Raw genomic sequence first — 109,460 nt, forward strand, 5'->3', positions numbered from 1 at the left:
GAACTGGTCGCGCAGCGTGTCCATGACCGGCGCGACGTTTCCACCGCCTTGTACCGCCGCCCGGAACGGCCCTTCGATCGTCGCCCACAGCGCGTCCGAGCGAGGCAGCACCTGGCCTTCCAGCTGTGCCCGCAGGTCGTCGCGCAGGGCGAATTCTCGCCAGTAGCCGCGCCGCGCCTTGTCCTCCTGCTTGAGTTCGGCGATCCGTGCGAGGTTCCTGGTGACGAGTTCCGGATGAACCACCGCCTCGTTGGCCAGCAGGTAGGATTCCACCAGGAACATCGGCGGTGGCAGGATGTCGGCTATCAGATCCTTGCCGCCGACGATCTCGCCGTAGAGCGGGCCGTTGACCTGCAGGGTCTTCAGGGCGTGGTTCTGGATGCCGACGGTGATGCCGATCCCGATTCCCACGAAAGCTGCAATTGCGATGACGACCTGCCAGATTCGGAGAGACATGAGGGGCCTTTTTTGCGGAGGAGATGCGCGCCGCTATGAACGCTAGTTGACGTAGCGGGAACATTGCAGAACGTTGCTAACGAAAGCTTGTCGCCTGCACCGTGTGCAGCAAGCACAGACCACAGCCATCGGCTGAATTCCGGGCCTTCTTGCGGTGTTCCGCTGCGCCACATTGAGATTCCGGACCGCGTGGGATACCTCCGGTGAAACGGATCAGCATCCATGACGGCGACGGAAAAGAAGAACGGCTCGCGCGGGGTCCAGTCGATCGACACGGGCGGCGTGGTGCTCAATGCCCTCGCCCGGGCGACGGGGCCGCTGAAGCTCCGTGACCTCGCCGAACAGACCGGCATGGCGGCCGCGCAGCTGCATCCCTATCTCGTCTCCTTCCGGAAGATGGGCATGGTCGAGCAGACCGAAGCCGGCCACTACCAGCTCGGCTCCTTCGCGCTGCATCTCGGCCTGACGCGGCTTCGCAACCAGAACGCCTACCGCGAGACGGTGCGTCGCGTCGCAGGCCTTGCGGACGACCTGCAACTGATGATCGCGGTGACTGTGTGGGGGCTGCATGGGCCGACGATCGTGTACGTGCAGGAGTCCTCTGCGCGCATCCATGCCAACGTCCAGGTCGGCAACATCTTCCTGATGACGGCCACCGCAACGGGCAAGGTGTTCGCCGCCTGGCTGCCGCGCGCCGTGACGCAGCCGATGATCCGGCAGGAGCGGTCCGACCGGACGCTGCTCGAGCGCGGCCCGTTCGAATTCGACGAAGACCGCTACTGGGCCGAGGTACGCGAGGTTGCGGCGAAGGGCCACGCCGTGACACGCGACCTGCCGATCCCCGGGGTCAGCGCGGTCGCGGCTCCGGTCTTCGATCACACCGGACAGATGCAGCTGGCGCTGACGGCGATCGGTCCGACCGGAATGATCGATCTCGCCGACGACGGGCTGGCCGTCCGCGGGCTTCTGCGCTTCACGCGGAAGCTGTCCAACGAACTGGGCTACCGCGAGGACGTCAGCGCCGACGCATGATGTCGAGGGAAACGAGCAGGCCGGCCGAGGCAAGCGTCACGCCCAGCCATTGCGAGACGCTCGGTGCTTCTCCCGCAAGGGGGATCGCGAGCATCACCGCGGCGGGCGGCAGCAGTGCGGGAAACAGCGAGGCCGTTCCTGCCCCGAGGCGGCGGACGCAGCCGGCAAAGGAAACGATCGCCACTGCGCCGCCGAGCACGCCCTGGTACAATGCCTGAAGGGCCCAGGCCGCCGGCGGGTGATCCGGTACGCCGAAGATGACGAGATAGAACGGCAGCAGGCAGAGCGCAGCGCTCAGCGAAACCGCGGCAGTCGTCTCCATCGCGGGAAGCTGCCAGCGGCCAACCAGCCAGGTGAAGCAGCCCCAAAGCGAACCCGACGCCACGAAGCAGAGGTCGCCGATCCATGCGGGTGTGCCGGATGCCGGCGTCGCCGGCTGGTCCGTCGCGATTGCAACGAGACCGGCAGCCAGCAGAGCGATGCCGACGCGTCGGTGCCCGGGCACCGGCCGCCCACCCACCAGGGCCGACAGGGCGTTCGCCGTCAGCATGGTCACGCCGGGAGAGATGACCACCGCATGCGCGAGCGGGGCGATGCCGTAGCCCGTGTTGATGAGGAACGCGAAAGGCGGTCCGATGAGAACCGTCAGGACCGCGATCCGCCGCGGCGGCAACGCCGCACGGCAGCCGCTGCGCAGCAGAAGCAGGGGCGCAAGCAGAATGGCGGCGACACCGAACCGCAGCATGGCGAGATCGGCGCTGGAAAAGCCGTCGGCGCGACCGATGGCCGTGCCGACATTGTAGAAGGCCCAGCAGAAGGTCGCGGCGAAGCCGAGCGCGATGCCTTGCGCGCGCCCGGTATCTGCCGATGGCCCGGTCAATCGTTGGCGCCGGACAGGTGCCGCGCGGCGATGTAGCCGAAAGTGACAGCGGGGCCGAGCGTGATCCCGCCGCCCGGATAGTTCCCGCCCATGATGCTCGCCGCGTCGTTGCCGACGGAATAGAGGCCGCCGATCGCGCGTCCCGCTTCGTCGAGAACCTGGGCGTTCTCGTTGCAGCGCAGGCCCGCAAAGGTGCCGAGGTCGCCGACCACCAGCTTGACGGCGTAGTACGGCCCTTTGCCGATCGGTGCGACACAAGGGTTGGGCTTGTGCTCCGGATCGCCCAGCGAACGGTTGTAGGAGGTCGAGCCCTTGCCGAACTCGGGGTCCTCGCCGCGCACGGCGTGGACATTGAAGGCGTCGACCGTTCGCCGCAGCGTGACCGGATCGGCGCCTATACGGCCGGCCAGTTCCTCCAGCGTCGCGCCTTCCAGGAGATAGCCCGACCTGACGTGCTGGCGGAAGGGCACCGGGGCAGGCTTGACGTAGCCGAGGCCGTATTTGCGCAGCACGTGGTGGTCGGCGATGAAGAAGGCGCAGATCTCGCCGTCCTCCTCGCGGCAGCGCGCGACCATGGCCTGGCAGAAATCGTGATAGGAGTCCGCCTCATTGACGAAGCGCCGGCCCGAGCGGGTGACCGCGATGACGCCGGGCTTCGAGCGGTCGACGAAATGGGGAAACGTGCCCATCGTCCCATCCGGCTTCACCGGCCGCGAGATCGGCACCCAGGCCGCGGCATGGGGCAGGCTCGTGTCGACGGTCGCGCCGGCGGCCTCGCCGAGCCGCAACCCGTCGCCGGTGTTGCCGGGAGGGGCCGGGGAAGCGTGCTCATATCCGGTCGGTGCATGCGGGAACATCGCCTTCCGGCGCACCGGATCCTGCGGGAAGCCGCCGGCCGCGAGCACCACGCCCTTGCGGGCGAGGATCTCGACCGGTCCTTCGGCCGTGTCGACGATGGCGCCCGTCACCCTGCCCCGCTCGTCCTTCAGCAGTTCCCGTACCGGCGAGCGCGTCCAGATCGGCACGCCCTTGTCGAAACAGGACTTCGCCAGCCGCGCCACGAGAGCGTTGCCGTTCATCAGCCGCATCGGACGGCCGTGGAAAGCCATGTCGCGCAGGAATTTAACGAACAGCTTTCCGACGTAGAAGGCCGACACGGGGGAGCGCATGACGTTGAAGAAGTGGAGCAGCTCCTTGCCCGATCCGATCATCATGCCGAGGAAGGTGATCTCGGCCAGCGGCGGGCGGAGCCGCTTGATCTCCGGGCCGAGTTCGCGTCCGTCGAACGGACGCGCGACGATCGAGCGCCCGGCATCCATGCCGCCGGGTGCCGTGGGATGATAGTCGGCGAAGGTCGGCCCGAGATCGAACTGCAGCGCCGTGTTCTGCTCGTAGAATTCCACCGCCTTCGGCCCCGCCTCGAGGAAGGCCTCCACCCGTCGCTCGTCGAAATGCTCGCCGGTTTCGTGGCGCATGTAGGTGCGCGCCTTGTCGATGGAATCGTCGATGCCCGCGCGTCTGGCGGGACCGTTGCAGGGGATCCACATCCAGCCGCCGGAGCGGGCCGTTGTGCCGCCGAACACCGGCTCCTTCTCGACCACGAGCACGTCCAGCCGCCGGTGCGCTGCCGAAACGGCCGTGGCCAGGCCGCCGGCGCCCGATCCGACCACCAGCACGTCGCATTCGTGTTTCTTCATCTGCATGTTCGACAGGTCCATCATTGGGTTGGCGCGGTCAGGCGGCGAGGTATCCGCCATCGACGGGCAGCAGCACTCCGGTGACGTAGGTTGAGAGATCGGACGCGAGGAAGAGCACGGGGCCGACCAGTTCCTCCGGCTCGCCGACGCGCCGGAGCGGTGTGTGCGCCATGAAGCGGCCGATGGCCTCGGGCGTCTCGCGGGTCACTTTCGTCATCGGCGTGGCGATGACACCGGGCGCGATCGCATTGACGCGGATGCCGTCCGGGGCGAGGTCGTGGGCGAGCGCACGGGTCAGCTGCAGCACCGCGCCCTTGCTTGCGGCGTAGGCGCCGAGTCCGGGTCCGGCCGAGACCGACATGATCGATCCGAGATTGACGATCCGGCCGCGGGTTTCGCGCAACTGCGGCAGGAAGGCGCGCACCATGTTGCGTACGCCGTCGACGTTCACCCGGAAGATGTCCTCCCAGTCCTCGTCGAACCGAGCGTCGTCGACGGGGGTGCGCCGGATGATTCCAGCGTTGTTGACCAGGATGGCCGCCGGCCCGAAGGCCTCCCGGGAGGCTGAGGCGAAGCGGTCGACCGATGCGCGGTCCGCGACGTCGACCTCGAAGGCACCTGCCTCGCCGCCTTCCTGGCGAATGGCCGCCGCCGTCGCTTCGACAGCCGGGCCGTTGACGTCGCAGATGGATAGGCGGGCACCAGCCCTTGCCAGGCCGCGCGCAATCGCCTGGCCGTTGCCTTGCGCTGCTCCGGTCACCACCGCGACCACTCCCCTGATGCCCTGCATACGTCCTCCTCGGCATTCGTTATGTGCAAATGCGTTTGACTATAGCGAATTTTCTTATTGAGCCAAGCCGCGGAATTTGCAAGATTGCGTTTGCTCCGGGAGGATGTCGGCGGGCAGGCTCCGCTCGTTCCCGGCAGGCGAAGCGCCGCCTCGAGGCGGCAAAAGGGAGGAAGAGATGAGACGTTACGTCGTTGCCGCCGCGTTGGCGGCGTCCGTTGCATTCACCGGGTCGGCCATGGCCCAGAGCTTCGATCTTCAGAGCGTGTTCGGTCTCAATGTACCGTCGATCGGACCGAGCCCCGTCAACTGGGCCGAGAAGGTGCGCCTGATGACGGCCGGCGAGGTCGACATCAAGGTGCACGGCGCTGGCGACTTCGTGCCGCCGTTCGAGGTTTTCGGCGCGGTTTCCACCGGCGCGATCCCCATGGGCTTCGACTGGATCGGCTACTGGGCCGGAACCATTCCCGTCGCCAACCTCATCGGCTCCATGCCTTTCGGGCCTTCCCCCGAAATCGCGCTCGGCTGGATGTTCAATGGCGGCGGCCTCGAGATCATCCAGAAGGCCTATGATCCGCACGGCGTGAAGATCATCCCCTGCCACCTCGTCGTGCCGGAAGCCGGCGGCTGGTTCAACAAGGAGATCAACAGCGCCGAGGACCTGAAGGGTCTCAACATGCGCATCGCCGGCCTTGGCGGCAAGGCGCTGGCAAAGCTCGGCGCCAACACCCAGCTCGTACCCGCGGGCGAGATCTACGTGTCGCTGGAAACCGGCCGTATCGACGCGGCGGAATTCTCCGCACCGCAGCTCGACAAGGGATTCGGCTTCCAGAAGATCGTCAAGAACTACTACTTCCCCGGCTGGCACCAGCCCTCGAGCTGGGACTCCATCATCATCAACATGGAGGTCTGGAAGGGCTTCACCGAGGACCAGCAGAAGATCATGGTGGAGGCCTGCAAGGCCAACATCACCGAGAACATGGCCGACCAGCTGAACGCGCAGGTCGCCGCCATCGAGGAGATCGAGGCCGCAGGCGCGACGGTCAAGCGCTTCCCCGACGAGGTGCTGTCCGCCATGCGGACCGCCGCATCGGAGGTGATGCAGGAGGAAGCCGCGAAGGATCCGATCTTCAAGGAGGCCTACGAGTCGCTGACCGCCTATATCGAGCGCACCGCACGCTGGGCTGAACTGCAGGCTCTTCCGCGCTAAGGAAGGAGCGGGCCCGGCCGGGTGCCGGGCCCGCGCTGCGCGGACGATGCAGAGCCGCGAGCGTCCGGGATGAGGCGGAACAGGGAGGTCGGATTGAAGCGCGTCACAGATGCCGTGTTTCGTGTACTCGTGACGCCGGGCGAACTCGTCGGCTGGCTGATCCTGCCCCTGATCGTCTCGGTCCTGCTGACGGTGCTGGCGGCGCAGATGGGCTGGAACGCGTTCCTGCGATGGGAGGCGTCGATTCCCGTTCTCGGCAACGCGATCACGGTCAACTCGCTGGCCGACCTGCAATGGTACATCTTCGCGATCATCGCGATCTTCGGCGGGGTCTACGCCTTCCGCGACGATCAGCATGTCAGCGTCGACGTCTTTTCGTCCGCGCTCCCCCGTCGCGTGCGGCTGGGTCTTTCTCTCTTCGGTGACCTTGTCTTCCTCCTGCCCTTCTGTGCCATCATCGTCTGGTACGGATGGAGCTTCACCCTTACAGCCTTCAATTCGGGCGAGGGTTCGAGCTATGGCGGCCTGATGGATCGCTGGCTCATCAAGGCGATCATCCCGCTGGGCTTCGCGCTCCTGGGCATCGCGGCCTTCGTTCGTGCGATCGCGACGATCCATTCCCTCCTGCAGCCCTCCTCCGGGGCGCGACCTGGCGACGACCGATGATGGAATATCTCTGGCCGATGGCGATGCTGGTCGCCCTGATGCTCGGCGTCTTCTCCGGCTATCCGGTGGGCTTCGTTCTGTCGGGCATCGGCATCGTCTTTGCGGTCGTCGCAGGCGTCCCGATGATCTTCCTGTCCACCGGCGTCTCGCGCATCTATTCCGGCATCCTGACCAACTGGCTGCTGATCGCCATCCCGCTCTTCGTCTTCATGGGGCTGATGCTGGAACGGTCGGGCGTAGCCGAGCGGCTCCTGCGTTCGCTGGCGGCGCTGTTTGGACGTCTGCCCGGCGGCTACGCCTTCGCCGTCGCCATCATCGGTGTCGTGATGGCTGCCTCGACCGGGATCATCGGCGCTTCAGTCGTGCTGATGGGCATGATGGCGCTGCCCGCAATGACCCAGGCCCGCTACGACCCGCGCATCTCGACCGGCCTCATCGCTGCCTCGGGTACGCTCGGCATCCTCATTCCCCCGTCGATCATGCTGATCGTGCTCGGCGACCAGCTGCGCATCTCGGTCGGAGATCTCTTCATCGGCGCCATTGGACCGGGCCTGCTCCTCGCGGGACTGTATTTTCTCTATCTGATCGCCGTCGCGATGTTCCAGCCACATCGCATGCCGCCGGCCGACCACCTGCAGGCGCAAAGCCCCTCGGCCGCCATCGTCGGCCTCGCGCGCGACCTCCTGGCGCCAGTCCTGCTGATCGCCTCGGTGCTCGGGACCATCATCACCGGAATCGCGACGCCGACCGAAGCCGCTGCCATTGGCGCGGCCGGCGCGATGCTGCTCGCGCTCCTGTCGGGAAGGCTCAACCTGGCTACGCTTCGGGCTTCGCTGCGGGACACGACCAAGACCACGGCGATGATCGTCTTCGTGATGATCGGCGCGACGATCTTCTCCGTCATCTTCCGCCGGCTGGGCGGCGACCAGATGGTCATCCACGCCTTCGACGCCCTGGGCACGGCTCCCTACATGGTGCTCTTCGCCATCATGGCCCTGGTCTTTCTGCTCGGCTTCTTTCTCGACTGGGTCGAGATCGCGCTGGTCGTCGTGCCACTTGTGGCACCGGTGGTCGCAAGCCTCGACTTCGGGATGTCGCAGAACGAGACGCTGACGTGGTTCGCCATCGCGCTTGCGGTGAACATGCAGACGTCGTTCCTGACGCCGCCCTTCGGCTATGCCCTGTTCTATCTTCGCGGCGTGGCCACTGGCATATCGATCGGAACGATCTACCGCGGCATCATCCCCTTCGTGCTGCTGCAACTCCTCGCGCTGTTGCTGCTGATCGCGTTCCCGCAGATCAGCCTCTGGCTGATCGGGTAGAACGGGCTTCCGCCGGGGCCCTTGCCGTCAACCCGTATCGATCAGGGTCACTGGCCCATGCGGGACCAACGATGGGAATGGGGCGAGGCCGGGACTGCCGCTTCCGACCCACCTGCACAACGCCTGTCCTTCCCGCAGGCGGGATGCTCTGCGTCTTGACCCAGATCAACGCGCGCTCCGCATCGGCGATATATATATTCATATGAGAATGTGAGCCCAGGCCAGTGCGGAACGTTTCGCGCATCCGCCCTGCCTGGTCGGGGGGAAATGCATGTTCGAGATCCATCAGCTGAAGCCCACGCGCCGTGCCTTCCTCGGCCTGGCGGCCGCCGGACTGGCCGCCTCATCCATTGCGTCGAGAGCGAGCGCCGAGAAGGTCCAGACCAAGGCGCGCATCGTCGTGGTCGGCGCGGGTGCGGCTGGAACCGCCATGGCCAACCGCCTCGTCCAGCGACTTGATGGAGCCGAGATCACCATCGTCGACGGTCGCGCGGATCACCTCTACCAGCCCGGCCTGTCGCTCGTGGCGGCGGGACTGAAGCCGTCATCCTATACCGTCTCCAGGACGACAGACTGGCTGCCGCGCGAGGTCAAGCTGGTCGCGGAAGCCGCCGCCGCGATCGATCCGGTGGCAAAGACCGTTACCACGGCCGGTGGCACCACACTTGCCTATGACTTCCTGGTCGTCGCGCCGGGCCTTATGCTCGACCACGACGCCATCGAGGGCTTTTCGCTCAATCTCGTCGGCAAGAACGGCATCGGCGCGCTCTATGCCGGCCCGGCCTATGCTGCACTCACCTGGCAGGCCGCGTCGAAATTCACCGCCGAGGGAGGTGTTGGTCTCTTCACCAGACCGGAAACCGAGATGAAATGTGCCGGCGCTCCGCTCAAGCACACTTTCCTCATCGAGGACATGGCCAGCCGCAGCGTCGGCAAGGGCAAGTTCGAGATGCACTATGCGGCGCCGCAGGGCGCACTGTTCGGCGTGCCGATCGTCAGCGAGAAGGTGCGCATGCTGTTCGGGCAGCGCGGCATCGCCACCCATATGGGCCATACGCTCAAGGCCATCGATGCCGACCGCAAGCGTGCGACCTTTTCCCGTGCGGAAAAGGACGGCACGACCTCCATGATCGAGATGGACTACGACTACATCCACGTGATCCCGCCGCAGCGCGCGCCGGACGTCATCCGTCAGTCAGGCCTGTCTTGGGCCGACAAGTGGACCGACCAGGGCTGGGTCGAGGTCGACCAGAAAACGCTGCGCCATCTTCGCTATCCCGAGATCTTCGCGATCGGCGACGTGGCGGGTGTCCCCAAGGGCAAGACGGCGGCCTCGGTCAAATGGCAGGTGCCGGTGGTCGAGGACTATCTGGTCGCAGCGATCGAGGGCAGGGACGGGACGCTGTCCTATGACGGCTACACGTCTTGCCCGCTGATCACCCGGGTCGGCCGCGCGATGCTCGTCGAGTTCGACTACAACAACAACCTGGTTCCATCCTTCCCCGGCATCATCGCCCCTCTGGAAGAACTCTGGATCAGCTGGCTGATGAAGGAGGTGGCGCTCAAGGCCACCTACAATGCGATGCTGCGTGGAAAGGCCTGAGGAGGACCAGCGATGAAGGAACTGACGTTCGAGACACTGCTCGCCGTGTTCGAAGAGATCTTCGGCCGGGGCCTGTTCTGGACGATGATGGCGGTCGCCGCGCTGGTGACCATCGTCTATCTCTATGTCCTCATCCGCGATCGATCGATGTCGATGCGCAAGTTTCTCCTTGCGCAGTTGTCGATGCCCTTCGGCGCCCTGGCGGCCGTCCTTTTCGTCCAGTACATCACGAATTCGCACCTGCGCGACGTGGGCGGTCCGATCGACGTGATCGTCCTGCTCGGGGTGGCTGCCATCGGTGCGACGGGCCTCGCCATCCTCGTCTACACGGCGCAATCGCTGGTGCGTCGAGCGCCGCACGCCTGAGCTACAAAACGTTGCGCGCCATATCAGCGGCCTGGCCGAACGCCGCGTGCGGGGCCGTTTGGTGCATCCGGACGGATGTTGCCTATGAGCGATCGCGACCTGCTGCGTCGGTCGCTACCAGCTGAGCTGCAGACCCGCATTGCCGCCGACGGAATCGCCGCTGAAGGCAACGCCGCCATAGCCGCTCATGCGGCCTCTGCCATCGGCGAAGAGACCGTCGCCGAAGGACACAGCACCCGACAGGCCGAAGGCGTGACTCTCCTCCGCCGTGCCCCAGTTGATCCTGAGACCGAAAGTCTCCCCGGCGACAAGGTTCGGGCTCTGGAGTGCGTTGGAAATGGCGATCTGGGAGAATGTATCAATCCCCATCCGCTCTTCGAGCGCAGAAATTCGACGGGCCAGATCCGTTTCGCCGTACTCCGTTCCGTTGATCGTCTCGCGACGGGTCTGCCCGGTATTCGCATGAACGCAGGTTTCCGTGCCGGGTATGTAGAAGTATCCTGTTCCATACACATCGCACACCCGTACATACTCGACAGGGCCAGCCTGTGCCGACGTCGCCAAGACGAACCCCGCCAGAGCCAGTACTGAATCTCTTGCCTGCATGGACCCCGCTCCCCGGAACAGAAAGTTAACCTAACGTTAACCATCTTGTACATGCGCCGCGAGGCTGTCAACGCGAGAACGGCGCAACATGCCGTGCATTCCAGGGCGGACTCTCGTGCAGATCGGTCGACTGACGAAGCGGTACGCCGAGACCGGGACGATCAGGCCGGCGAGGGGGCCGATACGGCCGCAAGCAGGGCAGGCGACAGGTCCGGCCGGACGCTCGAATGGCTCTCTACGGTCAATGCTGCAACGAGCGCTCCTGTTCGGGCGGCGGCGTCGAGGGATGCCCCCGACAGCAGTGCAAACAACGTGCCGGCAATCATCGCGTCGCCCGCGCCGGTGATATCCACCGGCCGCGCGGGGAAGGCGTCCTGAAAGCGCGTGCCCGCTTCCGTGATGATCGCCGACCCGCGTGCCCCCATAGTCACCACCACGTTGGCCGCTCCGCGCCCGCGCAACGCCGTGGCGGCTTCTATGGCGCTCAGCCGTTCTGCAGGACCGAGGCCAAGCAATGCGTTCGCCTCGTCCTCGTTGGTGAACAGCAGGTCGACAGCCGAGAGATCGCCGGGCAGGCGAAGCGCCTTTGGAGACGAAACGGTGTCGACCGCCAGCCGGAACCGCGCTTCGCACTTGCGCGCCATCAACGCCGCGATGGTGGCGGCCGGCAGGTTGCAATCCATGAACACCCAGTCGCAGGCGGCAAGCGCCGGCCAGGCGCGCCCGAGCACATCAGCACTGAAGGCTTCGAAAACGTCCATGTCGGCAATGCCGAGCGCCAGATCGTTGTCGGGGCCGAGTACGGCGACGTATTCGGCCGTCGGGTGGTTGTCGGTCATCTCGACGCTGTCCACGTCGACGCCCAGTTCCTGCAGATGACGCAGCAGCGCGCGCCCTCCCTCGTCGTCGCCGACGACGGAAACGAAGCACATGTCGACGCCGAGCCGCGCCAGGTTCTCCGCCACGTTGCGCGCGACGCCGCCGAAGCTGCGCGAACCGTGCGCCGGATTAGACGTGGCTGCAATGAGCGGGTTCCGGGCGTGATACTTCCGGTCCAGCACCGCACCGCCCAGGCAGGCGATGCGGCCCTCCGGCGCCATGCCGCCGGGCGCGGCGGCCTCGTTTGCCACCCCCGCCGATTGTCCCGCTGTCATGATTCCCGTGCCTCCGATGACGGACGCAATCCTGTCGCGCGCTTTCGGCGACGTTGTAAAGGGTGCAGTCGCGCCGGTCCCCTGCCGCCCGACGCGGCCGTCGCGCGGCCGGATCGTCGTCGGTGCCGTGGTGCCGTTCGATCCGCTTATCCTGATGAACGATACCGACGAGGCCGGCGTTGGCCTTCCGTTCCCTTCACGGGCTCCGACAGGCTCACCTGGGGGGAAGGCAACGACGCCAAGCTGGTCGCCGCCCCGATCGAGCGGTTGGCACGCCAGCAGGCCTGACCTCCGACCTCTGCCTCAGCCCTCGATGCGCGCCTTGCCGGACGTGCCGTCGTCGCGCGTCCAGCCGATGCGCCCGGGACCGGTCGGCGTGATGGTGAAACAGGAGGTCTGGCCCTTGTACCAGGTCGGCCACTTCTGGCAGAGGCGCTTGCCGTCCACCCACCAGCGGCCGGTCTCGGTCGGAGCGAAAAAGCGACCGAGCCCGAGCTTGGTGCCGTCGCCTGTCACCGCCCCGTTCGGCTTGTAGAACAGCGGGAACTCGCCGCCGAAGGGCGTCGAAAGAAAGATGCGCTTGCCGCTGACGAGGTCGTTAAGTCTGTCTCCGGCGAGCGGCTCGGAGGCCGCGGCGGCGGCGGTCACCATGCAAGTCGCGGCGAGAGCGGCCGCCAGTCGCTGAGCAGTCATGTCATGCCTCCGGTGGTGTATTCGCCGGCTTTACGCGGCGGACGACCGGACGGATCACCGCGTCTGTTCCGGCGTGGGCCGTGCCGGGCGACCGCCGCCGGTCGTGCTGGGCGGGATACACGCTGATCATCTCTGCTACGCCATCCCGACGCTGGCTCTGCGCAAAGCAGAGCCGCTTCCGCATCCGCCGCGAACTGATGGAATGGCACCCGCCGCGGGATGGGATCGCCGGCACCGCGACCGGCGCCCTCGAAACGACGAAGGGCGGGAGGATTTCGCCTCCCGCCCTTCGTGTCCCTGCCGCCGGCCGGCGGGGCCGTGTCAGACGACGGTCGGCGTAATCGACAGTGAGCCCTTGGTCGCGTGCGAATAGGGGCAGACCTGGTGCGCGCCGGCGACGAGTTCCTCGGCGACCGAGCGCTCGATGCCCGGCAGCGCGACGGCGATCTGCACGTCGAGCCCGAAGCCCGGATCCTCGCGCGGGCCGATGCCGACGGACACCGAGACAGTTGCGTCGTCCGGTACCTTCACCTTCTTCTGACCGGCATAGAACTTCAGCGCGCCGAGGAAGCAGGCCGAGTAGCCCGCCGCGAAAAGCTGCTCGGGATTGTATCCCTCGCCGCCCGGGCCGCCCATTTCCTTCGGGACCACGAGCTTGAAGTCGACGGCGCCGTCGGCTGTTCTGGCACGCCCATCGCGGCCTCCCGTAGCGGTTGCGCTGGTGCTGTAGACGATCCTGGTGGGCATGACGGGTCCTTTGTATCGACATCGATTAAATCGTGCGCGATAAATAGGAGTTGGAAGCAGGGATGTCAACGCACAGGCGATGATTGCGGAGGACGTCCCGACGTCGGACGGCGCCATGCAGGCCGATCCGGATCAGCAGGCGGCTCAGGCTACCTGCGCTCCGCCCACCCAGATGCGCGAGAGGTTCGGACGCGACGCCGTGTACAGGATGGTCTGGAGGAGGTTGTCACCGGCCTCGCCGCCCCACAGCCGGATGCCGCCATCGGCGGCCTCGCAGTCGACCGAGATGGCGTCGAAGTGGCAGCCGGGCTCGAAGCGGCCGACCGGCAGGTCGAGCGCCGCGCCGCCGCCGGCGGTGGCGAGATGGAAGGCGTCGCGGAAGTCGATCCGCGCACCGGCGTGGCGGCTGCGGCTTGACGGCGGCAGGTCGGGATCGACGCCGCTCTCGAGCATGCGCGAAACCATCACCGCGCTGCGCATGGCGTCGAGGATTGTGGCGATCGGCCCGCCGGAGATGTCGGTGCCGAGGCCGACGCGGACGCCTTTCTCCAGCGCCGCCTTCAGCGGGAACACCGCTCCGGCGAAATAGGCGTTGGAGACCGGGCAATGCGCCACCGCCGTGCCTCGTGCGGCGAGCAGGTCCATGTTGTCGGGGGTGAGGAAATTGGCATGCGCCACGACACCGCCCTCGGTGAGCAGGCCGAACCGGTCGAGGCTCGCGGCATCGGTCATGCCATGACGGGCGAGCACGTGGCCATGCGCCCAGTCGCTCTCGGAGACATGCGTCTGGACGCGGCAGCCGCAGTCGCGCGCGAGGTCGCCGAGGCTTCGCAGGGCGGCATCGGTGCAGGCGGGGATGAAGCGCGGGGTGACGACCGGCAGGACGCGCCCGTCGCCGTTGCCGGGCATGGTGCGGATGTGTTCGATCACCGCGCGCGTGCCCTCGACCGCGGCCTCGGGCGAGGCGTCGCGATAATAGGCCGGGCAGCCGGCGGGATCGTCCATCGCCACCTTGCCGACCAGCGCGCGCTGGCCGCGCTCGAGGCAGATCTCGGCGAGCAGGTTGCTTGCCTCGACATGCGCGGTGGCGAAGTAGAGCGCCGTCGTCGTGCCGTTCGCCAGCAGGTCGTCGACCAGTCGGCGGTAGACGCGGGCCGCGAAGGCGGTGTCGGCGTATTTCGCCTCGAGCGGGAAGGTGTAGCGGTGCAGCCAGACCTCCAGCGGCACGTCGAGCCCGCGGCCGAGCTGGGCATATTGCGGCGCGTGGACGTGGAGATCGACGAAGCCCGGCAGGAGGACGGTGCCGACGGGCAGCGTCGCCAGCCTGCCCGCGCGGGACGCCTCCCGCTTGGCCTCGTCGTAGCCGGGTTCGCCGGGGCGGGTGACGGAGGCGATCGTGCCGTCGCCGCCGATGGCGATCAGCGCATCGTCGAGCGCCTCGACCGCGCCGCGCACCGGCGCGTGGAAGCCGCAGGCCAGCAGCGTCCGTCCGCGAAGGTCGAGCCGGTCGGTCATGTGCCGGCCTGGAGGCTGCGGTCGCGCAGCGCCAGCGCCTTCTCGCGGAACTTCGCGCGAATCTCCGCCTCGTCCACGCCGGCCAGCACGCGCTCCTCCATGACGATGCGGCCGTCGGTGATGGTCGTCGCAACGTCGTCGGCGCGCGCCGAATAGACCAGCGCCGCCGCCTCGTCATAGACCGGCAGGCAGTGCAGCCGGTCAAGGTCGACGATGATCACGTCGGCCTTCCGGCCCGGCGCCAGCACGCCGGTCTCGGGCCGGTTCATGGCGATGGCCGAGCCGGCCGTCGCCATCTCCAGCAGTTCGCCGGTCTTCAGGAACTCGACGTCGCCGGTCCTGTCCTTGTGGACCATGCCGGCGAACTTCATCTCCTGGAACATGTCGAGCGCGTTGTGGCTGGCGGGCCCGTCGGTTGCGAGCCCCACCTGCACGCCGGCCGCCCGCAGGTCGCGCAGGCGCATCGTGCCGGAGTTGAGCTTGGCGTTGCAGCACGGGCAGTGGCCGATGCGAGTGCCGGTTTCCGCCATGATCGCGATGTCGTCGTCGGTGAGCTGCGTGCAGTGCGCGGCCGTCACGTCGGGGCCGAGGAAGCCCAGCGAATGCACCCACTTCACGGGCGTCGTGCCGTAGGTGTCGGCGACATAGGCGACCTCCTGCGGCCCTTCGGCGAGATGGGTGTGGATGGCCAGTTTCTCGGCGTCCGCCACCGCGCGCACGAGACGGAACATGTCGGCGCCGCAGGAATAGGGCGCGTGCGGCGACAGCGCGAGATGGATGCGGTCGCCGCCCGAACGGTGGTGTTTCGCCACGAGGTCACCGAAATTCTCCAGCGTCTTCCAGGACCAGTCGGTGATCGAGGCATAGATGCCGCGGTCGGCGAAGCCGTAGCCGAGCGTGGCGCGCAGCGGGATGCGCTGCAGCGCCTCGATCTGCGGCTCCACCGCATAGGCGTCGAAATGTTCGTTGAAACTGGTGATGCCCGCCTTGGCCATCTCCGCCAGCCCGGCGAGGCTCGCCCAGTAGAGCGTGTCGGGATCGAAATTGCGCTTCAGCCGCCACATGGTCGACAGCCATTCGAACAGCTGCACGTCCTCCAGGAGCCCGCGCAGCAGCATGTTGGAGGCGATGTGGGTGTGGCAGTTGACGAAGCCGGGCATCACCACGCGCCCGCGGGCGTCGATTGTTTTCGCGGCCCCCGAGACGTCGATGGCGCCTGCGGGACCGACCGCCTCGATGGCGTTGCCGCGGATGGTGAGCGTGCCGCGCGCGATCGTCGCCGCCCCGCCCATCGGCAGGATGGTGGCATTGACGATGGCGATGTCGGGTCCGGCGGCGGGCGCCGTCATGCCGCCTGCGCCGTCGTTCCGTAGACGATGCCCTTCTCCTTGAGCCAGCGCCGGTAGGCGACGGAAGAGGCGTCCGCGCGCGTCGGGATCTCCGAGCGCGGCTCGAGCGGCAGCAGCAGCGGCCGCTGGTTCTCCAGGATGATGCGGTCCTGCAGGAAGATCACCTGCTGGAAGGCGACGAGCTCGGTCACCGTCGAGACGTCGTCGATCAGGAACATCACCGGATGGGCGCGGCAGAATTCAGGGTCGACCGGCTGCACGAACAGGCAGATCACGTCCCAGCGGTTGGCCGCGTTCGGGCAGGTCTTGTAAAGCAGCACCGCGAAGGGATCGGCGACCCGGTACTGGTACTGCGTCATGATGCCTTCCTTGGCCGACAGGGCGGCCTGCGGCTGGAAGAACTGGCAGTTGGTGGCCCAGACCTCGTCGATGTCGCGGCGGATCTCGGTCGTGTAGTGCAGCACCTCGGTGTGCGGTTCGGCGCCGAGGATGTCGGTGTGCACGAAGGGGAAATGCGCCATGTCGAGGAAGTTCTCGACCACGCGCGGCGCCGACGACTTCACCGAGATCGCGCCGCAGACGACGAGGCGGCGATCCGCCTCGTCGGCCTCCGGGATCGGCAGCACGTCTCGCACCGGTTCTCCGAGCGTCGTCCAGAGATAGCCGTAGCGCAGCCGCACCGGCAGCGCTGCGCCGGTGTCGGTGCGGCGCACGGCGAAGTCCTCGCCCGTGCGCGCCACGGCGAGGTCGTGGCCGAGCAGGCGGTTGGCGCTCTGCCCCGGCGGAATGTCGGCGAACGCGTCGATGCAGTACCACTGGTCGAGGGCGGCCTTCTCTGCGGGCTTCAGGTTCATGGTGTCGCTCCGGTGCTCAGGCGTCGTAGACACGATCCATCGTGGCGGCGTGTTCGGCAAGGGCCGCCTCGACGTCGAAACCGACGAACTCGCCCTTCGCGATGACCTGCCGCCCGTTGATGAAGGAATGGTCGACCTTGAACGGCCCGCAAAGGACGAGTGCGGCCAGCGGGTCGCGCTGGGTGCCCGACAGGCCGAGCTGGCTGCGCTTCACCGCGATGAAGTCGGCGCTCATGCCCGGGGCGAGATATCCGATGTCGTCGCGGCCGAGCAGGGCCGCGCCGCCGCGCGTGGCCATCGTCAGCGCCTCGCGCGCCGACAGCGCCGACGGCGTGCCGCCGAAGCCGCCGCGCCCGCCCGGCGCTTCCGAGAGATACTGGTGCGGCGCCACACGCTGCAGCATCAGCGCCAGCCGCGCCTCCATGAACAGGTTCGACGTGTCGTTGGAGGCCGAGCCGTCGACGCCGAGGCCGACCTTGACGCCCTTGTCGAGCATCTCGCGCACCTTGGCGATGCCCTGGCCGCAGCGCATGTTGGCGGACGGGCAATGTGCCACGCCGGTGCCGGTGGCGGCGAAGCGGTCGATCTCGGCGCTGGTCATGAAGATCGAATGCGCGAACCAGACGTCGTCGCCGAGCCAGCCGACGGATTCGGCGAACTCGACCGGCCGCATGCCGTAGATGTCGTGGCAATAGGTCTCCTCGAACAGATCTTCGGCCAGATGCGAGTGCAGCCGCACGCCGGGATGGCTGCGCGCGAGGGCCGCGGCGTTGCGCATCAGGTCGGGCGTCACCGAGAAGGGCGAACAGGGCGCGAGCACGATGCGGCTCATCGAATGGCGCGCGGCGTCGTGGTAGCGGCCGATCAGCCGCTCGGCGTCCTTCAGGATCGCGTCCTCGTCCTCCACGCAGCTGTCCGGCGGCAGGCCGCCCTGGCTCTCGCCGCGCGACATGGCGCCGCGCGCCGCATGGAAGCGCAGCCCGATCTCCCGCGCCGCCTCGATGGTGGAATCGAGCGTGCAGTCGTTGGGCAGGATGTAGAGGTGGTCGGAACTGGTGGTGCATCCCGAATGGATGAGCTCGGCCATTGCGACTCTGGCCGAGATGCGGATGGCGTCGTCGTCGAGCCGGGCCCAGATCGGGTAGAGCGTCTTCAGCCAGACGAGCAGCTCGTCGTCCTGCACCATGACCCGGGTGAGGTTCTGGTACATGTGGTGGTGCGTATTGACCATGCCCGGCATGATCACATGGCCCGACAGGTCGAGCACGCGGTCGGCTTCGAGCCCGGCCAGCTCGGCGGTGGTGCCGACGGCCGCGATGACGTTGCCGTCGACCAGCATCGCCCCGTCGGCGATCTCGCGGCGCGCGTCGTCGAAGGTGGCGAGCAGGTCGACGTTCTTCACCAGGAGACGGGCCATCTGGACCTCCTAGCGCACGTCGCGAAAATAGGGCTCGCCGAGGGCTGCGGGCGCGGCCATCAGGCGGCGCATCCTCTGCCAGGCGAGCACCGGAACGATGATCATGGCAATGGTACCGAGATAGGGCAGCATCGACAGGACCGGCGAGGGGATCGGCCAGTTGCGCGCCTGACCGACGAAGCCGAGCGAGGTGATGAGGCCGAAGAGCAAAGCCGCTGCCACCGCGTTGATCGGCCGGTAGCCGGCAAAGATCACCAGCGACACCGCGATCCAGCCGCGACCCGCCACGACGCCCTCCGACCAGGAGGGCACGAAGGCGAGCGTGAGATAGGCGCCGGCACCGGCCGCAAGCGCCGCACCCGCCGAGACGTACCAGAAGCGCATCGCCTGGACCGGGATTCCGGCGGCGTCGGCCGCGGCCGGGTTCTCGCCGACGGCGCGCATGTCGAGCCCGTGCTTGGTGCGGAACATCAGCCAGTGCAGCGCCACCGGCAGGATGATGTAGATCAGGTAGACGAGGATGTTCTGGGTGAACAGCGCGCGACCGAGAAGCGGAATGTCGCTGAGATAGGGGATCGCGATCGGCGGGAAGGTGGCAGGCGCCGGTGTGCCGGAATAGGCGCGCCCGATGGTGGCCGCCATGCCGGTGCCCATCAGGGTGAGCGCGAGGCCGCACAGGACCTGGTTGGCGCGCAGATAGACGGTGGTGGCGGCGAAGACCATGCCGAAGAAGAAGCCGACGACCATCGCCAGCGCGAAGCCGAGCATCGGGTTGGGCGTGGCGACGACGGTGGCGATGCCGGTGACGGCGCCGAGCGCCATCAGCCCCTCGACGCCGAGATTGACCACGCCGACGCGCTCGGCGAGCACCTCGCCCAGCGCCGCCAGCGCCAGCACGCCGCCGGCCAGAATCGAGGTCTGGATGATGCCCGCGATGATGTCCATCCAGATCAGCCCCTCACGATGCGGTAGCGGGCGAGCTCGTCGCCGATGGCGGTGTAGAACAGGATCAGGCCGGTGATGGCGAGCACGGTCGAGACCGTGATGCCCTGTGTCTGCAGCACGATGCCGGAATTGAGGATCACCGCCATCAGCGCCGCCGCCGGCAGCACGCCGATCGGCGAGGAGCGCGCCAGCACCGCGACCATGATCCCGAGATAGCCGAAATTGTTGGAGATGCCGCCCTGCAGCCGGTGCACCGTGCCGGCCACCTCGAACATGCCGGCAAGCCCGGCGATGGCGCCGGACAGCAGCATGACAACGATCAGGTGGCGGCGGAACGGCATGCCGGCATAGCGCGCGGCCTGTGGATTGGAGCCGGCGATGCGCACCTCGTAGCCCCAGCGGGTGAAGGCGAAGAGCGCGGCGACCAGGAGCACCACCACCCCCGCCACCGGCAGGCCCCAGTGCACGATGCCCCAGAATTCGGGCACCTCGTGCGGCAGCCTGGCCGTGGTGGCGAGCGCGCGGCCGCTCGGATCGAGCCAGGGGCCGGTCGCGACCCAATAGACCATCAGGGTCGCCACGAAGTTGAGGAGCAGCGTCGTGATCAGCTCGTTGACGTCGGCATAGGCGCGCGCCAGCGTCGGCACCAGGATCCAGATCGCCCCGCCGATGGCGCCGGCAACGAACATCAGCGGCAGGATGACCGCCGTCGGTCCCGGAACGAAGAGGGCCACGCCGGTCGCGGCGAAGGCGCCGGCATAGAACTGGCCTTCCGCGCCGATGTTCTGGGCGCCGATCTTCTGGCCGACCGCCACCGCGAGGCCGGTGAAGATCAGCGGGATGACCAGCAGCCCGACATCCTCCAGCCCGTAGCTCGAGCCGAAGGTGGTGCGCAGAACCTGCCAGCCGAGAGCCAGCGGGTTGAAGCCGAGCGCGGCGAGCACGATGCCGGCCGTCACCAGGGCGAGCACGATGGCCATGCCGCGCGCGGCGAAGGCTACCGAGGGCGGTGCCGAGGGAATGCGCTGGATGCGGTAGGCCATGCCTCAGTGTCCCTTGCGGGGGTCGGCGGCGAGCCGCTTGCCGCCCATCATCAGGCCGATCGTGTCGATGTCGGCTTCGGCGGTGTCGACCACGCCCATGATCTCGCCGTGGAACATGACGGCGATGCGGTCGGACAGGTTGAGCAGTTCCTCGAGTTCCTCGGAGATGAAGAGCACGGCCACGCCCTTGTCGCGCAGCTCGACGAGATAGCGCATCATCATGTTGATGGCGCCGACGTCGAGGCCTCGGCTCGGATAGGCCGCGACAAGCACCCGCGAGGCGATGCGCATCTCGCGCCGCGCGACGAGGCGCTGCTGGTTGCCGCCGGAGAGGTTGCGCACCGGCATGCCGAAATCCGGCACGGCGACCGAGGCGGCCTCGGCGATCTGCCGGGCGAGCGCTGTCGCGGCGCGGCCGTTGTAGCCTAAGCCGTTCGACAGCGGCGGCCGGTCGTATTCGCGGATGACGGAATTGTCGGTGATCGACAGCGCCGGCGCGAGGCCGCTGTGCAGCCGGTCCTCGGGGATGTGGCCGACGCCGAAATCGGCGAAGTCGGCAGCCCCCGCATGGCTGAAATCCGCGCCATCGACCAGAATGCGGCCGGAGGTGGCGCGGCGCATGCCGGTGATGACCTGGGTCAGTTCCTTCTGTCCGTTGCCGGCGACGCCGGCGATGCCGAGGATCTCGCCGGCCCGCAGCGTGAGCGACAGCCCGTTGAGGACGACACGGCCCTGGCCATCCTCGGCACGGACGTCATCGAGCGCCATGACCGTCGCGCCGATCGGCGCTGCCTGGGGGCTGCGTGCGCGCATGTCCGACAGCACGATCTCGCGCCCGACCATCAGCCGGGCGAGCGAGGTCTCGGTGCAGTCGGCGGTCTGCTCGGTCGCGACCTTACGCCCGCCGCGCAGCACGGTGACGCGGTCGGAAATCTCCAGCACCTCGTCCAGCTTGTGGCTGATGAAGATGACGGCGTTGCCGCGCGCGACGAAGTCCTTCAGCGCGCGGAACAGCTCGTGCGCCTCGGCCGGCGTCAGGACGGCGGTCGGCTCGTCGAGGATCAGCACCCGCGCCTTGCGGGTTAGCACGCGCAGGATCTCGACCCGCTGCTGCTCGCCCGTCGAGAGTTCGCTGACGCGGGCGGCGGGATCGACGGCGAGGTTGAGCGCGCGTGACAGGTCCGCCGTTCGTTTTTCCAGCACGGCGGCGCTGACGGCCTTGGGTGTCTCGCTCCAGCCGAGATGGATGTTCTCTGCCACGGTGAAGGCCTTCACCAGTTTGAAGTGCTGGTGCACCATGCCAACGCCGGCGGCGATCGCCTCGACCGGCGAGGCGAAGCTCTTCGGATAACCGTCGATGACGATCTCGCCCGCATCCGGCTGGTAGATGCCGGTCAGGATGTTCATCAGCGTCGACTTGCCGGCGCCGTTTTCGCCCAGAAGGGCGTGAATCTCTCCCGGCATCACGTCGAGGTCCACGTCCTCGTTCGCGGTGACGCCGGGAAAGTACTTGGCGATGCCCCTGAGCTGCACGATCGGCGCCGTTCCGGGCAAGGGCACGAAACGGCTGGTCGCTGGCGCGGACGGCTCGGGGGCGATCATGGTCTTTGCGCGATCAGAGGCCGGTGACGCCTTCGATCGACCAGTCCCAGTTGTAGAGCTCGACCTCGGTCATGCGATGGCCGGCCGCGACCTTGACGTTGCCCTTGGCATCCTTGATCTCGCCCTCGAACGGGCTCCAGCCGCCCATGATCTTGTCGCGGATGGCGTCGGCCTGCGCGGCCGCCTCGGCCGGCACGGTCTCGCCCCAGGCGTCGCGGTCGACGCCCTTGCCGATCGGCAGGATGTCCTCGGTGGGCGTCCACTCGCCGGCGATGCGACGGCGCACCTGCTCGACGTACCAGGCGCTGAAGTCGACCACGATCGAGGAGATGTAGGCCTGCGGGCCGTAGCGGCGGATGTCGGTGTTCCACATCACGGCCTTGGCGCCGCGCTGCTCGGCGACCTGCAGGTAGGCGGCTTCGTCCATGATGCCGAAGAGCACGTCGGCGCCGTTGTCGATCAGCGCCGTGCCGGCCTGGGCCGCCGCCTGCGGGTCGAACCAGGAGTTGATGACGATCGCCTGCAGCGTCGCGTCCGGCTTCACCGTGCGAGCGCCCATCAGGAAGGCATTGGTGCCGGAATAGACCGACGGCACCGGGAAGGAGGCGACGTAGCCAAGCTTGCCCGACTTCGACATCAGGCCAGCCGCGACGCCGGCGATGTAGGACGGGTACCAGTGGGCGACGTAGTAGGTGCCGAGATTGTCGAGCGGGTTGCGACCGTCGCACTCGTAGAAGGCCACGTCCGGCGTGCGCTTGGCGACGTCGTAGATGAAGTCGCCGTAGTTCGAGTTGGCGATGATCATGTTCGCGCCTTCGGCGGCGAACTGTCGGAAGATGCGGCTGGCGTCGGCCGAATAAGGCACGTTCTCGACGAACAGCGTCTTGGCCTTCGGGAAGGCGGCGGCGACGGCCTGGCGCCCGAGATCGTGCGCATAGGTCCAGCCTTCGTCGGCGGTCGGGCCGACATAGCCCCAGGCGATAACGGCATCCTCCTCGGCCACGGCCGGCAGCGGTGCTGCGGCGCGGGCGGGCGAAATCAGCCCGCTCTTCGGGAGCAGCAGCGATGCGCCGGCGGCGGCGCCGATGTTGAGGAAGCCTCGGCGTGTCAGGTCACGTATCTTGATCATGGTGGGTCCTTTGCGGTTGCGGCGGTTCAGGCTTGAGAGGTGTGGTCGGCGACGAGCCGGTCGATCTCGGCCGACCAGTCGGCCTTCCAGCGTCGTTTCGTGTCCGGGTCGAGCCAGGAGGCTTCGAGGCCGGCGAGCGCGATCCGGCCGAGCGTTTCCGGCGAAAGGGCGAAGTTGCGGGCGATCAGCGCGTATTCGCGGTCGAGCGTGGTGCCGAACATCGGCGGATCGTCGGAATGGATGGTGACGTTGAGCCCGGCCTCGATCATGCGGCGGATCGCGTGGTCGGGGGATCCGAGGTCGCGCCACACGGTGGTAGCCAGCGTCGTGCTCGGGCAGCAGGTGAAGGGGATGCGGCTCTCGCGGCAGCGCGCGACGAGGTCGGCGTCGTCCACGACATGGTAGCCATGGTCGATGCGCGAGACGCCGAGGAGGTCGATGCTGTCGCGGACGAAGGTCGCCGGCCCGCCCTCGCCGGCATGGGCCGTCACGTTGAGGCCTGCCGCTCTGGCGCGCTCCCACAGCCCGGCGAAGGGAGCGGGCGGGAATGGCGCCTCGTTGTAATCGAGGCCGATGCCGATGACCTGTGCCGGGCGTTCGGACAGCACCATGTCGAGGAAGCGCTCGCCGCGCTCGGGACCGAGTTCACGGCTGTGCGCCGGGATGAGCGTCGCCACGAGGCCGTAGCTTTCCTTCGCGCGGCGGAAGCCGTCGAGGATCCCTTCGAGCATGGTCGAATAAGCGACACCATGCGCCAGGTGCGCATGCGGGCTGAAGAACAGTTCCACGTATCGCGCGCCGGCCAGCGCGCAGCGCTCCAGCGCCTCGAAGGTGACGCGCGAGAAGTCGGCCGCGTCCCGGATAGAGGCGCATACGAGGTCGTAGATGGCGAGGAAGTCGGGCAGGTTGCCGTAGCTGTAGAGATCGCTCGTCCGCTTGCCGGCTGGCAGCGCCACGCCGTTCTTCTCGGCGAGATCGGCAAATGTTGCAGCGGAGACGGCGCCCTCGAGATGCAGATGCAGCTCGACCTTCGGCAATGCCCTGACGAAACCCTCGACCGACATCGTTCTATCCATGACACACGGCATCAACGGGCCGTTCGAGGTCCCCGGAAGGCAGGATGTCTGCGTCTGACTTGTTCGACATTTTGCCTCCGCGCGTACCGTTCCGGGTGCCATAGCGCAACAATATGCAGGCCGGCAGGGCTTGCACAAGCCCCAAAATGATGGCTAATTAGACAGAGAAGTCAAACGCCCAACAAATAGGCAGGAAGGCTGAAAAGCAGGCTCGCGGTGATGAGGAATATGGCGCTGACATGGTTTTGACCCGAACCGTCCGGCTCTCCTTCGAGGGCCGCTTCGTCGTGTCGAGCTTCGTCGACTTCGCCGCGCGCCGCGCCGCGCGGCTGGATATCGATGCCCGTGTGCTGCGCGCCGACGATCATGTCGTCACCGTCGACGTCACCGGCCAGCACGACCTGATCGACGCTTTCGAGATGGCCTGCAGCCTCGGGCCTCTCGACTGCCTGGTTCTGGACTGCAGGAGCACGGCGCAGGCCGTGTCGGAGATGGAGACGAGCGACCGATGAGTTTGGCACCAGGATGGCACCCCGTCGCCCTTTCGGGCTCCATCGATCCCGGTACTTCGGCCGGGACCCACCTCGCAGGGCGGGAGTACGTGGTCTGGCGCGACAATTCAGGCCTCGCGCATGTGTGGGAGGACCGCTGCCCGCACCGCGGCATGAAGCTCTCCTTCGGCTTCGTGCGCGGCGACCACATCGCCTGCCTCTATCATGGCTGGCAGTACGATACGGCCGGCCGCTGCCGCTACATCCCCGCCCATCCCGATCTCGAGGTGCCGGCGACGATCACCGTCCCGGTCTTCGCCACGGTCGAGGCCTGCGGCATGATCTGGACGACCACGGACGCCGACCCCGACCGCGCCGCGCCGCCGCCGGGTGACGGCGAGACGGTGCCGGTCGCGAGCCTGCACGCGGCTTGCGGGACCGAGGGGCTGCTCGACGCCGTCCGCGCAATGCCGGCCGCGCCCTTCGTGGCAGGCACAGCCGGCTGGGAACTCTCGCAGGTCGGTGGGACCCTGTGGCGGCTGACCGTCGGCGGAGACACGCTGTTGCTCGGGGTGCAACGGCTGGGCGACCAGCGCTCGGCGCTGCATGTTGCGATCGAGGGCAGTGCTGCGATCTATGCGGGCGCCGGGCAGGCGCACTGGCATGCGTGGATCCGCGCGTTGCGGCATCGGCTGGGCGCTGGGCCGGCGGTCGGCGCGCGTCCCGCGGCGGCAATGGCGGAGGCGGTGTGATGGCGCTGGTGCTCTACAATTACGACCTCGACGAGAACTGCTACAAGGTTCGCCTGGCGCTCTCGATGCTGACGATCGAACACGAGATCGTTGCCGTGAACGCCTTCCCCGGCAAGGAGCAGGAGACGCCGCCCTTCCTGGCCATGAACCCGATGGGCACGCTGCCGATCCTGAAGGACGGCGACCTGACGCTGTTCGGCGCCGAGGCGATCCTGGCGTATCTTTCGCGGTCGCAGGACGGGTCGGGTCGCTGGCTTCCGGCCGATGGCGCGGGCTTCGCTCTGTCGATGCAATGGCTCCTCTTCGCGGCAGGCGATCTGTCGGTCGCCACGCGGGCGCGGGCCAACGCGCTGTTCGGAACGCCGGGCGACGAGGCGGCGTTGCGGGCTGGTGCGCGCCGCGCGATCGGCGCCATGGAGGATGCGATGACCGTAAACGGCTTTGCCGGTCAGGACTGGTTCGCAGGCCCCGCGCCGACCATTGCCGACGTCGCGCTCTTCCCGGCCTTCGTGCTCAGCCGCGATTTCGGCGTCGACCACGACGAGTATCCCGCACTGCGCAAATGGGCGCGGCGCTTCCGGGCGCTTCCCGGCTTCCTCACCATGCCGGGCATCCCGGACTATCACTGACGGCCATCGCCGCCGGCCGCACCGCCAGACACGAGGATCACCATGGCTCCGCTCACCCGCTTCTCTGTCGCGCCGCTGCACATGATGACGCGGCACCTCGCCGCCGTCGCCTCCGGCCGCGCCGATCCGGACCTCGTCATCGCCGGGGCGCGCGTGCTGTCGACCTATTCCGAGCGCATCCTGCCCGACCGCGAGGTGTGGATCGCCGGCGGCCGCATCGCCGCCGTCAAGCCGGCGGGCAGCCACAAGGGCGGCGCGAAGCGCTACGACGCCAGGGGCGGCATCGTCGCGCCGGGTCTCGTCGACCCGCACATCCACATCGAATCCTCGATGGTGACGGCCTGCGCCTATGCCGAGGCCGCGCTGCTCAACGGCACGACCACGATCTTCTGCGACAGCCACGAGATCGGCAACGTGATGGACGTGGCGGGCGTCGAGGCGATGCTGGAGGATGCGCGCCAGGCGCCGCTGTCGATCTTCCTCACCGTGCCGTCCACCGTGCCCGCCACCTCTGCCGCACTGGAGACGGCTGGCGGCAACCTGACCGCAGACAAGATCGGCGCCCTGTTCGACAGATGGCCGGAGGCGCTGGCGCTGGGCGAGAAGATGGACTTCGTGCAGGTGGCGATGGGCGACGAGCGCAGCCATGCGATCCTCGCCGCGGCGCTGCAGCGCGGCCGCCCCGTCTCCGGCCACGTCTATGGTCGCGAATTCGTCTCCGCCTATGCCGCGTCCGGCGTCACCGACACGCACGAGGCGATCGACCGCGAGATCGCCGACGACATGCTGGAGGCCGGCATCTGGCTCTTCCTGCGCGGCGGGCCGCCGACCACGCCCTGGCACTCGCTGCCGCAGGCGATCCGCACGGTGACCGAGCTCGGCGCCTCGCACAAGCGCATCGCGGTCTGCACCGACGACCGCGACGCCGACGACCTGCTGCTGTTCGGGCAGGACTGGGTGGTGCGCGAGGCGATCAAGGCCGGCATGAGCCCCGAGCAGGCCTGGAGCATGGGCTCCCTGCACGGCGCGACCCGCTTCGGCGTCGAAGGCGAGGTGGGCGGCATGGGCGGCGGCCGGCGCGCCGACCTCGTGCTGCTCGACGATGGCATGAAGCCGGTGAGCACCTGGTATGGCGGCGAGCTGGTGGTGGAGAACCGCGCGATCACGCCGGTGCTCGATGCCGCGCTCTCCTCGCGCTATCGCTATCCGGAGGCCGCCTACCACACCGTCAAGCTGCCGAAAGAGATCAAGCTCGTGCCCGAACTGCCGACAGGCCCGGTCACGGTCAACGCCATCCGCACCGAGCTTCCAGGTATCACGCTCGGCCACGAGAAGATCGCGCTCGAGCCGGCGAACGACTGGCAGGCGCATTTCGAGCGGCACGGCCTGTGCTTCGTCACGGTGGTGGAGCGGCACGGCAAGTCGGACGGCAACGTAGCGCACGGGCTGCTCTCGAATTTCGGCCTGACGCGCGGCGCCGTCGCCTCCTCGGTCGGCCACGACAGCCACAACATCATCCTGGCCGGGGTGAGCGAGGCCGACATGCAGGTGGCACTGCGCGCACTGGAGGCGACGCAGGGGGGCGTCTGCGTGGTGGTCGACGGCGAAGTGACCGCGATGGTCGAACTGCCGATCGCCGGCCTGCTGTCCGAAAAGCGTGTCACCGAGGTGGCCGAGGAGGTCAAGCTGATGAAGACGCAGTGGGACGCGGCCGGCTGCACCATCCCCTACATGGGCTTCAACCTGATCCCGCTTTCGGTCATCCCCGAGATCCGCATCACCGACAAGGGCCTGGTGCTGGTGCCGCAGATGGAGATCGTGCCCCTGGTGGAACCGGCCTGATGGACCTCTTCCGCTCCGGGCTGGTCTCGCCGCGCCTGCATTACTTCCAGCTGGTGGCGCGGCTCGGCTCGGTGCGCCAGACGGCGCAGGTGCTCAACGTCGCGCCGTCCTCGATCAGCCGGGTGATCAAGGGTCTGGAGGACGAGATCGGCACGCCGCTCTTCGAGCGCGTGCGCCAGCGCCTGAAGCTGACGAGCGCCGGCGAACTGCTGCTCTACCACGCGCGGCTGAGCACGTCGGAACTGTCGCGCGCATGGTCGGAGATCAACGATCTGCGCGGGCTGAACCGCGGCGCGCTTTCGGTCGCCGTGGTGGAGAGCGCCGCGCGCGGGCTGATGCCCGATGCGCTGGAGGCCTTCTGGGCGAAGCACCCGCTGATCACCGTCGACGTCCGGGTGGCGAGTTCGCAGCAGGCCTGCGACGCGGTGGCCGACGGCGAATGCGACGCCGCCATCGCTTTCGACATCCGGGTGCCGCGCACGGTCCGCCGGCTGGCCGCGGCATCGCTGCCGGTCGGGGTCGTGGCTCATCCGTCGAGCCGTTTTGCGGGTCGGAAAGAACTGAAGCTGTTCGACCTCTCCGGCGAACAGGTGATCCTGTCTGATGCGAGCCTGGCGCTCGGGCTCTCGGTCAACGAGGCGATCAGCCGGGCGATCATCGATCTCACCCGCCGCACCCGCACCAACTCGATCGCCCTGATGGGCGATCTCGCCCGCCGCAACCTCGGCACCGCCCTGCAGACGCGGCTGGGCGTCGAGCGGGAACTCGCCGAAGGCAGCCTGATCTTCGTGCCGCTGCGCGATCCAAAGGTGCCGCCGCGCCGGCTGATGCTGCTCACCCGCGGCGAGCGCGAGATGTCGGAGGCAGCCTCCGCCTTCGCCGCCGTGCTCGCGCGTGCGGTCGAGCGGCTGGGGGAGTGAGATGTTGCGTTTGACGCACGGATACGCCGCAGAATCATCGTCTATGCACAACACCTCCACTTTGCCAATCTCGGAATCCACGGAGAGTACGAGATGAAGCAGAGCGCCGTCGACGCGGTGATCAGGGGGCTGAAGAGGGCGGGCGTGTCGATCGTCTGCTACCTGCCGGATTCGCTGTTCAAGGAACTCTATCCGGCGCTCGATGCCGATCCGGACATCCGCACGATCCGCGTCACCAACGAGGGCGAGGGCGCTGCGATCTGCGGCGGGGTCTTCCTGTCGGGCAAGCGCGCGGCGCTGGTCATGGAAAACTCCGGCCTGCGCGCGTCCGTCGAGCCGCTCGCCCGCATGGGTCTCGGCGCCGGCATCCCGGTCGTCATGCTGATGAGCTATCGCGGCGAGCTCGGCGAGAACAACTGGTGGGCCATTCCCCACGGCATCACCATGGAGCCGGTGCTCGACGCGCTGCGCATTCCCTACCGGGTGGTGCGCGAGGAGGAGGCCATCGAGCGCGCGATCGTCGATGCCTATGCCTGGTCCTACGCCTCCTACTACCATTCCGCGATCGCGCTCGGCGGGGAGTTGGTGCGATGAAACGCTATGACTGCATGACGGCGCTCGGCGCGCGCCTGAAGGACGAACTGGTGATCCTGTCGCTCGGCGGTTCGGTCGACGAGTGGTACAACGCCGCCCCGCACATGCGCGCGGCGAGCCTGTTCCAGCAGCAGCTCGGCTGCGTCACGCCGCAGGCCTTCGGGCTGGCGGCGGGCCTGCCGCACAGGCGCATCGTCTCGCTCGACACCGATGGCGGCCTGCTGTTCAATCTCGGCATCCTCGCCACGCTCGGCAACGAGCAGCCGAGGAACCTGTTCATCGTGGTCTGGGACAACGAGCGCTACCAGTCGATCGGCGGCCCGCCGACCCACACCGCCTTCGGCCGTGTCGACCTCGCCGCCATCGCCCGCGGGGCCGGCGTCGAGCAAGCCTATACGGTGCGCACCGTCGAGGAGTTCGACGCCCATTGCGAGGCCGGGCTGAAGGCCGACGTGCCCTACATCGTGGTCGCCAAGGTCGACGGCATCCTGCAGCCCGGCATCAAGCGCAAGCATTCCGACGGCCGCGAGGACAAGTACATCTTCGTGCGTCATGTCGAAGCGACGGAGGGCATCGTCATCATGGGCCCGAGCGAGCACAATTGACGGGCGGGCGATGACATGACCGCCCTTCCCGCCCTCCCGCAAAGGCCGCTCGCCCGGGGCTACGACGTGATCGTCGTCGGCTCCGGCTCCGGCGGCGCGGCGGTGACGCGGCGGCTGGTGGATGCGGGCGTCGAGGTGCTGCTGATCGAGGCGGGGCCGGCGGGCATCGGCATTCCCGAGATCGAGGACCCGGCGCAGTGGGTGCCGCTGATGCGCAGCCGCTGGGACTGGGGCTACGACTATGCGCCGGCGCCGCATGTCGACGGCCGCGTCATCGGCATCCCGCGCGGAAAAGTGCTGGGCGGGTCGACGGCGATCAACGCGATGATGTGGTATCGCGGCCATCCGATGGACTACGACGCCTGGGCGGAGGCCGGAGCGGCGGGCTGGAGCTTCGCCGACTGCCTGCCCTGGTTCCGGCGCTGCGAGGACTGGGAGGACGGCGAGACCGCGTTTCGGGGCGCGGGCGGCCCGCTGCGCATCGAGCGTGCCGCCGAGATGCACCCGGTGGCGCAGGCGCTGATCGACGGCGCGACCGCCATCGGCATCCCGGTGATCGACGATCCGAACGGCCCCGACAACGAAGGCGCCACGCGCTCCAACTTCAACATCGCCGGCGGCCGGCGCTGGAGTTCGGCGACTGGCTATTTGTGGCCGATCCTCGACCGGCCGAACCTCAGCGTGATCACCGACTCGCTCGCCGTCTCCCTGATCGTGGAAGACGGCCGCATCGCCGGGGTGCGGCACCTGGTCGCCGGCCGGACGGTGGAGACCCGAGCGCATCAGCGCGTGGTGCTGGCGGCTGGCGCGATCGACACACCGCGGCTGCTGATGCTGTCCGGTATAGGCGATCCGGCCGAACTCGCCCGCCTCGGCCTTCCCGTCGTCCATGCGTTGCCGGGCGTGGGGCAGAACCTGCAGGACCACCCGCTGGCGCAGGCCTGCGTCGTCCGGTCGAAACTGCCGCTCGGGCCGGTCACCGGCAATGGCGGCGGCTCGATGGTGAACTGGAAGTCGCGCTCCGGCCTGCCGCAGGCCGACGTGCACGCCTTTCCCGTGCAGGGCAACAGCGCCGAGCCGCCGCTGCGCGACCGCTACGACCTGTCGGGCGACGTCTTCTCCTTCGGCTTCGGGCTGATGCGATCGAAGAGCGTCGGTCATCTGCGCCTGCTGGACGGCTGCCCCGGCGGGGCGCTGGAGATCCAGCCGAACTATCTGGCCGAGGCCGAGGATCGCGAGGCGATGCTCGCCGCCTTCGAGCAGGTGATGGACATGGCCGCCGCACCGGTCAACGCGCATCTCTTCGACGGTTTCGCCGCACCCGACCGGCGGCTCTCCCGCGCCGAGGCCGGGATATTCCTCAAGGACGCCTGCTCGACCTTCTTCCACACCTGCGGCACCTGCCGGATGGGCGAGGACGATCTCGCCGTGGTCGACAGCAGGCTTTCGCTGCGCGGCCTCGACGGCCTGATCGTGGCGGACGCCTCGGTCATCCCGGTCATTCCCACCTGCAACACCCATGCGCCGACCACGATGATCGGCGAGCGTGCGGCAAATTTCGTGCTGGGGCTGGCATGAGGCTTGCTTTTTCCCATACTGGCCGGCGCAGCGCCGGCAAAACCGAGGACCGACGCTCATGACGCAGGCACTCATCCTGGCAGCCGATGCGCTGCTCACCATGGATGCGCAGAACGGCGTCGTCGTCGGCGGCGCGGTGCTGGTCGAGGATGGGCGCATCGCGGCCGTCGGCACGCGCGACGCGCTCGTCGCGGCCCATCCGCATGTCGCGGTCAAGGCGCTGCCGAACACGGTGCTGATGCCCGGCCTCGTCAACGCGCATGCTCATTCCGGCTTACTGCGCGGCACGGCCGAGCACCTGCCGGTGTGGGACTGGCTGACGCTGCACATCAATCCCATGCACCGCATGCTGCAGCCGCACGAGGCCGAGGCCGCGTCCTGGCTCTGCTATGCCGAATCCGTGCTCGGCGGCACGACCACCGTGGTCGACATGTGGCGCTACATGGACGGCAGCGCCAAGGCCGCCGAGGCGATCGGCAACCGGCTGGTCGCGGTGCCCTATGTCGGCGAGCACCCGGACTACGACTATTTCGACACGCTCGACATGAACGAGGCGCTGATCGAGGGCTGGCACCGCAAGGCGGGCGGGCGCGTCAACGTCTGGGTCGGGCTGGAGCACCTCTTCTATGCCGACGACGCCGCGCAGCGGCGCGCGGTGGAGATGGCGAAGCGCCACGGCACCGGATTCCACACCCATTGCAGCGAGGCCGAGATCGAACTGGCCGAGTTCCAGAAGCGCTACGGCAAGCGGCCGATGTTCGTGCTCGACGATCTCGGCTTCTTCGACACGCCGCGCGCGATGATCGCCCATGCCGTCTGGCTCGACCAGGCGGAGGTGGAGCTGATCGCGAAGCGGCCGGTCTCGGTGGCGCACAATCCCGTCTCAAACATGAAGCTCGCCAGCGGCATCGCCCCCATCGCCGAGATGCTGGCGGCGGGCGTGCCGGTCGGCATCGGCACCGACGGCGAGAAGGAGAACAACAATTTCGACATGTTCGAGGAAATGAAGGTGGCCTCGCTGCTCGGCAAGCTGAAGCATCTCGACGCCGCGGCGATGGACAGCTGGCAGGTGCTGCGCATGGCCACGATCCTCGGCGCGAAGGCCGTCGGTCTGGACCATGAGATCGGCTCGATCGAGGTCGGCAAGCGCGCCGACATCATCGCCGTGCGCACCGACACGCCGCGCATGACGCCTTTCTTCCCCGACGGGCCCTACTTCAACCTGCAGCACAACCTCGTCCACGCCGTGCGCGGCGGCGACGTGTCGATGACCATGGTCGACGGCCATATCCTCGTCGAGGACGGCGCGCTGAAGACTGCCTCGATGGCCGACATCCTGGCTGAAATCCACGCGGTCGCCCCTGGCCTCTTCGCCCGCCGCGCCGCCTGGCTCGCCGAGCACGCCGACGGCACCAGGCAGTGGACCAAGGAGAGCTGAACGGGAGACCGATCATGAAGACCACCGACAGGGCAGCCCTCGACGATTGGTACGCCGTGGAGACGGCGGTAGACCTGACCGCGACGGAAGTGCGCACGCGCCTGCTCGGCCAGCACATCGAGCTGTACCGCGATGCCGACGGCGAGCCGGTGATCCGCGAGATCCTCGTCGATGGCGGCCGCGGCCCGGCGCTGCCGGTGCAGGAGCGCTACGGTTGTGTCTTCACCACGCTCGGGCGGCCGAACCGCGGCATCGTCGAGATCGCCGAGGCGGACGAGCCGGACCGCCGCTACGTGCCCTGCGGCTGGGTGACGATGCGCGCGTCCGGCCTGCGCGTGGTCGAGAACTTTCTCGACATGGCGCATTTCCCCTTCGTCCACACCGACATCCTGGGCGCCGAGCCGCACACCGAGGTGCCGCACTATCTGAGCGAGATCCGCCGCGACGTCGACGAGGTCTGGGCGACGAACTGCACCTTCTTCCAGCCGCGCATCGTCGCCACCGCGGACAAGGGCGACTTCGTGCACCTGACCTACCGGGTGCCGAGCCCCTTCGTGGTCATGCTCTACCGCGTCTGCCCGACGGCGCCCGACCGGCTCGACGCCATCGCGCTGTTCATCCAGCCGCTGGAGGAGGACCTCTGCCGCGCCCAGCCGGTGATGTATCTCGTCGATTCCGTCTCCACCCACACCGCACTGCTGCGCTTCGAGCAGGTGATCTTCCTGCAGGACCGGATCATCGTGGAGAACCAGCGCCCGCTGCTCCTGCCGCTCGAGCCGCGGGCGGAGATCCCGACCCGGGCCGACTCCTCCTCCATCGCGTATCGGCGCTGGCTGAAGGAGAAGGGCCTCCGCTTCGGCACCACGGCGGGCGCGGCGTGACGGTCACCGTCCGCCCCTCGCCCGGCCTGCGCCGCCCGCGCACAGCGCAGGAGGCGCTTGTGATGGCGGCAAAACCGGGCGCGCGCTTCGTGTCCGGCGGCACCGCGCTGCAACTCGACTGGGCGCGCGGCGAGGAGCGGCCGGCGCGGCTCGTCGACCTGGGCGGCATCGCCGCGCTGCGCGGCGTATCATTGGATGGCGGGCGCCTGCGCATCGGTGCGCTCACCTCGCTCGCCGCCCTTTTGCGGGACCCCCAGGTGGGCGCCGGCCTGCCCCTGCTGCACGCGGCGCTGCAAACGACCGCCGGCCCGGCGGTGCGCACGCTCGCCACCATCGGCGGCAACGTCGCCGGCGGGACGGGCTGCCTGATCCCGGCGCTGCTGGCGCTCGACGCCACCGCGGTCGTCGCGACGGAGGAGGGGCAAACCGTGCTGCCGCTCGCCTCGTGGCTGCGACGAGACCGCGCGTCGCCGCAGCTGCTGGAAGCCTTGCTGGTGCCGGTGCAGAGCGCCGAGGCGCGCTGGACCTGGCGCAAGGTCGGCCTGCGCGCCGCCTTCACGCCCGGCGTCATCTCGGCCGCTGGCCTGCTCGACATCCGCGACGAACGGGTGGCCAGCGCCCGGCTCGCCGTCGGCAGCGGCGTCGTCGCGCCGGCGCGGCTCTCCGGCGCCGAGGCGATGCTGGCCGGTGCGCCGCTGGGCTCGATCGACTGGACCGCGCTGCATGCGCTGCTGGTGATCGAAATCGCGGCATCCGACGACTCTTTCCGGAGCGGCCGCTACCGCAGGATCGTCGCCGCCAACGCGCTGGTGCACGGGCTCGGCGGGCGCCCGCCGGGCAGGTTTGCCGCGCACAACCGTCAGCATTCACTTACCGACGTTGCGGCTCCGGACGAAGTCCTGCTCATGCGCGACAGCGCCGGCGAACGTTGGCACGTCAGGCCGGACGGACCGGGCAAAATCGCCGGCCGGCTCGAATACCTGACCGACCGGCGCGAAGCGGGCATGCTGGTCGGCCGCATCAAGCGCGCCGGCATGCCGCATGCCCGCATCGTCTCGATCGACACCGCCGCCGCCGAGGCCCTGCCGGGCGTCGCCGCCGTGGTGACGCATCGCGACATTGCCGGGCAGAACGCCTTCGGCATCGTCGTGCAGGACCAGCCGGCCTTCTGCTTCGACAAGGTGCGTCATCGCGGCGACGCGGTTGCCGCGGTCGCCGCGGTCGACGCCGAGACCGCGGCGCGGGCGCTCGACCTGATCGAGGTGGTCTACGAGCCACTGCCGCTGGTCGAAGACCCCGAGGCCGCGCTGGCCGAGGACGCGCCGCGCGTCCATGACGGCGGCAACCTGCGAACCGAGCTCGGCCTGACGCACGGCGACGTCGAGGCGGGGTTTGGCGCGGCGGCCCACATTGTGGAGGACGTCTACGTGACGCCCCGCCAGATGCACGGCTTCATGGAGACCGAGGGTGGTCATGCGCGGGTCGAGCCCGACGGTACGCTTTTCGTCGCGGCCGGCGGCCAGCATGGCGGCCGCGACCGCATGCAGCTCGCCCGCATCCTCGGCCGGCCGGAGGAGACGATCCGCGTCGTTACCTCGCCGACCGGCGGCGCCTTCGGCGGCAAGGACGAGCTGACGGTGCAGCCGGCGCTTGCGCTGCTCGCGCTGAAAAGCGGCAAGCCGGTGCGCCTCCAGCTCGACCGCGCCGAGAGCGTGCTCGCCGGCCAGAAGCGCAACCCGATGACGATCCGCATGCGCACCGGCTGCGATGCCGAAGGGCGGCTGGTAGCGCAGGAGGTCGAGGTGCTGGCCGACGCGGGCGCCTATGCCTCGCTCGGTCCCGGCGTGCTCGAGACCGCGCTCGAACATGCCTGCGGGCCCTATCTTGTAGAAAACGTCCGCACCCGCGGCCGGCTTGCCTATACCAACAACGGCGTCTGCGGCGCCTTCCGCGGCTTCGGCGCCAACCAGATGACCTATGCCGTCGAATGCCAGCTGGACCGGCTGGCGGTGGCGGCCGGCCTCCATCCTTTCGCGATCCGCGCGCTGAACCTGCGCCGGCCCGGCATGAAGGGCTATCTCGGCCAGACCGTCTCGGGCTCCGAACGGCTCGACGAGATGCTGGCCGCGGCGATGGCCGATCCGCTCTGGACGAAGCCGCGCGGGCTGTCGCAGGACGGGTCGGAGATCCTCGGTACCGGCTGGGCGCTCGCCTACCAGGGCAACGGCCTCGGCACCCTGCCGCCCGATCCGGCCGGCGGCGCGCTGCGGCTCGCGCCCGACGGGGCGATCGAGGCGCTCTACGGGCTCGACGAGATGGGCCAGGGCCTGCTTGCCTCCATCCAGGGCGCAGTGGCGCAGGCACTGGGCTGCGCACGCGCCGACGTGCGGCCGGTGACGGGCGATACGGGCGCGGCGCCCGACTCCGGCTCCACCACGGCGAGCCGCGGCACCTATGTCGTCTGGCGCGTCGCCGAAACGACCGCGAAGCCGCTGGCGCAAGCGCTCTGCACTGCCGCGGGCCGGCTGCTCGGGCGCGAGGCGGCGTCGCTCGTCGTTGTGCCCGGCGGCATCGCCGAGCGCGGATCGAACAGCGGCGATCTCGCGATCTCCTTCGCCGATCTCGCCCGCGCCCTGCCGGCCGACGAGCTGCCATTCGCCGCCACCAGCTTCGAGTTCCCGAAGTCGGACGTCTTCACCGGCAATGCCCGGCTGATATTCGCATTCGGCGCCACGCTGGCACGCGTGGCGGTGAGCCGCATTACCGGGCAGTTGCGCGTGCTCGACCTGAACCAGCATACCGCGGCGGGCCCGATGCTCGACCTCGCCGCCTATCTCGGCCAGCTCGAAGGCGGCGGCGTGCAGGCGCTCGGCTTCACGCTGACCGAGGATGCGCTGATGCGCGAGGGCGGCCACCTGGCGGCCAATCTCGACGGCTACATGCTGCCCTCGATCGGCGATGCGCCGCTGGCAATGGCGAGTTTTGCGCTCGAGGATCTCGATCCCGGAGATCCTTTCGGTCCCCGCGGCACAGGCGAGCTCGGCCTGGCCGCGGTGTCGCCCGCCATCGCCAACGCCGTAGCCGACGCGACCGGCCACTGGCCGGCGATGGCGCCCCTCGACCCCGAATGGATGCTCGACAGGCTGGGAGGCGCGGCATGAGCGGTCTCGACGGCATCGCCGTCTCCTTCCGGCTGAACGGCGAGGAGCGCAGCCTGATGGCCGCCGCGGACCGACGGCTGATCGACGTCCTGCGCGACGACATGGTCCTGACCGGCGCCAAGGAGGGCTGCGGCGTCGGCCGCTGCGGCGCCTGCACTGTGCTGCTCGACGGCGAGCCGGCCAATGCCTGCCTGCTGATGCTCTGGCAGTTCGAAGGCCGCGACGTCGTCACGCCCGAGGGGCTCGACGCGGAAACAGACGCTGCGATCCTGCGGGAAGCTCTCGCGGCGGAAAACGCTTTCCAGTGCGGTTACTGCGCGCCGGGTTTCGTGATGGCTCTTCTTTCGCTGCTGCGCCGCAATCCCGATGCGAACGAGGCCGACATCCGCGCCGGGCTCGAAGGCAACATCTGCCGCTGCACCGGTTATCATTCGATCCTGCGCGGCGCGCGCGCCGCCGCCGAGGCGCTTCGCCCCGCACGGGCCGGAGACCATCCATGAGCATCCATGTCAAGCCAGCGCAGCCTGGTGAGGCCGCGCGAGCCTTCCTCGGCCGCCCCGACAAGCAGATCCTGATCGGCGGTACCTGGCGCGGCGCGTCGGACGGCGCGCGCTTCGAGACTTTCGATCCGGCAAACGGCGCGCTCTTGGCACGGCTGGCGCAAGGAACCGAGGCGGACGCGGACGATGCCGTCGCCGCCGCCCGCGCTGCCTTCGAGAGCGATGCTTGGCGCGGCATGACCCCATCCTCGCGCGGCAAGCTGCTCTGGCGCATCGCCGACCTCATCGACCGTCATGCCGACGAACTTGCGGAACTCGAAACGCTCGACCAGGGCAAGCCTTTGAAGACGGCGCGATTCGGCGAAGTACCGGCATCGGCCGAGCAGTTCCGGTATTTCGCCGGCTACGCGACGAAGATCCTGGGTTCGACGATCCCCACGTCGATCGCGCATCAACCGGCCGGCCGGAAGATATTCGCCTACACCAGCCGCGAGGCGATCGGCGTCGTCGCCGCCATCACGCCCTGGAACTCGCCGCTGCTGATGGCCGCCATGAAGCTCGCCCCCGCGCTGGCCGCAGGCTGCACCGTCGTGCTCAAGCCCGCCGAGGAAACCTCGCTGACGGCGCTGCGGCTGGGCGAACTCCTGGTCGAGGCCGGCCTCCCGGCGGGCGTCGTCAACATCGTCACCGGCCTAGGCGAGACCGTCGGTGCGGCGCTGACGGCCCATCCCGGGGTCGACAAGGTCGCCTTCACCGGCTCGACCGAGGTCGGCAAGCTCATCGTGGGGGCGGCGCGCGGCAACCTGAAGAAGCTGACGCTGGAACTGGGCGGCAAGTCACCGGCCATCGTTCTGCGGGACGCAGAGATGGAACTCGCCATTCCCGGCATAGCGCGTGGCATCTTCGCCAATGCCGGCCAGGTCTGCGTCGCCGGCTCGCGCGTCTATGCGCATCGGTCGGTGTTCGAGAGGCTGGTCGAGGGTCTGGGGAACGAAGCAGCGTCGCTGCGTCTCGGCCACGGCCTGCATGCCGACACCGACCTCGGGCCTCTCGTCAGCGCCGGCCAGGCCTCGCGCGTCGCCGCCTATGTCGAGGAGGGTTCGGCGGAGGGCGCGGAGATCGTCGCAGGCGGCGTCCGTGACGGCGCCTTCTTCACACCGACGGTGGTCACTGGCGCGACGCCTGCGATGCGGATGATGCGCGAAGAAATCTTCGGGCCGGTCGTCGCCGTCACGCCCTTCGAGAGCGTGGAGGAAGCGCTGGCGCTGGCCAACGACACGCCCTACGGGTTGGCGGCCAGCGTCTGGACGTGCGACCTTTCCGCCGCACACCGCACCGCTGCCAGCATCCGCGCAGGTACGGTCTGGATCAACTGCCACTCCTACTTCTCACCCGAACTGCCGAAGGGCGGCCACAAACAATCCGGCTGGGGATACGAGAACGGCGCGCAGGGTCTCGACAACTATCTCGAGACGAAGACCGTCTGCGCTTTGATGTGACATCTTCACCCGCGTCGGCGACCGCCTTCGATTTTCGGACCGAAGTCCAGCGTCTGCGGCGGGGAAATGGCGTCTTTCGTTGAGCCTATACGGACCCGCTTCCTTCGTGTCCTTCAGCGGGGGGACCGTTGCTCTGCCATTGGCCGGCGGATCGACCATTTCATTCAATGAAATCCGAGCCGGAATGGTCGGTGAGGCCGTCCCGTGAAAAAGACGGGCACACACCCGCCTTTACATGACGCTGCGTCAACGTTCCTGAAAGGCTTCTGTACTATACCGGACGTCACCAGCAGGGCAGGGGCCTAGTGTGGCGATGGGTAGAGCGGACATGATGACCTTGCAACCGGCCGTCCTCGAAGACGTCCTCGACTCACTGGAAGCGGAACTGGCGAGCTTCAGCAACCCGGACATCCCGATCGGGGCATCGCAGGCCAGCCGACCCGTCCACGGCGAATTGCCAGTCTGCGCCAATGACGACCTGCCGGACGAGTCCTCCACCCATTTCGTCATCGCCGCCTATCGGGCCTGCTGAAACGGAGCCTCGGCCGCGGCGGACCGCGTCCGGCTCGCGGCAGCCTCGTGAAGCGCCCATGGCGCAGCGGGCGCTTCATCCAGTCACGGACCGGACGGCAGCGTCAGTTCGAGAACAGCCGGTTGGTCGAACTCGCCTCGATCAGGCGCCGTGTCACGCCGCCGAAGGCCCATTCGCGCAGCCGGCTGTGACCGTATCCACCGGATACGACGAGGTCGGCGCCCATCTCGAAAGCGGTCGTCGAGAGCGTGTCGCCGAATTCCTCGTCGGCGGGCATGAGACATTCCGAGCGCGCTTTCACGCCATGCGCCGCGAGGAATGCTACGACATCGGCGAGGCTCTCGCGCGCGTGCGCCCGGTCGTCTTCCTCGACGGTCACGACATTCACCTCGTGTGCCGTCTTCAGGAAGGGCAGTGAGTCGACCACCGCACGCCTCGCCTCCCGCGTATCCTTCCAGGCCACGAGCAGACGGTCGCCCTTCAAAGCCGCCTGATTCCTCGTCGTGACGAGAACCGGCCGGCCGGCGGACAGGATAAGCGCACCCAGATCGACGGCGCGGTAGCCGTCGCGTCCCTGATGTTCGTCGCGGGGGCCGGCGACGATCAGGTCGGCCAGTCGCGCCAGTTCCGTCAGGCTACGGGTCGGATCGCCGACCATTCCGCGGAAGGAGGAGTCGATACCGGCCATCTCCGCGAAGACGCGCGCGATCTCGTCGAGGCGCGCCTGGATTTCCTCGGTCTCGCGCCGGATCAGTTCACCGGCCACGATTGCCCCGTCCATGGGAGCGACGGCCGGATGCGGCTGCGCGGCGCAATAGCCGATCAGCGCCGCATCGAAGCGGCGCGCGATTTCCTTGGCGAAGCGGATGCGCGGCTCGGTCGCGCCGTCGATGTCAATCTGGACGAGAATGCTGCGGTAGCTCATGGGAATCTCCTTCCGGTTTGGCGCGAGAGGAGCACCGGGGGGACGTCTTCACATTGACACCGGTCAAACGTCCCGCGCCGGGCAGGATCGGGGCAAATGGCGTTCGCGGGATCGGTGGTGTATACATTCCGCGTCTGAACGAGGGGACACGATGGACCAGTCGGCCAACACGCACGCCACAAGGGCGCTCATCGAGCTGCGCAAGAAGATCATTTCGGGCGACCTGCCGGGGGGCATGCGTCTGTTCGAAGTGCCGCTGGCAGAGGACCTGAAGATCTCGCGCACGCCGGTCCGCGAAGCCATGTCGAGGCTGGCTGAGGAAGGCCTGCTCGACCGCGTTCGCGGCGGCGGCTTCATCGTCCGCTCCTTCGCCATGTCGGACGTGATCGACGCCATCGAACTGCGCGGCGTGATGGAAGGCACCGCGGCGCGGCTCGCGGCCGAACGCGGCGTCGAGCCGGAGGCGCTCGCCAGCATCACCGAGTGCGTGCGGCTGCTGGATGCCTGCTTCGGCGCCGGGCCGGGCCAAGTCGACTTCGACGCCTACGAGATGCTCAACGCCCGCTTCCACCGCGAACTTGCCGCGCTCTGCGGCAGCGAGACCGTGCGCCGCGAGGTCGAGCGCGCCTCGCGCCTGCCCTTTGCCTCGCCGTCCGCCTTCCTGCCCAACCGCGCCGACATCGACGCCTTCCGCCGTTCGCTGACCGGTGCGCAGGAGCAGCATCGCGCCATCGTGTCGGCGATCGCCGGACGCGAGGGCTGCCGCGCCGAGGCGCTGGCGCGGGAGCACGCCCGCACGGCCCGCCACAATCTCGAATACATCCTGGTGAAGGACCGCAGCCTGATCAAGCGCGTCCCGGGCCTGGCGCTGGTGGTCGCAGGCTGAGGCCAGAAGGCCTCATGCCGCGTCGCGCACCTGGTAATCCTTGATCGCTGCGAAGCGGATCTGCTTCCAGCGGTCGGCCTCGTAATTGAGCCCGAACTCGTGCGGGGCGAGGAACACCGGATCGTTGTCGAGATCGCGCGCGATGTCGCCGCGATGGCTCTCGACGAAGCGCTCGAGCTCCGCCTTCGTGTCGGCCGAGATCCAGCGGCACACGGAGAAGCGCGCCATCTCGAACTCGACGGGCAGCCCGTATTCGGCGTTGAGCCGCTCCTTCAGCACGTCGATCTGCAGCGCGCCGACGACGCCGACGATGGCCGGTGATCCGTCTTCGGGCGAAAACAGCTGCACGACGCCCTCCTCGGCCATCTGCTGCAGCGCGTCCTTCAGCTTCTTGGCCTTCATGGGATCGCCGAGCCGGACACGGCGCAGGATCTCGGGCGCGAAATTCGGCACGCCTCGGAACAGGAACTCCTCGCCTTCCGTCAGCGTATCGCCGATCCTGAGCGTGCCGTGGTTGGGGATGCCCACCACGTCGCCCGCATAGGCCTCGTCCGCGGTGATGCGCGAGCGGGCGAAGAAGAACTGCGGCGCCGAGAGGCTCATGGGCTTGCCTGTGCGCACGAGCTTCGCCTTCATGCCGCGCTTCAGTTCGCCGGAGCAGACCCGGACGAAGGCGATACGGTCGCGGTGGTTGGGATCCATGTTGGCCTGGATCTTGAAGACGAAGGCACTCATCGCAGGTTCGGTGGCCTCCACCGTGCGCGTGTCCGCTTCCTGCGCCCGCGGCGGCGGCGCCCAGTCGCCCAGCGCCTCGATCAGGTCGCGCACGCCGAAATTGCGCAGGGCGGAGCCGAAGAAGACCGGGGTCAGGTGGCCCTCGCGGAAGGCGGCGAGGTCGAAGGGCCGGCAGGCTTCGCGGGCGAGCTCCAGCTCCTCGATGAAGGTCTCGCGCTCGTTCTCCGGAAGCAGGCCGGCGACCCGGTTGGAGTCGGGGCCGTTTACCTTTGTGCGCTCCGCTTCTGCGTCGCCATGGCGGATGGCGTTCTGGGCCAGGTGGTAGGTGCCGGAGAAGGTCTTGCCCTGGCCGATCGGCCAGGTGACGGGCGCTGTGTCGAGCGCCAGCTTTTCCTCGATCTCGTCAAGGATCTCGAAGGTGTTGCGCGCTTCGCGGTCCATCTTGTTGACGAAGGTCACGATCGGAATGTCGCGCAGGCGGCAGACCTCGAACAGCTTCAACGTCCGCGGCTCGATACCCTTGGCAGCGTCGATCACCATGACGGCGCTGTCGACCGCCGAGAGCGTGCGATAGGTGTCGTCGGCGAAATCCTCGTGGCCGGGCGTGTCGAGCAGGTTGAAGACGTTGTCGCCATACTCGAACGTCATCACCGAGGTGACGACCGAGATGCCGCGCTCGCGCTCGATCTTCATCCAGTCGGAGCGGGTCTGGATCTTGTCCTTCTTGGCCTTCACCTCGCCGGCGAGCTGGATCGCGCCGCCGAACAGGAGCAGCTTTTCGGTCAGCGTGGTCTTGCCGGCGTCCGGGTGCGCGATGATCGCGAAGGTGCGGCGGCGCGCGACCGCCTGTTCGATGCTGTCTGCCATGGATGACGATGTCCGTTGATGCGCGGGCTTATAGCGGCGCAGCACCGGGGTGTCGAACGGGAATTTCCGGCTTCGGTTGGCCGGGGCCAGCCAGACCGCCGTCCCGAAGGGCGGCGACAGGCGCGACGATCCCGCTTCAGTTCAGGCTACCCTCGACATGGTCGAGAATGGCGGACCATCCTTCCTCGTGACCCCGGCGCGATCCTTCGCTGTGGAACTTCACCTGGTGAAGCGTAATCTCCGTCATGCCCGGGGTCGGCTCGGCAAGGTCGAGCGTCACGACGCTGCCTTCGGGCGAATGCGGGGACTCCCAAGTAAAGGCGATGCGGGAATGCGGGTCGATTTCGAGATAGGTGCCGGTGTGCGGTACCTCCCGGTCGACTGTCGCCATCACGATCAGGAACTTGCCGCCCTTTACGGCATCCGTTTCGACCCTGGGGGCGGCGAGCCCGTCCCTGGCCGTGCGCATGAACATCGCGAGCTTGGCCGGCGTCAGCCACGCCTCGAAGATCTTTTCACGTGGCGCGGCGATCGTCCGTTTCACCGTCAGTTCCAGTTCGTTCATCGGTCGTCCTCCGACAGGATCATTTGTTCCAGCGCCGAAAGACGCAGGTCCCAGATCGATTTGAGCTCCGCAAACCAGGCTTCGGTCCGCGTCAGCGGTTCCAGTTCGGCGGCAATGAAATGCTCGCGGCCCAAGGTTCGTCGCGTCACCAGTCCCGCCTCCTCCAGCACCTTGATGTGCTTGGAGACGGCATTCAGCGACATCTCGAAATGGCTCGCGAGCGATGTCACCCGCAGGGCACCTTCCTGCACGAGAAGCGTCAGGATCCTGCGCCGCGTGGTGTCTCCGGCGGCCTTGAGAATCCGTGAAAGGCGCTCGTCGTCGTCCATTCATTCACCCATAAGGTTGAATATACTGTATATCGTCAATAGTCAACTATTCGGATGAATAATATCACGGCGCGCTTTGGGCAACGACGGCCCTTCGATGGAAGGGCGAAACACCCGATGCCGTTTGCACCTTTACGTCTCCGCCCGATCGGGACACAGTCCGCAGCGCAGCGCAGCGCAGCGCCGCGCCCTTGCCAGCGGCACCGTTGACCCACCGGAGAATCCGCACATGCTCGTCCGCCTCGTCCTGACCGCCGCCTTTTTCTGCGCTCCCGCGCTCGCCTCGGCCGCGGAGGAGCGCGTGACCTTCTCGGTCGAGGGCATGACCGTCGTCGGCACGCTGAATATGCCCGATGGCGTCGAGAACCCGCCGGCGGTCCTGCTCCTGCACGGCTTCACCGGCAGCCGCGACGAGCTGGAAATCCCCGCGGCGAAGGAAGGCATCTATGCCCGCGCCGCGCGCGTGTGGGCAGCCGACGGCATCGCCAGCCTGCGGATCGACTACCGCTTCAATGGCGACAGCGACGGCGAATTCGCCGACTCGACGATTCAGGCGCATGTGGCCGATGGCCTGGCTGCGCTCGACTGGCTGGCGCGGAGCGGCCGCGTCGACGCCAGCCGTCTTGGCCTGGTTGGCTGGAGCATGGGCGGTGCGGTCGGGGCCGCGGTTGCGGCGCGCGCCACGCACAGCCTCGACGCCGTCGCGCTGTGGGCGCCCGGCACCAACATGGCTTCGGCAATCGCGCTGATGTTCGGGGCGGACAAGTTCAAGGAGGGGCTGGCCTCGGGCGGGAAGCCCGTGACGGTAACGTTGCCCTGGGGCGCGGAGATCGCCCTGAAGTCTGGCTTCTTCGAAAGCCTCTACGCCATCGATCCGGTAGCCGAAATCACCCGCTACGCGGGTCCGCTCTTCGTCGCCGTCGGCACGAAGGACGACGTGGTCTATCCGCAGCCGGTCTCGGGCCAGATCCTGCTCGACTATCACACCGGTGACGAAGAACTCTTCGTGCGCGACATGGACCATGTCTTCAATGCCTTCACGGGCGTCGAGCAGGTGGACGAACTGATCACCGCCACCGGCGGCTTCATCAAGAAGAACATGGACTGAGGATTCCGGGAAAGAAAGGACCAACGGCGGAGCCTGCTTTCTCCGCTCCTTCCGGATCTTGCGTTTGATCCCGACTCTTCCGTCGAAAAACTACCAGGTGCGATCGATGGCATCCAGAACAACACTCACCGCAAAGAACCTAGAAGCGTTCGGCGCAGCCCGCCTGGCCGCGCTCCTCATGGACGTCGCGAACGGAGACGCGGCCCTGAAGCGGCGCCTTCGCTTCGAGCTTGCCGCCGACAACCCCGCGGAACTGGCAAAGCAGATCCGCAAGCGTCTCGCCACGCTCTCTTCCACGCGTTCCTTCGTCGACGGGAACAAGATGCGCGCTCTCGTCGCCGATCTCGACACGCAACGCGCTGCGATCGTCGAGAAGCTGGGAACGGCCGACCCCGCCGAGGCGATGGATCTCCTGTGGACGTTCATGGCTCTGGCCGACCCGATCTACGAGCGCTGCGACGACAGCAACGGCTCCGTCTCCTCGATCTTCCACCAGGCCTGCGTGGACCTCGGTCGCCTCGCGACGGAGGCGAAGCCGGATCCTGTCGCCTTCGCCGACCGCATCTACGAGGCTCTGATCGTCAATCACTACGGACAGTTCGACGCCCTGATCAACGTTTGCGCCGCGGCTCTCGGCGCACCGGGCCTGAATCATCTGAAGCAACGCATGCACGCCCTGTCGAACCAGCCGGTGGTGAAGCCGCCTGCCAAGGAACGCGTCAAGATCGGCTGGTCGATGTCGGGACCGATCTATGCCGATGAGATCGAAGAGAGCGGCCGAAAAAGCACCGTGCGCCTGGCGCTCCTGACGATTGCCGAAATCCAAAACGACGTCGACGCCTACAACGGACTGCACGACGAGAAGGAGCGGCGTGACCCGCGGATCGCTGCCGAGATCGCCCGGCGTTATCTGGCAGCGGGTCGAGCCGGGGAGGCCCTGGCCGCGCTCGACGCCGCCGATCGCCCGAAGCGGCAGGACCGGGACTGGCCGGACTTCGGGTGGGAAGATGCCCGCATCGACGTTCTCGATGCCCTCGGGCGAAGCGGGGAGGCTCAGGCGGCGCGATGGTCCTGCTTCGAACGTTCGCTCTCGGTGCCACATCTGCGCGCCTATCTGAAGCGACTGCCCGATTTCGAGGATTTCGAAGCCGAGCAGCGCGCCTTCGACCACGCCGACCGCTATCCACACATCCGGATGACGCTCTGGTTCTTCTGCGCCTGGCCGGCCCTCGACCGTGCGGCGAAACTCGTGACGGCACGGGTCGCAGAGCTCGACGGCAATGATTACGACATCCTGACGCCGGCCGCCGAAGCGCTCGCCGCGAAGCAGCCGCTTGCAGCGACGCTCGCCTTGCGGGCCATGATCGACTTCACGCTCACCAATGGACGTTCCTCCCGCTACGGCCATGCAGCGCGCCACCTGAAGGAATGCGAGAGCCTCATTTCAACGGTCGGCGACTACCAGCCCTTCGAGTCGCACGAGGCCTATGTGAAGCGCCTGAAGGGGGTGCATGGGCGAAAGCACGGCTTCTGGAGCGCGCTACGCTGAATCGCCGGCGGCTTAACGGTCGTCGCCCCGAGCCTGGTCGCGGTTGATCTGAGCCAGGGCCGTGTCCGGGGTGATCCGTGCGGCGGCTGCGCGCAGCTTGTTCGCCGTTCCGCTCACCACCTGCGCCGAACCTTTCATCAGCGCGTCATAGGCTTCCTTCGCCACGTCGGCTGGATCGTCCTTGGCGCCCTGGGCGATGTTGGTGTCTTCCATGTCGGCGCTCTCAAAGAAGTCGGTCTCGGTTGCGCCCGGCATCAGGATGGTCACCGTCACCGGGTCGTCCTCCAGCTCGTTGCGGATCGCAAGGCCGAACGAGCGCAGGAAAGCCTTCGTGGCGGCATAGATGGCCATGAAAGGTCCGGGCGACAGCGACACCAGCGACGATGTGATGAGGATGCGCCCTTCGCCGCGGGCCAGCATGTCGCGCAGCACGAGCTTGACGAGGTGCACCTGGCCGGAAACGTTGAGCTGGATGGCAGCCAGTTCATCATCGAGGTCGGTCTCGGAAAACTTGCCTGCAACGCCGCCGCCGGCGTTCGCCGCCAACACGGCGACAGGACGTCCGCCGAGCGCGTGGTACAGCCGGTCGACGCCCTCCCGGGTCGCGAGATCGGCGACCGCTGCCTCGAAGCGGCCTGCCGGAACCTCTCCTTCCAGACGAATGCGGGCCTCCTCAAGCTTGTCGCGCCCGTCCGCGGCCATCACCACGTCGTGCCCGTTCAGGCCGAACTGGCGAGCCAGTTCATAGCCGATGCCACTCGAGGCGCCGGTGACGAGGGCCAGGGGTCTTCCGGTATTCGCTGATGGCATGACGGGTCTCCTTCGGGTCGTCTCGCAAACGACCGGGCAGACGTCATGTTCCCCCTTTGGCGCAGCCACAAAAACGTGAAGTCTCCTGCCTGATCGGCGAGGCGGGGCGCTCGTGACGGCGAAGCGGCTCAGTCGAAGGTGCAGGGCCAGGATGACGGCGTGGCCAGGCCGTCCGGCAGCCTTGTCCGGGCGTCTCCGCAGGCGAGGTCGACCTGCTCCTGGGCAAGACCCGTGGCGGTCGAGAGGTCGACCCCCTCGATCCGCGTCAGGAACATGAACGCTCCGGCGAAGTCGGCCGGAGCGTCGACGATGGCGCCAGTGAACTGGGCGCGCGAGAGATTGGCGTAGGCGAACCGTGCACCGCCGATCGAAGCGCCTTCGAAATCCGCACGTCCGAGTTCGGCCTTCTCGAAATCGGCATTGGTGAGCTCGGCGCCCTTGAAGTCGGCCCGCTGCAGTTCCGCGCTGGAGAAAGTGGTGCCGGGCGCGACGATGCCGGCAAAGCTCGTGCGGTAGGCTTCGACGCGGGAAAAGTCGCTGCCCGTCGCGTCCGCGCCGGCGAGGGAGGAGCGGACCAGCGTCGCCTTCTGCAGTTTCGCGCTGGTCAGCGTCGTCGACCGCAGATCGGTCATCGACAGGTCCGTTCCCGTCAGATTGGCGCCCGAAAGGTCGGCACCGCGAATCACGATGTTGCTCTTGTTGCAGTCGGTCCAGTCGGCACCGGGTGCCGGCTGGCTGCGGCAGTCGGCCGCCGGCGCAGGCGTGGTGGTGAAGGCGAGAGCGGGCAGGACCGCCAGGACGACCAGGGGCAGGATGACGGGAATGTTCGCTAGACCGCAGGCACCGGGCCGGCGGGCACTGGGAAGGGTGTCCGGTGTCGACATGGTCATGGCTCCGGTTCCGGCAGGCGCCGGAGGTTCCGGGCGCGTCGGCTCGTTCTTACACCGAACGGCGTCGCTGCGGAAGCAGGGCGCCCGCCGGTTGGACCAGCAGCGCGAGCGGGGTCTGCTCGGCGGTGAAGGGGACGACGGTGAGGCTGTCGCGCGTCGCGGTCACGAAGCTGCCCGAAGGGATCGCTTGCCATTCGGCGCAGGCCCGGTCGAAGGGCTCCGACACCAGGCAGCGTCCGCCGGCATGGAACGGCGCCGTGTAGAGCGTCGGCGCATGGGCGTCGGTAGCGAAGCGGACAGCATGCAGCCGGCAGCCGTCCGAGAAGGCGGCGGTCAGGCGGATGACGGGCTCGATGCCGGTCCGCGCAGCCGCCTCGCGTACGGAGGCGACGGCGCGCCGCGTGGCTCCCAGCGGATCGACGTCGAGGCCGGCCTCCACCATCAGCAGGAAGAACAGCTCGGAATCCGTGGAGCCTTCCAGCGCGGCATAGGCCTCGTCAGACAGGCTTGATTCGAGGTGCCGGCGCAGCCGCTCGAACCCGCCGATGTGACCATTGTGCATGAAGGACCAGCGACCGTGCACGAAGGGATGGCAGTTTGCGCGGCTGGTGGCGCCGTCGGTCGCGGCGCGGACATGGGCGAGGAACAGGCCGGATCGGATCTGACGGCAAAGGCTCTTGAGATTGGGGTCCGAACAGGCCGGCAGGATGTCGCGGTAGAGGCCGGGCTCCGGCCGCTCACCGTACCAGGCGAGCCCGAAGCCGTCGCCATTGATCGCCGTCTTGGCCTCCTGCGCGCTGTGGCTCTGGGCGATCAGCGAATGGCACGGAGCGGTGACGATCTCCTCGAGATAGAGCTCCTCGCCCAGATAGGCGGCCCAGCGGCCCATCGTCGGTCTACTTTCGTCTGTCGATCCGCTGGTGAAGCTCGCGGACGATTCGGCTCGCCGTAGTTTCGAAGAGGAAGGGTAAGAAAGCGTGAACGAGCGCCGCCCCGCCGGCCAGGAGCAGGCGCGAGGCGAACCAGGCGGCGAAGGCCATATGGCCGAGATAGCTCTCCCCGACGGTTGCCGGGTGCGCGGTGAAGATGTGGGCAAAGCGGGTCGACATGGGTCCTCCGTGCAGCGACGCTCATCTTCTATCCCACGGTGCCGGCGCGTTCGTCCCAATCTGCCATTGCATTTCCCAATTGATTGGGAAAAAATCCCATCATGGCGCAAGACATAGATACGATCGACCGACGAATCCTCGCCGAGCTGCAGGTCGACGCCTCGCTGTCGGTCGAGCAGCTCGCCGAGCGCGTCCACCTGTCTCGCAACGCCTGCTGGCGGCGGGTGAAGCTCCTGGAGGAGCGCGGCGTGATCCGCGCCCGCGTCGCGCTGGTCGACCCCGAGAAGCTCGGCTTCGGCCTCTCGGTGTTCATCCTGGTGCGCACCTCGCGCCACGAGCCGGACTGGCTGAAGCAGTTCCGCGACGCTGTCGTCTCGCTGCCGGAGATCACCGGAGTCTACCGCATGTCGGGCGACCTCGACTATGTGCTGCGCGCCCGCGTCGCCGACATGAAGGCCTATGACCGGCTCTACCAGCGCCTGATCGCGAAAGTGCCGCTCAGCGACGTCTCGGCCTCCTTTGTCATGGAGGAGATCCGCGACACTACCGAGCTGCCCGTGCTGCTGCGCTGACCGCGCCCGTTCAGTCCATGTGGGCTGCGGCAGGCGCGCCAGCGGCTCCGGCGGCGGGCGGCTTGCGCAGGAAGACCACGAGCGGGATGGCGCAGAGCGTGACGATCATCATCAGCTTGAAGTCGTCGATATAGGCGATCATCAGCGCCTGCGCGTTGACCAGCCGGTCGACCTGGGCGAGGGCCGCGGGATTGCCGGCGGCGGCCGCGGGGTAGAGGGCGCCGAGCACCGGGTTGAACGGGTTGATGGCGGCCGACAGCTCGACATGGTTGATCTGGACGTTGCGCGTCAGCATCACGGTCACGATCGAGATGCCGATCGAGGAGCCGATGTTGCGCACGAGGCTGAACAGGCTCGCCGCGTCGGTGCGCTGGTGCGGCGCGAGCGTCGCGAAGGCGACGGTGGAGAGCGGCACGAAGACCAGCCCGAGCCCCAGCCCCTGGATCACGCCCGACAGGATCACGAGATGGTCGTCCATCTGGGGCGAGAACTGCGTCATGTCGTGCAGCGACCAGGCCGTCAGCGCCAGTCCGGTCACCACCAGCAGTCGCGCATCGACCACCCGCACCAGCCGCCCGACGAGGACCATCGAGATCATGGTGCCGACGCCGCGCGGCGCCATCACCAGCCCGGTCAGGATGGTGGAGTGGTTGAAGAGGTTCGACAGCATCGGCGGCAGCAGCGCCAGGCTGGCGAGCAGGATGATGCCGACCACGAAGATGAAGACCAGCCCGGCCACGAAGTTGCGGTCGGTGAAGATTGCCGGGTCGATGAAGGTCTCGCGGCCGGTCATCAGGTGGATGGCGAAGACCCAGAAGCCGGTGATGGCCAAACCGAGTTCGATCCAGATTTCGGGCGAGGAGAACCAGTCCACCTCGCCGCCGCGGTCGAGCATCAGCTGCAGCGCGCCGACGCCGAGCGCCAGCATGGCGAAGCCGAAGAAGTCGAAGCGGCGCAGCCGCTGCGCGATGCGCGGCAGGTAGGCGGCGCAGCCGAGGAAGGCGACGATGCCGACCGGCAGGTTGATGAAGAACACCCAGCGCCAGTCCAGCGTCTCGGTCAGCCAGCCGCCCAGCGTCGGGCCGATGATCGGGCCGACCATGATGCCGGCGCCCCACATCGCCATCGCCGAGCCGTGCCGCTCCTTCGGGTTGATGTCGAGCAGGAAAGTCTGCGACAGCGGCACGATAGCCGCGCCGAACAGGCCCTGCAGCAGGCGGAAGAACACCATGGATTCGAGGTTCCACGACAGTCCGCAGGCCATCGAGGTGACGGTGAAGCCGACGATCGAGGTGAGGAAGAGTTCGCGCCGGCCGATCCGGTCCGCCAGCCAGCCGGTCACCGGCGTCATGATCGCGGCGGCGACGATGTAGGAGGTGAGCACCCAGGTGATCGTGTCCTGGCTGGCGCCGAGGTCGCCGGTCATGGTGGGCAGCGCCACGTTGGCAATGGTGGTGTCGAGCACCTGCATGATCGTCGCCAGCATGATCGACAGCGTGATCAGGCCGCGATGCGGGACCTCGGTGAAATGCGTGCTCATGGCCATGTCTTTCCCGGCCGCGCCGCGCCTCCTGCCGCCGTGGGGCGGCGGCGGGATCGCGGGCCGGCCGTGCCCGTTACTCGGCGGCGTGTACGGTTCCGAACAGGGAGGCGAAGGCGGGCAGGCCGCGCTCGGCGCCGGTGTCCACCTCCACCGTCGCGCTCATGCCGGTGCGCAGCCGGTCGGCCATCGCGTCGTCCTCGAGCTTCAGCCGCACGGGGATGCGCTGCGTCACCTTCACCCAGTTACCGGTGGCGTTCTGCGCCGGCAGCAGCGAGAACTCCGCGCCGGTACCGGCGCCGATCGACTCGACGGTCGCGTTGAGCGGCGCGTCGGGGAAGGCGTCGATCCGCACTTCGGCCGTCTGCCCGACCCGCATGTGGGTGAGCTGCGTTTCCTTGAAGTTCGCCTCGATCCAGGAATCGCCGGTCTCGACGAGTGTGAAAAGAGAGGTGCCGGCCGAGACCATCTGCCCCGGCTTGAAGGAGGAAGCCTGCGAGACGATGCCGTCCGATGGCGCCCGCACGGTGGTCAGCGCGAGCTGCCAGGCTGCCTTGTCGCGCATGGCCAACGCGGCAAGGACAGTCGGATGGCGATCGGTATCGATGGTCGGCTCGCCGCCGAGCGCGGCGCGGGCGCTGGCGATGCCCTGCCGTGCGGATGTCTGCTGCTCCCGGGCGGTGTCGAGATCGTGGCGGGCCGTATCGAGCGCCGACGTCGTGCCGATGCCCTTGTCGGTGAGCGAGGCCTGGCGGTCGAGTTCGCTCTGCAGGTAGGCGACGGTATCCCGCGCGATCGCTTCCTGGGTCACCGCCTGGCTGTAGGCGGCGCGCAACTGCTCGACCTGCAGGCGCGCGCCTTCCAGCGCGGCGTTCGCCTGGTCGAGCGCGATGCGATAGGGCTCTGCGTCGACGACGAACAGCGTGTCGCCCGCGGCGACGGGCATGTTCTCGGCCACCTTCACCTCGGTCACCCGTCCGGCGATCTCCGCCGCCACGGTGACTCGCGGCTGGCGCAGGTTGGCGTTTTCCGTCTCCTGGTAGCGCCCGCCGGTGGCCCAGACATAGCCGCCGCCCGCGACCAGGACCAGTGGCACCGAAACCATCAGCAGCGTGCGCAGCCCGCGCCGGCGTCTCGGTGGAGCGGGCTGCGCCGCGGCGGCTTGATGGGCGGCGTCCTTCATCGTCATGTCGATCGTCTCGGCGGGTGAAGTTGCTTCGGTTCGGGCGTTCATGGCCTGGCACTTTCGGAACGTTCGGAATCGTCGGTAGTCTGCGGGGCGGCGTCGGGCAGGCAGCCCTGTTCGCCGTCGGTCATGTTGGCGCGGACCTGCTCCAGCGACGCGATCAGCTGCTGCCGCGCGTCGGGCGCCAGGCCTGCCATGGCCTCGTCGTAGATCTCCTCGACCATGTTCTTGACCTCGCCGAAGGCGTCGCGTGCCTTGCCTGTCGCATAGATCACCCGCACGCGGCGGTCGGTGGCGTGGGGACGGCGCTCGATCCAGCTGCCATCCTCCATTCGGTCGAGCAGGCGCGAGACGCTGATCGGCTCGATGTCGAGAATCTCTGCCAGCCGCGCCTGCGGAACACCCTCGTCGCGGATGAGGCGAAAGAGCAGCCGCCATTGGGCCGACGACAATCCCGTGCCCGCCGCGCGTGCATCGAAGCGTTTGCGCAGCAGCTGCGCAATGTCGTGGATCAGGAAGCCCAGGCTGTGATGTCCGTCTTTGGTCATGAGCGTGCTATATTATAAGCATGCTTATGTTATCAAGGAGCAGCCTGCCGCGGACGCATGCGCCGCGCGGCGGGCAGCCATGCACCAAGAGCATGTCTGCCCGCCTGCGCCACCGCGCCGCCGGCTGGTCCGGACAGGTCGCAGTATCGCGAGCGCCCGTGCCCGCGATCCGCCCCTCGACGTGGCCGGCGTGCTCTTGACGGCTCCCTCGCCGCCAGCCAAATGGGCGCATGTCCCTGACCCTTCCCATCGTCCGCCTGCCGCACGCGCAGGGCCTCGACCTGCCGGCCTACGAGACGGCGGGCGCCGCCGGGCTCGACCTGCGCGCCGCCATCCCCGAGGACCGAAAGCTGATCCTTCTGCCGGGGCGGCGCATGCTCGTGCCGACGGGGCTCGTCCTCGAACTGCCCGCGGGCTATGAGGGCCAGGTCCGTCCACGCTCCGGCCTCGCGCTCAAGCACGGCATCACCTGCCTGAATACGCCCGGCACGATCGACAGCGACTATCGCGGCGAAGTCCAGGTGCTGCTGGTCAATCTAGGCGACGAGGACTTCGCCATCACCCGCGGCATGCGCATCGCCCAGCTGGTCATTGCCCGGGTGGCGCGCGTTTCGGTCGAGGAGCGTACCCTGGCGGGCGAGACGACCCGCGGGAGCGGCGGCTTCGGCTCCACCGGAACCGCCTGATCATGCGGCCAGGCCTCGTCATCTTCGATTGCGACGGGGTTCTGGTCGATACGGAGACGCTCTCCAACCACCGCCTCGCCGAATGGCTCTCTGCCGCCGGCTACGACACGACTTACGAACGCTGCAGGCTGCAGTTCGTCGGCCGGTCCATGAGTGCCGTGAAAGCCGAGGTCGAAGCCACCGGCGTCCTGCTTGGCGACGACTTCGTCGAACGCTGGAATGCCGGTCTCGCGGAACTCTTCGCCGGCCGCGTGCAGGCAATCCCGCATGTGCGCGGACAGGTCGAGGCGGTCCGGGGCGCCGGTATTCCCTACTGCGTCGCCTCCTCTGCCCGGGTCACCAAGATGCACCTGACGCTCGGCGCGACGGGGCTTCTGCCGCTCTTCGAGGACGTGCTGTTCAGCGCCTCCATGGTTGCCCGCGGCAAGCCTTTTCCCGACCTCTTCCTCCACGCAGCCTCGACCATGGGCCATGCGCCGGCCGACTGCGTCGTCATCGAGGACAGCGTGCCCGGAACGATTGCAGGCATCGCGGCAGGCATGCGCGTGCTCTCCTATTGCGGCGATCCGCACGGGGATCGCGCCGGCCTCGCGATGGCCGGTGGGGAGCTCTTCGACGACATGCGGGAGTTATCAGAATTGATCGGTCTGGCCCAACCCCGTCCCTTTGCTGGAATTCATCATCGCGCATAATCTGCACGCGTCGGGCTTCCGACGGAGGCGGATCATGCGAGACGACAAGGGCGCGATCTTTCGCGCGTTGCATATGCGGCCGGGGGCCTTCCTCATTCCCAACCCCTGGGACGTCGGCACAGCGAAGTTCCTTGCCGCGATGGGCTTCGAGGCGCTTGCCACCACCAGCGCCGGCTATGCCTTCTCCCGCGGAAAGCCCGACGGCGGCGTGCCGTTCGACGAAATGATGGCGCATTGCAGGGAGATGGTCGCGGCGGTCCACCTCCCCGTCTCGGCGGACCTCGAGAAGGGCAAGGGCGACGCGCCCGACACCGCTGCCGAGACCATCTTCGCGGCTGAAGCAGCGGGGCTCGCTGGCTGCTCGATCGAGGATTATTCCGGCGATGAGGCGCATGCGATCTACGATTTCGGGCTGGCGGTGGAGCGCATCGCGGCGGCTGCGGACGCGGCCCACGCGCTGAAGCGCGACTTCGTGCTGACGGCGCGGGCGGAGAACTTCCTGCACGGCCGCCCCGATCTCGACGACACCATCCGCCGCCTGCAGGCCTTCGAGAAGGCGGGCGCCAACGTGCTCTATGCGCCGGGCCTCTCGACCATGGACCAGGTGAAGACGGTCTGTTCGGCGGTGACGAAGCCGGTGAACGTGCTGGCTATAGCTGGCTTCACCGTGCCGGCCCTCGCCGAAGCGGGCGTCAGCCGCGTCTCGCTCGGATCGAAGCTCACCACCGCCGCCTTCGGGGCCGTGGAAGCCGCCGCGCGCGAGATGCTCGACAACGGCACGTTCGACTATGCGCGGAAAGGGTACTCCTTCGCGAAGCTTCAGGCACTTTTTTCGGCCTGACGAGGCGTCCCGTCGACAGCGTCACCGGCGCTCGATGACGAGCAGGGTCACGCCGGATGCATCCGAGAGAGCCGCGCGGTCGCCTTCGAGCGAGATCGTGTCGGCGCCGGACAGGGCTTGCGCTATCGCCTGTTCGGCCGCCATCACGGCCGGGTCGGGGCAGGCCATCCGCGTCATGACGGCCGGTCCCGCGTACCAGCTGGACCCCGACTGCCACACGCTCGTCCGAATCCGGTTGCAGCCGGCCGTTGCCTGTGCGCCGCCGTCGGCGGCGATGTCGAGTACGGCGGATTCAGCCAGGCTCCGTTCGAAGGGGGCATAGCCGCCGCTCGCTTCGCCCGCCGCACCGAGGACGTGCCAGGGACCCGTCACATCTTCATCCACGCCCATCACTCGTCCCGACGTCCCCGCGCGGACAATGAGCGTTTCGAAGGAGGATGGAGCGACCGCGCGTGCTCGCTCGGCCGAAGCCTCCACGGCCATCACGCCTGCAATGCCGACGCCAAGGGTCAGGAAGACGGCGGCGAGTTGCGGAAGCTTCATGGCAGGTCCCCTCTGAGATTGGCGGTCGTGCAGACCTGCTCTTCTCTTGCCGCGATGCGGCTGAACCGGACCTGAACGCCTTGACGTGCGGGGTACGATCTGCGCGGCAGGCGAACCTATCCCGGCGTTCTGCGTTGCGGTGACTCATTCCCAACAAGGAGTCCGTCATGCCCGCCATCGCACGAACCCGCATCGCCATCCTCGCCACCCACGGCTTCGAGCAGTCCGAACTCGAGGTCCCGCTGAAGACGTTGCGCGAGAAGGGTGCCACCGTCGACGTCGTCTCGCTTAAGGCCGGAGAGATCAAGGGCTGGGACGAAAAGGACTGGGGCGCAGCCGTCAGCGTCGATCGCGTGCTGGCCGACGCCGAGCCCGCCGACTATGATGCGCTGGTCCTGCCGGGCGGCCAGATCAACCCGGATCTGCTCCGCATCGAGGACGATGCGATCGACTTCATCAAGGGCTTTGACCGCGCCGGCAAGCCGATCGCCGCGATCTGCCACGCGCCCTGGCTGCTCGTCGAAGCCGGCCTGCTGAAGGGCCGCCGCGTCACCTCCTATCATTCGATCAGGACCGACGTCGTCAACGCCGGTGCCGAGTGGGTGGACGAGAGCGTCGTCCGCGACGGCCTGCTCGCCACGTCGCGCAATCCGGGCGATCTCGAGAACTTCGTGGCGGCCATCGTCGAGATGGTGGAAGAGGGCGCCGCGACGCGCGAGGCAGCCGAGTAGGCCAGTCTGGCGCCGCGACCACTCGACCGGCGACAGCCGGCACCACGCCGGACTGTTGACACCGCCCGCGCGGCCCGCTCCACTCGGCGAAGCGAGGGAGGGGCCATGGACACGCTCGAGGTGGTCGACATGCATACCGGCGGCGAGCCGGTACGGATCGTGCTCTCCGGCTATCCGGCTTTGCCGAAGGGCACCATCCTGGAGAAGCGCGCCCATGTCCGCGACCGGCTCGACCATCTGCGCCGCATCCTGATGTTCGAGCCGCGCGGCCACTATGACATGTATGGCGCCTTGCTGGTCGAGCCGGACCTGCCGGGGGCCGACATCGCGGTGCTCTTCATGCACAACGAGGGGTATTCCACCATGTGCGGCCATGCCGTCATCGCGCTCGGCCGCTATGCTGTCGACCACGGCCTCGTCACACCGGTGGAGCCGCTGACGACCGTCAACATCGAGTGTCCCTGCGGTATGGTGGTGGCCGAGGTCGAGGTGACGGACGGCAGGGCGGGCGCGGTGTCGTTCGAAAGCGTGCCATCCTTTCTCTTTGCAGCAGACCGGACCGTGGACGTGCCCGGTTTCGGTGAGATCCGCTTCGACGTCTCCTATGGCGGCGCCTTCTATGCGCTCGCCGATGCCGGCCAGTTCGGCCTCGCCTTCGGGAGGAGTCCCGCGCGGGCCTTCGTGGACGCCGCAGCCGCGCTGACCGAGGCGGTGCGGCAGTCGGTGCCGCTGTCCCACCCCGACAGTCCCGATCTCGCCTTCCTGTACGGCTCGATCCTCACCGATGGCGGCGACGGGGCGGGCGGCGTGGCGACCCGCAACGTCTGCGTCTTCGCCGACGCGCAGGTCGACCGTTCGCCGACCGGGTCCGGCGTCACCGCGCGGCTCGCCGCCATGCATGCGCGCGGCAGGGTCGCCCCGGGTGAGACCCGCCTGTTCGAATCGATCGTGGGGTCGCGCTTCACCGGCGCAGTTCTGCGCACCGCGTTGGCCGGCGATCGTGCCGCCATCATTGCGCGGGTTTCCGGCCGGTCCCACTATTCAGGCAAGGCAAGCTTCAGCGTCGAGCCGGATGACGAACTGGGCCGGGGCTTTCTCGTCGTCTGACGCATCGCAAGCGCTTCGCCGCGGGCCTATATGCGCCTGCAAGGATACAAACTTCCGCCCGCGGGCGGATCGAAGGGAGAGAACTGATGAGCGAGAAGAAACCCGGTCGCGGCCGCGTCTACAACTCCATCATAGAGACGATCGGCGACACCCCGATCGTCCGCCTCGACAAGTTCGCGAAGGAAAAGGGCGTCGTCGCCCACCTGCTCGCCAAGCTCGAATTCTTCAACCCCATTGCAAGCGTCAAGGACCGTATCGGCGTGGCGATGATCGAGGCGATGGAGGCCGACGGCCGCATCAGGCCGGGCGAGACGACCCTCGTCGAACCGACCTCGGGCAACACCGGTATCGCCCTCGCCTTCGCCGCCGCGGCGAAGGGCTATCGCCTCATCCTCACCATGCCCGAGACCATGTCGATCGAGCGCCGCAAGATGCTTGCGCTGCTCGGTGCCGAACTGGTCCTGACGGAAGGCGCGAAGGGCATGAAGGGCGCGATCGCACGGGCAGAGGAACTGGTGGCGACCATTCCCGGCGCCGTCATTCCGCAGCAGTTCGAGAACCCGGCCAACCCCGACATCCACCGCCGCACGACGGCGGAGGAAATCTGGAACGACACCGCCGGCGCGGTCGACATCTTCGTCTCCGGCATCGGCACGGGCGGCACCATCACCGGTGTCGGCCAGGTGCTGAAGCAGCGCAAGCCGGGCCTGCAGGTCGTGGCGGTCGAGCCGGAGGCTTCGCCCGTGCTTTCCGGCGGCCAGCCGGGACCGCACAAGATCCAGGGGATCGGAGCGGGCTTTGCGCCGAAGATCCTCGACACGTCGGTCTATAATGAGGTGGTGTCGGTTTCGAACGAGGATGCCTTCGCCAATGCACGGCTGCTGGCGAAGCTGGAGGGCGTTCCGGTCGGCATCTCGTCGGGAGCTGCACTGCAGGCGGCTGTCATCGTCGGCTCGCGGCCCGAGAACGCCGGCAAGACGATGGTGGTGATCATCCCGTCCTTCGCCGAGCGCTATCTGTCGACGGCGCTGTTCGACGGTCTCGGCTGAGAGCGGACGCTACTGGAAGGTGATGCGCGCACCGGTGGAGACCACGTCGCGCTGGCGCGCGCAGGCCGGACCCGGTCCCCGCATGTAGTGCTGCTCCGGCCTGTAGCGCGGCGCGAAAAAATTGCGGATTGCCGCAGCACAACCGATCAAGCTGCTCCAGAACGCCATTGTATCGATTCCCGTCCTTCGGACTGTCCCTTCCGAATGGAGATGCAAAGTATCAGAGCAAGATGAATGCTCGGTGAATTTCCTCACGCTGCGCGCTGGAGATCATATGATGGTTTCCATTTCGTAAACCCGCAGCGGGCCGTTTCGGCATCGCTTTTCATCCCGCGTCGACCGCCGTATGAAAGCATCCGCTGCAGTGCAGCATGCACCACACCCGAAGGAAGGCGAGAAGATGGCCGAGACGACGCACCCACTGGAAAAACTCGCCGGCAAGGTGGGGCAGGAGATCGGCGTGTCCTCCTGGATCATTGTCGACCAGGCTATGATCGACCAGTTCGCCGCGACCACGCGCGACCACCAGTGGATTCATGTCGATGTGGAGCGTGCCCGTCGCGAAAGCCCCTTCGGCGCGACGATCGCCCACGGCTACCTGACGCTCTCACTCGTTCCCGTGATGAGCTACGAGATCGGGGCCGTGCCGGATAGCATTGGCGCCACGTTGAACTACGGGCTCGACAAGGTCCGCTTCCTGTCGCCCGTGAAGGCGGGCAGTCGCGTGCGCATGCACAGCACACTGATCTCGCTCGAGGAAAAGACCCCGGGCCAGCATCTCATGAAGTGCTCCAGCACGATCGAGATCGAGGGCGAGCCGCGCCCGGCCCTGATCGCCGAGACCCTGGCTCTCCTCATCATCGGTTGACAGAGAGTGGTGTCAGACCTGCCCGCACTGCGGCAGCACGTCGCAGAGGGCAGGAATCGCAGAAAAAACATGACCTTGATGATCAAGTCCACTTTAGAATAATTCTAAAACATTGATTTCAATAGGGTTTTCCTCGCAGTTCCGTTGACAGCCGGCGCATCCGGAGTCTTTATGGTCTCCGAGTGGGGCCTCATCGACCACGCAGGGGCTGTGTCTTGCCGCGCGTATCAGGCCCCAGAACCCGACTTTCGAGGGAACGGATCGTGCCGGCAAAGACCATTCGAACGACCGCACTGATGCTTGCGATGAGCGTGTCCCTTGGCTCGACCGCTGCGTTCGCCGAAGCAGATCCGTCGGCCGTTCTCGCCACCTATTCCGACATCGCGCTGGCCAAATACGAAGATTCACTCGTCACGGCGAAGGCGCTGGACGCTGCCGTCGACGCGTTCCTGGACTCGCCGTCCGAGGCGACTCTCGCCACGGCGCGCGCCGCCTGGAGGGAGGCGCGGATTCCCTACCAGCAGACCGAGGCCTTTCGCTTCGGCAATCCGATTGTCGACGACTGGGAGGGGCGGGTCAACGCCTGGCCTCTCGATGAAGGACTGATCGACTATGTCGACCCCAGCTACGGCTCCGAATCCGACGACAACGGGCTCTACACCGCGAACGTGATCTCCAATCCGACCATCGAGATCAACGGCACCGGTGTCGACGCCTCCCAGATCACGCCTTCCTTCCTATCCGGGACCCTGCAGGAGGCCGGCGGCATCGAGGCCAATGTCGCCACCGGTTACCACGCGATCGAGTTCCTGCTCTGGGGGCAGGATCTGAACGGCACCGGACCCGGCGCCGGCGACCGTCCCTTCACCGATTACGATGCGGCCAACTGCACTGGCGGCAACTGCGACCGGCGCGCACATTATCTCGACGCGGCGACCGACCTGCTTGTCTCCGACCTCGAGGAGATGGTCGGCAATTGGCAGCCGGGCGGCGCAGCTCGCGCCCACCTGATGGAAGGCGATCCACGTAAGGGCCTCGCGGCGATCCTCACCGGGCTCGGATCGCTCTCGTATGGAGAACTCGCGGGCGAGCGCATGAAGCTCGGTCTGCTTCTGCACGATCCCGAGGAGGAGCACGACTGCTTCTCCGACAACACCCACATATCGCATCTCTACGACGCCATCGGCATCCGCAACGTCTACCACGGCAGCTATACCCGGGTTGACGGTTCGGTCGTCGACGGTGCTTCGATTGCCGATCTCGTGAAGGACGCCGATCCCGCACTCGACGCCGAACTGTCGACCAAGCTCGATGCGACGGTCGCGGCGATGGAGGCAATGGCGGCGCGCGCCGAGGCGGGCGAGGCCTACGACCAGATGATCGGCGAAGGGAATGCCGAGGGCAACGCCGCCGTGCAGGCCGGCATCGACGGGCTCATCGACCAGACCCGATCGATCGAACGCGTGGTCGCGACCCTGAAGCTCGACGCCATCGAGTTCGAAGGCTCTGACAGCCTCGACAATCCGAACGCGGTCTTCCAGTGAACGGGGGCCGACCCTGCTTCTAGCCAATGGCCTGACGGCCACCAGCCGGGACGAAGTGTGAAATGCTTGTTTGCCAGTGCAACATGATCAAGCAGAGCGAAATCGAGCAGACCATCGTCGACCTGCTCGACGCCGATCCGTGGCAGCTCATCGTGCCTGCGAAGGTTTACCACGCCCTCTCCAAGCGAGGTCGCTGTTGCGGCTGTTTCCCAAATGTGGTGGAAACGATCATCCGGGTCACCGAGGAGTACCACGCGCGTTCGGAGGCGAGCGCCGTGGAGATCGTTTCACACCTGGACCGCGTGCGCAGTCTGCGCGGTCAATATGGGAGCAGGCGCCATGAAGGGCGAACCACAAGTCATCGAGCGGCTTAACGAAGCTCTGTTCCTGGAGCTGGGCGCGGTCAACCAGTACTGGCTTCACTATCGTCTTCTCGACGACTGGGGTTATGCCAAGCTCGCCAAGAAGGAGCGCGAGGAATCCATCGAGGAGATGCATCACGCCGACAAGATCATCGAGCGGATCATCTTCCTGGAGGGGCATCCGAACCTTCAGTCGGTCGGCGCGCTGCGGATCGGCGAGAATGTCAAGGAAGTGCTCGAGGCGGATCTGGCCGGCGAGTACGATGCGCGAACCTCCTACAAGAAGTCGCGCGAGATCTGCCAGCAGCTCGGAGACTATGTCACCATGCAGCTCTTCGAAGATCTGCTGAAGGACGAGGAAGGCCATATCGATTTTCTCGAGACGCAGCTCGACCTCATGAAGTCGATCGGCGAGGAGAAATACGGTCTTCTGAACGCCGCTTCGGCTGACGGCGACGACTGAGGCACGATGCGCATGCGGCCCTCGCGTCGTTTCGCGCGCCGCATGCGCACGTCGCTCGCGATCGCGGCGGTGATCCTCGCGGGTGCCGCCGCCCATGCTTTCGGCCCCGGAGCGATCGCTTCGGCCCGCGACGACCTGTCGCCCGAGGAACGCGAACGGGTTTCGGCCGTTACCGCGCCTGCCACCGATTTTTCGAAGCCGGAAAAATTCGAGGCCATGCAGGGCGGCGCGGGTACGTCGCGCAAGCTGGTCAACCAGGACGCTTTCTCGAATTTCTCCGCCAATCTGAGCTTCGAACAGGAGGAGACCTTCAAGCTCGGCAACGCGCTGTTCCGGAAGCTGTGGGTCTCGTCGCCCTCTTCTACTCAGGCCTCCGACGGGCTCGGTCCTCTCTTCAACGCGCGCGCCTGCCAGAGCTGCCACCTGAAGGATGGTCGCGGCCATCCGCCCGAAGGCGCCGCCGATGCCACGTCGATGTTCCTGCGCCTGTCACGCGCCCCGCGGACGCCGCAGGAACAGGAACTCATCAAGTCGAAGGCAATCCTCAACCTGCCCGATCCGGTCTATGGCGGCCAATTGCAGGACCTCGCCGTCCCCGGCATGCGGGGTGAGGGCCGGATGGTCATCGACTACGAGGACTTCCTCATCGCCCTCGACGACGGCACCGAGGTCGCGATGCGGCGTCCCGCCTATTCCGTCACCGACCTCGCCTATGGCCCGCTGGACGTCACCACCACGCTCTCGCCGCGCGTCACCCCCGCGATGATCGGCCTTGGCCTCGTCGAGCAGATCCATCCCGCTGACATTCTGGCGCGCGCCGATCCCGACGACGCTGATGGGGACGGCATATCCGGCCGCGCCACCATCGTGCGCGATCCGACGACCGGTGAACTCGTGCTTGGCCGCTTCGGCTGGAAGGCGCAGAACCCGACCATCCGCGCGCAGTCCGCAGGCGCTTTCTCCGGCGATATCGGCATCTCCAATCCCGATCATCCCGAAAGCTGGGGCGATTGCACGGAGGCACAGCCCGATTGTCGGGCAGCGCCGAATGGCGCGCAGCCGCGGCTGGGCGAGACGGAGGCCCCCGATCCCGTGCTCGACCTCGTCACCTTCTACTCGCAGCACCTGGCCGTGCCTGCCCGCCGCGACGTCGATGATCCCGAGGTCCTGCGCGGCAAGGAAATCTTCAACACGATCGGCTGCGCCGGCTGCCACACCCCGAAGTTCGTGACCCGCAAGGATGCGCCCGACGAGACGCTCGCCTTCCAGCTGATCTGGCCCTACTCGGATTTCCTGCTGCACGATCTCGGCCCCGGCATGGCCGACTGGCAGCCGGTGGGCGACGCGCGGGGCGGCGAATGGCGCACGCAGCCGCTCTGGGGCATCGGCCTGACGAAAACCGTCAGCGGCCATACCTTCTTCCTGCATGACGGCCGCGCGCGCAATCTGACCGAAGCCATCCTCTGGCACGGCGGTGAAGCCGAAGCCGTGACCGATGGCTTCCAGGCTCTGCCGAAGGCCGATCGCGACGCGCTCCTCCGGTTCCTGGAATCGCTGTGATGATCCTGAAACGTCTGCTTTTCGCTGCCTGCTTCGCGCAGGCCGCCGCGACTCCGGCCATTGCCGCCGAGCCGCCCGGCGCCGCGGCGATGGTACAAGGCGCAATCGAGAGCTATGTCCGGCCCGCTTACGCGTCCTTCGCGTCGAACGCGGGTGCTTTGCGCGAAACCGTCGACACGCTGTGCGCCGGACCTTCCGCTGCCCAGCTGGCGGCGGCCCGCGCTGCATTCGCCGCAACCGCAGGTGCCTGGTCGCGCATCGAGCTCGTGCGTTTCGGCCCGGTAACGGAGGAGAATCGGCTCGAACGCGTCCTGTACTGGCCGGACCGGCGCTCGACCGGTCTGAAGCAGGTGCAGGCTATCCTCGCTGAGTCGGACGCTACCGCCGCCGCCGCCGCATCCCTCGCAGGCAAGAGCGTCGCGGTGCAGGGGCTGGGCGCGATGGAGTTCGTTTTGTTCGGCACCGGCAGCGACGACCTCGCGGATGCGGCCGGCTTCCGCTGCGCCTACGCCTCAGCGATATCCGGCAACGTCGCGGCGATCGCAGGCGCACTCGACGCGGCCTGGGTCGGGGGCGCGGGCGCCGCCGGCCTCTGGGCTGCACCTGGCCCGGGCAACCCGCTCTACCGCGACGGCGGCGAGGCACTGGGCGAATTGCTCGATACGATGATTCACGGCCTGGAACTCGTCCGCGACGTCCGCATCAACGGTTTCCTTGGCGAAGACGCCGCCGACGACAAGCCGAAGCAGGCGCTGTTCTGGCGCTCGGGCGAAACGATTGCGGCCCTGCGCGGCAACCTCGCATCGATCGCAGGCCTGATGGAAGCCTCCGACATGGCCGCTCACCTGCCCGAGGACCGCCGCTGGATCGTCGGTTCCGCGCGGTTCGAGCTTGCCAACGCAAGCCGCGCGCTCGAAACGCTGGATGGGCGGTCCGTCGCCGACATCCTGGCGGATCCGGATCTGCGCGCGAAGCTCGACTATGTCCGTCTCGTCACATCGAGCCTGTCCGACGTGATCGGCCGGCAACTGAGCGCCGAGTTCGGCCTCACCGTGGGCTTCTCCTCGCTGGACGGCGACTGACGATGCGTCGTGCCCGGACCGGCTCGCTCGTCGACCGTCGTATCTTCCTGCAGGCGGCGGGAGGTGCCTTTCTGGCTGGTCTGTCGCCGGGCGCAGCCACGGCCATGCTTGCCGCCGACGCGGTCTTTGCAACGGCCTATGTCGACGGGCAGGGCCGGTATGGCATCGCCCTTCTCTCCGAAGGCGGGCGTCTCGTCTGCACTCTACCTCTGCCGGGCCGCGGCCACGACATAGCCTTCGACCCGCTGTCGCGCCGTGCCGTGGCCTTCGCACGCCGACCGGGCACCTTCGCGCTGGTCTTCGACCGGATCGGGCGCGCCGCGCCGGTGACCGTGGCGGCCGCGCCGGGTCGTCACTTTTTCGGTCATGGCGTATTCTCTCCCGACGGGAAGCTGCTCTACGCCACCGAGAACGACATCGACGCCGCGGCGGGCTTGATCGGCGTCTACGATGCAACGGGCGGTTTTGACCGCATCGGCGAGTTCCCGACCCACGGCATGGACCCGCACGAACTTCTCCTGATGCCGGACGGGCGCACCCTTGCGGTCGCCAATGGCGGTATCGAGACCCATCCCGACTTCGGCCGTGCCAAGCTCAACCTCGCCACGATGAAGCCGTCGCTGGTCTTCCTCGACCGTCACACCGGATCGCTGGTCGAAAGCCACGAATTGTCGCCGGATCTGCACCAGCTCTCGATCCGCCACATGGACCTCGACGCTGACGGCCGCGTCTGGTTCGGCTGCCAGTACGAGGGTCCGGCCCTCGACCGCCCGCCGCTCGTCGGTTCGGTGCGGCCGGGCGAGACCGTCGCCCTGCTCGACATGGCCCCCGACATCCTCTCCGGCTTCCGCAACTACATCGGATCCGTCGCGGCCAATCCTGCCGCCGGTACTGTCGCGGTGTCGTCGCCACAGGGCAACCGCCTGGCGGTCATCGACGCGAAGACGGGCAGGATCGTCGCGGATCGAGCGCTGGCTGAGGTCTGCGGAATCGCCGCCGACCGCGACGGCTATATCGCCACGACGGGCGAGGGCCGGATCGTCTGTGCCTCCGGCAAGGATGCCACGCTGCCGGACCATGTCTGGGACAACCACATTCTCAGGATCGGCTGACGCCGGCGCTCAATGCAACGTCGCCTTCGGGCGTCCCCGTGCCGTCAGAGGTCCACCGGTGCCGCGGCGATGTCGCCGGCCGCCCGGATAGCTGCCACGAGGGCGTCGCCGGCTTTCTCGACCGAACCGTCATTGACGATCGGCTCAACGATACCACCGACGGCCGCTTCATGCGCCGAAGCACGGGCAAGCCGCGCCGAAACCTCGTCGGCGGTCTCGCGGCCCCGTCCTGCGAGCCGCTTCGCCAGCGTTTCGGGACTGGCGGTGATCGCAACGATCGAGACGTGCCGGTAGCGGACCCGGAGCGCATCAAGGGCGGCGCGGGACAGATTGGCCACCACAGTATGTCCGGCCGCGATCTGGCGGTCGACGCTCTCCGGCAGCCCGTAGTGCAGCCCGTGCGCCTGCCAGGACAGGGCGAAAGCACCGCCTGCCCGCGCTGCCTCGAACGCTTCCGGGGACAGGGTGTCGTGGTCCTCCGTCGATCCGTCCGGCGGCCGGGTGATCACGCGCCGAACGAAGTGCACGGGCGTGGGTTCGTCGGTGCCCATCCGGGCCTTGGCATAGGCGATCAGCGTGTCCTTGCCGACGCCGCTCGGCCCGACGACCGCCACGAACGCGCCCTGGCGTTCACGCGGATCGGCGCGCTGCAAGGTCGTGGTGTGTCCGCGTTCCATCAGGCGACGCGGCGGCCTTCGCGCCAGACCGAACGCACCACCGGAATGTGTTCGTCGACGCGAACGCGCACGAGGTCGGCGCGCTTGCCGACGGCGATCTCTCCGCGGTCGGTCAGGCCGGTCGCGGCGGCGGGGTTGCGCGAAACCATGGCGACCGCCTGCGGCAGCGAAATCGAATCCACCACGTCGCCGAGGAAGAAGGCGGACTGGATCAGGCTGTAGGGGATGTAGTCCGACGACAGGATGTCGAGGCAGCCATGTTCCGCAAGTTCGCGTGCCGAGACGTTTCCGGAGTGCGAACCGCCGCGGACGACGTTCGGCGCGCCCATCAGGACGCCCATTCCGGCGTGCTTGGAGGCAGCCGCCGCCGCCAGAGTTGTGGGGAACTCGGCGACCTTGATACCCTGCTCGATCGCCTCGTCGACATGGGCGGTGGTGGCGTCGTCGTGGCTGGCGAGAACGATTCCGCGCTCCTGGCAGGCCCGGGCGATCGCCACGCGATTGCTCCGCGAATTCCGTTCCGACTGCGCCATTCGCTTCTCGCAGAAGCGGATGAACTCCTCATCGGTAAGTTTCAACTTACGCTGATAGTAGTGCGAATAGGTCTCCAGATTCACGAACTGACGCTGGCCCGGTGCGTGATCCATCAACGAGGCAAGGCGCACCCGCTCGTCGCCGTCGAAATGCGCGAAGCCTTCGAGGCAGTCGTCGGCGGAAACCTCGCAGCGCAAGTGAATGAAGTGATCGGCGCGGAGCCTGTCGTTGGCGACGCCGTCCTCGATCGCATCGGCGAGCTTGCGCATGTCCTGCGCGGTGATCTCCGGATCCTCGTCCATGCCGACGCGCAGCGCGTCGAAAACCGTGGTGATGCCTGAGGTCGCGACCTGTGCGTCATGTGCCAGGACGGCCGCGAGGGGGTTCCAGCGCACCTTCGGCCGCGGTGCGTAGTGGCCCTCGAGATGGTCGGTATGCAGTTCCACGAGCCCGGGGATGAGGAAGTCGCCACCGAAATCTTCTCCGCCCAGCACCATCCCTGGCGACACGTCGGCTATCAGCCCGTCGCGAATGGCAACGGTGCCTTCGATGATCTCGTCGGCGAGCACGATGCGGGCATTTGTCAGGATCAGGTCGGTCGTCATGTCAGGCGGACTTTCGTTGCGGCATCCGGCCAAGCGCGCGGTGCGCCAGCACGGTGAAGGGTGCTCCAGGCTCCGGCTCTGCGAAAAGGGCAATCGAGCCGATGACGAGCGGTTCGTCGAGCAGTGACCCGAAATAGCTTTCGATCGAGCCCCGGAAGCGCGGCGAATCGGCCGCCGGTACCTGGCCCGAAAGGGTCATATGGAAGCGGAAGGCCTCGAACACATAGGGGTAGCCCCACTGCTGCAGGTATTTCAATTGAGCCGGTGTCAGCTTCTCGGGGTTGCGGCGCGCGATATCGGCTTCCGACATCGGAGCGCGGAAACGGTCGAAGGCCACGACGATGTCGCTTGCCAGGCTGTCGAGCGGCTCGCTGCGTTGTGCAGGCGTCAGCGCGAAGAACCGGTCGATCTGCGACAGCCGGATCTCGGGCAGCACCACAGGGGCGAGCGCTTCGGCGAAGGCATCGAACGCGCCGAGCAGGGTGGTTTCGGTCTCGTCGGCGGCAAGTTCGAAAGGCGCCTTCAGCGTCGCATGGAAGCCATAGCGGCGGGCCGATGCGGTGAAATAGGCGAGTTCCTCGCGCGACAGGTCGGGCACGACCGGCCGTTCGACCGGCCTGCCGGTGAAGGCGTCGCGGCCGAGCCAGCGCGCTGCCGCAGCCGTCAGCGGATCGCCGTGGGGCGGCGTGAAGTAGATGGCGTATCGCATGGGATCATCCTCGCCGGAGGCGATGGCATAGGTGATTTTCGTGACAGAATGACGAAGCCGGGCAGTGTTCTGCATAGCACATCAAGCGCTGCGCGTCATGGCTGCCCGCCGTTCTGGGCTCGGCGAAAAAAACGGACCTCGCCTCGACCTGCCTCCTTGCCTGCGTCAGGAATTGGCGGGCGCCGTGGACCTGCCGATCAGGCGCTGGCGCAGCCATCCCGACAGGATGTCCATGGCGCTGACCATCAGAAGCGTCAGGATGATGTAGTAGCTCACCTCTTCCCAGTCCTTCTGCGTCTGGATCGCCTGGGTGAGCAGGAGCCCGATGCCGCCGCCGACGATGGCGCCGATCACCGTGGCGCTGCGGGTGTTGGACTCCAGGTAGTAGAGCACCTGGCTGAGGATCACCGGTGCGATCTGCGGGATGACGCCGAAGCGGTTGCGCTGCAGCGCGTTGGCGCCGGTCGAGCGCAACCCGTCGATCTGCTTGCTGTCCACATTCTCGAGCGCTTCGGAGAACAGCTTGCCGAAGGTACCGGAATCGGTTGTCAGGATCGCCAGCGCCCCGGTCAGCGGCCCCGGCCCGAAGGCGCGCGAGAGGATGATCGTCCAGATCAGCCCGTCGACGCCGCGCAGGAAGTCGAACAGCCGGCGGATGCCGAAGCGGACCAGAAAGTTTGGCGAGAAGTTGGTGGCGGCAAGGAAGGCAAGCGGGAAGGCAACCAGCATCGCGCCCATCGTTCCCAGGAAGGCCATCAGCACGGTTTCGAAGATCGCCCAGGCGACATCCCGGTGCCGCCACATGGCGTTGTTCCAGAAGTCGGAGGCCATGGCGACGAGATTGGACTGGCCGGGCCGCACCTGATCGCCGCTGACCGCGAGCGAGGCCAGTTCGGCCCATGACTTGTCCGCGAACGGACTGTCGAGCGTGAAGAAGAACAGTTCCCACCCGGCGAAGTAGCGCAGCGCCTCGGTGCGGTTGCGCGTGACCGAGACGCGGCCGGCCGGCCGGGTGATCGAGACGCGCGTGCCGGACGCATTGATCCATTCGGGTATCTCGCCGGACGGCGTGTCGAGGACGATCCCGCCATCGGTGCGGCGGATCGTGACGATCCCATACTCGGGAACGGCATAGCGTACCGCGTCCGGATCGAAACGCACGACCTCGCCTTCGCCGAGCTCGACAACGACCGACGGGCCGTCCCGCTGCACCCAGGCCGGCCAGGCTTCGGCGGCGTACTGGCCCTTGTTCTCGCCCTCGATCGCAACGGTCGTTTCGCCCGAGCGATTGTCCAGCGATACGTGCACCTTGTGGCTATAGGTGTCGGCAAGCAGGATCCTGGCGTTGTCGATCCGCGCCCGCTCGGCGAGGCCGGGAATGTCGAAGGCGAAGAACACGTAGACCAGATAGGCGAGAATGATGGTCGGTACGCCGAAAGCAATCAGGCGCTTGCGGCGGAACAGGTTGGCGGCCGACGCGCGGGCTATGGCCCCGTCGTAGCCGATGTCTGCGACCGCCATCAGAACCCCCTCACGAGCTTGTTGCGGAAGTGGCTCGACGTCTGGTCGATCACCACGATCGTCAGGAAGAGCAGGATGAAGATCGCCGCCGCGGCGTCGTACCGGCCGGCGCCCCAGGAGATGGCGATGCGCAACTCCGAGCCGATGCCGCCGGCGCCGACGAAGCCGAGGATGGCCGAGGCGCGCACGTTGATCTCGAAGCGCAGCAGGGCATAGGAGAGGTAGTTGGGCGCGACCTGCGGCATCACGCCGAGCCACATGCGCTGCAGCCATGAGGCGCCGACCGACGTCAGCCCCTCGACCGGCTTGAGGTCTGCGTTCTCGTTGACCTCGGAAAACAGCTTCCCGAGGGCGCCGGCCGTGTGAAAGGTGATGGCGATCATGGCCGGGACCGGACCACCGCCGAGCACGAAGATCAGCACCAGCGCGATCACCACCTCCGGCAGCGCGCGCATAACGTCCATCATGCGGCGGAAGACAGCGATCAGGCGCGGCCAGCGGGCCAGCCCGCGGGTCGACAGAAGCGACAGCAGGATCGCCAGCATCGCGCCCAGGAGTGTCGAAACGGCGGCGATGTTGATCGTCTCGATCAGCGCCGGGAAGTACTTGGCAAGGTTGCCGGGAAGCGCCGGTGCCTTTTCGATCGCTTCCTTCACGAGTTCCGTCGGAAAGTCGAAGACGTGCCTCAGGCCGTCCCAGAAGCCGCCGGCATTTCGCTCGTCGGCAAGGTCGAAACCGGCCGCGAGCATCGCGACGAAGACGATGAGGACGATGCCGGAGTAGATGCGCTTGCGCTGCACCATGGCCGTGTACCCGGCCTTGATATCGGCAACCGGTGCGCCAAGCGTCGCATTCGCCATTCCTGCCTCCAAAATGCGAACGGACGGGCTCTCGCAAGCCCGTCCGTCGATGTGTGCCTGATCAGTTGGTCTTTGCTTTGCGCAAGTCGATCATGGTCTGGTAGGCATCGTGCGTGATCGGCGCGAAGCCCGCCGTCTCGCCTGCGGCCATCTTGTAGGCGCAGTCCTTGTCCTTGGCATGCAGGCCCTTCAGGAAGTCGACCATCTGGGTCTTGACGTCCGCCGGCAGCGCGCGGCGCAGCACGATCGGACCTTCCGGGATCGGCTTGGACTTCCAGATCTCGACGATGTCGTTCATGTCGACGATGCCGGAATCGACCGCCTTGCGAAGCGCACCCGAGTTGTAGCCGTCCTCCCAGGCGCCCTGGCCGTCGGCCCAGGTCACGCCGGCATCGACGTCGCCGTTGACGACCGCGACGATGGTCTGCTCATGGCCACCGGTGAAGACGACTTCGCCGAAGTAGACGCCGTTGTCCATCGTGGCGCCGGTCTCCTGCGGGATCTCGACCGACGGGATGAGGTAGCCGGAGGTCGAGTTCGGGTCGCCGAAGCCGAACTTCTTGCCCTTCATTTCGGCGAGCGACGTGATGCCCGAATCCTTGCGGGCGAAGCCGATCGAGTGGTAGGCGAACGAACCGTCGAGATTGGTCTTGACCAACACGACGTCGACAGCTTCCGGGTTGGTCAGATAGGTCTTGGCGTAAGCCGAAGCGCCGAGCCAGGCCATGTCGATGGTGCCGCCCAGCAGGCCCTGAATCACGCCATCATAGTCGGCCGGAGTGAAGATCTTGGTCGGGACGCCGAGCAGTTCCTCGGTGTAGGCGCGAACGCACTCGTTCGAGGTCAGCCGGTCCTGGGCGTTCTCGCCGCCGAGAACGCCGATGCGGAATTCGCTGATCTTGTCCTGGGCCATGGCCGGGGCGGCCAGGGCGGCGGTCGCGAGCAGCGCTGCGAGCAGTTTCTTCATGAGGTCTCTCCTTTGGACGATGGTCCGCGACCGTCGGTCGTCGGATGGGGCAAACTCAAAGCGCGTAGGCAGGCTCGAGCGACGGCGCGGGCCGCGACAGGGTTTCGATGGAGGTGGAGGTGGCTTCTTCGGAGAAGCTCTCGTCGGCGCCGTAGATGTCGCGGGCGGCAGATGTGGTGAGTTCGTCGGGCAGACCGTCGAAAACGATCTCGCCACCCCGCATGCCGATGACCCGGTCGCAATAGCGACGCGCGGTGTCGAGCGTGTGCAGGTTGCACACGATCATGCGACCGTCCTCGTCGTGGATCTTGCGCAGCGCGTCCATCACCACCTGCGCGTTCATCGGGTCGAGCGAGGCGATGGGTTCATCTGCTAGGATGATCTTGGGGTCCTGCATCAGGGCGCGCGCGATCGCCACGCGCTGCTGCTGGCCGCCGGACAGCGCCTCCACACGCTTCTGCGCATGATCGGCGATGCCCAGACGCTCCAGGATGTCGATGGCCTGATGGATGTCCTCGCGCGGAAAAAGGTTGAAGACGGTGGAAAGCGTCGAGCGGCGGTTCAGCGTTCCGTGGAGCACGTTGGACACCACGTCGAGCCGGGGCACGAGGTTGAACTGCTGGAAGATCATGGCGCAATCGCGCTGCCAGGACCGAAGCGCAGCGCCTCGCAGGGCCGACACCTCGGTTCCGGCGAAGGTGATGCTGCCCTCCGAGGGGTCGATCAGCCGGTTGATCATCCGCAGCAGGGTGGACTTGCCGGCGCCGGAGCGACCGATGATACCCACCATCTGGCCTTCGGGAATGCGAATGTCGACGTTCTTGACGGCGACGTTGGTGCCGAAGCGGCGCGTCACCTTGCGGATATCGAGCATGGAACTCCCTGTCGCGCTTTTTGTCTCGCGTCGGGAGAACCGGGTATCGGACTTCGGTGAAGGCCGGATGTCAGCTCTGTGACAGTTGTGTTACGGTTCACAGGACCCGTGCGCGAGCCTCAAGCCGGCTCCAGAGGCCTGACCGGCTGGCGGAGAATCGTCCGCAGGCGTCCCGGCTCCACGCGGCGCGGATCGGACAGGTAGATCTCGTGATGCGGACCGTTGAAGGTAAGCCGGCTATTTGGCATGACATCGTCGTGCAGACGGGCCAGAACCGGCCCCTCGTCGCCGTAGCTCCCCAGGTGCAGCGTCTGCAGGCAGCGACCCTCGGCATAGGCCTGGAAGCGGAGCGTCGGAGGCGGGTCGCCGAGCTTGCCGCAGGACTTGGCGACGGCCGCGTCGAAGGCGCTCCCGTCGACGAACGGCGGCACCATGATCATCATGGTCCACCGCCACTGGTCCTTGCGGCGGCGCACGAAGGCCGCCGGATCGTCGGCGTGCCACAGGCCCTCCAGAGGGGGCACCACGTAGTCGATGCCGAGGCTCGCCTTCGCCGCGAACTTCATGGCGTAGGCGGTGGAATAGAGCCATTCCAGGGCGCGTCGATAGGCCGGCGCCGTGTTCGGATCGCCGTCACCGTCGATCTGCACAAAGGTCATCGAGGGGACCTCCACCTCGACGAACCGTCCGGCGGGCGCGGTGTAGAGGAGGCGGTCCCGCGTCCGGAAGTCGATTTTCTCCATTCGTCGCTCCGTGCGCCGGCCGAACGGCCGTTCTGGGCCTATCCGCCGTGCTTCTCCAGAAAGGCGCCCGCTGACAGCGTGCGGAAGTCCTCGAGCGCGGCGCGCAGGCGGTCGTGGTCCCAATCCCACCAGGCCAACGCCTGATATCGCTCTGCGGTGCGCCGGTCAAAGCGCTCGCGGATCTGTCGGGCTGGCACGCCGCCCACGATCGAATAAGGCGCGACGTCCTTAGAGACGACTGCGCCTGCGCCGATCACCGCGCCGTCGCCCACGGTCACGCCGGGCAGGATCGTCGCGCCATGGCCGAGCCAGGTGTCGTGGCCGATCGTTACCCGGTTCTCGCGCCGCCAGCCGAAGAAGCTCTCGTCGTTCTCCGCGTCGGGCCAGTAGTCGGCCGAGCGATACGTGAAATGATGCAGCGTCGGTCGCCACGTCGGGTGATTGGTTGCGTTGAGGCGACAGGCGGCGGCAATGTTGGCGAACTTGCCGATCTCGGCACACCAGACCGAGCCGTCCTGCATGATGTAGGAGTAGTCGCCGATGGTCGAATCGGCGATGCGGCAACGGTCCGCCACCTCCGTGTAGCGTCCGAGCGTCGAGTTCGAGATTTCGGCCGTGGGGTGGACAAGCGGCTCGGGCGCGAGTTTGGTCATGCGGCCACCCGCTTCGGCGCAAAGCTGGTGACGTCGATCACCATGTCGGCCACGGCCTCGCGCACGTCCTGATCGTGGAAGATGCCGAGCAGCGCGACGCCGGCCTGCTTCTTCTCGGCGATCAGGTCGATGACGACCTGCCGGTTCACCGCGTCGAGAGAGGCCGTCGGCTCGTCGAGCAGCAGGATCGGATGGTCGGTGATGAAGCCACGCGCGATGTTGACGCGCTGCTGTTCGCCGCCGGAAAACGTCGCGGGCGGCAGCGACCACAGCGTCTTCGGCAGGTTCAGCCGTTCCAGCAGCGCGGCTGCCCTGTCGCGGGCCGCGTCGCGGTCGCCGCCCGCCGCCGTCAGCGGTTCCGCCACGACGTCGAGGGCCGAGACGCGCGGCACCGTGCGCAGGAACTGGCTGACATAGCCGATCGTCTCGCGCCGCACAGCCAGCACCACGCGCGGCGCGGCGCGGGCGAGATCGACCAGCGTGCCGCGGTGCTGCACGATGATCTGGCCGGCATCGACGCCGTAATTGCCGTAGAGCATCTTCAGGATCGAACTCTTGCCGGCGCCCGACGGCCCGCCGAGCACCGCGCATTTGCCGGCCTTCAGCGAGAATGACACATCCTCAACGACTGGCAGTTTCAGCCCGCCGCGCAGATGCATGACGAAGCCCTTGGCGACTTCGGAAACGACGAGGGGAGTTGCCATCATCACACCTGCAGGATCGAGGAAACGAGCAACTGGGTGTAGGCCTCGCGCGGATCGTCGAGCACGCGGTCGGTCAGCCCGGTCTCGATGACGCGGCCGTCCTTCATCACCATCATGCGGTGCGACAGCAGTCGCGCGACGGCAAGATCGTGCGTAACGACGATCGCGGCCAGACCGAGATCGGCCACAAGCCCGCGCAGCAGGTCGAGCAGGCGGGCCTGCACCGACACGTCCAGTCCGCCGGTCGGCTCGTCCATGAACACGAGGCGCGGCGACGTCACGAGATTGCGGGCGATCTGCAGCCGCTGCCGCATGCCGCCCGAAAACGCGCGCGGCTCGTCGTCGATCCGGTCGGCGTCGATCTCGACCCGGCCGAGCCAGTCGATCGCGGTCGAGCGGATGTTGCCGTAGTGCCGGTCGCCGATCGCCATCAGCCGTTCGCCGACATTGGCACCGGCCGAGACCGTCATGCGCAGACCGTCGGCCGGGTTCTGGTGGACGAAGCCCCAGTCGGTGCGCATCAGGAAACGGCGCTCCGCCTCGCTCATGCGGTAGAGTTCGCGCCAGGTTTGGTCGCGCATGCGGTAGGATACGGAGCCGGAGGTCGGCAGCAGCCGCGACGAGATGCAGTTGAGCAGCGTCGTCTTGCCGGAGCCGGATTCACCCACCACCGCCAGCACCTCGCCGGGCCACAGCTCGAAAGACACGTCCTCGCAGCCGGTGCGCGCACCATAGGATTTCGAAACCGACGAAACGCGCAGCAGCGGGCCGTCGTCTGCCCGCGAGGAAACATGAGCGTTCATCGCACGTCCTCCATCGCCATGCCGAGCTCGCCGACATGTCCCGCCTCGCGCCGCTTTTCGCAGAAGTCGGTGTCGGAGCAGACGAACATGCGCCCGCCCCGGTCGTCGAGGATCACCTCGTCGAGATAGACCTGCTCGGCGCCGCACAGCGCGCAGGGCCTGTCGAAAGTCTGCACTTCGAAAGGATGGTCCTCGAAATCCAGGCTGACGACCTTCGTGTAGGGCGGAATCGCGTAGATGCGCTGTTCGCGGCCGGCGCCGAAGAGCTGCAGCGCCGCCGACATGTGCATCTTCGGATTGTCGAACTTCGGCGTCGGCGACGGGTCCATCACGTAGCGACCCTCGACCTTGACCGGATAGGCGTAGGTGGTGGCGATGTGACCGTTGCGGGCGATGTCCTCGTAGAGCTTGACGTGCATCAGCCCATATTCCTCCAGCGCGTGCATCTTGCGCGTTTCGGTCTCGCGTGGTTCCAGGAACCGTAGCGGCTCCGGGATCGGCACCTGGTAGACAAGCGTCTGGCCGTCGACGAGCGGCTGCTCCGGAATGCGGTGCCGGGTCTGGATGATCGTGGCCTTGGTCGTATCGGTGGTGGTCTCGACATCCGCGACCTTGCGGAAGAAGGCGCGGATGGACACCGCGTTCGTCGTGTCGTCTGCGCCCTGGTCGATGACCTTGAGCACGTCGTCCGGCCCGATGATCGATGCCGTCACCTGCACGCCGCCAGTTCCCCAGCCATAGGGCATAGGCATTTCGCGACTGGCGAAGGGCACCTGATAGCCTGGGATCGCGATGCCTTTCAGGATCGCGCGCCGGATCATGCGCTTCGTCTGCTCGTCCAGGTAAGCGAAATTGTAGGTCGCGATGTCGCTCATTTTACCGATCCGGTTGGGGTTGTTTCAACGCCTCGGCCATAAGGTTGGTATTCCAATGGGTTGAAGGGGAAACAACATGGATATCTTGACGGACATGCTGCCGCTGAAGTCGGCCATGTTGGCCATGGGCTGCGTGTCGGCGGTCGCAGTGCTTTTCGCGCTCGGTCGCGCCAGCGCGCGCAACTGGGATCATTCCTGTATCAGCCCCTTCGGCAGGCACGAGGGCGATGGCTGGACGGAACGCCGCGAGGCCAGGGTGAGGATTGAGGACTGAGCTCATTCGGCGGCTTCCTTTCGCGCGGAAGTAGCCCCCTGCCGTTCCTCGAACTCGCCGCGCATGCGCCGGACGAGGTCGAGTTCGGCCTGGAAGTCGACATAGTGCGGCAGCTTGAGGTGTTCGACGAAGCCGGTCGCCTGCACGTTGTCGGAGTGGGCGATCACGAACTCCTGGTCCTGCGCCGGCGCGACGAGGTCCTCGCCAAACTCGCCAGCCCGCAGCGCCCGGTCGCACAGCGACATCGCCATCGCCTTGCGCTCCGATTGCCCCATGACCAGCCCGTAGCCGCGGGTGAATTGCGGCGGCGCCTTCATCGATCCCTTGAACTGGTTGACCATCTGGCACTCGGTCACGCGGATGCGGCCGAGCGGAACCGGGAAGGGTAGTTCGGGAACCTCGAGCTCGATCTCGACCTCGCCGATGCGAATCTCGCCGACGAAAGGATGCGAGCGGCCATAACCGCGCTGCGTCGAATACGCGAGCGCCAGCAGAAACCCTTCGTCGCCGCGCGACAGCGCCTGAAGGCGCACGTCGCGCTCCATCGGATATTCGGCCGGCTGACGCGTTATGTCGCCTGGCTCGGTGCCGGTGGGCGCCGCGCCGTCCGGCTCGATCAGGCCCTCCTGCGCGAGGATTTCGGTCACGCGCGGCATAGGTTCGGGCGCCTCCGGACGCACAGCTGGCGCCTCGACGATTGCGTCGCCGGCAAGCTCCGGGTCGAGCAGACGGTGCGTGTAATCGAAGGTCGGCCCAAGCAACTGTCCCCCGGGCAGATCCTTGTAGGTGGCCGAGACACGCCGCTCCACCTGCATCGCCGCGGTGTCCACCGGACGCGAATAGCCGAAGCGCGGCAGGGTCGTCCGATAGGCGCGGGTGAGGAAGATCGCCTCGATCAGGTCGCCGCGCGCCTGCCGGATGGCGAGCGCGGCCAGTTCCCGGTCGTAGAGCGAGCCTTCCGCCATTACCCGGTCCACGGCGAGCGCCAGCTGCTCGACGATCTGGGCGAGGCCGAGAGCCGGAACGTCGCGGTCGCCCCGGCGACGGTCGGCGAGCAGGCGATGCGCATTGTCGATGGCGGCCTCGCCGCCCTTCACGGCTACATACATGGGCTCAGGCCTCCGTTTCGAAGATGCGTGTCGTGCGCGGCAGGCAGGCGATCGCACCGGGCGCAGTGAGGATCAGGTCGACGCCGCGCGGAAAGCGCGCCCGGTTCTGCTGCCACTGCGCTGCGAAATGGCGTGGCAGAGGGAATGGCGCGAGCGTCGCGCTCGTCTCGATCCCGGGCCCCTCGAGGTGCAGCGCACGGCCCTTGGTCAGCGTGTCTACCTGCAGGATCAGCGTCGTCGAGCGGTCGGGATATTCCTGCGACCCTTGAGCGAAGTTCTCGAGTGCGATCAGTTCCCCTGGGCTCGAGACCAGTGCGAAATGCGCGTCGGCCGGGATGGTCGTCAGCGGCGCGCCGCAGTGGAAGCCGAGCCAGCCGCGCACGTCGGTCGACGTATCGAGCCGCGGGTCGAGCCACAGCGGAGTGTCGTGGTCGCAGAGCATCAACGCCACGGCCGCAGCTGTCGGCGTCAGCGGGGCGGGCGGTTGTGCGAGCGATGCCACGGCCTGAACCGTGCCTGGACGCGCCATCGCGGTCATCACCGCGCGAAACACAGCCTGCGCAGCCATGGGCGGGTTCTGGAAACCGCCCTCGATCGGAGTGCTCGTCAGGAAACCGCCCATGTCAATCCTCCCCGCGCACCATGGTGAAGAAGTCGACCCGCGTCGCAGCCGTCTCGGCGCGGCTTTGCGCATCGGCCTGCGAAGCCCTGGCGGCGAGCGGGGCGATGATCCGCTCCTCCACCGCTGCGCGCGTCTCGGCCCGCTGCCACAGCGCGTCGATCGTGGCGGAGATCCTCGCCTTCTCGCGGTCGCGGCCGAGGGCATAGGCGTGGCCGATCTCACCCGAGGCGAGCTTCACCGTGGCGCGCGTCACGGTCGCCTCGCCGAAATTGAAGGGAGCGCCGCCGCCGCCCATCCGCCCGCGCAACGTCACCAGCCCGGTCTCCGGGCCGCGCAGCGGCCTGGCCTCGACAATAAATCCGGCGTCCTGCCAAAGCGTCAGGAGATCGTCGGCAGGGGCGGCAGCAAGCGCCGCCATTGCCGCCTTGCGTCGGGCGTTCTCGTCTTGATCGCGCATGCGATCCCTCGGGGCGCTGGCCATGCCTGCGGGTCTCCGCTTTCTCGTTCAATTCGTCTATTGATATAGACAACTATACGAACTATACGTTTTCATATGCCTTGTCCATGACGGGCGCGTGACAGGAGAAACGGCATGAGCGCCAAGGCTGCGACGGGCATGGACCGCAGGACCGGCGTCGCCCTGTGGCGCCAGATCGCCGACCAGATTCGCCAGGGCATCGGTGCCGGCCACTTCGGCGAGGGAGGACGGCTGCCGCCCGAAACGGCGCTCGCCGAGCGTTTCGGCGTGAACCGTCACACCGTGCGAGGCGCCATCGCGGCGCTGGTGCAGGAAGGCGTGCTGCGGGCCGAGCAGGGTCGCGGCACCTTCGTCGAGAAGCGCAAGCGGCTCTCCTACCCCATCGCCAGGCGCACGCGCTTCTCCGAGGGCCTGCGCGACCAGGCGCAGGAGCGCCGCGGCCACCTGCTCGACCATGCGCACGAGGCGGCCGAGCCGCGCGTGGCGGCAGCGCTGGGCCTCGATGCCGATGCGCCGGTACTGCGCGTGGAAACGATGAGCGAGGCCGACGGCCGGCCGGTGTCGCGGGCGACGAGCTGGTTCGACGCCGCGCGCTTCGAGGGAATTGCCGAGGCTATCGCCGAAACGGGCTCGGTGACGCTCGCCTATCGGCGTCATGGGGTCGAGGATTACTTCCGGCAGTCGACCATCGTCTCCGCGCGCCACGCCGATGCGGTCGATCTCGCCGCGCTCCGGCTGGCGCCGGGGGCGATCGTGCTGGTCGCCGTGGCGGTGAACGTCGATACGGAAGGGCGGCCGATCCAGTTTTCGGAGACGCGCTTCGCTGCCGACCGCGTCGAACTGGCGGTCGCGGAATAGGCTCGGTCAGCCGTTTGTGCCGTCCTCGTCGGACGGCGCCTTGTAGGAGTAAAGCAGGCTCCAGGCACCATAGGCCGTGACCGCCGCCGCGATCATCGTCCAGGTTTCGTCGCCATAGGTCCATTCGAGGACCGCCCAGCCGGCGCTGACGGCCACGATCGCCACGCGGCGCCAGAGCGGCCGGAAGAACGTTTCGCCCGCCTTTGCCATCCCTCTCGTTTCCCTCCGCGCATTCTGCAACCGCCGCCCTCATGGCAGAAGACCCCGCGATGCCTCGCATGATTCCGCGCGTCACGGAAGTCTCACGGCTAAGTGAGGCGATTGTGTCGGCGCGTTCGGTTGACCGACTTTGGTCGCCCATGCTCAATCCTTTGCCGACACGCCCTGTCGCGATGGAGAGCTCGATGAAGAAACTCGCCCTGTCCGCATTCGCGTTTGCGGCAATGACGCTCGGTGCGGTGGCCGATCCGGATCCGAAGGACTGGGACGCGGTGCTGGCGGATGCACGCGGCGAGACCGTCTACTGGAACGCCTGGGGCGGATCGGAGAACATCAACGCCTACATCGAGTGGGCGGGAGCAGAATTGAAGGCGCGCCATGGCATCTCGCTCGTCCACGTGAAGCTCGACGACACCGCCAACGCAGTCGCCAAGGTCGTGGCCGAAAAGGCGGCGGGCAAGAACGCGGGGGGCTCGGTGGACCTCATCTGGATCAATGGCGAGAACTTCGCGTCGATGAAACGCCAGGGCCTGCTGCTGTCGCCCGGTTGGGCCGAGGACCTTCCGAACTGGGCCTATGTCGACGTCGACAACAAGCCGACCATCCGCACCGATTTCACCATTCCGGTCGAGGGTCTCGAAAGCCCCTGGGGCATGGCCAAGCTCGTCTTCTTCCACGACAGCGCGCGCTCGGAAGTCGCTGTGCTTCCGACCGACGCGCGTTCGCTGCTCGAATGGGCTGAGGCCAATCCCGGCCGCTTCTCCTATCCCCAGCCGCCGGACTTCATCGGCTCGTCCTTCCTGAAGCAGGTGCTATCCGAACTGGTCGAGGACCGGTCCGTTCTCCTCGCGCCTGTCGACGAGGCGCGTTTCGATGCGACGGTCGCACCGCTCTTCGCCTATCTCGACAAACTGCACCCGGCGATGTGGCGGTCCGGCCGTGCCTATCCCGCGAACTACCCGGCAATGAAGCAGTTGCTCGCCGATAACGAACTCGACATCATCTTCGCCTTCAACCCCTCGGAGGCCTCCAGCGCCATCGCCAACGGTGAACTGCCAGACACGGTGCGATCCTTCACCTTCCCGGGCGGCACGCTGGCGAACACCCATTTCGTCGCGATTCCCTACAATGCCGCGTCGGCCGCCGGGGCGCTGGTAACGGCCAACTTCCTGATCTCGCCGGAGGCACAGGCCCGCAAACAGGATCCGAAAGTCTGGGGCGACCCGACCGTCCTTGCCATGGACAAGCTGGAACCGAACGACCGCGCCCGCTTCGAGGCACTCGATCTCGGCGTCGCGACGCTGAAGCCGGATCAGCTCGGCCCGGCAATCGACGAGCCGCACCCGTCCTGGATGGATCGCCTCGAAGGCGAGTGGAAGCGTCGCTACGGCGTCGCGAACTGATGCCCTGCTGCGGTCTCTCGGCCGGGTAGAGAGCCGTGCTCACCCGATTCGGGCCGCCGGCCGCCATCCTGCTCCTGTCGGGGCCGATCCTGGCGGGCCTGGCGGGCACGATCCTGCCGGCCGTCGGCTATCTGCCCGCCTTGGGCGGCGAGACCTTCTCGCTCGATCCGCTGCGCCAGCTCGCCGCCGCGCCCGGCATCGGCGGCTCGGCGCTGCTCAGCCTCCGGGCCGGACTCGCCTCCGCGGCACTGTCTCTTTGCGTCGTCATGCTCTTCGTCGCGGCCTGGGCCGGCACGTCGGCCTTCTCGCGGATCCAGCATCTGATCTCGCCGCTCCTGTCCGTCCCGCATGCGGCGGCTGCCTTCGGCTTCGCCTTCCTCATCGCGCCGAGCGGGCTCGTCGCACGCCTCGCCTCGCCCGAACTCACCGGCTGGCAGCGCCCGCCCGACCTTCTGATCGTCAACGATCCGATGGGGCTGTCGCTGATCGCCGGACTGGTGGTGAAGGAAATCCCCTTCCTTCTCCTGGTGACGCTCGCAGCCCTGCCGCAAGTGCCACTGGACCGCACGCGCCAGCTCGCGGCGTCGCTCGGCTACGGCCGCATCGCCGGCTTTCTCTATTGCCTGTGGCCCCTGGTCTACCGGCAGATCCGCCTTCCGGTCTTTGCCGTCATCGCCTTTGCCTCCTCGGTGGTCGACGTCGCCGTCATCCTCGGTCCCTCCACGCCGCCGACGCTCGCCGTGCGGCTGATCGGCTGGATGAACGACCCGGAGCTTTCGATGCGCTTCCTCGCCTCGGCAGGCGCCCTGCTTCAGCTCGCCGTCACCGCGGCCGCCATCCTCATCTGGCTCGCTCTGGAGAGGTTCGGCGCCGCCGTCCTGCGGGGCTTTTGCATGCAAGGCAGGCGCCTGCGCCACGATGCCGTCCTGCGCTGGCTCGCCTTGGGGATGATGCTCGCCTCCGCGCTCGCCGTCTTCGCCGGGCTCGCGGGACTCGCCCTCTGGTCGGTGGCCGGCCTGTGGCAGTTTCCGGAGACGCTGCCGAGAAGCATCTCGCTCAAGACCTGGGTCGCCACGGCACCGCGCGTGGTGGAGCCGCTCGCCACGACACTTGCCGCCGGCTTGCTCTCGACGGCGGTCGCTCTGGCGCTGACGCTGCTCTGCCTCATGCGCGAGGACGAAACCGGAGCGCGGGGCCGGCGTGCGGCGGCATTGATCTACCTGCCGCTCATCGTGCCGCAGGCTGCCTTTCTCTTCGGTCTGCACCTTCTGTTCCTGCTCGGCGGCTTCGGCGCCAGCCTCTGGGCGCTGGTCTTCGTCCATCTCGTCTTCGTCATGCCCTATGTCTTCCTGTCGCTGTCCGATCCCTGGCGCGCCTTCGACCGCCGCTTTGAGGCGATCGCCGCCGGCCTCGGCAAGTCGCGGCTGGAGACCCTCTGGCGTGTCCGGCTGCCGATGCTGGCACGCCCGGTGCTCACTGCCTGTGCGGTCGGCTTCGCCGTCTCGGTCGGGCTCTATCTGCCGACGGTCCTGATCGGCGCTGGCCGCCTTACTACCATCACCACCGAGGCAGTCGCGCTCGCCTCGGGCGGGAACCGCCGCGTGATCGGCGTCTACGCCTTCCTGCAGATGCTTTTACCGCTCGCGGGCTTTGCCGTTGCAACCCTCGTCCCGGCGCTGTTATTCCGGCGCTTCCGCGCCATGCGGGTGTGACGGAAGGGCCATGGACCATCAGGGGCTGAGACTGGACGGCGTGAGGATCGCGCTCGGCACGCGCGCGCTGATCGCCATCAGCCACGCAGTTGCGCCGGGCGAGGTGCTGACCATCATGGGACCGTCCGGGTCTGGCAAGTCCACGCTGCTGGCCTATGTCGGCGGTTTCCTGGACAAGGCCTTCACCGCCTGCGGCCGGGTGCTCGCGGACGACCTCGACCTGACCGCGCTGCCGCCGCAGGAGCGTCATGTCGGCATCCTGTTTCAGGATCCGCTGCTGTTTCCGCACATGAGCGTCGCCGGCAATCTCCTGTTCGCGATCCCGCAGTCGCTGAAGGGCCGCGCCGCGCGCGAGGCCCTCGCGGAGGAGGCGCTGGCCGGCGTCGATCTCGCCGGCATGGGCGCGCGCGATCCCGACACGCTGTCGGGCGGCCAGAAGGCCCGCGTCGCGCTCGCCCGCGTGCTCGTCTCGTCACCGCGCGCGCTGTTGCTCGACGAGCCCTTTTCCAAGCTCGACGCCGACCTGCGCCTCCAGATGCGGCAGCTGGTTTTCTCAAAGGCCCGTGACAGCGGCCTGCCGGTCATCCTCGTCACCCATGACGAGGCCGATGCCGAGGCCGCCGGCGGGCCGATCCTGCGGATCGGCGGATGACCCGGCCCACGTTGCCACCGCTTCCGGTCACGGAAGCCCTGCCGGCACTTCTGGAAGCGCTGTCGACAGGCAGATCCGCCGTGCTCGTCGCGCCTCCCGGCGCTGGCAAGACGACGCTGGTTCCGATGGCGCTCATGGAGGAGCGGTGGCGCGGCGACGGCACGATCCTCCTGCTCGAACCGCGTCGCCTCGCCGCCCGCGCGGCGGCGCGCCGCATGGCCTCGCTTCTTGGCGAAGAGGTCGGCGCAACCGTCGGCTACGCCATGCGGATGGACAACAGCACCTCGCCGAAAACGCGCATCCTGGTGGTCACCGAGGGCGTGCTCGCCCGCATGATCCTCGACGATCCCGAACTGCCGGGCATAGCCGCGATCCTGTTCGACGAGTTCCACGAGCGCTCGCTGGACGGCGATTTCGGCCTCGCGCTGGCGCTCGACGTTCAAGGTGCGCTGCGGCCGGATCTGCGCCTCCTCGTCATGTCGGCCACGCTGGATGGCGCCCGCGTCTCGCGCCTTCTGGGCGACGCGCCCGTGATCGAGAGCGCCGGCCGCGGCTTGCCGATCGAGATCCGACACGCCGAACGCGCGGCCGAAACCTCAATCGAGGACGCCATGGCGCGCGCGATCCGATCGGCGCTCGCATCCGAACCCGGCAGCGTACTCGCCTTCCTCCCGGGCCAGCGCGAGATCGAGCGGACCGCAGAGAGGCTGGAAGCCGCGGTCGCCGCCAATGTCGAGATCATCCCGCTCTACGGCGCCATGGACGGCAAGGCACAGGACGCTGCGATAAGGCCGCCCGCGCCCGGCCGCCGCAAGGTGGTGCTCGCCACCTCGATCGCCGAAACCTCGATCACCATCGACGGCGTACGGGTGGTGATCGACTCGGGTCTGTCGCGCCAGCCGCGCTACGAGCCGGCGACCGGGTTGACCCGGCTGGAGACGGTGCGCGTCTCCCGCGCCGCGGCCGACCAGCGCGCCGGCCGTGCGGGCCGGACCGAACCGGGCGTCGCGATCCGCCTCTGGCGCGCCGAGCAGACCGCCGCGCTGCCCGCCTTCTCCCCGCCGGAAATCCTCGAGGCCGATCTCTCCGGCCTGCTGCTCGACTGCGCCGCGTTCGGTGTCGCCGATCCCTCGACACTCGCCTTCCTCGACCCGCCGCCCGCGCCGGCGCTGTCGGAGGCGCGCGCGCTGCTTGCCGACCTTGGCGCCACGGGACCCGACGGGCGCCTCACGGCGGACGGAGAGGCGATGCGCCGCCTCGCCCTCCCCGTGCGCTTTGCCCACATGGTCGCCCGCGCCGCGCTGACCGGAAACGAGAACGCCGCCGCCGAACTCGCGGTGCTGATGACCGAGCGCGGGCTTGGCGGCACCAGTGCCGATCTCGAAGCCCGGCTGTCTCGCTTCCGCAACGAGCGCGGCGTTCGCGCCGACGCCGCGCGCGGGCTGGCGAGGCGTCTTGCCGCAACCGCTGCATCGCAAGCGAGGACCGACCGGAGCCGGGTCGTCATCGAACCCGAGTCGGCCGGCTCGCTGCTCATCGACGCCTGGCCCGATCGCGTCGCCAAGGCGCGCGGCGCGCCCGGCCGTTTCGTGCTCGCCAATGGCCGCGGTGCCATGGTCGAGGAGACCGATCCGCTCGCGCGGAACCCTTTCCTCGTCGTCGCCGACCTCCAGGGCAAGGCGCAGAACCCGCGGATCGTCTCGGCTGCACCGGTTACGGAAGACGAGATACGGGCGAAGCTGGCGCATCGCATCGAGGCGGTGACGCAGGTCAGGTTCGATGCAGAGCGCCGGTCGGTGCGGGCGCGCGAGACGACGCGGCTTGGCGCCATGACGCTGTCGGAGCGCGCGCTGCCGGCGCCGCGCGGCGAGGCGGCCGACCGGGCGATCCTCGAAGCCCTGCGCCAGAATGGCGTCGGCATCCTGCCCTGGGGCAAGGCCTCATCGATCCTGCGCCGCCGGCTCGCCTGGCTGCGCACCGGCCTCGGCGAGCCATGGCCGGACGTGTCGGACGATGCGCTGGCTGCCACCCTCGATGATTGGCTGGCGCCCTTCCTGCGCGGCGATGCATCACTGGCGTCCCTGCCCGAGCAGGAGCTGCTCGACGGTTTGCGCTCGCTGGTGCCCTACGATCTGCATCGCCGCATCGACGAACTGGCGCCGACTCATTTCGCTGCCCCGTCGGGCAGCCACGTGCCCATCGACTACGAGGGCGAGCAGCCGGTACTGGCGATCCGTGTGCAGGAGCTTTTCGGCCTCGCCCGGCATCCGGCGATCGCCGGCGGCACGGTGCCGCTGACACTGGAACTTCTTTCGCCCGCCCACCGGCCCGTCCAGACCACGCGCGACCTGCCGGGCTTCTGGCGCGGATCCTGGGCCGACGTCCGCTCCGACATGCGCGGGCGCTATCCGCGGCATGTCTGGCCGGAAAACCCGCTGGAGGCGCAGGCGACTGCACGCGCCAAGCCGCGCGGGACCTGACCGGCGACGTGCTCCTTCAAAGCGGTCTCGAAAGGGGCTATGGCTCGGCCATGCAGAAAGATCTCCGCATCCTCGACTACCAGGAAAGCCGACAACTCCGGCTCAACACGCTGATCCGCCTGCGCTGGCTGGCGATCGTGGGTCAGAGTGCGGCGATCGTCGTCGTCGACTACTGGTTCGATTTCGCCACTCCGGTCGGCCTCTGCTTCGCCCTCATCGCCTGCTCGGCCTGGATCAACCTCTATCTCGCCTTCCGCTATCCCGCTACCCATCGCCTCCAGCCTCCTGCGGCGCTGGCGATCCTGGTCGTCGACTCCATCCAGATGGCGGGACTGCTCTATCTGACCGGCGGTCTCACCAATCCCTTTGCGATTCTCATGGCCGTTCCTGTGGTGATCTCTGCGACCGCGCTGCCCTTGCAGTTCACCGCCGTCCTCGGGCTTCTGGTCACCGTTGCCGCGACCATCCTGGCGCTTCATCATTTTCCGCTGCCGTGGTTCGACGACGCCGGCCTGGCGATGCCCTTCCTGTACGTTGCCGGAATCTGGATGGCGGTGGTCTCCACCATGGCCTTCACGGCCGTCTATGTCTGGCGGGTGGCAGAAGAGGCGCGCCAGCTTGCCGCCGCGCTGACCGCGACGGAGCTCGTCCTTCAGCGCGAGCAGCATCTCTCCGCGCTCGACGGCCTGGCGGCAGCCGCTGCCCACGAACTGGGCACTCCGCTCGCCACCATCGCCCTCGTCGCCAAGGAGATGCAGCGCGCGATCGGCGACGATCCCAAGCTCAAGGACGATCTGGTGCTGCTCCGCTCGCAGAGCGAGCGCTGCAAGGAGATCCTGAAGCGCCTGACCAGCCTCTCCTCGCAGAGCGAGGAGCACTTCGCGCGGTTGCCGCTCACTTCGCTGATCGAGGACGTGATCGCGCCGCACCGCGATTTCGGCGTCGAGATCAGCCTCGAGCCGGGAACGGCCGCGGGACCGGAGCCGGTAGGCCAGCGAAATCCGGGCGTCATCTACGGCCTTGGCAATCTTGTCGAGAATGCAGTCGACTTCGCGCGAGACAGGGTCTCCGTCCGCTGGAGCTGGGATGCCGAGGAGGTCACCATCGGCGTGACCGACGATGGCCCCGGCTTTCCCCCCGAGGTCATGGACCGGATCGGCGAGCCCTACATGACGACGCGGGGGTCCGGCCAATCGAGCGGAGGTGGCCTTGGGCTTGGCCTCTTCATTGCCAAGACGCTGCTGGAACGGTCCGGCGCCGACGTATCGTTCCGCAATGCCGGAGCGCCGGGGCAAGGTGCACAGGTGGTCGTGACATGGCCGCGCGATGTGTTTTTGCGCCAGAGCGGGGTTCTGGAAGCGGCGGGATGACGCAGGTCGAATGGACATGCCCGACTTTTTGAATACATAAGGGTCACAATTCGCCCGAAAGAAGAAAAAAGATGGACACAGACCCGCACGACGCTCTCGGAGACGATCGCACGCTGCTGATCGTCGATGACGACAAGCCCTTCCTCACCCGCCTGGCGCGAGCCATGGAAACGCGAGGGTTCATCGTCGACACCGCCGAGAGCGTGGAGGAAGCGCTGGCCAAGGCCAGGTCCGCCGCACCGGCCTATGCGGTCGTGGACATGCGGCTGGGCGACGGCAACGGTCTCGACGTCGTGTCGGCCATCCGTGAAAAGCGCGAGGACTGCCGCGCCATCATCCTCACCGGCTACGGCAACATCGCCACTGCGGTGACTGCGGTGAAGCTCGGCGCGATCGACTACCTCGCCAAGCCGGCCGACGCCGACGACATCTACTCGGCGCTGACCCGCACCCGGGCCGACCGGATCGAACCGCCGGAAAATCCGATGTCTGCCGACCGCGTCCGCTGGGAACATATCCAGCGCGTCTACGAGATGTGCGAGCGCAACGTCTCCGAGACGGCGCGCCGCCTGAACATGCACCGCCGCACGCTGCAGCGCATCCTGGCCAAGCGCGCCCCTCGCTAGATGCCGGCGCGGAGCGCGTTCGAGCCTTGGCGCCTGCTCGCGGTCGCCCGGCACCTTGACCCGTCCGCCGCCACGGCCTAGGCGAACCGCCTGGAACGCGGCGACGGAAGGATGCGAGTCATGCGGGTTCTGTTGATCGGCTCGGGCGGCCGCGAGCACGCGCTGGCGTGGAAGCTCGCCGCGTCGCCGATGCTGACGAAGCTGTGGGCGGCTCCCGGCAATCCCGGGATTGCCCGCGAGGCGACCTGTGTGCCGATCGATGTTGCCGACCACGCCGCGGTCGTCGGCTTCTGTGTCGACAATACCGTCGACTTGGTCGTTGTCGGGCCGGAGGCGCCGCTGGTCGCGGGCCTCGCCGACGATCTGCGCGCCGCCGGCATCGCCGTCTTCGGCCCGTCGGCCCGGGCAGCGCAACTGGAAGGCTCGAAGGGCTTCACCAAGGATCTCTGCACCCGCATGTGTATCCCCACCGCCGCCTATGGGCGCTTCAACAACGCGCCGAAGGCCAAGGCCTACATCCGGCAGGTCGGAGCGCCGGTGGTCGTCAAGGCCGACGGGCTTGCTGCAGGCAAAGGCGTCACCGTCGCCATGACGCTGGACGAGGCGCTGGATGCCGTCGATGCCTGCTTCGAGGGCGCCTTCGGCGGCGCCGGTGCCGAGGTCGTCGTCGAAGCCTTTCTGGAAGGCGAGGAGGCGAGCTTCTTCTGCCTCTGCGACGGCACGGTGGCGCTGCCTTTCGGTACCGCTCAGGACCACAAGCGTGTCGGCGACGGCGATAAAGGCCCCAACACCGGCGGCATGGGCGCCTATTCGCCGGCTACGGTGATGACGCCCGCTCTCGTCGAACGCACCATGCGCGAGATCATCGAGCCAACCATGCGCGGCATGGCCGAGGCCGGCACGCCCTTCTCCGGTGTGCTTTTCGCCGGCCTGATGCTGACGAAGGACGGGCCGCAGCTGATCGAATACAATGTCCGCTTCGGCGATCCCGAGTGCCAGGTGCTGATGATGCGCCTGAAAGATGACCTGCTCGTCCTTCTCAAGGCGGCGGCAGATGGCCAGCTTGGCCACGTCTCCGTGCGCTGGCGCGACGAGGCGGCGCTGACAGTGGTCATGGCGGCGACGGGCTATCCAGCGACGCCGGAGAAGGGCAGCGTCATCTCGGGTCTCGCCGCTGCCGTCGCCGATGGCGTCGAGATATTCCAGGCCGGAACGGCCGAGGAGAAGGGTCGCCTCGTCGCGAACGGCGGCCGCGTCCTCAACGTAACGGCCACCGGAAACACCGTCGCCGAAGCGCAGGCTCGGGCCTATGCCGCCGTCGATCGCATCGACTGGCCGGAGGGCTTCTGCCGCCGCGACATCGGCTGGCGCGAGATCGAGCGCGAGAGAGCCGGCTGAGCCGTCACGGCCATTCGGTCGGCTTCACCGGCCGCGTACCTTCTGCCATCCGCCGTTTCGTATGCGCCAGCGAACATTCCGGCGTGCACAGCGCGCCTCGGTCGCAGTAGTAGGCAGGCCCGTTCTCCACTCGCCCGTAGTGGAAGCGGAAGAGCGGATCGGACGATGAACGGCCACATTCGATGCAGCGATAGGTGGTGGGTGGCGCGAGCATGTCGTGATCTGTCCTGTCGTTGAGCGGGGCGGCCGCCGCCGATCCGGCCGTTTTCAGCCGTAAAGCCCCTTGTAGTTGTCACGCAGGACGTTCTTCTGGACCTTGCCCATCGTGTTGCGCGGCAATTCGTCGACAAAGATCACCCGCTTGGGCTGCTTGAAACGGGCGAGCCGGTCTTGCAATCCTGCCATGACGGCCGCCTCGTCGATGGTTGCACCCCGTTCGCCCACCACCACGGCGGTCACGCCTTCACCGAAGTCGGGATGGGCGATGCCGATCACCGCGCTCTCCACGACGCCCGGCAACTGGTCGATTTCGGTCTCGACCTCCTTCGGATAAATGTTGAACCCGCCCGAAATGACGAGGTCCTTGCCGCGCCCGACGATCTGCACGTAGCCGCTCTCGTCGATCAGTCCGAGGTCGCCCGTGATGAAGAAGCCGTCTGGCCTGAACTCCGACGCGGTCTTCTCCGGCATCCGCCAGTAGCCGGAGAACACGTTCGGCCCGCGCACCTCGATCATGCCGGTTTCGCCCGCGGGCAGCGGCGCGCCGCTCTCCGGGTCGACGATGCGGACATCGACGCCGGGAAGGGCCGGCCCCACCGTGCCGGCGATCCGGTCGCCGTCATAGGGGTTCGACGTGTTCATGTTGGTCTCGGTCATGCCGTAGCGTTCGAGAATCGCGTGCCCCGTCCGCTCGCGGAACTGGCGGTGCGTCTCTGCCAGCAGCGGCGCCGAGCCGGATGTGAACAGCCGCATGCCGGCCGCCGCCTCGCGCGTCAGTCCGGGGTGCTGCAGGAGCCGGGTGTAGAAAGTCGGCACGCCCATCATCGTCGTGCAGGCGGGCATCAGGCGAAGGATCGCCTCGGGGTCGAACTTCGACAGGAACACCATCGATCCGCCCGAGAGCAGCACCACGTTCGACGCGACGAAAAGGCCATGCGTGTGGAAGATCGGCAGCGCGTGGATCAGCCGGTCGGTGGCCGTGAACCGCCAGAAATCCACCAGCGTCAGCGCATTGGAGAGCAGGTTGTCGTGCGTCAGCATGGCGCCCTTCGAGCGCCCGGTTGTGCCGGACGTATAGAGGATGGCCGCGAGGTCATCCGCGCCGCGCGTCACGTCGTCGAAATCCGGTGAAAGCGCCGCAAGCCCGTCCATCAGACTTCCGCCGCCCGTCTCGTCCAGAGTCTCGACCTGCGCCCCATGCCGTTCGGCGACGGACCGGGCCGCCTCGGCGCGAGACGGCGGCACCACCAGAAGCCGCGGCTCGGCGTCACCGACGAAGTAGTCGAGTTCGGCCAGCGTGTAGGCGGTGTTGAGCGGCAGGTAGACGGCGCCCGCGCGCAGGCAGCCGAGGTAGAGCATCAGCGCTTCCGCGCTCTTCTCCACCTGGACGGCCACACGGTCGCCCGGCACCACGCCGCGATCGACCAGACGCCGCGCAAGACGGCCCGAGAGCTCCAGCATCTCGGCATAGGTCCAGCGCCGGCCGACGAGCGTCTCGATGAAGCAGCGTTCGCCCGCGCCTGCGGCCGCGCGGATCGCGTCGAACATGTGGTTGGGCATCGTCCCTCCTGCGTCGTCGCCGGGTTCGCGACGCCGGCCTGTCACTCGTCCTATAGCACGAGGCGGGCCGGCTCTTAGAAGTCCGGAATCGCCATTGGGTTCGGCTTTCTCGTCCTGAATGCCGGCTGAACGCGCGGTTCAGTCTCGGTTCCGGTCCGTCTTCCTACAACAGGAACCGTCAGCACGCGGCCCCCCAGCCGCCGGATCCAAGAGAGGAAGCCCCCCATGTTCCGCAAGATCGTCGCCACCGCCATCGTCGCCGCATCGTTCGGTATCGTCTCCGCCCCGGCCATGGCCAACCAGGTCAAGATCCAGCAGTGGGGGCTCGGCCACACCGCGGGGGGCGCGCAGACCGGCAAGTCCAACCGGATCGGTGTCTACCAGACGGGCAGATGGAACCAGGCCGTCGCCAACCAGACGGGCCGCCGCAACCAGGCCGCCATCGGCCAGGAAGGTTCGAACAATTTTGCCGACACCTGGCAGCATGGCCGCGACAATGCCGCCGGCATCGGCCAGTTCGGCTCCAACCACACCGCGATCCTGTCGCAGGACGGCAACCGCAACATCGCTGCCGGTGTCCAAGTCGGCAACGGCTGCGACGCCAACGTCACGCAGGCCGGCCGCGGCAACGTCGCTGCCTTCGTACAGACCTGCAACTGACCGGGCTGGACCTCCAACTCCGCAGGCCGGGGAAACCCACAGCCCCCGGCCCCGCCCGTGTTTCGAGGAGAATGTCCATGTCCCGTGTCAGCACGCCCTTCGTCTTCGCCGCTGCGACGCTCCTGATCGGTGCTGCGGCGGCAGTGGCTACGGCCGGCCCGTCGCCGGACCCGAATCGTTGCGAGATCTCGGCGGAAAAGCATGGCGCCGGCGTCAGCATCATCGGCCTCTATTTTGCCGCCAAGGCGCTCGACGGCGAGTACACGTTCCGTGTCCGCGGCTCCGGCCGGTCCGGCAGCACCGAGATCTCGCAAGGCGGCGATTTCTCCGTTGATCCTAGGCAGCCGGCGGAGGTCGGCCGAGTGGTGATGGGCGGTGCCGGCGCCACCTACGACGCCACCCTCGTCCTCAGGGTGGCTGGCAAGACCTGGCGCTGCGAGCGGCGCATCGGCGCCACCTGACGCCCCCTGCGCCGATTGCGGAGAGATCTCGTCCGCAGGCATCTGCGGACGAGGTTCGCCGGCCTGACGTTCCAACCGCCAACCTGGGAGAAAAAACCATGACCAAGACAGTGAAAGCCCTGATGGCCTGCCTCGTCTTCCTGTCCATCGGCAGCGCCGGCATGACCACGTCGGCCTCGGCAGGTGGCACAGTCTCGATTTCCGTCGCACCGGCCAATGCCAAGCAGAAAAAGGCCATGCGTGCTGGCCTCGGCATCTATTCCCTCTACAACGGCATCAGGAACGGCGGCATCATGCAGAAGGGCGTCGACAACAGCGCGGGCCTGGCGCAGAACGGCTCCGGCAACCTCGGCGTCGTTCATCAGGAGGGCAGAGGCCACGAAGGCAGCCTCGTGCAGAACGGCAACGGCAACAGCTACGGCCTCTTCCAGTTCGGCCGCAACACCAGTGGCCACGTCACTCAGAACGGCAATGGTGGTACCGGCGCGATCTTCCAGTTCGGCTGGTGAGTGCGGCCGAGGCCCTGCTGACCGGAACGGTTTTCCAACAGCGAAGCCTGAAGCGCGCTTCCGTTCCGCGCCGCGGCGAAATGCGCCCATGCCTGTCTCGAAAGTTGTATAAAAGAGGCTATGATGTCTCCCTGACGCAAGCGGCCGCGCGACCGGCCGGAAAAGTACAGGGAGACGCAGCATGAGCCTTCGCATCAACGACGTCGCGCCGGATTTCACGGCCGAGACCACGCAGGGCGCTATCCGCTTCCACGACTGGATTGGTGACGGCTGGGCCGTCATGTTTTCGCACCCGAAGGACTTCACGCCGGTCTGCACCACGGAACTCGGCACGATGGCGGGCTATGCGCCGGAGTTCGCGAAACGCAACGTCAGGATCATCGGCATCTCGGTCGATCCCGTCGAAAGCCACCACAAGTGGAAGGAAGACATCAGGATCGCCACGGGTCACGCCGTCGACTACCCGCTGATCGCAGACAAGAACCTTGAGGTGGCCAAGCTCTACGACATGCTGCCGGCCTCGGCTGGCGACAGTTCGGAAGGCCGCACGCCCGCCGACAACCAGACCGTCCGCTCCGTCTTCGTCATCGGACCCGACAAGAAGATCAAGCTGACGCTGAGCTACCCGATGACCACCGGCCGCAACTTCGCGGAAATCCTGCGCGCCATCGACTCCATCCAGCTGACCGCGAAGCACCAGGTCGCCACGCCGGCGGACTGGAAGCTGGGCGACGACGTCATCATCACCGCCGCCGTCTCGAACGAGGATGCGGTGAAGCGGTTTGGCTCCTTCGACACCATCCTGCCCTACCTGCGCAAGACCAGGCAGCCCGGCGCCTGACCGCGACGATCCTTGCGGGTGAACGGTGGGCTTCTCTGCCGAGTCTCAACCCGGCGCCGGCCGCGTCAGCAGCAGGACTGGCGTGCCGGCATGGACCGTCTCTATCGGCGCTCCATAGCCGAGGGCCTGCGCGATGCGCAGCGAGGCGTGGTTTTCCGGCTCGATGATGCAGACGCTGCGGTCCGCGGCGAGATGGCGGTCGCCCCAGGCGTGGATCGCCTTCACCGCTTCGCTGGCTAGGCCCCGGCCGTGAAAGGCGGGTGCCAGCACCCAGCCGGCTTCCGGCACACCGTCGAAGGCCGGCACGATGTCGCGGCGGAGGTCGTGGAAGCCGGCTTCGCCGGCCGGAACGCCGCTAGCCTTGTCCTCCAGCATCCAGAAGCCGAAGCCCTGCACCTGCCAGTGACCGATCTGACGCAGGATTCGGCTCCAGCATTCGGAGCGTCCGAACGGACGGCCGCCGATGAAGCGGACTGTAGCGGGATCGGCCCACAGCCGCGCATAGGCGTCATGATCCTCCGGCCGGTGCGGTCGCAGGAAGAGGCGCTCGGTCTCGATGACCGGCGCGGCCGGGAAAGCGTTGCTGAACATGACGGTTTCTTCGTGCAAGCGGGCTCAGCCGGCCGTCAGCCGTGCCGCGACAAGCGAAGCCAGCCGCTCGGCCACCTCGGCCTTCGACATTTCCGGCCAATCCTCGACACCATCGCGCGACACGATTCCCACCCGGTTGCGGTCGCCGCCCATCACGCCCGCCGGGCCGATGCCCGACCCGTGCGAGACGTCGTTGGCCACGATCAGGTCGGCACCCTTCCTGTCCAGCTTGGCGCGCGCATTGTCGGCGAGATTTTGAGTCTCCGCCGCGAAGCCGATGACGAGCGAAGGCCGGTGCCGCGAGTGGCCGATCGTGGCCAGGATGTCGGGGTTCTCGACCATTTGAAGCGCGGGAGGACCCACGCCCGCCACCTTCTTGATCTTCTCGCCGGCCTCGCCTTCGGTGCGCCAGTCAGCCACCGCCGCCACGAAAATCCCGGCATCGGCAGGCAACTCCGCCTCCACCGCGGCCAGCATCTGCCGCGCGGTCTCCACCCGCACCGTCCGGACGCCGTGCGGATCGGCAATCGTCACCGGCCCCGACACGAGCGTCACCTCGGCGCCCAGCGCCGCGAGCGCCGCGGCGATCGCGTGGCCCTGCTTGCCCGATGAGCGGTTGGCGATGTAGCGCACGGGGTCGATCGGCTCGTGCGTGGGACCGGACGTGACGACGATGCGGCGACCGGCGAGAGGCTTCGGCGAAGCGTCGAGAAGGCGCTCCACTGCAGCGACGATCTCCAGCGGTTCGGCCATGCGCCCTTCGCCCGCCTCGCCAGTCTCGGCCATCTCGCCCCGACCGGGCCCGACGAAGGCTATGCCGTCGGCGACGAGAATCGCCCGATTGCGGATTGTGGCGGGATGGTTCCACATGCGCGGGTTCATCGCCGGTGCGATCAGCACGGGCTTGTCAGTCGCTATGTGCACCGTCGAGGCGAGGTCGCTGGCATGGCCATGGGCCATCTTCGCCATCAGGTCGGCGGTGGCCGGCGCCACCACGATCAGGTCGGCCTCGCGCGACAGGCGGATGTGGCCGACGTCGTGTTCGTCCTGCCGGTCGAAGAGTTCGGTGAAGACGTGGTCGGCGGAGAGCGCGCCGACGGCCAGCGGCGTGACGAATTCCTGCGCCGCAGCCGTCATCACGCAGCGCACCTTCGCGCCGCGCTCGCGCAGCCGGCGGATCAGGTCGAGGCACTTGTAGGCGGCAATGCCGCCGCCGATGATCAGCAGGATGCGTTTGTCGGAAAGGGTCATGCGCGCGGTCATCCCGGCGTCAGTGCCGGTTCGATGTCGGTATGGATGAAATCGTCGCCCTTGAAAAGCAGGGGCAGGTTCCGTGTCCTGGCCAGCGCGTAGGCGAAACAGTCGCCGAAGTTGAGTTTGGCGGGGTGCTTGCTGCCACGGCCAAACCGGCGGGCAGCCAGTATTCCGGCTTCGATTTCGGCTTCGCCGATCGCGACGATCTCCAGTTGGGCGCGCTTGACGAGTTGCATCAGCCGAGAATGCTCTTCCTCCCTGTGGACAGTGACGAGCCCGGCTTCGAGCATCGTGCCGGCACTGATAAATCTCCTGTCGGCTTTGCCCAGAGCTTCAGCGAGCTTTGCGGAGTCTTTCTCTTCTCGAAGGATCGCGATCAGCGCGGAGGTGTCGACGACGATCATTGCTCGTCCAGGTAATCGTAGAGCGCGTCGGATTCGGCTTTGTGATCAATCGGCTCCTTCGGCTTGCGGCCGAGCGCGAGTATTTCCTCGATCGACGCCTTCAGATGCCATTTAGGCTTGCCGGCGTCCTCGGGCCTGTCCGGCACCTGGCGGGGGAGCGGGCGCTTCAAACGGTCGCGTGCTTCCTGCTCCATGGAGACACCTCGCTCGGCCGCGCTGAGCCGCAGGTCGCGGATGACCTCGTCATCGAGTTTCCTTACCGTTACCGTGGCCATCCGACGTCTCCTGTCTATGCAAGAGATGGCTCGAAACCGCTCGGATTGCAATGACAGCATTGCTGTCGTTGCAATCAACTCAGCTCCATCGCGATCCACACCAGCGCCAATGCGATGATCCAGAGGGCCACGCGGCCAGACCGGCTGTAGCGCGCCTCTGCCTTTCCGATTGCCTTGGCGGTCTCGGCGTCGAAGCGCAGCCCGTGCTCGGCCATGGCGTCGATCTCGCGCGACAGGCGTTCGGTGCGCGCGGCGAGTTCGGGCGCCTGACGGGCGAGCGAGACCAGCGCATTCACGCCGTCCTTCGCGTCCGTCAGAATGCCGCGCGGCCCGAGATTGGCGGCGATCCAGGAGCCGACGACCGGCTCGGCCGCCTTCCACATGTTGAAATGCGGATCGAGAGCCCGCGCCACGCCTTCGACCACCACCATGGTCTTCTGCAGGAGCACCAGCTCCGGCCTTGCCGCCATGTCGAAGAGTTCGGTCACCTCGAACAGCAGCGTCAGCAGCTTGGCCATCGAGATCGTCTCGGCCGGCTGGCCGTGGATCGGTTCGCCGATCGCGCGGATGGCCTGCGCGAAGGCCGCCACGTCGTGCTTCGCCGGGACGTAGCCAGCTTCGAAATGCACCTCGGCGACGCGGCGATAGTCGCGCGTGATGAAGCCGTAGAGAATCTCGGCGAGAAACCGCCGCTCCTTCTTGCCGAGCCGGCCCGTGATGCCGAAGTCGACGGCCACGATCGTCCCGTTCGCTTCCACGAACAGGTTGCCGGGATGCATGTCGCCATGGAAGAAGCCGTCGCGCAGCGTGTGGCGCAGGAAGTTCTGGATCAGGTTTGCGGCCAGCGCCGGCAGGTCGTGCCCGGCCTCGCGCAGGCCGGGGATGTTCGACATCTTCACGCCGTCGATCCACTCCAGCGTCAGGACGTCGCGGCCGGTGCGCTCCCAGTCGACGGAAGGTACCCGAAAACCGGGGTCGTCGCGCGTGTTCTCGCCGATCTCCGACAGTGCTGCCGCCTCCAGCCGCAGGTCCATCTCGATCTTGGTCGTCTGCGCCAGCGTCTCCGTCACCTGCACGGGGCGCAGCCGGCGCGTCGACGGGATGAAGCGCTCCTGCAGGTGCGCGGCCGCGAAGTAGCTGTCGAGATCGTTGAGGAAGCGTCGCCGCACCCCAGGTCGGATTACCTTCACCGCCACGGGCTTGCCGGATCCTGGCAACGTCGCGGGGTGCACCTGCGCGATCGAGGCCGCCGCCACGGGTTCGCCCAGGCTCTCGTAGAGGTCATCGAGCGGCCGCCCGAGCGAGCCGACGATCGCCGCCACCGCCTCCGACCGGGGAAACGTCTCCATCCGGTCCTGCAGGTTGGCGAGATCGAGCGCCACCTCCGTGCCGACCACGTCGGGGCGCGTCGCCAGGAACTGGCCGAGCTTGACGTAGGAGGGGCCGAGCCGGGTCGCTGCCTTGGCGAAGCGCTCCGAGCGGTCGCGCCCGGCCGCTCGGCGGCGTGCCAGCGCCGTGCCGACGCGCCAGCCGAGCTTCGGCAGGCCCGAGAGCTGGTCGCCGGGCAGGGCGGCCACGACGCCTTCGCGAACCATGATCCAGCCGGCCCTGACGAGCCGGAAGTAGGCGGCCGGAGTGCTCATCGGCGTTGCGCCCTCACAGCTTCCAGCCGGAATGCAGTGCTGCGATCCCGCCGGTGAAGTTGCGGAACGTCACCCGCTCGAAGCCGGCGCGCTCGATCATGGCCGCGAAGTCGGCCTGCCTTGGGAACTTGGCGATCGATTCCACCAGATAGCGATAGGGTTCGCCGTCACCGGCCACCATCTTGCCGATGGCCGGTATGGCATTGAACGACCAGGCCTCGTAGGCACGATCGAGCAGCGGCATCTCTACCTCGGAGAATTCCAGGCACAGGAAGCGCCCACCGGGTTTCAACACGCGATACGCCTCGGCCAGCGCGACGTCGATTCGCGGCACGTTGCGGATGCCGAAGGCGATGGTGTAGGCGTCGAAGCGCTCTTCCTCGAAGGGCAGCGCCTCGGCATTGGCCTCAACGAAGTCGAGATTGTCGATGAGCCCGCGCTTCTCCGCCCGTTCCTGTCCCACCTGAAGCATCGAGCCATTGATGTCGAGCACGGTGACGTGGGCGGCGCGCCCGGACGCTTCGACGATCCGGAAGGCGATGTCGCCGGTGCCGCCGGCCACGTCGAGCGAGGTCCAGCCGGCCCGCTTCCGTGGGTTCAGCGCGGCTACCATCGCATCCTTCCACACCCGGTGCATGCCGGCCGACATGATGTCGTTCATCAGGTCGTAGCGTTTGGCCACCTTGTGAAACACCTCGTCCACCAGCGGCTGTTTCGTGCCGGCGTCCACCGTGCGGAAGCCGAAAGACTGTTCCATGCCGCCTTGGGCGGTCGTTCTGTGCTCGGGCATTTCTCGATCCAATTGCGCGGCCGGACCATAGCCGATGGCGCGGACGGGCGCTATTCTTCAGGAACGTGGTGAACCGCCGCGCCGGGACGAGCGATTCGGGGATAGACATATGGTCCTGAAGGCCGAAATCCACTGCCACATCGAGGGCGCCGCCTCGCCCGACCTCGTGATCAGCCAGGCGGCAAAGTATGGCGCAGACGTCTCGGGTTTCATCCGCGACGGCCAGTTCGTCTGGAACGACTTCACCAGCTTTCTCGCTGCCTATGACGGGGCTGCCTCGCTGTTCCGCACCGAGCGCGACTATGCCCTGCTTGCCGAGACCTACCTCTCCAGCCTCGCCCGCGACGGCTGCGTCTATTCGGAGTTCTTCACCTCGCCCGACCATGCCGAGCGTTCGGGCCTTTCCCCCGCCGCCTATACAGCGGGCCTCGCCGAGGGCATGCGCCGGGCCAAGGCCAAGACCGGCATCGAGAGCCGCATGATCGTCACAGGGGTGCGTCACTTCGGCGTCGAATCCGTCGAGGCGGCGGCCCGCTTCGCGGCGCGATGCGGCGAGCCGCTGGTCACCGGCTTCGGTATGGCGGGCGAGGAGCGTTTCGGTGACCCGGAGGACTATGTCCGCGCCTTCGAGATCGCCCGCGAGGCGGGGTTGGGCATCACCGTCCATGCCGGCGAACTCGCCGGGTGGGAAAGCGTCCAGTCCGCGCTCGACCATTTCAGGCCCTCGCGCATCGGCCATGGCGTGCACGCCATCGAGAACTCCGACCTCGTCGCCCGCATCGCGGCCGAAGGGGTCGTGCTGGAATGTTGTCCCTGTTCCAATGTGGCGCTGAAGGTGTTTCCGAGCTTCGCCGAGCACCCCTTCCCGAAGCTCCGCGCCGCCGGCTGCAAGGTCACGCTCAACTCGGACGATCCCCCCTATTTCTGGACAACGCTGAAACGCGAATACGACGAGGCACGCGCCCATTTCGGCCTCGACGACAAGGCTCTGGCGGCGGTCACCCGCACCGCGGTCGAAGCCGCCTTCGTCGACAGGAAGACGAAGACGGCTCTGCTGGCGAGGCTGGACGGCGCCCGCCGCTGAGGAGCGGACGTCTCAGGCAGGCTCTGCACGCCGCAGATGGTGCGGATCGGGCGACGGATGCCAAACGGAACAATCCTTCGCCCGCTGGATTACCGGCCAGACGCGCTTCGCGCTCGCCGAACCCAGCCCCCGCGCAAGGAACGCCCGCATGAGAACCGACCTGACGGTCAACGGTCAGTCCCGAACCATCGAGGCCGACCCGCGCACCACCCTCCTCGACGCCCTCCGCCACCATTTGAAGCTCACAGGCACCAAGAAGGGCTGCGACCATGGCCAGTGCGGCGCCTGCACGGTGATCGCCGGCGGGAGGCGGATCAATTCCTGCCTGTCGCTGGCCTGCATGCATGACGGCGACGAGGTGGTCACGATCGAGGGACTCGGCACGCCGGAGACGCTGTCGGCGCTGCAGGAGGCCTTCGTGCGCCATGACGGTTTCCAGTGTGGGTTCTGCACCCCGGGGCAGATCTGCTCGGCGACCGCGATGCTCGAGGAACTTCAGGCCGGCTGGCCGAGCCACGTCACGGCCGACGTCGCCAGTGCGCCAGCGCTCACGGTCGAGGAAGTGTCGGAGCGCATGAGCGGCAATCTGTGCCGCTGCTCGGCCTATCCCAACATCGTCGACGCGATCATGGAGATCGCGGGCAGGGGGCGCGCATGAGACCCTTCGAATTCACCCGCGCCGAGAGCGCCGCCGACGCCATGCGCCTCGCGGGCGACGGCGCGACCATCATCGCCGGCGGCACCAACCTGCTCGACCTCATGAAGCTGGAGGTGATGGCACCGCAGGCATTGGTCGACATCAACCGGCTCGACCTCGGCGACATCGACGAGGCCGAGGGCGGAGGCTTGCGCATCGGCGCGCTGGTGCGCAACAGCGACCTCGCCGCCGACCGCCGCGTGCGCGACGCCTATCCGATGCTCGCCGAGGCGCTGCTCGCCGGCGCCAGCGGCCAGCTGCGCAACAAGGCCACCACCGGCGGCAACCTGCTGCAGCGCACGCGCTGCTATTACTACTACGACACCGCAATGCCCTGCAACAAGCGCGAGCCCGGCAGCGGCTGCCAGGCGATCGGCGGCATCACCCGGCTGCACGCGTTGTTCGGCGCGAGCGAGCATTGCATCGCCACCCATCCGAGCGACATGGCGGTGGCGTTGCGCGCGCTCGACGCCCGCGTCGAGATCCAGTCGCAGGACGGCGTGACCCGGATGCTGCCTCTGGGTGATTTCTACCGGCTGCCGGGCGATACGCCGCACATCGAGACCGTTCTCGTGCCGGGCGATCTGATCACCGCAGTGCTGCTGCCGGCTCCTGCCGGCGCCCGGCAGACATACCGCAAAGTGCGCGACCGGGCCTCCTATGCATTTGCGCTGGTGTCGGTCGCAGGTGTCCTCGACGTCGAGGACGGGCGGATCGTTCGCCCGGCGCTTGCCTTCGGCGGCGTTGGCCACATGCCCTGGCGCAATCCGGAGGTGGAGGCGCTGCTGGAGGGCGAGGCGCCCTCGGTCGATCTTTTCGCCGAAGCCGCCGCCCGCCTGGTCGCGGAGGCCGAACCGCAGGGCGGCAACGCCTTCAAGATCCCGCTGCTGCGGCGCACGCTGCAGGCGGTGCTGCGCGAACTGACGGAGGCCTGAGCCATGACCGTGCACATCAGGATGGACGACAGGGTCGAGGCCGACCGCCTGGAGGACATGGCGCAGGGCGTCGTCGGCAAGCCGCTCGACCGGCCGGACGGCGCACGCAAGGCCTCCGGGACCGCAGCCTACGCGATGGATTCGCTGCCCGATGGCGCCTGCTTCGGCGTGCTGGCGAGGGCGACCATCGCGGCGGGGCGGCTGGAGGGGGTTGATGCCGCCGCTGTGGAGGCGCTGCCCGGCGTCCGCGCCGTCATCGTCGATGAGCGCATGCTGCGCAATCCCGCCCAGGGCATGGCCGGCAAGGCGCCGGTGCAGGACCCGCACGAGATCGCCTATTTCGGCCAGCCGGTGGCGCTGGTGGTGGCTGAGAGCTTCGAACAGGCGCGGCATGGCGCCATTGCATTGGTGCTTCGCCTCGAAGCGCGCGCCGGCGCCGTCGTCGGCCCCGACGATGCCGGCGTCGAGATCGAGACGCCGGAGAAGAAGCAGCAGTCGTCGGGCGACCTCGATGCCGCCATGCGCGAGGCCGTCTTCGGCGTCGACCAGACCTACACGACGCCGGTCCATGCCAGCGCGGCGATGGAGCCGCACGCCTCGATCGCGCAGTGGGACGAGGACCGCCTGACGCTGCGCGGCAGCTACCAGATGCTGCGCTTTAACCGCGCAGAACTGGCCGACGCGCTCGGCATCGACGAGAAGAACGTGCGCATCCTCGCGCCCTTCGTCGGCGGCGGCTTCGGCTCCAAGCTCGGCATAGCGCCCGAGGCGGTGGCGGCGGCGATCGCCGCGCAGCGGCTCGGCGTGCCGGTGGCGGTACCGATGTCGCGCCAGCAGGTCTTCGAGGGCGTGATGCGCCGGTCGGAGACGACGCAGCGCATCCGGCTCGCCGCCGGCGCCGACGGGCGCCTGACCGGCATCGGTCACGAGGCTCTGGTGTCCAATCTGCCGGGCGAAAAATTCTCCGAGCCGGTGACCCAGGCGACGCCGTTCCTCTATCGCGGCGAGAACCGGGTCATCGGCCACCGCATCGCGCGGGTGAACCGCACCTGCGCCGGCTCGGTCCGCGCGCCGGGCGAGGCGGTCGGCGTGACGATGCTCGAGATCGCGATGGACGAACTCGCCGCAGCCGCCGGCATCGACCCGGTCGAGCTGCGGCTGCGCAACATCCCCGACGAAGACCCGACGCAGCAGATCCCGTTCTCTTCGCACAAGCTGGCCGAGGCGCTGCGCTCCGGCGCCGACCGCTTCGGCTGGGACCGGCGACGGACCGAGCCGGGCCAGGTGCGCGACGGCGAGTGGCTGGTCGGCATGGGCATGGCCTCGGCCGTGCGCGTCAACATGCTGGTCGAGGCCAAGGCGCGGGTGTCGCTGTCGTCCGACGGCCACGCGCTGGTCGAGACCGACATGACCGACATCGGCACCGGCACCTATGCCATCCTGACCCAGATCGCCGCCGAGATGCTCGGCCTGCCGATGGACCGCGTCGAGACGCGCCTCGGCGACACCGACCTGCCGCCGGGCTCCGGCTCGGGCGGCTCGTTCGGCGCGGCCTCGAACGGCACCGCGGTGTTCATGGCCTGCGAGGAAATCCGGCGCATGATCTGCGAGCGGTTCGGCTGCGAGGCGCACGATCTGACGCTGAAGGACGGCCGAGCCATAGCCGGCAACCGCAGTGTCCCGCTGGCCGAAATACTCGGCGGCGAGGACCTGGTCGCGGAGGGGCACGCAGAGCCCGGCGACGCCGAGGACAAGGTGCGCCAGGCGACCTATGGCAGCTATTTCGCGGAGGTCGGCGTCAACGCCGTGACCGGCGAGACGCGGGTGCGTCGCATGCTGGGCGTCTTCGCGGCGGGCCGCATCCTCAATGCCAAGACGGCGCGGTCGCAGTGTCTCGGCGGCATGACCTTCGGCATCGGCATGGCGCTGACCGAGGAGATCTTCCACGACCCGCGCGACGGCCACATCGTCAATCGGGACTTCGCCGAGTACCACCTGCCGGTGAATGCCGACGTTCCGCAGATCGACGTGGTGCTGCTCGAGGAGCGTGACGCCTGGGCCAACCCGCTGCAGGCCAAGGGCATCGGCGAGCTCGGTATCTGCGGCGCGGCGGCGGCGGTGGTGAACGCCATCCACAACGCCACCGGCGTGCGCGTGCGCGACCTGCCAGCGACGCTCGACAAGGTGCTGGAGGGGCTGGAGCGGCAAGGCGGCTGAAAGGCGGCTGGCGCCTGCATGAACTTTAGCCGGGACGAGGCCACGGTCCGCGTTCCCCCGCCGCTGCCGATGCGCTAAGGGACGAGTTCAGAAAGAAGCGCGCGCAGTCCGAGGAGCCACCCGCATGAAAGGCGTCACCGTCGTCACCCATCCGCTTGTCCAGCACAAGCTCACCATCATGCGCAAGAAGGAGACCTCGACAGCCAGCTTCCGACGCCTGCTGCGCGAGATCTCGCTGCTGCTCGGCTACGAGGTGACGCGCGAGCTTGAACTGACCACCACCACCATCGAGACACCGCTACAGACGATGGAAGCGCCGACGCTGGAGGGCAAGAAGCTGGTCTTCGCCTCGGTGCTGCGCGCCGGCAACGGCCTGCTCGAGGGCCTGCTGGATCTGGTCCCCGCCGCCCGTGTCGCCCATGTCGGCCTCTACCGCGATCACGAGACGCTGGAAGCCGTCGAGTATTTCTTCAAGGCACCGAGCGACCTCGGTGACCGGCTGGTTATTGTCGTCGATCCGATGCTTGCGACCGCCAACTCGGCCATCGCGGCCATCGACAAGTTGAAGGAGCGCGGCGCAACCAACATGCGCTTCCTGTGCCTGCTGGCGGCGCCCGAGGGGCTCGCGCGCTTCACCACCGCGCATCCCGACGTGCAGGTCTTCACCGCCTCGATCGACGAGAAGCTCAACGAGAAGGGTTACATCGTGCCGGGTCTGGGCGATGCCGGCGACCGCATGTACGGCACCAAGTAGCACATGCCGTATACGCACCGTTAACCACTCGGCAAGGCAGGCTGCGGCGTGGTCGCGGCCTTTAAATCGCCCGCAACCGGAAACTCCTACCATTCGTGTCGGAGGTTCTCGGATGAAGAAACAGTTGCTCGCCCTGGCCGTGGTCGTCGGCTCTGCGGCTTCCGTGCCGCTCGTGTATCAGTCCGACCCGGAGCGTTTCCACGACATGGCTTCGTGGGCGCTGCGGCCCGCGGAGCCCGAACCCGTGCCGGTCGTCATGCTGGCACCCGAGCGCGAGGCAGGCAAGGCACGGCAGCTGACGGGGCGCCGCGTCGAGATTCCAACGGGACCGCACGGTCATTTTGCAGCGGAGTTTCGGGTCAACGGTGCGCGGGTCGACGCCATGATCGACACGGGCGCCACGCTGGTCGCCATCAATCGCAGCACGGCCGCGCGCATCGGCCTGAAACTGACGGCGAAGGACTTCAAGTACAAGGTGGATACGGCCAACGGACCGGCACTTGCCGCCGCAGGAACCATCGACAGCCTTCAGATCGGCCGCATCGTCGTTGATGACATTCAGGCTGTGGTGCTTGAGGACAAGTCGCTGAAGCAGACGCTTATCGGCATGAGTTTTCTCAATCGCCTGTCCACCTTCCGCGTCGAGCGTGGCAAGCTGTTGCTTGAGCAGTAGCGGCGCATCTCGTCTGCGCCGCGCGCTGCGGCGCCGGGATGGCGCTCTGCAGGGAGGAACGGTCGTGAAGGACAAGGTCAAGTTCGTTGCCAGGCGTCGGGCGCCGATCGGCGCGCCGCCGGGAACTTTGATCCACGACGAACGAGCTTCGCCCACCGCCATCCGCATGATCGTGGTCGAGGATGACCACGTCGAGAGTGTCGAGGGCGCCACCATCGCACAGGTCCGCGCCGCCCTTGGGTCGCGCAAGCGCGTCTGGGTCGATGTCACCGGTCTGGCCGACCTCGACCTGCTGGGTGCCATCGGCGAACTCTTCTCGCTCGATCCGCTGGCGCTGGAAGACATTGCCAACACCAACCAGCGTCCAAAAGTCGATACTTACGAGAACCATGCGCTGATCGTGGTGCATATGTTCGACGGGGTGAATGTCCGCTCGAAAGAGCAGTTCTCGATCCTGTTCGACGAGCGGCACGTGGTGACATTCCAGGAGCGCCCGGGAGATTGCCTCGAGCCGGTGCGCAAGCGCTTGCAGGGCGCCAACGGCCGCATCCGCAAGCGGGGCGCGCCCTATCTCGTTTACGCGCTGCTCGACACGATCCTCGACGCCTATTTCCCGGTGCTGGAGAAGATCGGAGAGGAACTGGAGGAACTCGAGGATCGGATCACACAGGATCCGCAGCCGTCCGACGTCGGCCGGCTACACGAACTGAAGCGCGAACTCCTCGTGGTCAAACGCGCACTCTGGCCGTCGCGCGAGATGCTGTCGGCAATGGCGCGCGAGGAACTCGGACTGATCCCCGCCGACGTCCAGCACTATCTGCGAGACACCTACGACCATGCCATCCAGCTGATCGATCTCGTCGAGACCTATCGCGAACTCGCCATGGGCCTGCTCGACCTCTATCTGTCCAGCGTGTCGACCCGTATGAACGAGGTGATGAAGGTGCTGACCATCATCTCGACGATCTTCATCCCCCTCGGCTTCCTGGCCGGCGTCTGGGGCATGAACTTCCACGCGGACTCGCCATGGAACATGCCCGAACTCGGCTGGCGCTACGGCTATCCCGTCGCGCTGCTCGTCATGGTGTCAATCGCCGGCGGACTGCTCTACCTGTTCCGCCGCAAGGGATGGCTTTAGCCGGCGCTCCCGTCCCCCGGGAAATTGCGCTGGCAATCAAACCTGTTTTGCACTATATGCGCCGCACATCGCGCGTTGAGCGCATGTGTACCCGGCCCCTGCTGGACGACATCCCGGCCGCGGGCGACCCGTTTTCCTGATCCATCAACAGAAAGGACAGCACGATGTCGATTACTGCCGAGCGCAAGCAGGAGCTTGTCAAGGAATTCGCGACCAAGCAGGGCGACACCGGTTCTCCGGAAGTCCAGGTTGCCGTTCTCTCCGAGCGCATCAAAAACCTGACCGAGCATTTCAAGGGCCACGCGAAGGACAACCATTCCCGTCGCGGCCTTCTCAAGATGGTGTCGCAGCGCCGCAGCCTCCTCGACTATTTGAAGGGGAAGGATGAGGCCCGCTACAAGACGCTGATCGAGAAGCTCGGCCTGCGTCGCTGACGATTTCCGGCCGGCGGCGCCATCGGGTGCCGCCGGCCGGTTCTTCGGGCCTGGCGTCTTGCCGGCCCTTACGGGTTTCCGTCGCGAGAAGGCGATCTCGGAAACCGCCCATGGCCAGGTCATGGGGCAGGATTGCAGGACGCTCGCGCGGATACCGCGTCTGATTTTCGAGCCTCCCGTTGTCTTGCCCGTGGCTCGGCCGAACGAAGCCACAGGCGAAAGGCCGCCCGCGCGGATTGCGCGGCCCCTTTCCGCACAGAAAGACGAAACATGTTCAATCACCACAAAGTGGAAATCGAGTGGGGCGGCCGTCCGCTCATCCTGGAGACCGGCAAGATCGCGCGCCAAGCCGATGGCGCCGTACTGGCGACCTACGGCGAGACCGTCGTGCTCGCCACCGTCGTCTCCATGAAGGAGCCGAAGCCCGGCCTCGACTTCTTCCCGCTGACCGTCAACTACCAGGAAAAGACCTTCGCCGCGGGCAAGATTCCCGGCGGCTTTTTCAAGCGTGAAGGCCGGCCGAGCGAGAAGGAGACGCTGACCTCGCGCCTCATCGATCGCCCGATCCGCCCGCTCTTCGCCGAAGGCTACAAGAACGACACCCAGATCGTCGTCACCGTCGTCCAGCACGATCTCGAGAACGATCCCGACATCCTGGCCATGGTCGCCACTTCCGCTGCGCTGACGCTTTCGGGCGTGCCCTTCATGGGTCCGATCGGCGCCGCTCGCGTCGGCTATATCGGCGGCGAGTACGTCTTGAACCCGCATCTCGACGAGATGCCGGAATCGAAGCTCGACCTCGTCGTCGCCGGCACCACCGACGCCGTCATGATGGTCGAGTCGGAAGCCTCCGAGCTGTCCGAAGACGTGATGCTCGGTGCCGTGATGTTCGGGCACAAGGCTTTCCAGCCCGTCATCGACGCCATCATCAAGCTCGCCGAGGTGGCTGCAAAGGATCCGCGCGACTTCACGACGCCGGACTACTCCGCGCTCGAAGCCGAGATGCTGAAGATGGTCGAAGGCGAGCTCCGGTCCGCCTACAAGAACACCGACAAGCAGGCTCGCTACGCCGCCGTCGACGCGGTGAAGGCCAAGGTCAAGGCCGCCTTCGCTCCCGCCGAGGGCGAGGAGGCCAAATGGACCTCCGAGCAGATCGGCACCGTGTTCAAGGAGCTCCAGGCCAAGATCGTGCGCTGGAACATTCTCGACACTGGCTCGCGCATCGATGGCCGCGACCTGTCGACCGTCCGCCCGATCGTGTCTGAAGTCGGCATCCTGCCGCGCACGCACGGCTCGGCACTATTCACCCGCGGCGAGACGCAGGCGATCGTGGTCGCCACGCTCGGCACCGGTGAGGACGAGCAGTTCGTCGACGCGCTGACGGGAACCTACAAGGAGACCTTCCTCCTTCACTACAACTTCCCGCCCTACTCCGTCGGCGAGACCGGCCGCATGGGTTCGCCCGGCCGCCGCGAGATCGGCCACGGCAAGCTCGCCTGGCGCGCCATCCACCCGATGCTGCCCGCCGCCGACCAGTTCCCCTACACGCTGCGCGTCGTCTCCGAGATCACCGAGTCCAACGGTTCGTCCTCGATGGCGACGGTTTGCGGCACCTCGCTGGCCCTGATGGACGCTGGCGTGCCGCTGGCCAAGCCCGTGGCCGGCATCGCCATGGGCCTGATCCTCGAAGGCGAGCGCTTCGCGGTGCTTTCCGACATCCTCGGCGACGAGGACCATCTTGGCGACATGGACTTCAAGGTGGCCGGCACGCAGGACGGCATCACGTCGCTGCAGATGGACATCAAGATCGCCGGCATTACCGAAGAGATCATGCGCGTCGCGCTCGATCAGGCCCGCGGCGGCCGCACCCATATCCTGGGCGAGATGGCCAAGGCCATCACCAAGGGCCGTTCGGAACTGGGCGAGTTCGCTCCGCGCATCGAGGTCATGCAGATCCCGACCGACAAGATCCGCGACGTGATCGGCTCGGGCGGCAAGATCATCCGCGAGATCGTCGAGAAGACCGGCGCCAAGATCAACATCGAGGACGACGGCACGGTCAAGATCGCCTCTTCGAATGCCAAGGAGATCGAGGCCGCGCGCAAGTGGATCCATACCATCGTAGCCGAGCCGGAAGTGGGCGAGATCTACGAGGGCACCGTGGTGAAGACCGCCGACTTCGGCGCCTTCGTCAACTTCTTCGGTCCGAAGGACGGCCTGGTCCACATTTCGCAGCTGGCCTCCGACCGCGTCCAGAAGACCACCGACGTCGTCAAGGAAGGCCAGAAGGTCTTCGTCAAGCTGATGGGCTTCGACGAGCGCGGCAAGGTCCGCCTCTCCATGAAGGTCGTCGACCAGACGACCGGCAAGGAAATCGTCCGCGAGAAGAAGCAGGACGGCGACGAAGACGCCGCCTGATCCTTTGCGAATGACGAAACTCGACGGGCGCGCCTCCGGGTCGCGCCCGTTTTCGCATGACGCCACGCCGGATCAAACCCGGACGACCGCCATGACGCGACCCGAACCATGGCTTCGACACCGATGACCGACGATGCGCTGAAGACTCTGTTCCACCCCTTCGAGGCTGGCCTGCTCGAAGCGCCCGGTCGCCGCGCGCTGTTCCTCGGCGCGCGCGCCGGCTTCCGCCTGCAGCGGCAGATGGATCTCGACCTGACGACCGTGCAGGGTTTTCGCCCTGACGTGCTGGGGCTGGAGAAGGCGGGGATCGCTGTCGTTCCGCGCGAGGAAGGTCAGGGATACGACCT

112 protein-coding genes and 2 pseudogenes (1 of these 114 running past the window's edge) are annotated in these 109,460 nt (G+C 67.4%); 60 read left to right on the top strand and 54 right to left on the bottom strand.

Going from position 1 to position 109,460, the window contains the following annotated elements; genetic code table 11:
* Positions 1–456, bottom strand: a pseudogene (locus N1F91_RS06025) (methyl-accepting chemotaxis protein); the annotation flags it as partial.
* A gap of 222 nt (positions 457–678) precedes the next feature.
* Here N1F91_RS06025 and N1F91_RS06030 point away from each other — a divergent pair.
* A complete protein-coding gene (locus N1F91_RS06030) occupies positions 679–1,488 on the top strand; it encodes an IclR family transcriptional regulator (protein ID WP_289990850.1) in 810 nt (269 codons plus the stop codon).
* Here the strand turns inward: N1F91_RS06030 and N1F91_RS06035 are convergent.
* From N1F91_RS06035 to N1F91_RS06045, 3 genes are read right to left on the bottom strand one after another with little or no spacing between them, the layout of a single operon-like run.
* Positions 1,472–2,368, bottom strand: coding sequence for a DMT family transporter (locus N1F91_RS06035; protein ID WP_289990851.1), 897 nt, complete (start codon positions 2,366–2,368; stop codon positions 1,472–1,474). The genes N1F91_RS06030 and N1F91_RS06035 overlap by 17 nt on opposite strands.
* The gene (locus N1F91_RS06040) at positions 2,365–4,065 is read right to left on the bottom strand and encodes an FAD-dependent oxidoreductase (RefSeq protein WP_289990852.1); all 1,701 of its coding nucleotides are present in this window, start codon (positions 4,063–4,065) and stop codon (positions 2,365–2,367) included. The genes N1F91_RS06035 and N1F91_RS06040 overlap by 4 nt, the downstream gene beginning before the upstream one ends.
* Positions 4,066–4,102: 37 nt before the next feature.
* Positions 4,103–4,855 carry a glucose 1-dehydrogenase gene (locus N1F91_RS06045; RefSeq protein WP_289990853.1) on the bottom strand — a complete coding sequence of 251 codons (753 nt, stop codon included), beginning with the start codon at positions 4,853–4,855 and terminating at the stop codon, positions 4,103–4,105.
* 175 nt (positions 4,856–5,030) lie between these two features.
* Between N1F91_RS06045 and N1F91_RS06050 the strand changes: the two genes are divergently transcribed.
* The 5 genes from N1F91_RS06050 (at position 5,031) to N1F91_RS06070 (ending at position 10,019) form a co-directional block, all read left to right on the top strand.
* Complete coding sequence (locus N1F91_RS06050; protein ID WP_289990854.1) at positions 5,031–6,062, top strand: TRAP transporter substrate-binding protein; 1,032 nt, start codon at positions 5,031–5,033, stop codon at positions 6,060–6,062.
* Between the two features lie 93 nt (positions 6,063–6,155).
* Positions 6,156–6,728 (top strand): TRAP transporter small permease subunit, encoded by a 573-nt coding sequence (locus N1F91_RS06055; RefSeq protein ID WP_289990855.1) that lies wholly within the window; start codon positions 6,156–6,158, stop codon positions 6,726–6,728.
* The gene (locus N1F91_RS06060; RefSeq protein ID WP_289990856.1) at positions 6,725–8,050 is read left to right on the top strand and encodes a TRAP transporter large permease subunit; all 1,326 of its coding nucleotides are present in this window, start codon (positions 6,725–6,727) and stop codon (positions 8,048–8,050) included. The genes N1F91_RS06055 and N1F91_RS06060 overlap by 4 nt, the downstream gene beginning before the upstream one ends.
* Before the next feature lie 271 nt (positions 8,051–8,321).
* A complete protein-coding gene (locus N1F91_RS06065) occupies positions 8,322–9,653 on the top strand; it encodes an FAD/NAD(P)-binding oxidoreductase (RefSeq protein WP_289990857.1) in 1,332 nt (443 codons plus the stop codon).
* 12 nt (positions 9,654–9,665) lie between these two features.
* A complete protein-coding gene (locus N1F91_RS06070) occupies positions 9,666–10,019 on the top strand; it encodes a DUF5368 domain-containing protein (RefSeq protein WP_289990858.1) in 354 nt (117 codons plus the stop codon).
* Positions 10,020–10,133: 114 nt separating this feature from the next.
* On the opposite strand, the gene N1F91_RS06075 is transcribed toward N1F91_RS06070, so the two are convergent.
* The 13 genes from N1F91_RS06075 to add form a co-directional block, all read right to left on the bottom strand.
* A complete protein-coding gene (locus N1F91_RS06075) occupies positions 10,134–10,625 on the bottom strand; it encodes a porin (RefSeq protein ID WP_289990859.1) in 492 nt (163 codons plus the stop codon).
* A 161-nt stretch (positions 10,626–10,786) separates the two neighbouring features.
* On the bottom strand, positions 10,787–11,779 hold the full coding sequence (locus tag N1F91_RS06080; protein ID WP_289990860.1) for a carbohydrate kinase family protein: 993 nt from the start codon (positions 11,777–11,779) through the stop codon (positions 10,787–10,789).
* Positions 11,780–12,082: 303 nt separating this feature from the next.
* A complete protein-coding gene (locus tag N1F91_RS06085; RefSeq protein WP_289990861.1) occupies positions 12,083–12,472 on the bottom strand; it encodes a hypothetical protein in 390 nt (129 codons plus the stop codon).
* Between the two features lie 321 nt (positions 12,473–12,793).
* Positions 12,794–13,219 (bottom strand): organic hydroperoxide resistance protein, encoded by a 426-nt coding sequence (locus N1F91_RS06090; RefSeq protein WP_289990862.1) that lies wholly within the window; start codon positions 13,217–13,219, stop codon positions 12,794–12,796.
* A gap of 144 nt (positions 13,220–13,363) precedes the next feature.
* The gene (gene guaD, locus N1F91_RS06095) at positions 13,364–14,734 is read right to left on the bottom strand and encodes a guanine deaminase (RefSeq protein WP_289990863.1); all 1,371 of its coding nucleotides are present in this window, start codon (positions 14,732–14,734) and stop codon (positions 13,364–13,366) included.
* Positions 14,731–16,083 (bottom strand): amidohydrolase, encoded by a 1,353-nt coding sequence (locus N1F91_RS06100; RefSeq protein WP_289990864.1) that lies wholly within the window; start codon positions 16,081–16,083, stop codon positions 14,731–14,733. The genes guaD and N1F91_RS06100 overlap by 4 nt, the downstream gene beginning before the upstream one ends.
* Entirely contained in the window at positions 16,080–16,937 is an 858-nt protein-coding gene (locus N1F91_RS06105; protein WP_289990865.1) for an aromatic ring-hydroxylating dioxygenase subunit alpha, read from the bottom strand. The genes N1F91_RS06100 and N1F91_RS06105 overlap by 4 nt, the downstream gene beginning before the upstream one ends.
* Positions 16,938–16,953: 16 nt before the next feature.
* Entirely contained in the window at positions 16,954–18,354 is a 1,401-nt protein-coding gene (locus N1F91_RS06110; protein WP_289990866.1) for an 8-oxoguanine deaminase, read from the bottom strand.
* A 9-nt stretch (positions 18,355–18,363) separates the two neighbouring features.
* Positions 18,364–19,299 (bottom strand): ABC transporter permease, encoded by a 936-nt coding sequence (locus tag N1F91_RS06115; RefSeq protein WP_289990867.1) that lies wholly within the window; start codon positions 19,297–19,299, stop codon positions 18,364–18,366.
* Between the two features lie 5 nt (positions 19,300–19,304).
* Positions 19,305–20,342 (bottom strand): ABC transporter permease, encoded by a 1,038-nt coding sequence (locus tag N1F91_RS06120; RefSeq protein WP_289990868.1) that lies wholly within the window; start codon positions 20,340–20,342, stop codon positions 19,305–19,307.
* Positions 20,343–20,345: 3 nt separating this feature from the next.
* Positions 20,346–21,944 carry an ABC transporter ATP-binding protein gene (locus tag N1F91_RS06125; protein ID WP_289990869.1) on the bottom strand — a complete coding sequence of 533 codons (1,599 nt, stop codon included), beginning with the start codon at positions 21,942–21,944 and terminating at the stop codon, positions 20,346–20,348.
* A gap of 13 nt (positions 21,945–21,957) precedes the next feature.
* Entirely contained in the window at positions 21,958–23,073 is a 1,116-nt protein-coding gene (locus tag N1F91_RS06130) for a BMP family ABC transporter substrate-binding protein (protein ID WP_289990870.1), read from the bottom strand.
* 26 nt (positions 23,074–23,099) lie between these two features.
* A complete protein-coding gene (gene add / locus N1F91_RS06135) occupies positions 23,100–24,137 on the bottom strand; it encodes an adenosine deaminase (protein ID WP_289990871.1) in 1,038 nt (345 codons plus the stop codon).
* Between the two features lie 251 nt (positions 24,138–24,388).
* Here add and N1F91_RS06140 point away from each other — a divergent pair, with 251 nt between their 5' ends.
* The 14 genes from N1F91_RS06140 (at position 24,389) to N1F91_RS06205 (ending at position 39,571) form a co-directional block, all read left to right on the top strand.
* A complete protein-coding gene (locus tag N1F91_RS06140) occupies positions 24,389–24,661 on the top strand; it encodes a hypothetical protein (RefSeq protein ID WP_289990872.1) in 273 nt (90 codons plus the stop codon).
* A complete protein-coding gene (locus N1F91_RS06145) occupies positions 24,658–25,392 on the top strand; it encodes a Rieske (2Fe-2S) protein (protein ID WP_289990873.1) in 735 nt (244 codons plus the stop codon). The genes N1F91_RS06140 and N1F91_RS06145 overlap by 4 nt, the downstream gene beginning before the upstream one ends.
* A complete protein-coding gene (locus N1F91_RS06150) occupies positions 25,392–26,021 on the top strand; it encodes a glutathione S-transferase family protein (RefSeq protein ID WP_354670524.1) in 630 nt (209 codons plus the stop codon). The genes N1F91_RS06145 and N1F91_RS06150 overlap by 1 nt, the downstream gene beginning before the upstream one ends.
* A 42-nt stretch (positions 26,022–26,063) precedes the next feature.
* Positions 26,064–27,863, top strand: coding sequence for an adenine deaminase C-terminal domain-containing protein (locus tag N1F91_RS06155; protein ID WP_289990875.1), 1,800 nt, complete (start codon positions 26,064–26,066; stop codon positions 27,861–27,863).
* On the top strand, positions 27,863–28,783 hold the full coding sequence (locus N1F91_RS06160) for a LysR family transcriptional regulator (RefSeq protein WP_289990876.1): 921 nt from the start codon (positions 27,863–27,865) through the stop codon (positions 28,781–28,783). Before N1F91_RS06155 ends, N1F91_RS06160 begins: the two co-directional genes overlap by 1 nt.
* Before the next feature lie 93 nt (positions 28,784–28,876).
* Positions 28,877–29,377, top strand: a complete 501-nt coding sequence (locus tag N1F91_RS06165; RefSeq protein ID WP_289990877.1) for a thiamine pyrophosphate-binding protein — start codon at positions 28,877–28,879, stop codon at positions 29,375–29,377.
* Positions 29,374–29,982 (top strand): thiamine pyrophosphate-dependent enzyme, encoded by a 609-nt coding sequence (locus tag N1F91_RS06170; protein WP_289990878.1) that lies wholly within the window; start codon positions 29,374–29,376, stop codon positions 29,980–29,982. The genes N1F91_RS06165 and N1F91_RS06170 overlap by 4 nt, the downstream gene beginning before the upstream one ends.
* Positions 29,983–29,997: 15 nt before the next feature.
* Complete coding sequence (locus N1F91_RS06175; protein WP_289990879.1) at positions 29,998–31,560, top strand: GMC family oxidoreductase N-terminal domain-containing protein; 1,563 nt, start codon at positions 29,998–30,000, stop codon at positions 31,558–31,560.
* A 58-nt stretch (positions 31,561–31,618) separates the two neighbouring features.
* Positions 31,619–32,998 carry an amidohydrolase gene (locus tag N1F91_RS06180; RefSeq protein WP_289990880.1) on the top strand — a complete coding sequence of 460 codons (1,380 nt, stop codon included), beginning with the start codon at positions 31,619–31,621 and terminating at the stop codon, positions 32,996–32,998.
* Positions 32,999–33,012: 14 nt separating this feature from the next.
* Complete coding sequence (locus tag N1F91_RS06185) at positions 33,013–33,879, top strand: aromatic ring-hydroxylating dioxygenase subunit alpha (protein ID WP_289990881.1); 867 nt, start codon at positions 33,013–33,015, stop codon at positions 33,877–33,879.
* Positions 33,876–37,040: a molybdopterin cofactor-binding domain-containing protein gene (locus N1F91_RS06190; RefSeq protein ID WP_289990882.1), complete on the top strand. Its 3,165-nt coding sequence runs from the start codon at positions 33,876–33,878 to the stop codon at positions 37,038–37,040. Before N1F91_RS06185 ends, N1F91_RS06190 begins: the two co-directional genes overlap by 4 nt.
* A complete protein-coding gene (locus N1F91_RS06195; protein ID WP_289990883.1) occupies positions 37,037–37,540 on the top strand; it encodes a (2Fe-2S)-binding protein in 504 nt (167 codons plus the stop codon). Before N1F91_RS06190 ends, N1F91_RS06195 begins: the two co-directional genes overlap by 4 nt.
* Positions 37,537–39,039: an aldehyde dehydrogenase family protein gene (locus tag N1F91_RS06200; protein WP_289990884.1), complete on the top strand. Its 1,503-nt coding sequence runs from the start codon at positions 37,537–37,539 to the stop codon at positions 39,037–39,039. Before N1F91_RS06195 ends, N1F91_RS06200 begins: the two co-directional genes overlap by 4 nt.
* A 328-nt stretch (positions 39,040–39,367) precedes the next feature.
* Positions 39,368–39,571 carry a hypothetical protein gene (locus tag N1F91_RS06205; protein WP_289990885.1) on the top strand — a complete coding sequence of 68 codons (204 nt, stop codon included), beginning with the start codon at positions 39,368–39,370 and terminating at the stop codon, positions 39,569–39,571.
* Between the two features lie 103 nt (positions 39,572–39,674).
* On the opposite strand, the gene N1F91_RS06210 is transcribed toward N1F91_RS06205, so the two are convergent.
* A complete protein-coding gene (locus N1F91_RS06210) occupies positions 39,675–40,496 on the bottom strand; it encodes a universal stress protein (RefSeq protein ID WP_289990886.1) in 822 nt (273 codons plus the stop codon).
* 151 nt (positions 40,497–40,647) lie between these two features.
* Between N1F91_RS06210 and N1F91_RS06215 the strand changes: the two genes are divergently transcribed.
* Positions 40,648–41,382 carry a GntR family transcriptional regulator gene (locus N1F91_RS06215; RefSeq protein ID WP_289990887.1) on the top strand — a complete coding sequence of 245 codons (735 nt, stop codon included), beginning with the start codon at positions 40,648–40,650 and terminating at the stop codon, positions 41,380–41,382.
* Positions 41,383–41,394: 12 nt separating this feature from the next.
* Here N1F91_RS06215 and N1F91_RS06220 read toward each other — a convergent pair whose 3' ends face one another.
* The 3 genes from N1F91_RS06220 to N1F91_RS06230 all read right to left on the bottom strand — a co-directional run bounded on the left by N1F91_RS06220 (position 41,395) and on the right by N1F91_RS06230 (position 43,878).
* Entirely contained in the window at positions 41,395–42,984 is a 1,590-nt protein-coding gene (locus N1F91_RS06220) for a peptide chain release factor 3 (RefSeq protein WP_289990888.1), read from the bottom strand.
* Positions 42,985–43,120: 136 nt separating this feature from the next.
* The gene (locus N1F91_RS06225; protein WP_289990889.1) at positions 43,121–43,549 is read right to left on the bottom strand and encodes an SRPBCC domain-containing protein; all 429 of its coding nucleotides are present in this window, start codon (positions 43,547–43,549) and stop codon (positions 43,121–43,123) included.
* The gene (locus tag N1F91_RS06230) at positions 43,546–43,878 is read right to left on the bottom strand and encodes a metalloregulator ArsR/SmtB family transcription factor (RefSeq protein WP_289990890.1); all 333 of its coding nucleotides are present in this window, start codon (positions 43,876–43,878) and stop codon (positions 43,546–43,548) included. The genes N1F91_RS06225 and N1F91_RS06230 overlap by 4 nt, the downstream gene beginning before the upstream one ends.
* Before the next feature lie 229 nt (positions 43,879–44,107).
* Between N1F91_RS06230 and N1F91_RS06235 the strand changes: the two genes are divergently transcribed.
* Both N1F91_RS06235 and N1F91_RS06240 read left to right on the top strand, forming a co-directional pair.
* Positions 44,108–44,986: an alpha/beta hydrolase gene (locus tag N1F91_RS06235; protein ID WP_289990891.1), complete on the top strand. Its 879-nt coding sequence runs from the start codon at positions 44,108–44,110 to the stop codon at positions 44,984–44,986.
* 106 nt (positions 44,987–45,092) lie between these two features.
* Positions 45,093–46,535: a DUF6880 family protein gene (locus N1F91_RS06240; RefSeq protein WP_289990892.1), complete on the top strand. Its 1,443-nt coding sequence runs from the start codon at positions 45,093–45,095 to the stop codon at positions 46,533–46,535.
* A 12-nt stretch (positions 46,536–46,547) separates the two neighbouring features.
* Here N1F91_RS06240 and N1F91_RS06245 read toward each other — a convergent pair whose 3' ends face one another.
* From N1F91_RS06245 to N1F91_RS06260, 4 genes are all read right to left on the bottom strand, one after another.
* Positions 46,548–47,345: an SDR family NAD(P)-dependent oxidoreductase gene (locus tag N1F91_RS06245; protein ID WP_289990893.1), complete on the bottom strand. Its 798-nt coding sequence runs from the start codon at positions 47,343–47,345 to the stop codon at positions 46,548–46,550.
* A gap of 128 nt (positions 47,346–47,473) precedes the next feature.
* Positions 47,474–48,229, bottom strand: a complete 756-nt coding sequence (locus tag N1F91_RS06250) for a pentapeptide repeat-containing protein (RefSeq protein ID WP_289990894.1) — start codon at positions 48,227–48,229, stop codon at positions 47,474–47,476.
* Positions 48,230–48,284: 55 nt separating this feature from the next.
* Positions 48,285–49,124, bottom strand: a complete 840-nt coding sequence (locus tag N1F91_RS06255; protein WP_289990895.1) for a class II glutamine amidotransferase — start codon at positions 49,122–49,124, stop codon at positions 48,285–48,287.
* A 7-nt stretch (positions 49,125–49,131) separates the two neighbouring features.
* Positions 49,132–49,344, bottom strand: a complete 213-nt coding sequence (locus tag N1F91_RS06260; RefSeq protein ID WP_289990896.1) for a DUF6356 family protein — start codon at positions 49,342–49,344, stop codon at positions 49,132–49,134.
* A gap of 101 nt (positions 49,345–49,445) precedes the next feature.
* Between N1F91_RS06260 and N1F91_RS06265 the strand changes: the two genes are divergently transcribed.
* A complete protein-coding gene (locus N1F91_RS06265) occupies positions 49,446–49,916 on the top strand; it encodes an Lrp/AsnC family transcriptional regulator (RefSeq protein WP_289990897.1) in 471 nt (156 codons plus the stop codon).
* A 10-nt stretch (positions 49,917–49,926) separates the two neighbouring features.
* Here the strand turns inward: N1F91_RS06265 and N1F91_RS06270 are convergent, their stop codons facing one another.
* From N1F91_RS06270 to N1F91_RS06280, 3 genes are all read right to left on the bottom strand, one after another.
* On the bottom strand, positions 49,927–51,462 hold the full coding sequence (locus N1F91_RS06270; protein WP_289990898.1) for a DHA2 family efflux MFS transporter permease subunit: 1,536 nt from the start codon (positions 51,460–51,462) through the stop codon (positions 49,927–49,929).
* Between the two features lie 70 nt (positions 51,463–51,532).
* On the bottom strand, positions 51,533–52,690 hold the full coding sequence (locus N1F91_RS06275) for an HlyD family secretion protein (RefSeq protein WP_289990899.1): 1,158 nt from the start codon (positions 52,688–52,690) through the stop codon (positions 51,533–51,535).
* The gene (locus tag N1F91_RS06280) at positions 52,687–53,190 is read right to left on the bottom strand and encodes a MarR family winged helix-turn-helix transcriptional regulator (protein WP_289990900.1); all 504 of its coding nucleotides are present in this window, start codon (positions 53,188–53,190) and stop codon (positions 52,687–52,689) included. Before N1F91_RS06280 ends, N1F91_RS06275 begins: the two co-directional genes overlap by 4 nt.
* A 230-nt stretch (positions 53,191–53,420) precedes the next feature.
* Between N1F91_RS06280 and dut the strand changes: the two genes are divergently transcribed.
* The 3 genes from dut to N1F91_RS06295 are packed head-to-tail and all read left to right on the top strand — an operon-like array spanning position 53,421 to position 55,409.
* The gene (gene dut / locus N1F91_RS06285) at positions 53,421–53,876 is read left to right on the top strand and encodes a dUTP diphosphatase (RefSeq protein WP_289990901.1); all 456 of its coding nucleotides are present in this window, start codon (positions 53,421–53,423) and stop codon (positions 53,874–53,876) included.
* Complete coding sequence (locus N1F91_RS06290) at positions 53,876–54,568, top strand: HAD family phosphatase (RefSeq protein ID WP_289991124.1); 693 nt, start codon at positions 53,876–53,878, stop codon at positions 54,566–54,568. The genes dut and N1F91_RS06290 overlap by 1 nt, the downstream gene beginning before the upstream one ends.
* 34 nt (positions 54,569–54,602) lie before the next feature.
* Positions 54,603–55,409 (top strand): isocitrate lyase/phosphoenolpyruvate mutase family protein, encoded by an 807-nt coding sequence (locus tag N1F91_RS06295; protein WP_289990902.1) that lies wholly within the window; start codon positions 54,603–54,605, stop codon positions 55,407–55,409.
* Between the two features lie 21 nt (positions 55,410–55,430).
* Here N1F91_RS06295 and N1F91_RS06300 read toward each other — a convergent pair whose 3' ends face one another.
* On the bottom strand, positions 55,431–55,952 hold the full coding sequence (locus N1F91_RS06300; protein WP_289990903.1) for an META domain-containing protein: 522 nt from the start codon (positions 55,950–55,952) through the stop codon (positions 55,431–55,433).
* A gap of 167 nt (positions 55,953–56,119) precedes the next feature.
* Here N1F91_RS06300 and N1F91_RS06305 point away from each other — a divergent pair, with 167 nt between their 5' ends.
* From N1F91_RS06305 to cysK, 3 genes are all read left to right on the top strand, one after another.
* Entirely contained in the window at positions 56,120–56,683 is a 564-nt protein-coding gene (locus tag N1F91_RS06305; protein ID WP_289990904.1) for a type 1 glutamine amidotransferase domain-containing protein, read from the top strand.
* A gap of 105 nt (positions 56,684–56,788) precedes the next feature.
* On the top strand, positions 56,789–57,790 hold the full coding sequence (locus tag N1F91_RS06310) for a proline racemase family protein (protein ID WP_289990905.1): 1,002 nt from the start codon (positions 56,789–56,791) through the stop codon (positions 57,788–57,790).
* Positions 57,791–57,876: 86 nt separating this feature from the next.
* Positions 57,877–58,839 carry a cysteine synthase A gene (cysK, locus tag N1F91_RS06315; protein WP_289990906.1) on the top strand — a complete coding sequence of 321 codons (963 nt, stop codon included), beginning with the start codon at positions 57,877–57,879 and terminating at the stop codon, positions 58,837–58,839.
* A gap of 9 nt (positions 58,840–58,848) precedes the next feature.
* Here the strand turns inward: cysK and N1F91_RS06320 are convergent, their stop codons facing one another.
* Positions 58,849–59,007 (bottom strand): hypothetical protein, encoded by a 159-nt coding sequence (locus N1F91_RS06320; RefSeq protein WP_289990907.1) that lies wholly within the window; start codon positions 59,005–59,007, stop codon positions 58,849–58,851.
* Positions 59,008–59,239: 232 nt separating this feature from the next.
* Here N1F91_RS06320 and N1F91_RS06325 point away from each other — a divergent pair, with 232 nt between their 5' ends.
* The 7 genes from N1F91_RS06325 (at position 59,240) to N1F91_RS06355 (ending at position 65,830) form a co-directional block, all read left to right on the top strand.
* On the top strand, positions 59,240–59,707 hold the full coding sequence (locus N1F91_RS06325) for a MaoC family dehydratase (protein ID WP_289990908.1): 468 nt from the start codon (positions 59,240–59,242) through the stop codon (positions 59,705–59,707).
* 296 nt (positions 59,708–60,003) lie between these two features.
* Positions 60,004–61,251 carry an imelysin family protein gene (locus N1F91_RS06330; protein WP_289991125.1) on the top strand — a complete coding sequence of 416 codons (1,248 nt, stop codon included), beginning with the start codon at positions 60,004–60,006 and terminating at the stop codon, positions 61,249–61,251.
* Between the two features lie 62 nt (positions 61,252–61,313).
* A complete protein-coding gene (locus tag N1F91_RS06335; protein WP_289990909.1) occupies positions 61,314–61,625 on the top strand; it encodes a (2Fe-2S)-binding protein in 312 nt (103 codons plus the stop codon).
* Positions 61,591–62,076, top strand: coding sequence for a bacterioferritin (gene bfr, locus N1F91_RS06340; protein WP_289990910.1), 486 nt, complete (start codon positions 61,591–61,593; stop codon positions 62,074–62,076). The genes N1F91_RS06335 and bfr overlap by 35 nt, the downstream gene beginning before the upstream one ends.
* Before the next feature lie 42 nt (positions 62,077–62,118).
* Entirely contained in the window at positions 62,119–63,636 is a 1,518-nt protein-coding gene (locus tag N1F91_RS06345; protein WP_289990911.1) for a di-heme oxidoredictase family protein, read from the top strand.
* Positions 63,636–64,718, top strand: a complete 1,083-nt coding sequence (locus tag N1F91_RS06350; protein WP_289990912.1) for an imelysin family protein — start codon at positions 63,636–63,638, stop codon at positions 64,716–64,718. Before N1F91_RS06345 ends, N1F91_RS06350 begins: the two co-directional genes overlap by 1 nt.
* Before the next feature lie 2 nt (positions 64,719–64,720).
* The gene (locus tag N1F91_RS06355) at positions 64,721–65,830 is read left to right on the top strand and encodes a DUF1513 domain-containing protein (RefSeq protein WP_289990913.1); all 1,110 of its coding nucleotides are present in this window, start codon (positions 64,721–64,723) and stop codon (positions 65,828–65,830) included.
* Between the two features lie 44 nt (positions 65,831–65,874).
* On the opposite strand, the gene phnN is transcribed toward N1F91_RS06355, so the two are convergent.
* The 12 genes from phnN to N1F91_RS06415 form a co-directional block, all read right to left on the bottom strand.
* Positions 65,875–66,507, bottom strand: a complete 633-nt coding sequence (gene phnN / locus N1F91_RS06360) for a phosphonate metabolism protein/1,5-bisphosphokinase (PRPP-forming) PhnN (protein ID WP_289990914.1) — start codon at positions 66,505–66,507, stop codon at positions 65,875–65,877.
* Entirely contained in the window at positions 66,507–67,646 is a 1,140-nt protein-coding gene (locus N1F91_RS06365) for an alpha-D-ribose 1-methylphosphonate 5-triphosphate diphosphatase (RefSeq protein WP_289990915.1), read from the bottom strand. Before N1F91_RS06365 ends, phnN begins: the two co-directional genes overlap by 1 nt.
* Position 67,647: 1 nt before the next feature.
* The gene (locus N1F91_RS06370; protein ID WP_289990916.1) at positions 67,648–68,355 is read right to left on the bottom strand and encodes a DUF1045 domain-containing protein; all 708 of its coding nucleotides are present in this window, start codon (positions 68,353–68,355) and stop codon (positions 67,648–67,650) included.
* 165 nt (positions 68,356–68,520) lie between these two features.
* Positions 68,521–69,876, bottom strand: coding sequence for a phosphonate ABC transporter, permease protein PhnE (phnE, locus tag N1F91_RS06375; protein WP_289990917.1), 1,356 nt, complete (start codon positions 69,874–69,876; stop codon positions 68,521–68,523).
* On the bottom strand, positions 69,876–70,736 hold the full coding sequence (gene phnE, locus N1F91_RS06380; protein ID WP_289990918.1) for a phosphonate ABC transporter, permease protein PhnE: 861 nt from the start codon (positions 70,734–70,736) through the stop codon (positions 69,876–69,878). The genes phnE (N1F91_RS06375) and phnE (N1F91_RS06380) overlap by 1 nt, the downstream gene beginning before the upstream one ends.
* Before the next feature lie 61 nt (positions 70,737–70,797).
* Complete coding sequence (phnD, locus tag N1F91_RS06385) at positions 70,798–71,703, bottom strand: phosphonate ABC transporter substrate-binding protein (protein ID WP_289990919.1); 906 nt, start codon at positions 71,701–71,703, stop codon at positions 70,798–70,800.
* A 55-nt stretch (positions 71,704–71,758) separates the two neighbouring features.
* Positions 71,759–72,577 carry a phosphonate ABC transporter ATP-binding protein gene (gene phnC, locus N1F91_RS06390; RefSeq protein ID WP_289990920.1) on the bottom strand — a complete coding sequence of 273 codons (819 nt, stop codon included), beginning with the start codon at positions 72,575–72,577 and terminating at the stop codon, positions 71,759–71,761.
* Positions 72,578–72,696: 119 nt separating this feature from the next.
* Positions 72,697–73,320 carry a GyrI-like domain-containing protein gene (locus tag N1F91_RS06395; RefSeq protein WP_289990921.1) on the bottom strand — a complete coding sequence of 208 codons (624 nt, stop codon included), beginning with the start codon at positions 73,318–73,320 and terminating at the stop codon, positions 72,697–72,699.
* A 38-nt stretch (positions 73,321–73,358) separates the two neighbouring features.
* Positions 73,359–73,973, bottom strand: coding sequence for a DapH/DapD/GlmU-related protein (locus N1F91_RS06400; RefSeq protein ID WP_289990922.1), 615 nt, complete (start codon positions 73,971–73,973; stop codon positions 73,359–73,361).
* Positions 73,970–74,677, bottom strand: coding sequence for a phosphonate C-P lyase system protein PhnL (gene phnL, locus N1F91_RS06405; RefSeq protein ID WP_289991127.1), 708 nt, complete (start codon positions 74,675–74,677; stop codon positions 73,970–73,972). Before phnL ends, N1F91_RS06400 begins: the two co-directional genes overlap by 4 nt.
* A gap of 2 nt (positions 74,678–74,679) precedes the next feature.
* Complete coding sequence (gene phnK, locus N1F91_RS06410; RefSeq protein WP_289990923.1) at positions 74,680–75,480, bottom strand: phosphonate C-P lyase system protein PhnK; 801 nt, start codon at positions 75,478–75,480, stop codon at positions 74,680–74,682.
* Positions 75,477–76,355: an alpha-D-ribose 1-methylphosphonate 5-phosphate C-P-lyase PhnJ gene (locus N1F91_RS06415; RefSeq protein WP_289990924.1), complete on the bottom strand. Its 879-nt coding sequence runs from the start codon at positions 76,353–76,355 to the stop codon at positions 75,477–75,479. The genes phnK and N1F91_RS06415 overlap by 4 nt, the downstream gene beginning before the upstream one ends.
* 76 nt (positions 76,356–76,431) lie before the next feature.
* Here N1F91_RS06415 and N1F91_RS06420 point away from each other — a divergent pair, with 76 nt between their 5' ends.
* Positions 76,432–76,629 (top strand): hypothetical protein, encoded by a 198-nt coding sequence (locus N1F91_RS06420; protein ID WP_289990925.1) that lies wholly within the window; start codon positions 76,432–76,434, stop codon positions 76,627–76,629.
* 2 nt (positions 76,630–76,631) lie between these two features.
* Here the strand turns inward: N1F91_RS06420 and N1F91_RS06425 are convergent, their stop codons facing one another.
* From N1F91_RS06425 to phnG, 3 genes are read right to left on the bottom strand one after another with little or no spacing between them, the layout of a single operon-like run.
* Positions 76,632–77,738 carry a carbon-phosphorus lyase complex subunit PhnI gene (locus tag N1F91_RS06425; RefSeq protein ID WP_289990926.1) on the bottom strand — a complete coding sequence of 369 codons (1,107 nt, stop codon included), beginning with the start codon at positions 77,736–77,738 and terminating at the stop codon, positions 76,632–76,634.
* 4 nt (positions 77,739–77,742) lie between these two features.
* A complete protein-coding gene (phnH, locus tag N1F91_RS06430; protein WP_289990927.1) occupies positions 77,743–78,360 on the bottom strand; it encodes a phosphonate C-P lyase system protein PhnH in 618 nt (205 codons plus the stop codon).
* A 1-nt stretch (position 78,361) separates the two neighbouring features.
* On the bottom strand, positions 78,362–78,817 hold the full coding sequence (gene phnG / locus N1F91_RS06435; RefSeq protein WP_289990928.1) for a phosphonate C-P lyase system protein PhnG: 456 nt from the start codon (positions 78,815–78,817) through the stop codon (positions 78,362–78,364).
* A 135-nt stretch (positions 78,818–78,952) separates the two neighbouring features.
* On the opposite strand from phnG, the gene phnF reads away from it, so the two are divergent.
* A complete protein-coding gene (gene phnF / locus N1F91_RS06440) occupies positions 78,953–79,696 on the top strand; it encodes a phosphonate metabolism transcriptional regulator PhnF (RefSeq protein ID WP_289990929.1) in 744 nt (247 codons plus the stop codon).
* 6 nt (positions 79,697–79,702) lie between these two features.
* On the opposite strand, the gene N1F91_RS06445 is transcribed toward phnF, so the two are convergent.
* A complete protein-coding gene (locus N1F91_RS06445) occupies positions 79,703–79,906 on the bottom strand; it encodes a hypothetical protein (protein WP_289990930.1) in 204 nt (67 codons plus the stop codon).
* 194 nt (positions 79,907–80,100) lie between these two features.
* On the opposite strand from N1F91_RS06445, the gene N1F91_RS06450 reads away from it, so the two are divergent.
* The 7 genes from N1F91_RS06450 (at position 80,101) to purD (ending at position 89,556) form a co-directional block, all read left to right on the top strand.
* Positions 80,101–81,318, top strand: a complete 1,218-nt coding sequence (locus N1F91_RS06450) for an ABC transporter substrate-binding protein (RefSeq protein WP_289990931.1) — start codon at positions 80,101–80,103, stop codon at positions 81,316–81,318.
* 35 nt (positions 81,319–81,353) lie between these two features.
* Entirely contained in the window at positions 81,354–83,030 is a 1,677-nt protein-coding gene (locus N1F91_RS06455; RefSeq protein WP_289990932.1) for an ABC transporter permease subunit, read from the top strand.
* A 10-nt stretch (positions 83,031–83,040) separates the two neighbouring features.
* Positions 83,041–83,682 carry an ATP-binding cassette domain-containing protein gene (locus tag N1F91_RS06460; RefSeq protein WP_289990933.1) on the top strand — a complete coding sequence of 214 codons (642 nt, stop codon included), beginning with the start codon at positions 83,041–83,043 and terminating at the stop codon, positions 83,680–83,682.
* Positions 83,679–86,162, top strand: a complete 2,484-nt coding sequence (hrpB, locus tag N1F91_RS06465; protein WP_289990934.1) for an ATP-dependent helicase HrpB — start codon at positions 83,679–83,681, stop codon at positions 86,160–86,162. The genes N1F91_RS06460 and hrpB overlap by 4 nt, the downstream gene beginning before the upstream one ends.
* Before the next feature lie 50 nt (positions 86,163–86,212).
* The gene (locus N1F91_RS06470; protein WP_289990935.1) at positions 86,213–87,532 is read left to right on the top strand and encodes an ActS/PrrB/RegB family redox-sensitive histidine kinase; all 1,320 of its coding nucleotides are present in this window, start codon (positions 86,213–86,215) and stop codon (positions 87,530–87,532) included.
* 71 nt (positions 87,533–87,603) lie between these two features.
* Positions 87,604–88,158: an ActR/PrrA/RegA family redox response regulator transcription factor gene (locus N1F91_RS06475; RefSeq protein WP_289990936.1), complete on the top strand. Its 555-nt coding sequence runs from the start codon at positions 87,604–87,606 to the stop codon at positions 88,156–88,158.
* A gap of 120 nt (positions 88,159–88,278) precedes the next feature.
* Positions 88,279–89,556 (top strand): phosphoribosylamine--glycine ligase, encoded by a 1,278-nt coding sequence (purD, locus tag N1F91_RS06480; RefSeq protein ID WP_289990937.1) that lies wholly within the window; start codon positions 88,279–88,281, stop codon positions 89,554–89,556.
* Positions 89,557–89,560: 4 nt separating this feature from the next.
* Here the strand turns inward: purD and N1F91_RS06485 are convergent, their stop codons facing one another.
* Together N1F91_RS06485 and N1F91_RS06490 are read right to left on the bottom strand one after the other, a co-directional pair.
* Positions 89,561–89,770, bottom strand: coding sequence for a hypothetical protein (locus N1F91_RS06485; RefSeq protein WP_289990938.1), 210 nt, complete (start codon positions 89,768–89,770; stop codon positions 89,561–89,563).
* Between the two features lie 53 nt (positions 89,771–89,823).
* Entirely contained in the window at positions 89,824–91,335 is a 1,512-nt protein-coding gene (locus N1F91_RS06490) for a malonyl-CoA synthase (protein WP_289990939.1), read from the bottom strand.
* A gap of 225 nt (positions 91,336–91,560) precedes the next feature.
* Here N1F91_RS06490 and N1F91_RS06495 point away from each other — a divergent pair, with 225 nt between their 5' ends.
* From N1F91_RS06495 to N1F91_RS06510, 4 genes are all read left to right on the top strand, one after another.
* The gene (locus N1F91_RS06495) at positions 91,561–91,995 is read left to right on the top strand and encodes a curlin (protein ID WP_289990940.1); all 435 of its coding nucleotides are present in this window, start codon (positions 91,561–91,563) and stop codon (positions 91,993–91,995) included.
* Between the two features lie 77 nt (positions 91,996–92,072).
* The gene (gene csgH, locus N1F91_RS06500; RefSeq protein WP_289990941.1) at positions 92,073–92,456 is read left to right on the top strand and encodes a curli-like amyloid fiber formation chaperone CsgH; all 384 of its coding nucleotides are present in this window, start codon (positions 92,073–92,075) and stop codon (positions 92,454–92,456) included.
* A gap of 98 nt (positions 92,457–92,554) precedes the next feature.
* Entirely contained in the window at positions 92,555–92,965 is a 411-nt protein-coding gene (locus N1F91_RS06505) for a curlin (protein WP_289990942.1), read from the top strand.
* 181 nt (positions 92,966–93,146) lie between these two features.
* On the top strand, positions 93,147–93,806 hold the full coding sequence (locus N1F91_RS06510) for a peroxiredoxin (protein WP_289990943.1): 660 nt from the start codon (positions 93,147–93,149) through the stop codon (positions 93,804–93,806).
* Positions 93,807–93,851: 45 nt separating this feature from the next.
* Here N1F91_RS06510 and N1F91_RS06515 read toward each other — a convergent pair whose 3' ends face one another.
* The 6 genes from N1F91_RS06515 to ubiE all read right to left on the bottom strand — a co-directional run bounded on the left by N1F91_RS06515 (position 93,852) and on the right by ubiE (position 98,763).
* The gene (locus N1F91_RS06515) at positions 93,852–94,397 is read right to left on the bottom strand and encodes a GNAT family N-acetyltransferase (RefSeq protein ID WP_289990944.1); all 546 of its coding nucleotides are present in this window, start codon (positions 94,395–94,397) and stop codon (positions 93,852–93,854) included.
* Between the two features lie 24 nt (positions 94,398–94,421).
* A complete protein-coding gene (gene coaBC, locus N1F91_RS06520) occupies positions 94,422–95,648 on the bottom strand; it encodes a bifunctional phosphopantothenoylcysteine decarboxylase/phosphopantothenate--cysteine ligase CoaBC (protein WP_289990945.1) in 1,227 nt (408 codons plus the stop codon).
* A gap of 8 nt (positions 95,649–95,656) precedes the next feature.
* Entirely contained in the window at positions 95,657–96,055 is a 399-nt protein-coding gene (locus tag N1F91_RS06525) for a type II toxin-antitoxin system VapC family toxin (RefSeq protein ID WP_289990946.1), read from the bottom strand.
* Positions 96,052–96,330, bottom strand: coding sequence for a hypothetical protein (locus N1F91_RS06530; protein WP_289990947.1), 279 nt, complete (start codon positions 96,328–96,330; stop codon positions 96,052–96,054). The genes N1F91_RS06525 and N1F91_RS06530 overlap by 4 nt, the downstream gene beginning before the upstream one ends.
* Before the next feature lie 74 nt (positions 96,331–96,404).
* Positions 96,405–97,973, bottom strand: coding sequence for a 2-polyprenylphenol 6-hydroxylase (ubiB, locus tag N1F91_RS06535; protein WP_289990948.1), 1,569 nt, complete (start codon positions 97,971–97,973; stop codon positions 96,405–96,407).
* Between the two features lie 13 nt (positions 97,974–97,986).
* Positions 97,987–98,763: a bifunctional demethylmenaquinone methyltransferase/2-methoxy-6-polyprenyl-1,4-benzoquinol methylase UbiE gene (ubiE, locus tag N1F91_RS06540; RefSeq protein WP_289990949.1), complete on the bottom strand. Its 777-nt coding sequence runs from the start codon at positions 98,761–98,763 to the stop codon at positions 97,987–97,989.
* A 109-nt stretch (positions 98,764–98,872) separates the two neighbouring features.
* Between ubiE and N1F91_RS06545 the strand changes: the two genes are divergently transcribed.
* The 10 genes and pseudogenes from N1F91_RS06545 to N1F91_RS06590 all read left to right on the top strand — a co-directional run.
* Positions 98,873–99,847 carry an adenosine deaminase gene (locus N1F91_RS06545; protein ID WP_289990950.1) on the top strand — a complete coding sequence of 325 codons (975 nt, stop codon included), beginning with the start codon at positions 98,873–98,875 and terminating at the stop codon, positions 99,845–99,847.
* Positions 99,848–100,010: 163 nt separating this feature from the next.
* Positions 100,011–100,505: pseudogene (locus N1F91_RS06550) on the top strand (2Fe-2S iron-sulfur cluster-binding protein); the annotation flags it as partial.
* Positions 100,502–101,479 (top strand): xanthine dehydrogenase family protein subunit M, encoded by a 978-nt coding sequence (locus N1F91_RS06555; protein ID WP_289990951.1) that lies wholly within the window; start codon positions 100,502–100,504, stop codon positions 101,477–101,479. The pseudogene N1F91_RS06550 and the gene N1F91_RS06555, both read left to right, overlap by 4 nt.
* Before the next feature lie 3 nt (positions 101,480–101,482).
* Positions 101,483–103,696, top strand: a complete 2,214-nt coding sequence (locus N1F91_RS06560; RefSeq protein ID WP_289990952.1) for a xanthine dehydrogenase family protein molybdopterin-binding subunit — start codon at positions 101,483–101,485, stop codon at positions 103,694–103,696.
* Between the two features lie 124 nt (positions 103,697–103,820).
* Positions 103,821–104,450 (top strand): uracil phosphoribosyltransferase, encoded by a 630-nt coding sequence (gene upp, locus N1F91_RS06565; protein WP_289990953.1) that lies wholly within the window; start codon positions 103,821–103,823, stop codon positions 104,448–104,450.
* A gap of 112 nt (positions 104,451–104,562) precedes the next feature.
* Positions 104,563–105,123, top strand: coding sequence for a TIGR02281 family clan AA aspartic protease (locus tag N1F91_RS06570; RefSeq protein WP_289990954.1), 561 nt, complete (start codon positions 104,563–104,565; stop codon positions 105,121–105,123).
* 64 nt (positions 105,124–105,187) lie between these two features.
* Positions 105,188–106,261, top strand: coding sequence for a magnesium/cobalt transporter CorA (gene corA / locus N1F91_RS06575; RefSeq protein ID WP_289990955.1), 1,074 nt, complete (start codon positions 105,188–105,190; stop codon positions 106,259–106,261).
* A 164-nt stretch (positions 106,262–106,425) separates the two neighbouring features.
* Entirely contained in the window at positions 106,426–106,695 is a 270-nt protein-coding gene (gene rpsO / locus N1F91_RS06580; protein ID WP_187969160.1) for a 30S ribosomal protein S15, read from the top strand.
* Between the two features lie 270 nt (positions 106,696–106,965).
* Positions 106,966–109,113 (top strand): polyribonucleotide nucleotidyltransferase, encoded by a 2,148-nt coding sequence (gene pnp / locus N1F91_RS06585; protein WP_289990956.1) that lies wholly within the window; start codon positions 106,966–106,968, stop codon positions 109,111–109,113.
* 123 nt (positions 109,114–109,236) lie between these two features.
* Positions 109,237–109,460, top strand: the 5' end (the start) of a protein-coding gene (locus tag N1F91_RS06590; RefSeq protein WP_289991129.1) for a class I SAM-dependent methyltransferase. The gene runs 793 nt beyond the window's last position; 224 of the gene's 1,017 nt are visible here — the first part of the coding sequence; it begins with the start codon at positions 109,237–109,239; its stop codon lies off the right edge, out of view.

The sequence above is a fragment of the Aquibium sp. ELW1220 genome, from assembly GCF_030398385.1.
In the GTDB taxonomy this organism is placed as follows: domain Bacteria; phylum Pseudomonadota; class Alphaproteobacteria; order Rhizobiales; family Rhizobiaceae; genus Aquibium.

What these genes read in the sequence shown, in the direction of transcription:
- N1F91_RS06030 (WP_289990850.1), top strand. Translation starts at nt 679, where the DNA reads ATGACGGCGACGGAAAAGAAGAACGGCTCGCGCGGGGTCCAGTCGATC.
- N1F91_RS06040 (WP_289990852.1), bottom strand. Translation starts at nt 4,065, where the DNA reads ATGAAGAAACACGAATGCGACGTGCTGGTGGTCGGATCGGGCGCCGGC.
- N1F91_RS06045 (WP_289990853.1), bottom strand. Translation starts at nt 4,855, where the DNA reads ATGCAGGGCATCAGGGGAGTGGTCGCGGTGGTGACCGGAGCAGCGCAA.
- N1F91_RS06050 (WP_289990854.1), top strand. Translation starts at nt 5,031, where the DNA reads ATGAGACGTTACGTCGTTGCCGCCGCGTTGGCGGCGTCCGTTGCATTC.
- N1F91_RS06060 (WP_289990856.1), top strand. Translation starts at nt 6,725, where the DNA reads ATGATGGAATATCTCTGGCCGATGGCGATGCTGGTCGCCCTGATGCTC.
- N1F91_RS06065 (WP_289990857.1), top strand. Translation starts at nt 8,322, where the DNA reads ATGTTCGAGATCCATCAGCTGAAGCCCACGCGCCGTGCCTTCCTCGGC.
- N1F91_RS06070 (WP_289990858.1), top strand. Translation starts at nt 9,666, where the DNA reads ATGAAGGAACTGACGTTCGAGACACTGCTCGCCGTGTTCGAAGAGATC.
- N1F91_RS06075 (WP_289990859.1), bottom strand. Translation starts at nt 10,625, where the DNA reads ATGCAGGCAAGAGATTCAGTACTGGCTCTGGCGGGGTTCGTCTTGGCG.
- N1F91_RS06080 (WP_289990860.1), bottom strand. Translation starts at nt 11,779, where the DNA reads ATGACAGCGGGACAATCGGCGGGGGTGGCAAACGAGGCCGCCGCGCCC.
- N1F91_RS06085 (WP_289990861.1), bottom strand. Translation starts at nt 12,472, where the DNA reads ATGACTGCTCAGCGACTGGCGGCCGCTCTCGCCGCGACTTGCATGGTG.
- N1F91_RS06090 (WP_289990862.1), bottom strand. Translation starts at nt 13,219, where the DNA reads ATGCCCACCAGGATCGTCTACAGCACCAGCGCAACCGCTACGGGAGGC.
- guaD (WP_289990863.1), bottom strand. Translation starts at nt 14,734, where the DNA reads ATGACCGACCGGCTCGACCTTCGCGGACGGACGCTGCTGGCCTGCGGC.
- N1F91_RS06100 (WP_289990864.1), bottom strand. Translation starts at nt 16,083, where the DNA reads ATGACGGCGCCCGCCGCCGGACCCGACATCGCCATCGTCAATGCCACC.
- N1F91_RS06105 (WP_289990865.1), bottom strand. Translation starts at nt 16,937, where the DNA reads ATGAACCTGAAGCCCGCAGAGAAGGCCGCCCTCGACCAGTGGTACTGC.
- N1F91_RS06110 (WP_289990866.1), bottom strand. Translation starts at nt 18,354, where the DNA reads ATGGCCCGTCTCCTGGTGAAGAACGTCGACCTGCTCGCCACCTTCGAC.
- N1F91_RS06115 (WP_289990867.1), bottom strand. Translation starts at nt 19,299, where the DNA reads ATGGACATCATCGCGGGCATCATCCAGACCTCGATTCTGGCCGGCGGC.
- N1F91_RS06120 (WP_289990868.1), bottom strand. Translation starts at nt 20,342, where the DNA reads ATGGCCTACCGCATCCAGCGCATTCCCTCGGCACCGCCCTCGGTAGCC.
- N1F91_RS06125 (WP_289990869.1), bottom strand. Translation starts at nt 21,944, where the DNA reads ATGATCGCCCCCGAGCCGTCCGCGCCAGCGACCAGCCGTTTCGTGCCC.
- N1F91_RS06130 (WP_289990870.1), bottom strand. Translation starts at nt 23,073, where the DNA reads ATGATCAAGATACGTGACCTGACACGCCGAGGCTTCCTCAACATCGGC.
- add (WP_289990871.1), bottom strand. Translation starts at nt 24,137, where the DNA reads ATGTCGGTCGAGGGTTTCGTCAGGGCATTGCCGAAGGTCGAGCTGCAT.
- N1F91_RS06140 (WP_289990872.1), top strand. Translation starts at nt 24,389, where the DNA reads ATGGTTTTGACCCGAACCGTCCGGCTCTCCTTCGAGGGCCGCTTCGTC.
- N1F91_RS06145 (WP_289990873.1), top strand. Translation starts at nt 24,658, where the DNA reads ATGAGTTTGGCACCAGGATGGCACCCCGTCGCCCTTTCGGGCTCCATC.
- N1F91_RS06150 (WP_354670524.1), top strand. Translation starts at nt 25,392, where the DNA reads ATGGCGCTGGTGCTCTACAATTACGACCTCGACGAGAACTGCTACAAG.
- N1F91_RS06155 (WP_289990875.1), top strand. Translation starts at nt 26,064, where the DNA reads ATGGCTCCGCTCACCCGCTTCTCTGTCGCGCCGCTGCACATGATGACG.
- N1F91_RS06160 (WP_289990876.1), top strand. Translation starts at nt 27,863, where the DNA reads ATGGACCTCTTCCGCTCCGGGCTGGTCTCGCCGCGCCTGCATTACTTC.
- N1F91_RS06165 (WP_289990877.1), top strand. Translation starts at nt 28,877, where the DNA reads ATGAAGCAGAGCGCCGTCGACGCGGTGATCAGGGGGCTGAAGAGGGCG.
- N1F91_RS06170 (WP_289990878.1), top strand. Translation starts at nt 29,374, where the DNA reads ATGAAACGCTATGACTGCATGACGGCGCTCGGCGCGCGCCTGAAGGAC.
- N1F91_RS06175 (WP_289990879.1), top strand. Translation starts at nt 29,998, where the DNA reads ATGACCGCCCTTCCCGCCCTCCCGCAAAGGCCGCTCGCCCGGGGCTAC.
- N1F91_RS06180 (WP_289990880.1), top strand. Translation starts at nt 31,619, where the DNA reads ATGACGCAGGCACTCATCCTGGCAGCCGATGCGCTGCTCACCATGGAT.
- N1F91_RS06185 (WP_289990881.1), top strand. Translation starts at nt 33,013, where the DNA reads ATGAAGACCACCGACAGGGCAGCCCTCGACGATTGGTACGCCGTGGAG.
- N1F91_RS06195 (WP_289990883.1), top strand. Translation starts at nt 37,037, where the DNA reads ATGAGCGGTCTCGACGGCATCGCCGTCTCCTTCCGGCTGAACGGCGAG.
- N1F91_RS06200 (WP_289990884.1), top strand. Translation starts at nt 37,537, where the DNA reads ATGAGCATCCATGTCAAGCCAGCGCAGCCTGGTGAGGCCGCGCGAGCC.
- N1F91_RS06205 (WP_289990885.1), top strand. Translation starts at nt 39,368, where the DNA reads ATGATGACCTTGCAACCGGCCGTCCTCGAAGACGTCCTCGACTCACTG.
- N1F91_RS06210 (WP_289990886.1), bottom strand. Translation starts at nt 40,496, where the DNA reads ATGAGCTACCGCAGCATTCTCGTCCAGATTGACATCGACGGCGCGACC.
- N1F91_RS06215 (WP_289990887.1), top strand. Translation starts at nt 40,648, where the DNA reads ATGGACCAGTCGGCCAACACGCACGCCACAAGGGCGCTCATCGAGCTG.
- N1F91_RS06220 (WP_289990888.1), bottom strand. Translation starts at nt 42,984, where the DNA reads ATGGCAGACAGCATCGAACAGGCGGTCGCGCGCCGCCGCACCTTCGCG.
- N1F91_RS06225 (WP_289990889.1), bottom strand. Translation starts at nt 43,549, where the DNA reads ATGAACGAACTGGAACTGACGGTGAAACGGACGATCGCCGCGCCACGT.
- N1F91_RS06230 (WP_289990890.1), bottom strand. Translation starts at nt 43,878, where the DNA reads ATGGACGACGACGAGCGCCTTTCACGGATTCTCAAGGCCGCCGGAGAC.
- N1F91_RS06235 (WP_289990891.1), top strand. Translation starts at nt 44,108, where the DNA reads ATGCTCGTCCGCCTCGTCCTGACCGCCGCCTTTTTCTGCGCTCCCGCG.
- N1F91_RS06240 (WP_289990892.1), top strand. Translation starts at nt 45,093, where the DNA reads ATGGCATCCAGAACAACACTCACCGCAAAGAACCTAGAAGCGTTCGGC.
- N1F91_RS06245 (WP_289990893.1), bottom strand. Translation starts at nt 47,345, where the DNA reads ATGCCATCAGCGAATACCGGAAGACCCCTGGCCCTCGTCACCGGCGCC.
- N1F91_RS06250 (WP_289990894.1), bottom strand. Translation starts at nt 48,229, where the DNA reads ATGTCGACACCGGACACCCTTCCCAGTGCCCGCCGGCCCGGTGCCTGC.
- N1F91_RS06255 (WP_289990895.1), bottom strand. Translation starts at nt 49,124, where the DNA reads ATGGGCCGCTGGGCCGCCTATCTGGGCGAGGAGCTCTATCTCGAGGAG.
- N1F91_RS06260 (WP_289990896.1), bottom strand. Translation starts at nt 49,344, where the DNA reads ATGTCGACCCGCTTTGCCCACATCTTCACCGCGCACCCGGCAACCGTC.
- N1F91_RS06265 (WP_289990897.1), top strand. Translation starts at nt 49,446, where the DNA reads ATGGCGCAAGACATAGATACGATCGACCGACGAATCCTCGCCGAGCTG.
- N1F91_RS06270 (WP_289990898.1), bottom strand. Translation starts at nt 51,462, where the DNA reads ATGGCCATGAGCACGCATTTCACCGAGGTCCCGCATCGCGGCCTGATC.
- N1F91_RS06275 (WP_289990899.1), bottom strand. Translation starts at nt 52,690, where the DNA reads ATGAACGCCCGAACCGAAGCAACTTCACCCGCCGAGACGATCGACATG.
- N1F91_RS06280 (WP_289990900.1), bottom strand. Translation starts at nt 53,190, where the DNA reads ATGACCAAAGACGGACATCACAGCCTGGGCTTCCTGATCCACGACATT.
- dut (WP_289990901.1), top strand. Translation starts at nt 53,421, where the DNA reads ATGTCCCTGACCCTTCCCATCGTCCGCCTGCCGCACGCGCAGGGCCTC.
- N1F91_RS06295 (WP_289990902.1), top strand. Translation starts at nt 54,603, where the DNA reads ATGCGAGACGACAAGGGCGCGATCTTTCGCGCGTTGCATATGCGGCCG.
- N1F91_RS06300 (WP_289990903.1), bottom strand. Translation starts at nt 55,952, where the DNA reads ATGAAGCTTCCGCAACTCGCCGCCGTCTTCCTGACCCTTGGCGTCGGC.
- N1F91_RS06305 (WP_289990904.1), top strand. Translation starts at nt 56,120, where the DNA reads ATGCCCGCCATCGCACGAACCCGCATCGCCATCCTCGCCACCCACGGC.
- N1F91_RS06310 (WP_289990905.1), top strand. Translation starts at nt 56,789, where the DNA reads ATGGACACGCTCGAGGTGGTCGACATGCATACCGGCGGCGAGCCGGTA.
- cysK (WP_289990906.1), top strand. Translation starts at nt 57,877, where the DNA reads ATGAGCGAGAAGAAACCCGGTCGCGGCCGCGTCTACAACTCCATCATA.
- N1F91_RS06320 (WP_289990907.1), bottom strand. Translation starts at nt 59,007, where the DNA reads ATGGCGTTCTGGAGCAGCTTGATCGGTTGTGCTGCGGCAATCCGCAAT.
- N1F91_RS06325 (WP_289990908.1), top strand. Translation starts at nt 59,240, where the DNA reads ATGGCCGAGACGACGCACCCACTGGAAAAACTCGCCGGCAAGGTGGGG.
- N1F91_RS06330 (WP_289991125.1), top strand. Translation starts at nt 60,004, where the DNA reads ATGCTTGCGATGAGCGTGTCCCTTGGCTCGACCGCTGCGTTCGCCGAA.
- N1F91_RS06335 (WP_289990909.1), top strand. Translation starts at nt 61,314, where the DNA reads ATGCTTGTTTGCCAGTGCAACATGATCAAGCAGAGCGAAATCGAGCAG.
- bfr (WP_289990910.1), top strand. Translation starts at nt 61,591, where the DNA reads ATGAAGGGCGAACCACAAGTCATCGAGCGGCTTAACGAAGCTCTGTTC.
- N1F91_RS06345 (WP_289990911.1), top strand. Translation starts at nt 62,119, where the DNA reads ATGCGCACGTCGCTCGCGATCGCGGCGGTGATCCTCGCGGGTGCCGCC.
- N1F91_RS06350 (WP_289990912.1), top strand. Translation starts at nt 63,636, where the DNA reads ATGATCCTGAAACGTCTGCTTTTCGCTGCCTGCTTCGCGCAGGCCGCC.
- N1F91_RS06355 (WP_289990913.1), top strand. Translation starts at nt 64,721, where the DNA reads ATGCGTCGTGCCCGGACCGGCTCGCTCGTCGACCGTCGTATCTTCCTG.
- phnN (WP_289990914.1), bottom strand. Translation starts at nt 66,507, where the DNA reads ATGGAACGCGGACACACCACGACCTTGCAGCGCGCCGATCCGCGTGAA.
- N1F91_RS06365 (WP_289990915.1), bottom strand. Translation starts at nt 67,646, where the DNA reads ATGACGACCGACCTGATCCTGACAAATGCCCGCATCGTGCTCGCCGAC.
- N1F91_RS06370 (WP_289990916.1), bottom strand. Translation starts at nt 68,355, where the DNA reads ATGCGATACGCCATCTACTTCACGCCGCCCCACGGCGATCCGCTGACG.
- phnE (WP_289990917.1), bottom strand. Translation starts at nt 69,876, where the DNA reads ATGGCGGTCGCAGACATCGGCTACGACGGGGCCATAGCCCGCGCGTCG.
- phnE (WP_289990918.1), bottom strand. Translation starts at nt 70,736, where the DNA reads ATGGCGAATGCGACGCTTGGCGCACCGGTTGCCGATATCAAGGCCGGG.
- phnD (WP_289990919.1), bottom strand. Translation starts at nt 71,703, where the DNA reads ATGAAGAAACTGCTCGCAGCGCTGCTCGCGACCGCCGCCCTGGCCGCC.
- phnC (WP_289990920.1), bottom strand. Translation starts at nt 72,577, where the DNA reads ATGCTCGATATCCGCAAGGTGACGCGCCGCTTCGGCACCAACGTCGCC.
- N1F91_RS06395 (WP_289990921.1), bottom strand. Translation starts at nt 73,320, where the DNA reads ATGGAGAAAATCGACTTCCGGACGCGGGACCGCCTCCTCTACACCGCG.
- N1F91_RS06400 (WP_289990922.1), bottom strand. Translation starts at nt 73,973, where the DNA reads ATGACCAAACTCGCGCCCGAGCCGCTTGTCCACCCCACGGCCGAAATC.
- phnL (WP_289991127.1), bottom strand. Translation starts at nt 74,677, where the DNA reads ATGGCAACTCCCCTCGTCGTTTCCGAAGTCGCCAAGGGCTTCGTCATG.
- phnK (WP_289990923.1), bottom strand. Translation starts at nt 75,480, where the DNA reads ATGAACGCTCATGTTTCCTCGCGGGCAGACGACGGCCCGCTGCTGCGC.
- N1F91_RS06415 (WP_289990924.1), bottom strand. Translation starts at nt 76,355, where the DNA reads ATGAGCGACATCGCGACCTACAATTTCGCTTACCTGGACGAGCAGACG.
- N1F91_RS06420 (WP_289990925.1), top strand. Translation starts at nt 76,432, where the DNA reads ATGGATATCTTGACGGACATGCTGCCGCTGAAGTCGGCCATGTTGGCC.
- N1F91_RS06425 (WP_289990926.1), bottom strand. Translation starts at nt 77,738, where the DNA reads ATGTATGTAGCCGTGAAGGGCGGCGAGGCCGCCATCGACAATGCGCAT.
- phnH (WP_289990927.1), bottom strand. Translation starts at nt 78,360, where the DNA reads ATGGGCGGTTTCCTGACGAGCACTCCGATCGAGGGCGGTTTCCAGAAC.
- phnG (WP_289990928.1), bottom strand. Translation starts at nt 78,817, where the DNA reads ATGCGCGATCAAGACGAGAACGCCCGACGCAAGGCGGCAATGGCGGCG.
- phnF (WP_289990929.1), top strand. Translation starts at nt 78,953, where the DNA reads ATGAGCGCCAAGGCTGCGACGGGCATGGACCGCAGGACCGGCGTCGCC.
- N1F91_RS06445 (WP_289990930.1), bottom strand. Translation starts at nt 79,906, where the DNA reads ATGGCAAAGGCGGGCGAAACGTTCTTCCGGCCGCTCTGGCGCCGCGTG.
- N1F91_RS06450 (WP_289990931.1), top strand. Translation starts at nt 80,101, where the DNA reads ATGAAGAAACTCGCCCTGTCCGCATTCGCGTTTGCGGCAATGACGCTC.
- N1F91_RS06460 (WP_289990933.1), top strand. Translation starts at nt 83,041, where the DNA reads ATGGACCATCAGGGGCTGAGACTGGACGGCGTGAGGATCGCGCTCGGC.
- hrpB (WP_289990934.1), top strand. Translation starts at nt 83,679, where the DNA reads ATGACCCGGCCCACGTTGCCACCGCTTCCGGTCACGGAAGCCCTGCCG.
- N1F91_RS06470 (WP_289990935.1), top strand. Translation starts at nt 86,213, where the DNA reads ATGCAGAAAGATCTCCGCATCCTCGACTACCAGGAAAGCCGACAACTC.
- N1F91_RS06475 (WP_289990936.1), top strand. Translation starts at nt 87,604, where the DNA reads ATGGACACAGACCCGCACGACGCTCTCGGAGACGATCGCACGCTGCTG.
- purD (WP_289990937.1), top strand. Translation starts at nt 88,279, where the DNA reads ATGCGGGTTCTGTTGATCGGCTCGGGCGGCCGCGAGCACGCGCTGGCG.
- N1F91_RS06485 (WP_289990938.1), bottom strand. Translation starts at nt 89,770, where the DNA reads ATGCTCGCGCCACCCACCACCTATCGCTGCATCGAATGTGGCCGTTCA.
- N1F91_RS06490 (WP_289990939.1), bottom strand. Translation starts at nt 91,335, where the DNA reads ATGCCCAACCACATGTTCGACGCGATCCGCGCGGCCGCAGGCGCGGGC.
- N1F91_RS06495 (WP_289990940.1), top strand. Translation starts at nt 91,561, where the DNA reads ATGTTCCGCAAGATCGTCGCCACCGCCATCGTCGCCGCATCGTTCGGT.
- csgH (WP_289990941.1), top strand. Translation starts at nt 92,073, where the DNA reads ATGTCCCGTGTCAGCACGCCCTTCGTCTTCGCCGCTGCGACGCTCCTG.
- N1F91_RS06505 (WP_289990942.1), top strand. Translation starts at nt 92,555, where the DNA reads ATGACCAAGACAGTGAAAGCCCTGATGGCCTGCCTCGTCTTCCTGTCC.
- N1F91_RS06510 (WP_289990943.1), top strand. Translation starts at nt 93,147, where the DNA reads ATGAGCCTTCGCATCAACGACGTCGCGCCGGATTTCACGGCCGAGACC.
- N1F91_RS06515 (WP_289990944.1), bottom strand. Translation starts at nt 94,397, where the DNA reads ATGTTCAGCAACGCTTTCCCGGCCGCGCCGGTCATCGAGACCGAGCGC.
- coaBC (WP_289990945.1), bottom strand. Translation starts at nt 95,648, where the DNA reads ATGACCCTTTCCGACAAACGCATCCTGCTGATCATCGGCGGCGGCATT.
- N1F91_RS06525 (WP_289990946.1), bottom strand. Translation starts at nt 96,055, where the DNA reads ATGATCGTCGTCGACACCTCCGCGCTGATCGCGATCCTTCGAGAAGAG.
- N1F91_RS06530 (WP_289990947.1), bottom strand. Translation starts at nt 96,330, where the DNA reads ATGGCCACGGTAACGGTAAGGAAACTCGATGACGAGGTCATCCGCGAC.
- ubiB (WP_289990948.1), bottom strand. Translation starts at nt 97,973, where the DNA reads ATGAGCACTCCGGCCGCCTACTTCCGGCTCGTCAGGGCCGGCTGGATC.
- ubiE (WP_289990949.1), bottom strand. Translation starts at nt 98,763, where the DNA reads ATGCCCGAGCACAGAACGACCGCCCAAGGCGGCATGGAACAGTCTTTC.
- N1F91_RS06545 (WP_289990950.1), top strand. Translation starts at nt 98,873, where the DNA reads ATGGTCCTGAAGGCCGAAATCCACTGCCACATCGAGGGCGCCGCCTCG.
- N1F91_RS06555 (WP_289990951.1), top strand. Translation starts at nt 100,502, where the DNA reads ATGAGACCCTTCGAATTCACCCGCGCCGAGAGCGCCGCCGACGCCATG.
- N1F91_RS06560 (WP_289990952.1), top strand. Translation starts at nt 101,483, where the DNA reads ATGACCGTGCACATCAGGATGGACGACAGGGTCGAGGCCGACCGCCTG.
- upp (WP_289990953.1), top strand. Translation starts at nt 103,821, where the DNA reads ATGAAAGGCGTCACCGTCGTCACCCATCCGCTTGTCCAGCACAAGCTC.
- N1F91_RS06570 (WP_289990954.1), top strand. Translation starts at nt 104,563, where the DNA reads ATGAAGAAACAGTTGCTCGCCCTGGCCGTGGTCGTCGGCTCTGCGGCT.
- rpsO (WP_187969160.1), top strand. Translation starts at nt 106,426, where the DNA reads ATGTCGATTACTGCCGAGCGCAAGCAGGAGCTTGTCAAGGAATTCGCG.
- pnp (WP_289990956.1), top strand. Translation starts at nt 106,966, where the DNA reads ATGTTCAATCACCACAAAGTGGAAATCGAGTGGGGCGGCCGTCCGCTC.